The sequence below is a fragment of the Neobacillus cucumis genome (assembly GCF_016908975.1).
Lineage (GTDB): Bacteria > Bacillota > Bacilli > Bacillales > Cytobacillaceae > Neobacillus > Neobacillus cucumis.
The window spans coordinates 1-115,343 of the sequence record NZ_JAFBEX010000014.1 but is presented as its reverse complement, the minus strand read 5'-3'; the positions used below and the strand labels follow the sequence as shown (position 1 = coordinate 115,343).

Below are 115,343 nucleotides of genomic sequence, written 5' to 3'. Positions count from 1 at the left end.
ATGAATAGAATGGGTATTTTTAAACGATTAAAAACAATTACAATGGCGGAAATTAACGGATTACTAGATGGTATCGAAGATCCGATTGCCATGTTAAATGAGTATTCAAGAGAAATGGAACAAGAAATCGTTAAAGGTCAGCAAGCGTTAGCTCGACAAATTTTTGTAGAGAAAAAACAAGCGGCTCTTATTTCGGAGACAAAAGCATTAGTGGACAAGCGTACGCGTCAAGCCAAACTAGCGCTTGAACAAGGCGACGAGGCCATGGCTAAACTAGCGGTACAAGAAAAGCTTAACAAAGAAAACCAGTTGAAAGTTTATGTGGATCAATTAGAGTCAATTAAGGGACAAACCCAAATCCTCTTGGAAAAACTGGATCACCTCAAAGAAACCTACAACCAAATGCAGCAAAAGAAAATCTTGTTAGCGTCTCGCGCCAATGTGGCTCAGTCCATGAAACAAATTCAAAAAGTGACCGTTTCCTTCAATACCGATGATATTGCAAGAGGCGTAGCGCGTGCCGAAGAGAAAATTCTATTAATGGAAGCAGAAGTCCAAGCAGGCAACCAGTTTGCAGCTCCATTAGCCCAATTCGATGCGGCCTATGACAACTATGTAAGCGACGAAGAACTCAACAAAGAACTAGAAAAACTAAAGAACGAAAAAGAAAAAGTCGCAGCATTATAAAAAAGGAAGCAGGGGGACGGTTCTCCTGCTTCCTCGAAAGTTTGGCAATCATACCTAAAGCAGAACCCCTTTCACTTATTGTGTAAAGGGGTTCTGCTATTATTAACCTAGATTGGGAGCGGAAGAACCGTCCCTATGATTCCCGTTGATTTGGAAGCGGAAGAACCGTCCCTATGATTCCCGTTGATTTGGAAGCGGAAGAACCGTCCCTGTGATTCCTGTTGATTTGGGAGCGGGAAGGACCGTCCCCATGATTGCCCTTTTATGCGGCATTTCTTATAGCGGCTTCCTTTTGTTTTGTTTCTGGGAAGGTTGCTACTAGGAAGATGTATAGGCTTGATACGGCGATGAAGAAGATCATCGCTGGTGTGTATCCGGATGTTCCTAGGATATAGCTCCAAATAATGGTTGCAATGGTTTGTCCCGCGTAGGCAATTGCCCAAAATAGTCCGAACATGATTGTCAATCTTTGTGGTGTCATCCCTTTTAATTCATGAGGGAGATTCAAAAAGATTGGGTACTGGATATACATTGCAAATCCGGAAACGGCAATTAACGTGTAAGATAAAAGTGGAACTTTATTAGCGAACACAATTGCAAAGGCAAATGTCCCTACCATGACAATTCCGGAGAACAGAAGGGCTGGCTTGCGCGGTACCCCTTTATTCCCGATTCGAATTCCGGCAAATGTACCGAGAATACCGAAGCCTGAAATTAATAGATTCGTTACAGATCCATTTAATAATGTATACTGGTCAAAAATCGCTTTAAAGCTTACCAGTGATAAGACATACAAAGTTAAAAAGGAAGCAAACGCTAGACCATAACGCCAGAGAAATCCGTCCCTGAGTGCATCTTTGTAACCATAAGTTTCAGCTTTTTCACCTGAAACTCGTGTCTCAAAGGTCTCCGCTTTCCAAAGCCAAGCGATAAAAAACAATAGTGTTAAAGAGGCAAAAAACGTTAACGTTAAACGCCAATTAGCGACCATTTGTTTAGCAAAAACCGTAAATAAAACGGCGACAATAAAGGCACCAGTATTATAGGCCACTGTATTAGCAGCATTAATGCGCAACTTTACTTGTGAATTTTTTACATAGTGAGCAACAACTGGATTCATGTAAACAATTACCATCGAGCCCCCAACAGCCATGACCATTCTTGCAAGGGTATAGGCCCAGTAATTAGGCAGATAAATGGCGACAAGCCCCATCATCAATAGACCGATAGCCGTTCCTGCCGCTTTTTTAGGTCCTAATTTCATCAGTACGACGGCTGCTAAAATATTTGCAAATACACGAGCTGTCGTAATCGAATAGTTCACTAATTGAGAAATAAGGGGATCCACCGGACCACCGAAAAACGTTGCGGTAATCTGCGGTGTCAAGGAAGAACCTGCGACCCAGTTCATGGCAAAGGTTACATAAGCCAGCCATAAAACTGCCATCATAAAATAACCTTTTTTAGTGTGATTCATCGTTTTCATGTCCTCATCTTCTTTCATATCATTAGAGAATTTATTTCTTGTAAAAGGTCACTTAAAATTTTCCTTAGATTACTGGTTTCATTGTTTCTTTTAGGACAATAACAGAGTGATCAAATTGTTGTTTTTCTTTTTCATTTAAGTCGATCTCGATGACTTCGCGGATTCCGCCACGGTTTATGACAGCTGGAACGCCGATAAATACATCTTGATGACCGTATTGTCCGTCTAGATAAGAGGATACAGTTAGAATGCAGTTTTCATTATTTAAAATTGCCTTTGTGATTCGAACAAGAGACATTCCAATTCCGTAGTAAGTAGCGCCCTTGCGTTCAATGATATGATAGGCCGCATCACGAACATTCACAAAAATATTTTCTAGGCTTTCTCTGTTGAGTTTTTCAGCTGGAAGCTCTTCTAGTCTTTCCACCCCTACTGAGGCACGGCTCCAAACTGGAAGTTCTGTGTCTCCGTGTTCACCAATGATATAGGCATGAACATTCCGAGTGTCCATGTTAAAATGTTGACCAAGCGCAGTGCGAAGACGAGCAGAATCTAAGACAGTACCAGAACCAATTACACGTTCTTTTGGCAGACCAGACTCTTTCCAAGTCACATAGGTTAAAATATCAACTGGGTTGGTTGCGACTAAGAAGATGCCGTCAAAACCACTTGCCATGATGTTTTTAATGATTTCTTTAAAGATTTTGGTGTTCTTTTCGACTAATTGTAAGCGAGTTTCGCCTGGCTTTTGAGCCAATCCGGCTGTAATAACAATTAAGTCTGCCGTTTCACAATCTTGGTAAGTTCCGCTCCATACATTGATAGGGGACGGTGCAAACGGAATTCCATGATTTAGGTCCATCGCTTCGCCTTCTGATTTTGCTTCATTAACATCTATAAGGACTAATTCTTCTGCTACTCCTTGGTTAATCATAGAATAAGCATAACTACATCCAACTGCACCTGTTCCAATTAAGACTACTCGATTTACTTTTTTATTTCTGCTGTCCATGTTGACCTCTCCCTTATATATAGAAAATGTATTAATTAACAAGTTGATGGTGTTAGTATATCACTATATTGTGAAGTTTTTCACAATGAATATGGCATAATGATGAACATTTGTATGGAAACCTTTACATTTTGAAGTAAAGGTGGTATGCGGTTACATGAGGAAGCATGGGGACGGTTCTAGTGATTCGGAAGCACAAGACCGTCCGAGACCTGTGAAAAACTAAACCCTATTACTATAATTTTCTGTTATATAAAAAAGAGTGTATACTTGATTCTTTGGCTCTAGTAGAAGCACAAGAGACTCCCTCTTTATGATTGTGGTATTTGGTCGTACCTATTATTTTATAAGGGTGTTCTTTATTAGAAACGAAAATGGACACCTTGAGGTGCCCATTTTTTATTCCCTTTTATATGATTTTAATAATTAATATAGTTGGAAATTTCCCACAGGTCTCGAACCGTCTTTGTGATTCCCGATGATTTGGAAGCACAAGAACCGTCCCCATGATTCCATTTAGATTACAGGTTTCATTGTTTCTTTTAGCACGGTAACGGAGTGATCGAATTGTTGTTTTTCTTTTGCATTTAAGTCGATCTCGATGATTTCGCGGATTCCGCCACGGTTTATGACAGCTGGAACACCGATAAATACATCTTGGTGACCGTATTGTCCGTCTAGATAAGAAGATACCGTTAAGATACAGTTTTCATTATTTAATATTGCTTTTGTAATTCGAACAAGGGACATTCCAATTCCGTAGTAAGTTGCGCCCTTGCGTTCAATGATATGATAGGCAGCATCACGGACATTCACAAAAATATTTTCTAGGCTTTCTCTGTTGAGTCTTTCAGGTGGAAGTTCTTCTAGTCTTTCCACACCTACTGAAGAACGGCTCCAAACCGGAAGTTCTGTATCCCCATGTTCGCCAATGATATAAGCATGAACATTCCGTGTGTCCATGTTAAAATGCTGACCAAGCGCAGTGCGAAGACGCGCAGAATCTAAAACAGTACCAGAACCAATAACGCGTTCTTTTGGCAGTCCAGACTCTTTCCAAGTCACATAGGTTAAAATATCAACCGGGTTGGTTGCGACTAAGAAGATTCCGTCAAAACCACTTGCCATGATGTTTTTAATGATTTCTTTAAATATTTTGGTGTTCTTTTCGACTAATTGTAAACGGGTTTCTCCTGGCTTTTGGGCCAATCCTGCTGTAATAACAACTAAGTCTGCACTTTCACAATCTTGGTAAGTTCCGCTCCATACTTTGATAGGGGAAGGAGCAAACGGTATTCCATGGTTCAGGTCCATCGCTTCGCCTTCTGATTTTGCTTCATTCACATCAATAAGAACTAATTCTTCAGCTACTCCTTGATTAATCATAGAATAAGCATAACTACATCCAACTGCACCTGTTCCAATTAAGACTACTCGATTTACTTTCTTATTTAGGTTTTCCATAATGTAAACTCCCCTTTATATAAAAATTTAAAAGATGATTTCGTATGATATTTAACATTAACAAGTTGATGATGTTAGTATAGCACCTCAATTGTGATATTTTTCACAATAAATATGACATAATGATGAACATTATGAAGCATGGGGACGGTTCTCTTGATTCAATGGTGGAAGCAAAGGGACGGTTCTCGTGATTCGGAATCACAAGAACCGTCCCCATGAACCCCCCGTGCCCCCCCCTTTTTCACCAAGATTTCACTATTCTCTATTACTATTTTTTATATAGAATGCATAGGGAGGAGAATGTTGTTTGAATACGACTACGTGGATTTTTATTTATTTGGGGGTAGCGTTGGTTGGGGGGTTACTTCCTTTTTTGAGAGTGTTTTTTGCTCATTTCCACAATCTTGTTAACCTCATAGTTAGTGCTTGTTTGGAAGGAGGGAAAATTCATCTTTATCCGGATGGCTCAGGTCAGACGACAGGGAGCCAAGCATCCCCTTTTAAAAAGGCGTTGATTTCATATGCCGGCTATTCGGTTGCTTCCTTGGTCGGAATTGGTTTACTTTATCTCGTTACCAGAGGAAACTATCAATACGTTATTTATCTATATGTAGGACTTGCAGTGCTTGCCATATTGTTGTGGATCCGCAACGCCTTTGGAGTCATATGGGGAATTTCCGTTGTTGCGCTATTGGCCACACCAATTTATCTCCGCTACAACAATGTATTGCCTGTGAATGTAAACGTTGAGACGGTTCTCGTTCATATGAGTATTTTCCTAGCATCGGTGCTATTTGTCCAATCACTTCTTGGAGCATTTCAGGTTTGCAGGCAATCATTTATGTCGAGGAGCAATCCGAAGAGGAAAGCGGCATTGGTTCAAACAAAATATATCCCGGCTGCTGTTTTGGGCATCATTCTGTTTGGACAAACTGTCCTAGCTGGTTACTTTTTTGCACTGAATTTTATTAGTCTGCCATTTAGTTTGGATATGAATTTGGCGAATCATCTTTTAGATGTCAAAAATCAAATCTGGACGACGGTTAGTGGGAAATTTTAAGAGGCAAAGGTATTAAAAGGTTTCAACAAAAAAGTCGGGCTGTTTTCGCAAAGAAAACAGCCCAATTTTATATAATTCTTATAAGTACTAGAGCTATTGTTAACAACCCGGCAGAATTCTTTAAATACTAAGCGTATTGCCCTTTTCCATAAATATCATTATAATTATAGATGTCTAATTACTTACTTAGAATACAACGAACATAGTGTAGAAAGAGGTGATTATTATGAACTTTAATCCAGTATCCAGCAAGAAATTATATATGCAAATCTATAATCAAATTCTTTCAGAAATCCAATCGGGTTCATTTAAAATAGGCGATAAACTGCCAGCTGAAAGAGAACTATGCGAAATGTTTGGTGTAAGTCGTGCTCCTATTCGTCAGGCCCTAAGCGCCCTAGAATTAAATGGGATTATTTACTCACGCCAAGGCGAGGGTGTTTATGTCAAAAGCAATCAGCTTGCTACTGATCAATCCTTCTTTAAATCCATATCCCCTGAAGATATTGTTGAGGCAAGAATGAACATCGAGCCACTTATTGTCCAATTTGCAGTCCAAAGAGCAACTGATGAAGACATAGAGGAGCTTCGTTCAACCATCAAACAGATGGAAGAGGAAACCAGTTCTGGAGTATACGTACCAGAAACAGACGAGAAATTACATGCCGGTATTGCCAAGGCCTCTCATAATGATTTATTTATCAACATCATGGCTGATATTATTAATGCGATGAAACAACAGGAAATGTGGAAATTTATTCGAGATCGGACCGTTACTCGACCGGACTACCGAGAAGTTAATTTCAAAGAACATCAATTACTAATTAAAGCAATAGAGGATCGCAACGAAAAAGAAGCAGTGAAAATTATGACCAATCATATGCAGAATTTATATGATAGGTATTGGAACAAGGATTAAATGAACCAACCTGTCAAAACAGTATATAGTCCAATACGTTAAATTCCCCGTAAATACAATGGGGAATTTTTTTATTGATAGAAAAAATGTCCATCAACTGACTTTTTCTTATTGACAAGCAAATTCAATAAACGTATATTAAATACATAACATCTTAGTAGACAAGTGAACAAGAGGACAAGTGAGTAGGGATTAAATACGTTCAAACAAAGGAGGAGACAATGAGAGCAGCGGTTATTGATCAACCATTTTCAATCGTTTTGAATGAGGTTCGCGAACCGGAAATAATGCATGCTAATCAGGTCAAAATTCAAGTGGTCGTAACTGGAATATGCGGATCAGAAATTCATGCTTACCACGGTACACATCCTTTTCGAATCCCGCCAGTCATATCAGGACATGAACTTGCAGGAGTGGTTGTAGAAACAGGTTCAGACGTCTTGGATGTCTCAGTCGGGGATCGTGTTACGGTAGAGCCGCATTATGGATGTGGTGAATGCAAATCTTGTAAAGCTGGAAATTATCACATCTGTAAAGAAAAAAGGGTGTTAGGTACACAAGAATGGATTGGCTCTTTTGGTGAATTTATTGTTGTTCCGGAAAACACCATTGTAAAGTTACCAAATAATGTATCGTTTGAACAGGGAGCCCTAATCGAACCCCTTGCAGTGGGCGTTCATGCGGTTAGAAAGGCCGGAGTAGGGCACAACGATAAAGTAGCTATTCTCGGTGCAGGCCCTATAGGTTTGGGGTTAATGATTGCGGCAAAAAATGCAGGTGCAACCAAGATCTTCATAACAGATGCTTTGGATTATAATTTAGAAATTGCCAAAGGACTGGGTGTTACTACTGCCATTAATACAAATGATGAGGATGCAGTTGAAAGGATATTGGAAGAAACAGATGGTGACGGAGTAGACACAGTATTTATCGCCGTTGGAATTCAATCCGTCCTGAATGATTCTTTCAAGATCGTCAAAAGAGGCGGAAAAGTATCCGAAGTAGCTCTTTTTGGCAAAAAACCAGAAATCGATATCTCTTACATTCAAAATAAAGAGATTGAATTAATTGGTTCTAACATGTATGTGAGAGAGGATTTTGAGATCGCAGCAGAAGCAATCGCAACTAATCAATTTGATACCACTTTGCTTATATCAAAGGTTATACCAATTGAAGATATTAAGGATGCTATGAATCTAGTTGACCAAAAACTAGAGAATGTTGTAAAGGTTTTATTGAAATTTTAAATGTTACATATTTTTGTAGCTTTGATCTTTTTTTAAAAGTTTAATGTAAGGGTTTGCAACGATTATAGAGGAGAATGATAGGAGGAATTATTTTGGATATACTTCAATTAGAGCGTTCAACTACTAAAAAGGTGACGTTACGATTAATTCCATTTTTATTTTTATGTTTTACCATATCGATACTTGATCGGGTAAATATTGGATTTGCAGCATTACAAATGAACCAAGATTTAGGTTTTTCTAATGCGGTTTTTGGATTTGGGGCAGGGATCTTTTTCCTTGGGTATTTCCTTTTAGAGGTCCCGGGCAGTGCCATTATGACCAAAATTGGACCAAGAAAATGGATTAGTAGAATCATGGTTACATGGGCCATCATTGCCATTTTTATGGCTTTTGTAAAAACTCCCTTGCAATTTTATACCGCTCGATTTCTTTTAGGGGTTGCGGAGGCAAGTTTTTATCCATGTATGGTCTTTTATTTAAGTGGTTTTTATCAAACGAAACATCATGCAAAGGCAATTGCCGGATTTATGGTGGCTATACCAGGGGCGAATGCATTAGGTTCACCACTCTCCACATTCTTACTAGGAGTTCACTGGATGGGATTGGAAGGTTGGCAATGGCTGTTTATAATGGAAGCGATTCCAGCTATTATTTTAGGTATTATCTGCTATTTCTATCTGGACGATAAAATTGAAGATGTAAAATGGTTAAATGCCGACGAGAAAAAATGGTTAATGGATATTACCACAAAAGAGAAACTTGAAAAACAGGAAGTCAAACACTACACTTTCTTGCAGGCTTTAAAGGATCGTGATGTTTTAATCTTATCTATCGGATATTTTTGCTGGATGATTGGATATTACGGGATTGTTATGTTTTTACCAACCATTTCAAAAGGTTTAACGGAGGCGACATCCCTTAGTACTCAAACAATGGGCTGGGTTTTAGGATTAATGTACGTTTGTGCGATGGTCACTATGATTCTAGTTGGCAACCATTCCGACAAAAAGAACGAGCGGCGCTTGCATGTTGCCGCATGTTTAACAACTAGTGCCATTGCCATGGTCATTAGTAGTTTTGTCGCCAATACTAGTATTGTTCTATCGTTTGTTTTCTTAACCATCGCTCTTTGTGGGGCATTTGGTGCGTACTCTCCATTCTGGTCGATTCCGCCATCCTTCTTAACTGAGGCAGCAGCAGCAGGGGCGATTGCACTTATTAACAGTATCGGGAATCTTGGTGGTTTCTTTGGACCGTATATTGTTGGATATATTAAAGATGTAACAGGCTCATTTAATGCTAGTATGGTTTTCTTAGGTGTAAGTTTGATTATCGGCTCTTGTATTATTGTTTTCCTAGTCAAACAGTCAGGTAAGGCCTTAAGGACAAATGTTGATAATAACTTGAAAAAATCTAGCTGAAAAAATAATTAATTAAATAATATCATCTAGCCAGCTAAAACCTTCGGAGCACAATTTTTGTTGACCGAAGGTTTTTTTGTCTTTAAAGGCAAAGTGAGTTTTTTATAGATTTTACAAATGGTTAATTTTTTATAAAATCTGCATTGACAAATATGAAAACGGTGATATACTGAGTTCATAAGTTAACTTAGTAGACAAGTAGACAACAAGTTAAGTTGATAAAAATTAAATGAGGTGAATGGTATGAAAGATGTTGGTATTGAAGAATTAAAGCAAAAAGCAATTGAGATGAGGAAAACAGCTCTCACGATGATACACAAAGCGCAAGCCGGGCATCCTGGTGGTTCCTTATCTGCAGCTGATGTGGTAACGGCACTTTATTTTAAAGAAATGAATATAGATCCAAATAATCCCCAGTGGGAAGATCGTGATCGGTTTGTTTTATCAAAAGGGCATGTTTGTCCAATCCAATATTCAGCATTAGCATTACGGGGATATGTACCATATGACACCATTTACACTCTAAGAGAATTTGGTTCACCGTTCCAAGGACATCCAGATATGAAAAAGTGCCCAGGTATTGATATTTCGACAGGCTCGTTAGGACAGGGACTTTCTTGTACAGTAGGTATGGCACTAGGAGGCAAACGAGATTCAAAGACTTACCGAGTTTTCGCCATGTTAGGTGACGGTGAGTGTCAAGAAGGTCAAATATGGGAAGCAGCACAAAGCGCTGTTAAATATCAGTTAGATAATTTAGTAGTATTCGTTGATGATAATGGATTGCAAATTGATGGTACAACCGAAGAAATTATGCCAAACCAAGATTTAGAAAAGAAATTTGCGGCTTTTGGCTTTGAAACGAAAAGAATCAATGGACATTCGATGGAAGAGATTGTTGAAACACTAGATGGGATTCGCGAAGCTAAAAATGGAAAGCCCAAATGTATCGTCCTTAACACGGTAAAAGGTAAGGGAGTATCTTTTATGGAACATTCGGTTACATGGCATGGGGTTGCTCCAAACGATGGCGAATTTCTTAAAGCTGTAGAAGAAGTAGTAGGGGGGTTAAAATAATGAGCTTAATGGAAAAAGATATTTTAGTCAAAAAAGCGACCAGAGATGCATTCGGTGATGAAATTGTCCGTTTAGGGGAAAAAAATAAAAATATTTATGTGGTGGATATTGATATCGGTAAATCATGTAAGACTACAGCATTTGCAAATAAATTTCCAAATCAGCATGTCAATGTTGGTATTGCAGAACAAAATGGTGCTGGATTAGCGGCAGGACTTGCGACAACTGGTAAGATCCCGTTTGTAAGCACTTACGCAGTATTTGGTTCTTTAAGAATGGCGGAGCAGATCAGACAAGAAATTTGTTATCCGAACCTAAATGTAAAAATTGCTTGTTCTCATGGCGGACTTACTCCAGCGAGTGATGGGGCAAGTCATCAAGCTATTGAAGATATGGGCGTACTAAGAACGATTCCAAATATGACGGTTATTATGGGTGCTGACTATCATTCTACTAGAAAATTAGTCGAACAAGCGGCTGAAATGTATGGTCCTGTATACCTTCGTTTTACAAGAGATACAGTGCCGGTTCTATATGATGAAAATGAAGAATTTACGATTGGGAAAGCTAAACAGATTAAGGACGGGAAAGATATCGCGGTTATTGCAAACGGTGACACCGTCTATCTCGCTTTAGAAGCGGCAAAGCGATTAGAAGGAGAAGGAATATCTGTCAAACTATTAGACATGCATACGATAAAGCCGCTCGATCGGGAAGCTGTCGTTGACTGTCTAAATGTTGGCAAAATTATTACAGTTGAAGACCACAATATTTTAAATGGTCTCGGAAGTGCAGTATGTGAAGTAGTGGCAGAAGAAGGTAAGGGGATTGTCAGAAGAATTGGAGTTCAAGATCAATTCGGTCAGTCTGCTCCATATGAAAAATTGTTAGAGCTTAATGGAATTACCATTGAAAATATTGTCACTACAGCAAAAAATTTAGTCCAAAACTAATAAATCATCGAGGAGAGAAGAAACATGTTTGAATTAAACAATAGAGTAGCGATCGTTACAGGCAGTGGTTCTAAAAAAGGGATTGGACGCACCATTGCGTTAACCCTTGCAAAACAAGGAGCAGCAGTAGTTGTGGCTGACCTTAATATGGAAGGAATTCATGATACCGTTAATGCGATTGAGGAAGCTGGCGGAAAAGCTTTAGGAGTCGAACTAAATGTCACCAGTAAAGAATCGAATGAGGCGATGGTAGAAAAGGTTCTCGAAGCCTTTGGCCAAATTGATATCCTTGTGAATAATGCTGGAATTTCACAAAAAGTAACCGTTGAGGATATGACATATGAGGACATCAATAGAGTATTTAATGTAAACATGTTTGGACTATTCCTATGCACCCAAGCCGTACTAAAAACGATGAAAGAGCAAAAGTATGGTCGAATCGTTAGTCTTTCCTCCGTATCCGCGAAACGAGGCGGCGGTGTATTTGGTGGACCGCATTATTCCGCTTCAAAGGCAGCCGTATTAGGATTCTCTAAGAATCTTGCTCGTGAAGTTGCCCTTGATGGAATCACTGTGAACTGTGTGGCACCAGGTCTTGTGAATACGGATATTTGGAAGTCCCTTCCTGAAGATCAAGCTAAGAAGGTAATCGACGGAATTCCAATGGGAAGACCAGGTGAGACGGAAGAAATTGCGGCGACGATTGCTTTCTTAGTTTCACAAGAAGCTTCCTACATTACAGGGGAAGAAATTGATATTAATGGTGGTTCACACATGGATTAATCCAATCCTTACTGTACAGGCATTCCAGTCAGGAATGCCTGTCTCATTATCACTTACATATGATGATGAACACAAAGTTGGAGAGGAGTGGTTGTTATTAAATTATTTAATCCAGTAGCTAGTAAGAAATTGTACATGCAAATTTATTATCAAATCCTTTCTGAAATCCAATCGGGTTCATTTAAAATAGGTGATAAATTGCCTGCTGAAAGAGAGTTGTGCGAACAATTTGGTGTAAGCCGTGTTCCCATTCGACAGGCCCTTAGTGCATTAGAATTGAACGGTATCATCTATTCTCGTCAGGGCGAAGGCATTTTTGTGAAACGGAACCAGCTTAAAAATAATCATTCTGAATCAGCTATTTTCTTTAAATCGATTTCCCCAGAAGATATTGTGGAAGCAAGAATGACTATTGAGCCTCTCATTATCAAATTTGCAGCTCAAAGAGCAACGGATGAAGACATAGAGGAACTTCGTTCGACCATCCAAGAGATGGAGCAAGAAACCATGGATGGCGTGTATGTACCCGAAACAGATCACAAATTGCATTTTGGCATTGCAAAGGCTTCCCATAATGACTTGTTTATTAACATTATGGCGGCTATTAGTCATGCCATGAAGCAACAAGAAATGTGGGAATTTCTTCGAGATCGAACGGTAACTCGACCCGATTATCGAGATATTAATTTTAAAGAACATCAACTTCTTATTAACGCAATTGAGAATCACAATGAAAAGGAAGCAGTTGATTTAATGACTAATCATATGAACAACTTATATGATCGGTATTGGAAGGAATGAAGTAAAAATACCCTATATCGTCTTGACAACCAGGACTGTCAAAGATATGCTTAAAACAAAAGTTATCTTAGCATACAAGTGGACAAATGTTCCGAATAGTTAGTAATGAGGATTATATAGTAATTTTTAAAAAAAGATACAGAGTACCAGCTTATATCTTTTTCGTTGATTCAAGTATAAATAAGGTATTTTATGAAAGCGTTTGATGTAAGGGGTTGCTGTATTCTTACTATTATTAATCTTGAATCTTCTTAAGATATCTTTTTTTTAAAACATATAAACTATAAATCTTTATGAAAGCTAGCTAGATAAAGAAAAAGCAACAACCTTAGGAGGAATTATTATGGATCAACTTGCAATTGAGCGTTCCACTACCAAGAAAGTGACGTTAAGATTAATTCCATTTCTATTTTTATGTTTTTCAATATCCGTACTTGATCGAGTGAATATTGGGTATGCTGCCCTGCAATTAAACAAAGATTTAGGTTTTTCGAATGCTATTTTTGGATTTGGAGCGGGAATTTTTTTCCTAGGATATTTCCTTTTGGAGGTACCAGGCAGCGCGATGATGGCAAAAATTGGTCCGCGAAAATGGATTAGTAGAATCATGGTGACATGGGGCATCCTGGCCTTTTTAGAAACTTTCGTCCATACCCCCATACAATTTTATACCGTACGATTTCTTTTAGGTGTTGCTGAGGCAAGTTTTTATCCATGTATGGTCTCTTATTTAAGCGGTTTCTATCAAACGAAACACCATGCAAAGGCGATTGCTGGATTTATGGTGGCCATACCAAGTACAAATGCAATCGGTTCTCTATTATGTACTTTCTTGCTAAACGTTAACTGGTTTGGTATGGAAGGATGGCAATGGTTGTTTATTTCTGAAGCCATTCCATCTGTCATCTTTGGTATTATCTGTTATTTCTATCTTGACGATCAAATTGAAAAAGTAAATTGGTTGAACAAAAAAGAGAAAAAATGGTTAATCGACGTGACAACCAAAGAGAAACTTGAAAAGCAGGAAGTGAAACACTACACTTTCCTGCAGGCTTTGAAAGATCGTGATGTTCTCATTTTAGCAGCTGGATACTTTTGCTGGATGGTTGGCTATTACGGGATTAACATGTTTTTACCAACCATTTCAAAAGGTTTAGCTGGAAAAATGCATCTTAGCACTCAAAGTATGGGTTTGATTTTATTTCCTATGTATATTATAGCCATGGTGACCATGATTCTAGTTGGCAACCATTCAGATAAAAAGAACGAGAGACGCTGGCATGCTGCGGTATGTTTAACCATAAGTGCGATTGCGATGATTGTAAGCAGCTATATTGCCAATGTAAGTATTATCTTATCATTTGTATTTCTAACCATTGCTCTATGTGGTGCATTTGGGGCATACGCTCCATTTTGGGCCATTCCACCTTCTTTCTTAACTGGAGCTGCAGCTGGAGGCGCCATTGCCCTTATCAATAGCATAGGAAATCTTGGTGGATTTTTTGGACCTTACATTGTGGGCTATATTAAAGATACAACTGGTTCCTTTAATATTAGTATGATTTTCTTAGGTGTGAGTATGATTTTAAGTTCTTGTATTATTGTTTTCTTGGTTAAACAGTCAGGAAAGGTCCAGAGTAGGAAAATGGAAATAGAACTGAAAAAAACGAGTTAAGAAAAACTATATGGATAAATCGTGTAAGAGGGTGTAGAGGTCATGAAAAAACTAGGGGTCCTAACAAGTGGTGGCGATGCGCCTGGAATGAATGCGGCTATAAGGGCAGTAGTAAAAGCAGCAAGCCATTATGATGTGGAAGTAATGGGGATACAGTGTGGATTCCAAGGTTTAATTGATGGTAAAGTGCATGAACTAACTTCCCAAGAGATAGAAGATATTGCGGATCGAGGCGGAACGATTTTAAAAACCTCAAGGTCCTTAGAATTCATGGAGGAAGCAGGACGGGAAAAAGCTATTAATATATTGAAAAATTTGGATATAGATTCCTTGATTGTCATTGGTGGGGAAGGATCTTTAAAAGGGGCCGAAAAATTACATGATCTAGGGATGAAAGTAGTCGGAATACCTGGAACCATTGATAATGATTTAGCTTATACAGATTATTCAATTGGATTTGATACCACTTTAAATACGGTATTGGAGTGTATCGGTAAAATTAAAGATACTGATTATTCGCATGATAAAACAACGATTGTCGAAGTGATGGGAAGATATTGCGGTGATGTAGCTTTATATTCTGCTTTAGCAGGCGGAGGGGAAATCGTATCTACTCCAGAAAAACCGTTAGATTTATATGCTATCTGTTCAAAATTACATCAAAGAATAAGTAGTGGAAAAAATGATAACCTCGTCATCGTTACCGAAAGAATGTATGATTTGCAGGACATGCAGGAATACATTGAAAAGAAATTAAACATTAGTGTAAGAACCACCTCATTAGGGTTCATCCAAAGAGGGGGAAATGCATCCGCATTTGATCGGGTATTAGCAAGCAGGATGGGCGTTCAGGCAGTCGAATTGCTGATGAATGGACATTCGGGATTAGCTGTTGGAATGAAGGAAAATAAAATGATTCATAAAGAACTAGGCTGCGTAAATTCGGAGAAAGCTGATAAGCAGGATAAATATAGATTACTAGAAAAGCTTTTAAGTTAGAAATGGATACCCTTTATTGTTGCTTTGATCAATAAGTTTTTATTACCAAAAATTTAGGGGGAAGCGAATATGGGTCAGAAACTAATTGAAAAACAAGACACGATTATTTGTCAGGTGTGTGAAGAAGTAATTGACACTGTTGAAAGTACAGAAGGCGTTAAAACGTGGTATGGAGTGTGTCAGAATTGTTCCAAGGACAAGAAAGAGGACTAGTGGGAGGTAAAATAAAATGAAAGTAGCGATTGCATCTGATCATGGTGGTATAAATATTCGTAATGAAATCATCTCATTGCTAGAAGAAATGAAAATAGAGTACGTAGATTTAGGGTGTGATTGTGACACCTCTGTTGATTATCCGGATTATGCGATTCCTGTTGCGGAAAAGGTAGCAAGTGGTGAAGTAGACCGAGGTATCTTAGTTTGTGGCACGGGGATTGGTATGAGTATTTCGGCAAACAAAGTAAAGGGAATACGCTGTGCACTGGTGCACGATACATTTAGTGCAAAGGCAACAAGAGAGCACAATAATTCCAATATCTTAGCGATGGGTGAGCGTGTCATCGGCCCAGGGCTAGCCCGCGATATCGCGGAAATATGGTTAACAACCCCCTTTGAAGGTGGCAGGCACGCAAACCGTGTCAATAAAATAAAAGAATATGAAGAAATAAACTCTTAGTCTCTCGCATAAGTCGGGCTGTTTTCGCAAAGAAAACAGCCCGTTTTTTTTTAGAGTGGAATCACGGGGACGGTTCTCCTGATTCCGAATCAGGAGAACCGTCCCCGTGATTCTTTCTTTTCACCAAGTTTTCACCAAACTCTATTATTATTCATTACATAAGAGAACGAGAGGAGATCAGAAAATGAATGGACATGGTTTTGGTGGAATGGGTCACCGCGGCGGATTTGAAGGCGGTCGCCATATGATGATGAATGGCGGTCATGGTTACCATGAGGGAGGATTCCCTTGGGTTTTACTTATTATTGGACTAGCTGTTCTCGTAATACTAGTTAGATGGTACAAAAAGAAATCACAAGCTTCTTCGATGCAACAGTTTATTGACACCTCACTAGCAGGTTCCCATATTCCAGTATCAAACCAAAATGCAAACATCTTAGATCAATGGGAAAAAAATATTTTAACCAAAAAAGGAGAATGAATAGAATGGGTATTTTTAAACGATTAAAAACAATTACAATGGCGGAAATTAACGGATTACTAGACGGACTTGAAGATCCGATTGCGATGTTAAATGAGTATTCTCGGGAATTTGAAAAAGAAATTACCAAAGGTCAGCAAGCTCTAGCTAGACAAATTTTTGTCGAGAAAAAGCAAGCCGCGCTTATTTCGCAAACCAAAGCGTTGGTGGACAAGCGTACGCGTCAAGCGAAACTAGCGATTGAACAAGGTGAGGAGGCTATTGCTAAACTAGCCGTACAAGAAAAGCTTAACCAAGAAAAAACGTTACAACTTTATGTGGATCAACTAGAATCACTTAAGGGGCAAACGCAAATCCTCGTTGAAAAAATAGACCAGCTCAAGGAAACCTATAATCAATTACAGCAAAAGAAAATCTTGTTAGCGTCTCGGGCGAATGTGGCCCAGTCGATGAAGCAAATTCAGAAAATAACTGTTTCGTTCAATACCGATGATGTTGCGAGAGGCGTCGCTCGTGCGGAGGAAAAGATTCTATTAATGGAAGCAGAAGTACAGGCAGGCAATCAGTTTGCAGCACCGCTCGCACAAATTGATACTGCATATGATCGCTATGTAAGTGATGAAGAGCTGACTAAGGAACTTGAAAAGCTAAAAAGTGAATTGTAATTGAAGGGAGAGGAGCACCAAACAATAGCTTGGTGCTTCTCTTTCTATCTGACGTAGAGAGGAGGAGTTCATTTGAGCACAACCACGTTGATTCTGATTTACGATTTCAACAGGCATTCATCACCTTATTTTAATGAGGTGATGAATGCCTGTTTTTTGTATCCTTCTTGAATCTTAATAATTGATATTTTCTATAATTATCCATATAATTAATTATATAGAACATTAGTTCGGTGGTGGCGGCGAAATGACAAAGGAGAAAAAATTATGTTATATAGTGGAACTCGATTTGCCTATAGAAACATTTCAACTACATATATTAGAAACAAGATTTGAAATTGCACGGCATATCTACAATGCTTGCAAGGGGAAAATGCTGGAGAATATTTCTCATATGAGAGGCGATGAGGAGTATCAATTTTGGATGAGGGAAGAAAAATCCGAAGAACGGTCATCTGCACTTAGGAAAATCAGAGATAAATTTGATGTTTCTCAAAAAGGGGCTGAACGAATTGTCAAAGAAATGGGCAAACATTTTAAACAAAAGAAGCCAAAGAATCCAAAACATAAACAAAAGGTTCATTTAGATTCTCATGTCGTACAGAAAATTGCCCTTCAAGTTTGGAAATCTATTTCTGACTATCTTTTCAATAAAGGTAAAAAGGTTCATTTTAAAAAATATGGAAAATTCGATTCGGTTGAAGGAAAGAATAATAGGGCGGGATTAACTTACGAAAACGGAATTTTGCATTGGAATGGTTTAAAAATGAATGTGCATATCCCATTGAAGGATACATACATCCAAAAGGCATTACACGACGAAATTGCCTATTGCCGTTTAGTTCGTAAGACGATTAAAGGAAAAACCAAATATTATTTGCAATTAATTCTAAAAGGTATCCCTCCACAAAAGCAAGAACCTTTTGATGGCGAAGTCGGTATAGATATTGGCATCTCAACCGTAGCTGCTGTCTCTAATAAAGAAGTGATAATTGAGGAGTTTTGTGAAAGTTTAGATATGTTGGAGAAAGAAAAACGACTTATTCTGAGAAAAATGGATAGGTCCAGAAGAGCGACCAATCCAAATAAGTACCATGAAAACGGGACTATAAAAAAAGGAAACAGAGATAAATGGTTGCGTTCCAAGCGTTATTGGAAACTATTTATTAACCTAAAAGAAATCTGCCGTAAGATCGCCGCTGTTCGGAAAATCATGCACAATAAACTAGCTAATACGATCCTTAAGATGGGTAACAAGGTATTTTGCGAAAAGATGAATTACAAGGGACTTCAGAAAACGAATTTCGGTAAGAGGATTGGATATAAAGCTCCGAGTATGTTTTTAAGAATCGTTCATACAAAACTATCTTATCAAGGAAAGGAGATTGAATATATCAATACCTGGACGGTAAAAGCTAGTCAATATTGCCATGTCTTAGATGATTACCAAAAGAAGAAGTTATCTCAACGATTTCATGTCCTCCCAGACGGGACAAAAATACAGCGAGATTGTTATTCTGCCTGGTTAATTAAAAACGTAAATAATATGAAAAATAAAGTAAACCGAGAGAAGTGTTTAACCGATTATTTTTCGTTTTTTGAAAACTATAAAAAAACCGAAGAGACTCTTCGGTCATTAAATAAAAAGTTTATATCAAGTATCGGGTTTTAATATTGTATCATACAAACCTTTGCCGTGTTGAATCCTACGGAAGAACAGGAACTCTACGACGTGAGTTTTAGGTAATTCTTGTTTGGCAGGTTAAAGCCGGATGTGAATACTAAACGGCGACTGGAAATCGTCTGGTTTCCGCCATGTCTAAGACTGTAATTCTTTTGCGTGGAAGAGCTGTTCGTTCGCGAATGTTGCATGGAAAACTCATGAGTCTGAACGACAAGAACCATCTTCTTGTTTAGTAAGGAAAGGGAAAAGTACATGCATTCTTCATTTAAAGAAGGTCTAATTTTTTAGAACCACCCTATTTCAATGGGGTGAGGGTTCAGTTGGTAGCAGCGTTTCTGGGCAGCAGGGTTCCCGTTGTGAGAGTCTATTTAGCGCACGTCCACAACTTGGTCCATCTTGTGATTAGTCTTAGCTTAGAGGGTGCTAGGAAAAATAAAATCCTTCTGTATAGCGATGGATCTGGGCGGCAACAGTAAATCTGACATCATCGTTTAAAAAAGCGCTCATCTCGTATGCCGGCTATACGGGTGCATCTCTGGCCGCGATTGGGCTGTTTTATTTAGTCACTCGAGGATACTATCATTTAACTATTTATTTATTTATTTATTTATTTTTAGGGCTTTGTGTGCTTGCCTTGGTGTTGTGGATCCGTAACACTTATGGGGTGATTTGGGGGATTTCGCTTGTTGTTCTGCTAGCCTTGCCGGTTTATTTTCGAACTGACATGGTTCTCGTTCATCTAAGTATATTGCTAGCTTCGGTTCTGTTTTCTCAGTCGATTGTGGGGGCGATTCAGGTGTGCAGACAATCATTAATGACTAGAGGCAATCCAGGCAGAAAGGCGGCATTGGTTCAAACAAAGTTTGTTCCAGCGGTTGTTTTGGGAATGGTCCTGTTTGGCCAGACTCTTTATGTAGGGTATTACTTTGTTCGGAATTTTTTAGGCTTTCCATTTTAGGTTTTTTGAAAAAGTCCTCCGCTTAGGGAAAGGACTTTTTGTTTGCAGTAAATTCTATGTTATCTTTCCTAACATTTAACTAGAATTTGATGGAATATTCAGATATTATTTACACATAAAATCCTAGGAATAAATCTCTCAGGTAAAAGAACCATAACAGGACGTAACTCTAGAGAGCGCATATTCCTATATATGCCACGCCACCAAAGGGGATCTGCTTTTGACAGGAAATGCATTTATAACGGGCTCGCTTTATATTATTCAAGCGATTCTATGGATCATACTTTTTCTACAAAATAAACGGAAGCATACAGTCAGCCTCAGTCATATTATTTTGCTCGCCTTTGGAATTGGTATATTAATTCATGCCCTTTATCGAGTACTGAATAGTTGGTGGTCTTAGGTTATGGTAATTGGATTTGCGGTAAGAAACACGGGGACGGTTCTCTGCTTCGGAAGCATAAGAACCGTCCCTTTGATTTTGTGGAATCAAGAGAGCCGTCCCCATGATTCCTTGAAATATTTACCTTGACTTAGGAGATAATAAGGCAGAGGTGAGCATTTTGAATTCGTTCGTGAAGAATTTAGATCTATATTCGCAAGGAAGTTGGCTGCCAATTCTGCTCTCATTGGTATTGCTTTTGTATGCTCTTTTTATGCCTAAAAAAGGAATCGGTTGGAGAGAATTTTATGTTACGTTTGGTATTGTTGGATATATTGCTTGGATTTCTGATTCTGTTTTAGGTAAGATGTTAGATTTAGTGGATTTTGGGAATCCGAAGATCACTGGATTAGGCGAGTTTTTAAGTTACAGTCTTATACCATCCTCTTTTTCCGTCATTTATTTAAATTACTTAACCCGTACAAATAAATGGAAGCTAGCGATCCTATTTACGATGATTTCTACCTTGGTTGAATTGGGCATGCGGAGTGTCGGATATATGAAACCTCATGGCTGGAGTTTCTATATTTCGATTCCTTTGTATGTGGTCGTATTTAGGTTTATACTTCCATTACATAGGAAATGGATTAGTTGTAAAGCTGATTAAAGCTGTGGTGGGATGGTTTTTGTTAGGAGCGGTGTGGATTTTTGTGTCCGTGTTGATGAGAGGATGGGCGTCAGCGGTCAAAAAAATTTCATATTTTGCCCATGGACGAAAGTAAAGAGTAAAAATGGTCACAAAAAGGAATTCATTTTGGTTCAAAACCCCCGAAGAGGCACCGTCCGCCAACGTACGGGGGATAAGAGAGGTTCAAAACCCCCGAAGGATCGCCGTTCGCCAACATACGGGGGATAAGAAAGGTTCAAAACCCCCGAAGGAGGCCGGCTGCCAACGTAAGGGGGATAAGAGAGGCTCAAAACCCCCGAAGAAGCACCGTCCGCGAACGTACAGGCGATAATAAAGGTTCAAAAACCAGAAGACCGCCGCCCGCTAGTCCTACAGGAGATAGTCAGTCATCCATCAAGGGTTCAGACTAATTGGCCCCTAACCCAACCACCTCAATAAACCTCCGCATCCCATTCGAAATCTGTTCCTCATTCGCAAACGAATAACTTAATCGCAGCCACGAAGAGGGTTCCTGTAAAGGATCACAAATCTGCCCTGGAACAAAAGAAATCGAGTGCTCGAGGCTCGTGGCTAACAACTCCTCTGTTGAAAGCCCGCCTGGCAGCTGCACCCACAAATTTAGTCCCCCATTCGGGCTGGTCCAATGCCAATCAGTGACGGCCATCGCTTCCTCCATCACCTCTTTACGTATTTGCAAAGCAATACGCAATTTCTCCACATGCTTCTGCAGCCTGGAGGAAGAAAAATAGTGAAGAAAAATTTTTTGATTTAGAAGAGGCGAACCATTATCCGCCAGCGCTTTTACGGCAAACAGCGACTTCCTCACAGCTGACTGTCCATTCATCATCACAGCAATCCTTAAGCCCGGCGATATATATTTGCAAAAGCTTTTGATATAAATCACCATGCCGGATGTATCATAGGTATACATGGGCAGGGGCGGCTCCTTGTCAAAATAGATGTCGCTGTAGGCGTCATCTTCGATTAAAAGACAGCGATACTGCTCGGCTAACTGGACCAGCTGCTTCCGCTGGGAAGAGGGAACCGTGTAGCCGGTTGGATTATGAAAAGTTGGATTCAGATAAAACAATCGTGGTTTGTGTTTTTTCATGATCGTTTCAAGCTGCTCTAAATCATATCCGTCCGGATGGATGTCGACCGTCATAATATTGGCCCCGATGGCTCGAAAGATATCAATCGCTGAACTATAACTGGGCCGCTCTAATAAAATCGTATCTCTTTTTTTCACAAAGGCCTGGGCAATCAGGTGAATGGCCTGTTGGGAACCTGTCGTAATAAAAAGATCGTCTGGAGTGGTCACCATTTTATACTGACGGTTAAAATAGTGGGAAAGCGATTGACGCAGCTCTTCGTCACCTTGAACGGTTGAATAGGTAGAGAGTACTTTCGGATAGAGGTCAAAAACTTTCTTCACATAATCTGAAATATAACGGTTTGGCAAAAGGTTGGGATCAATTAATGCCTGGGAAAATTGATAGGCAGCCGGTATTCGATGGATTTCTGATAGATGGTTTTTCTGCACATAGCCCGAGACGATGGGGGTATCCTGATTTACCTTTTCACCCGATTGCACGTAATAACCGGATTTATCTTTGACATAGATTTTATTTTCCTGTTTCAGCAGCTGATAGGCCTTTAATACGGTTAAGCGATGAACATTCATATCAACAGCTAAATTTCGAATCGACGGGAGCTTTTCATCTTTTTTCCATTCCCCCCGCTCGATGCGGTGTAGACAAAAGTCATAGACTTGTTTAAACAAATAATCGCCATTCATGGTCTTTCCTCCCATCCCCTTTGATTTTAGCATGTTTTGGCGTCAACTGGTCTAAGGTTGTTCATCTGTTCTATTCGCCTTCCTCTATAATGGAGCGAAAAGGAGGAATAGACAATGGTTTTGTTTGGTTACTTGTTTATGTGTTTGATTTTTAGTACGACTTTTCTTGCGATTAAAATTGGGATTGATGCGGGTGTACCGCCTTTTTTCTCCGCGGGCCTTCGCTTTTTTATTGCTGGTTTGATTCTATTTGCGGTTATGGTTTTAAAAAGAAAGACTCCTGTCGGTTTGTTTTTTCGGAAGGAGATGCTCTTGACAGGGATTGGATTGACGTTCGGTACGTTTGCGACCCTTTATTGGGCAGAACAATTTGTTCCATCCGGAACAGCTGCGGTACTGTCGGCGACTGGACCGATGATGATTTTACTGATTCAAACATTTATTTTAAAAATTAAAGCTCATTCCAGCTCGTTTATCGGCTGCCTTGTCGGAATCATGGGGGTTTTTCTTCTGATTTTGCCGAGTTTTACTTTTCATATGAATGCTTTTATGCTGGCGGGCTGTCTGTTGATTATTGTGGGTGAGGTGTTTTATGCATCAGGAACGATTTACTCGAAACGGGTGATGGACCAATTTAGCAAGGTTTCTCCGATTGCTTTGAATGCAGTGCAAATGATGCATGGCGGGGTCCTGTTAATGCTTTTATCGCTTGGTACGGAGTCTATTCATTGGGGTGCATTAGTGAGTCCAGCCGCGGTCGGATCGTATGTTTATTTGATTGTGTTTGGTTCCATGGGCGGACACACTCTCTATTACTGGCTGGTTTCAAAGACAAACCCTGTTTTTCCTTCTACCTGGCTGTTTGTATCGCCGATTCTCGCGATGCTGCTTGGGGCAGTTTTTTATCATGAGACGGTTACCTGGGTGTCAGGGGTAGGGGCATTGATCATTATTCTTGGCACAATCATCATTTCGCTGCCTAATTTGCGATCAAATCTTGGGTCAAACGTCCGTTTGGCGAAGAGTTTAAGAAGTAAACAATCTAAAATTATGTAAGATGAATCCCTGGTCTTTTGTCCGGGGATTTATACTATGGATTTAAACGTCTTTAATTTTACTCCACAGCCACATTTAGTACTATGCTTCAGATTTTTTATTTGAACTCCACACTTTTGACACACCGTTTTAGTTGCAGTCATCACTTCAAGACCTCCTTCATTTTTGGAAGATAAATAAATAATAACAGCTATTAGTAAAAAAACAATCCTTCTTTATAATCATTATAAATAGAATCATGGGGACGGTTCTCATGATTCCGAATCAAAAGAACCGTCCCCATGATTCCAAACCGTTACGTTGACTGTACGGTTTGGACGTGTTAAGGTTAATATAATTAGAAAGGGGTGAGTAAGTTGGGAAGTTGTATCGGATTGGTGAAATAGCCGGTTTAATGAATGTATCGAAGAGAACGATTGATTATTACACCCAAATAGGCTTACTGACCCCGGCCAGAACAGAATCTAATTATCGGATGTATGGAGAAGATTCGGTTAAGATTTTGGAGCTGGTGGAACATTATAAAACTCTTAATATGCCGCTTGAGGAAATAAAATCTTACATTAAAATGCTTCATTCTGAAAATATAATAGATAAAGAGAAAGTAGAACAGCATTGTGATCAGATTGCGGTTCTTATGGAACATTTGAAAGAGGAAATAAAGTTTATGGAGCCTATTCTTCGGGAATTAAACAAAGAGGAAAAAGAAATGCTCGTCAATAAACTTTCCTTACAGGGAGTTACGTTGGCGCAAACCTTGTTATTACTATTTGGCTAAACCTTAAATTATTTCTAAAAAACCAGGAGGTGGATTCCTTACTTTTCCATAGAGTAAGGAGACTATTGACCATTATAAATTTGTTAATAATAGCAATCCTTATTGGGCTTACCGCATTTTTCGTAGCTTATGAATTTGCTATTGTTAAGATTCGTAGTTCCCGTATTGACCAGCTCGTTGAGGAAGGGAACAAAAAGGCCATTGCAGCCAAAAAAATTGTTTCCAACCTTGATGAGTATCTTTCTGCCTGTCAGCTAGGAATCACAGTTACGGCGTTAGGTTTAGGATGGTTGGGAGAACCAACGGTAGAGCATATCCTTCACCCATTATTTGTTAGCTTAAACTTACCTGAGACCGTTTCAGGTATCGCATCCTTAATTATTGCGTTTGCATCTGTTACATTCATACACGTTGTAGTGGGGGAACTTGCCCCCAAAACGTTTGCGATCCAAAAAGCGGAGAATGTCACATTGCTGTTCGCTCGCCCAATGATCGTATTCTATAGATTGATGTATCCTTTTATTAAAGGATTAAATGGTTCTGCTCGATTAGTTGTAGGACTATTTGGATTGAAACCTGCTTCAGAACACGAGGCGGCGCATTCGGAAGAAGAACTCCAATTAATTATTAATGAAAGTTATAAGAGTGGCGAGATCAATCAATCGGAGTTTAAATATGTAAACAATATTTTTGAATTTGATGAGCGAATTGCAAAGGAAATTATGGTGCCTCGTACGGAGATTATTGCTTTTGATAAATCCCAAACGTTAGCCGAATGCCTCGAAATCTTCAAAAATGAAAATTATACAAGATACCCCGTTATTGATGGTGAAAAAGATCATATCGTAGGTATGGTGAATATGAAAGAAGTTTTAACGGATTACATTATCCATAAAAATTTAGAAACGCCAATTGAAAATTATGTACGCCCTGTCATCCAGGTGATTGAATCGATTGCCATCCACGATTTGCTGCTTAGAATGCAGAAAGACCGCGTTCATATGGCGATTCTCATGGATGAGTATGGCGGAACGGCTGGATTAGTAACCGTTGAGGATATTCTTGAGGAAATTGTAGGGGAAATTCGCGATGAATTTGATGCGGATGAAGTCCCTGAAATTAATCAGATTAGTGAAAATAAAACGATCGTCGATGGAAAAGTCCTGATCGAAGAAATAAACGATCTATTTGGTTTGAATTTGGATGATACGGATATCGATACGATCGGCGGCTGGGTATTGTCACAAAATATGGATGTAGCTGAAGGTGAAAAAATTCACCATGGTAACCATGAGTTTAAAGTGCTTGAAGTCGATGGCTACCATATCAAATCATTAGAAATTGTTCATCCCTCCTAAAGAGGGATGCACGGGGACGGTTCTCTGCTTCGGAAGCATGAGAACCGTCCCTTTGATTTTTCTGTGAATTTTGGAATCACGAGAACCGTCCCCATGATTATGGTTTTAATATGACCTTGATACAGTCTTCTGTTCTAGTGTCGAATACTTCATACCCGTGTTTTGCTTGGTCGAGTGGGAGGACGTGGGTGACGATGTCGCTTGGGTCGATTTTTTCTGTTGAGAATAGGTCATAAAGAAATGGCATGTATGGAATAACAGGTGCTTGTCCCATTTTGAGGTCGATATTTCGTTGGAATAAATCACCGAGAGGGAAAGCGTTATAGCGTCCGCCGTATACGCCTGTTACTTGAATGGTCCCGCCTTTTCGGACGGCTTGACTGGCAATGACCAACGCACCCATTGCGCCGCCATGAAGTTTAAGCCCACTTGCAAGAAACTCCATCGGTGTCCACTTGCCATCCATACCGACGGCATCAATGACGATATCCGCTCCGCCTTTTGTGATTTCTTTTAGGTATTCCCCCGTGTTTTCATGCTGTTCAAAATTGACGATCTCGACGTTATTCGTACGTTTGGCATGCTGCAAACGGTAGTCAATATAGTCAACGGCAATAACCCGCTTGGCCCCTCTATACCAAGCAAATTTTTGAGCGAGCAAGCCAACTGGACCACAGCCTAAAATAACAACCGTATCTCCATCCTTTACACCCGCATGGTCCACAGACCAATAGGCTGTTGAGGCCGCATCCGCCAGCAATACCAGCTTCTCATCTTCCACTTCACAATTCTCAGGGATTTTAAAAGGAGTGAAGTTCCCGTAAGGAACCCTCATATATTCCGCTTGCCCGCCAGCATAACCGCCGGTAAGCTCGGAATAGCCAAAAAATCCGCCCATGTCACCATGAGGATTGGAATTATCACATTGGCTGGTCAAGTCATGCTGACAATACCAGCAAGAGCCGCAGCTGACATTAAAAGGGATAATGACACGATCGCCTTTTTTCAAGTCTCTAACACCCGGTCCAACTTCCTCGACAATCCCCATTGGTTCGTGACCAATAACAAAGTCTGTAGGCGTACTGGGAATCATGCCATGAATTAAATGCAAGTCAGACCCACAGATGGCAGATGAAGTAACCTTAATAATAATATCATCCGAGTTTTTAATCGTCGGATCTTTCACTTCTCTCACTTCAACATTTTTAATCCCTTGGTAGGTTACAGCTTTCATCTAGGTTTATCCCTCCTTTTATTGATTTGGTGTGGCAAACATGCCGCCTCTGTCTGTATCATTAGGGAACAGCGTCATTTGTGCAATCTGGACAGCTGTCTCAGCCCCTTTTAAATCAATTGGGAACTGGTCTTTAAAATTATAAGGATGAAGCCATTTATTCTTCATCATTAGTTCGGAAAGCTCACCATGTAAATCAATCGCTGCTTCCAATTGTTTAGCTAATACCCGTCTTAATTCAGGGTTGGTCGTTTCGGTAATGGCAAAGCCATAATTCCGAATTCCGGTTTTAACTGAAAGTAAAAAATCCATGGCAAAAGTAGAATCGGCTAAATTTGGCATGCCTTCAGCATTTCTTGGGTCAAGATAATCTTGCATTTTTTCACCTCCGGCTTAATGAAGTATTTGGCTTTGTTTATAAAATGGGAGTAGTTCGTTGATATCCTGAATCGATTGCTTCACATCTTTTTCCATGAGCTGTTTTAATTCATTATTGAAGCAAATTCCCTGCATTAATTTGGACCTGAGCAAACAAACGGTCTTAAAATTGATAATTTCATGTGTTTCTAAGGTTTCATGTAGAGCTAATTTTTCCTGATCCATTTAAAACCCTCCATTTCGTGACAAAAGTATTTTCCCCAACAAATAATTTTTAAATGTGCTTTTTCGCTTAGAAAATTGAATATTGAACCACATCTATTGAAAAAATAAGATGGCAGAAAAATTGAATCGATGGAGTGGACACCATGGTACAATATTTAGGATTACATGAGACTCTTGATCTTCATGAATTAATTACCTTTAAAAGTCTCTGCTTGACGAAAGCAGCAACAATGGGTGCGTTCGTGCAGGATGAAGAATTGAAAACGATACTGGAAAATGACGTCACGGTTGGACAGCAGCATCTTCAACAATTACAGCAATTTTTAACGAATCGGGAGGCGCAAGCATGAACCAATTCATTCAAAATATGATGGGGATGGGGGGAATGACCGATCAGGTGATTGCCACCGACTTTTTAATCGCCGCCAAGGCCGGGGTTAGAAACTATACGGTTGCGATTACAGAAGCGGCTACTCCCGAATTACGAGAAGCATTACGAGAACAATTGCGACATGCCATTCAAACACATGAAAATATTACTAACTACATGATTGCAAAGGGCTTTTACCATCCACATGAATTAAGCGAGCAGCTGCAAGTGGACGTAACGGCAGCCAACACAGCGACCAACCTTGCTGAAAAATCAACTAGCTAATCATAGGCTTCATCTTACAGAAACTCCCTTCCAAAAACGGGGAGTTTTTATATTATTAAGAAAAATAAAATTTTTGTATTGAATCGTAACTAGTTTTTAGGTAAACTTTTAAACTATATATTAAATAGAAAGAGTTTATTTAAAATGAAAAAATTATTACTCATATTTGCATCCCTCGTCATCTTTAGTTCTTTAGGTCATCAAGCAAAGGGTGGATATAAAGACCCTCGTAGAGCTCGAGCTCGTTCTTTTTATGATTTCATGCAAGAATAAACCGTTTTATGCGTTTTATCACAATCGAAAGTTACACCCTGTTCCATTCATGTAACATATTCCATCCCGCGGAATTAAAAACTAGAAACCATCCATTTATTTACTGGCTACCTAAATAGAATTAAACTATCTATATAGTGTTTTGCTTTTTTAAAATTAATAGATATTTATTTTAGTAGGTGTGATGATGCAGAAAATTATTTTCATGGATGTAGATGGAACGCTTGTTAATGATCATGGTGAAATTCCAGAGTCAGCGAAACTTGCCGTAAGAAAGGCTAGGGAAAATGGACATCTTGTTTATCTATCTACAGGACGTTCCAAATCAGAACTATTCTCTCATGTCTTAGAAGTTGGATTTGACGGGATCATCGGTGCAGCCGGGGGATATATTGAGGTAGGAGAAGACGTATTATTTCATGAACGAATGAAACAAGAGGATATCGAGCTGATTGTAGAGTATTTTAACAGAAATGAAATTGACTTCTTCTTAGAGGCAAATAGCGGTATATATGCCAGTCAAAACTGTAAAAAACACTTCAGGTCTATTATTGAAAAAATACTATCCGAAAATCCTGAAGCTAAAGCAGCCATTGAAAAAGGGATCCAGCATTTTCATGATTGTCTCATTGAGGGAGAAGATTTGCTTAGTAGGGAAGATATTAATAAAGTTTCTTTCTTAGGATCCCATTTATCCATCGAGACGATTAGTCAAGAATTTGCCTCAAGGTTTACGATCATTCCTAGCACGGTGCCTATGTTTGGACAGAATAGTGGTGAATTATCGATCCTTGGTATCCACAAGGCGACAGCAATTGAAAGAGTGATTAATCATTTAAACATTAGGAAAGAAGATACTTTTGCCTATGGAGATGGACTAAACGATATCGAAATGCTTGGATTTGTTCGTCAGGGTATTGCGATGGGAAATGCCAAAGAAGCCGTTAAGAAGGCGGCAGATGATATTACAGATACAGTTGAAGAGGACGGTATCTATAATAGTTTTAAAAAATATGGTTTGATTTAAATGGGTTTAGGAGTTGTTCTTCCTTTTTATAGAGGTTAAGAATGACTCCTTTTTCGTACCTGAAAGAAAAGGAGTGAAAGGGATTCTTTTTGTTTTTCATTCATCATTTTTTTGATTGCAGTAACCATCCATTTATTTACTATCTAGATAAATACAATTAAACTATCTATATAGGGTTTTGATTTTTTTAAAAATGTCCGATCATCAATAGATAAGTAGGTGTGATTATGCAGAAGATTATTTTCATGGATGTCGATGGAACGCTCGTTAATGATCATGGTGTGATTCCAGAGTCAGCTAAACTTGCCGTGCAAAAGGCCAGGGAAAATGGACACCTTGTTTATCTATGTACAGGGCGATCAAAAGCCGAACTATTTTCTCATATCGTAGAGGTTGGCTTTGATGGGAGTATTTGTGCAGCTGGAGGTTACATTGAGGTAGACGAAGAGATCATATTACATGAACGGGTGAAAAAAGAGGACATCCAACATCTTGTCGAGTTTTTTAACAAACACAAGATTGACTTTTTTTTGGAGACCCATGGCGGCAATATTGCAAGCAGAAACTGTAAAACTCGGTTACGGACTATTATCAACCATTTAATAATGGAAAACGCTGAAGCAAAAGCTGCGATTAAAAAAGGGATCGAACCCTTTATTGATGTACTAATTGAAGAAAAAGATTTGATTAGAGAGGATATTAATAAAATTTCTTTCTTAGGATCAGATTTACCAATCGAGATGATTAGCAAAGAACTTGCTTCAAAATTCACTGTCATTCCAAGCACGGTATCTATGTTTGGACCGAATAGTGGAGAATTATCGATTCCGGGAGTTAATAAAGCAACAGGTATCGAATTTTTGCTATCCCATTTAAATATAAAAAAGGAACATACCTTTGGGTACGGTGATGGCTACAACGATATTGAAATGCTTGAATTTGTACAACATGGTATTGCGATGGGAAATGCCAAGGAAGCCGTTAAGAAGGCGGCCAATGATATTACGGATACCCATGATGAGCATGGAATCTATAATAGTTTTAAAAAATATGGTCTGATATAAGCAAAGCAAAGAACCCTCCTTCACCAAATGTAAAGGAGGGTTCTTTTTTTAAGATAAGAATTTATAAATTTTAACTTCGAGAATTGTCCAGCTTCAGGCGCCATCGGCTCGAGGTCACAAGCCAATCCATCCAAAAGGTTAAAGAACAACCTTTCGGCCGGCTCGTCTTGTGCTTGTCGCCGAAAGCTAAGCGCCTTTCGCTTTTCTTAATTCATAGCGACTTTTTTAGCGCTCGTCGGCCAAAAATAGCCAATAATCACTCCCACTACTGCTGGTAAAATCCAGCCAAGCCCAATATCGTAGAGTGGTAAATACTCAATATAAGCAGCTTTGATGGATTCAAACAAAGAATTCGTTACCCCTGGCAAGCTTGCTGCTAGGGTACTGTATCCATCGAAGAAACTAACACAAAAGGTCAGAAACATAGACGTTGCATACACACTTTGTTTATGTTTAAACAATGACGAAGATAGCGCCAATAATATGAGAACAATCGCTAATGGGTACAGTAACATTAAGACCGGTACGGCGTATTGAATAATATTGGTTAAACCGAAGTTAGCAATGATAAAAGATAATAGACATAGGATTAAGACAAACATTTTGTAACTTACTTTTGGAAAAATACTATTGAAAAATTCACTACAAGAGGTAATCAGTCCGATGCTTGTTTTTAAACATGCTAGTACAATAATAATCGCGAGCAATATGACACCAAATTGTCCGAAATAATGCTGTGCGACCTTCGCGAAGATCAAGCCGCCATTATCGAATGTCCCAATCGCGGATACGCTTGACGCCCCCATATAGGTGATGAGACCGTAAATCAGCATCATCAGCGCCATCGCAAAAATGCCAGATTTCCATGTAGCTTTGGCAATCTCTTTTGTGCTGGTAATTCCTCTTCCCTTAATCGCGTTGATGACGACAATCCCAAAGGCAAGTGACGCAAGGGCATCCATGGTGTTATATCCCTCTTTAAACCCTGTGATAAAGGCTAATCCAGTATAATCACCTGTCGGCTTACTGAAGTGTCCCATCGGCTTAACAATGGCAGTCACGATTAAAATAAATAGAAATACTAGAAAAGCAGGAGTTAAATACTTGCCGATATAATCGATAATTTTCGCTGGATTTAATGAGAAATAGTAGACAATCGCGAAAAATAGGAAGCTGAAAATAGCGAGATAAAGACTTGCGTGTGCTGGATTCATATAGGGCTCAAAACCCACAACAAATGGTACGGTTGCTGTACGCGGAATCGCGAAGAACGGGCCAATCGTTAAGTAAAGTGCCATGGAGAAGACGACTCCAAATAGCGGGTGGACGCGGCTGGCTAAATCGCGCAGTCCATTACTGCCGGATAGACCGAATGCTAATATCCCTAGAAAGGGAAGACCTATCGCTGTTACTAAAAAGCCAATTAACGCGGGCCAAAAGTGTGTTCCAGCAAGCTGTCCCATCTGGATCGGGAAGATTAAGTTACCTGCGCCAAAGAACATGCCGAATAGCATCGTACCAATGACGGCGTAGGTTGAAAATGGTATTTTTTGTTGCATTACATGTGCTCCTTCTTGAAGAATTTGATTCATTTTAACAGATATTAAATTTTATTTAAATAATATATCATAATATTATTGAAATAATAATATTATAAATTTTTCTAATAATAAGAATGGTTAGCACCACCGAAACGTTTATGACTGGAAGCAAGGGGACGGTTCTTATGCTTCCAAAGCACGAGAACCGTCCCCTTGCAAATTTTTTTAAAAATATATTGAAACGTTTCCAAATGAATGATAAGATAAATTCATAAATCAATTGAAACGTTTCCACGGAGGAAGAAGGACGTTGAAATTGCCAAAAAACGGAGGTAGTTGTAGTGCCAAGCATTAAAGATGTTGCAAGTTTAGCTGGGGTTGGAGTTGGCACTGTTTCAAGAGTCATAAACAATCATGCAAACGTTACACCCGAGAGCATCAAGAAAGTGAATGATGCAATCAAACAACTAAACTATATACCAAACGAAGTGGCAAGAAATTTTAAAATGCAAAAATCGAAAATGGTTGCCCTTTTGCTCCCTAGTATATGGCATCCGTTCTTCTCAGAAATGGCTTTTTACATCGAGGATCAACTTGACCAGCAAGGTTATAAACTCATGCTTTGCAATAGCGGCGGCAGGCCTGATAAGGAAGTCTATTATCTTGACATGTTCTATCAAAACAAAGTGGCAGGGATCATCGGGCTTACTTACAATGACATCGAGGAAAATGTGAATACCGACATTCCATTTATAAGCATAGACCGCCATATTGGAAACGAAATTACATGTGTGACCTCGGACAACTATGAAGGAGGAAGAATGGCTGCAAGGGAACTTATAAAGACCGGAGTAAAAAAAGCCGCATACCTTGGAATCACTAGTTCTGCTTACAGTGAAGTCCTTCTGAGGAAAAATGGATTTGAAGACGAGGTAAAACTTCATGGTATTGAATATGTTTCATATGAAGAAAGAGACGATCTTTACAACGATGATGATTTTTTTGAACGTTTCTTTCAACAGCATGGCGACGTAGATGGGATATTTGCTAATACAGATATACTTGCTGCTAAGTACATTAAAAAAGCAAAAGAAAAAGGTTTAACCGTTCCTAAAGACGTCAAAGTCATTGGCTATGATGGCATACAAGACAATGATTTGTTTCATCCACTCCTTTCCACCATTAGGCAGCCGGTTGAAGAAATGGCAAGAATGTCTGTCAACCTCTTATTAAGTAAAATTGAGGGTAAGGAGTTAGAGAAAGATATTTATCGAATTCCCGTTCACTATCGAAAAGGGGAAACAACCTAACTTCTTTTTTTAGTTATCTTTGGAAACGTTTCAACAGGATTTCTGGGGATTCATAAAATACAAAATTATTTTGAGCAGAAGAGATTGAACGAATCCCCAATGCCTATTAAATAGAAGGATATATTTTTTTCTTATATTTGGAAACGTTTCAACGACTAGAATTGAGTACATTTCTATGCTATTCGTGCTGATTGTACATAGCCTGCTCGAACGAGTTGTATTTATTTTTAAGGCTCTGTTATAGGATATTGTTGGTTTTTATACTCCTGTTGATTGGAGCGGAAGGCGCTCGACTCCTCGAAAATGCTATCGCATTTTCTTCGTGCGTGGGCGGATTCGAGGAAGAATTTCAATGTCCTGCGGGAGTACGGGGCAGGGGAGCCCCACAGCCGCTTCAGCGCCGAGGAGGCTTCCCGGCACGCCCGCGGGTTTGCTGAGCGCCTGGAGCGGAAATCAACAATCAAATTTAACAGAACCATTTTTAAAAAAGTTGAGGGAGATATTATGAAATTAACCTTAAAAGCTTCCACTAATTCTTTAAAAGCATCGGCCATTCCAAAGGAGAATGTAAACAGGAAAAGCAGGATCAAAAGGATCGTTGAAAACTATGAGCTTTATCTCTTTTTATTACCTGCCATCATCTACTTTATTGTCTTTCAATATGTACCTATGTACGGAGTTCTAATCGCCTTTAAAGATTTCACCCCGTCACTAGGAATTTTAGGAAGCCCATGGGTAGGATTTGAAAATTTCGAACGATTCTTTCACTCGTATCAGTTTTGGGATTTAATCAAGAACTCACTAGGATTAAGTATTTTTCAATTGATTATCGGATTTCCGATGCCCATTATTATTGCTCTCTTGTTAAACCAGATGATTCATGAAAAGTATAAGCGATTTGTACAAACCGTCATTTACGCTCCGCATTTTATTTCCATCGTGGTTCTGGCAGGAATGATGTTTGTCTTCTTTTCAGACAAAGGACTTATTAATAGCGTGGTGACACTTTTCGGAGGAAAGGCCATTATGTTTATGTCAGAACCGAGTTGGTTTAAGCCACTTTATATCGGTTCAGGCGTTTGGCAGGAAACAGGCTGGGCCTGTATCGTCTATCTTGCAGCACTAGCAGGGGTCAGCCCGGAAATTCATGAAGCGGCAACAATGGATGGCGCAAATAAATGGCAGCGAATTCTACATGTTGATATACCGGCCATCATGCCAACAGCTATTATTCTACTAATCTTGTCCGTTGGGAATTTAATGAATATTGGATTTGAAAAGGCTTACCTTATGCAGACGCCTCTCAACCAACCGGCTGCGGAAATTATTCCAACTTACGTCTATAAAGTCGGATTGCAGCAGGCTGAGTACAGTTTTGGAGCTGCTGTGGGATTATTTAACAGCGTAATTAACTTGATCTTGCTCTTTATTGTTAACAAAACAGCTAAAAAACTCTCTGGCTCAGGGTTATGGTGAGGAGGAACCAAAATGGCACAAACAGCGAAAAACATCAAATCGAAAGAAGATAAAATATTTGATGTCGTTAATACCGTCTTTTTAACATTGATTTGCTTGGCGGTATTGTATCCTTTATATTTCGTCATTATTGCTTCAATCAGCAATCCGAATATGGTTTATAACGGGGAAGTTTGGTTGTTCCCGAAGGAAATCACTTTTGAAGGTTACAAACGAATCTTTAGTGACCCGAAAATTTGGCTTGGGTATAAAAACACGGTCATCTATACCGTTGTAGGAACCGTCGTACAGGTTTCACTAACCCTGATGGCAGCTTATGCGCTCTCACGCAAGGATTTTTATGGAAAAAGTTTTTTTATGATGGTCATTCTTTTTACCATGTTCTTTAATGGGGGACTCATTCCAACTTATTTAGTGGTCAAAGATTTAGGCATGCTTAATACGATATGGGCCATGATTCTTCCTAAAGCCGTCGCTGTTTGGAATTTGATTGTAGCGAGGAGCTTCTTTGAAGAAAATATTCCAAATGAACTTCTTGAAGCAGGAAAGATTGATGGATGCTCTAACACCAAGTTTTTCTTAAAAGTGGTGCTGCCACTATCCAAACCAATTATTGCTGTAATGGTTTTGTTTTACGCTGTTGGACAATGGAACTCGTACTTTGACGCCCTTATTTACTTAAACGATGAGAGTCTTTATCCACTGCAATTGATATTGCGAAATATCCTGACTCAAAATCAGCTAAGCGTCAAAATGCTGAGTGACCTTGACAATCTTGCCGCGCAGCAGCAAGTGGGAGAGATTATTAAATACGGAATTATTATTGTAGGAGCCCTGCCTTTGTTAATTGTTTATCCATTTGTTCAAAGGCATTTTGTAAAAGGTGTTTTAATTGGCGGAGTAAAAGGATGATCTTTTAGACTCTTAAAACCATTTCGCCATTAGATAAAAATGCTGTGTTAAACATGGATGTTGATTTCTGCTCCAATCGACATCGTTCCAAAAATCAACATTACCTTTAACACAGCCTATAAAAAAATAATCATAAAGGGAGAACACGACATGAAAAAGTCTTGGGTAAGGAATTCACTGGTTTTATCGATTGGTTTATCTACTCTTCTGGCTGGTTGTTCAAGTAGTACAGGTAGCAATGCGAGTGAAAAGAAGGCAAATGTGAAGATGAATACTACGGGCTTACCGATTGTAAACAAATCCGTTACATTGAATTTTGTCTCACCTAAATCTTCTTTAGCACCAAATTTTAAGGACATGACTCTGTTCAAGAAGCTTCAAAAACAGACGAATGTTCAAGTAAAGTGGAATAACATTCCAAGTGAAGGTTACCAAGAGAAGAAAAATCTGTTGCTTTCAAGCGGGGATCTACCAGATGCGTTTTATAATTCCGGATTTACCGATTTAGATATCGTGAAATATGCAAAAGATGGAACGATCATTCCACTTGATGAGTTAATCGATAAGTATATGCCTAACTTGAAAAAGAGACTAGAAGAAAGACCTGCTCTAAAGAGTGTCATCACTTCTCCTGACGGGCACATTTATTCACTCCCAAGAGCAGAGGAAATGGACCTTGTTGGACTTCCGAACACCATGTACATAAACAAAACGTGGCTGGATAAATTAGGATTGAAAATGCCGACTACTCTTGAAGAATACCATGATGTCTTAAAAGCGTTCCAAGATAAAGACGCAAACGGAAACGGTAAAAAGGATGAGATTGGTTTAACGTACCTATTTAATGGCTGGTGTGGAAACTTTGGTGATATGATTGCAGCCTTTGGTGTACCAGATAATAATGACCACCGTATTGTCCGTGATGGAAAAGTCATCTTCAGTGCGGTTCAACCGGAATATAAAGAGGCCATTGCTTATTACCATAAGTGGGTGAAAGAAGGAATCATTGATCCTGAAGCAACCACACAGGATCAAGCGAAGTTATTCTCAAAAGGTAAAACCAAAGACGAGACATTGGGTTCCTTTATTTGGTGGGAAAATACTGAATTAGTCGGAACCGATCGTCAAGATGACTATGAGGTACTGCCACCACTTAAAGGACCAGGAGGAACGCCAATTGTAGGTCGTTCGAATTACTCTGAATACAGTCGAGATGCTTTTGTCATCACGAAAGCCGATAAGTATCCGGAAATTACCGCTAGATGGGTAGACCAGTTATATGCACCAAAGGAATCTGCTCAGGTAGACTGGGGTCCAATTGGTGAAGTTTATCAAGAAGATGCAAATGGAATGCTTGTCAATAAGGAGCTTCCGGCAGGAGTAGCAATGGGTGAATTTCGTCAAAAAGTAGCTCCTGGAGGACCGTTCGTTGTACTAAAAGACGACTTCGGTAAAGTGGTTGATATGGAGCCGCGTGCAAAAGAACGTTTGGCTATTTTAGATAAGTACTATCGCCCATATGAAGAAAAAGAAAACTATCCACAAGTCTTCTTTAATGAAGAAGATACGCAAAAAATCAATCAGCTGCAAACCGATATTACTCAGTTTGTCAATCAAAAGCAAGCTCACTGGCTGCAAGATGGCGGAATTGACAAGGAATGGAATAGCTATGTCAAACAATTAGACCAAATGGGGCTTCCTGAACTAATGAAACTATACCAAAAAGGTCTCGATCAATTTAATAAGAACAATAAATAATTCCTGAAATTTTTAAGGGCAGAACATTAAGGTGCCGCCTTTGTTCTGCCTTCTCTTTTTTAAAAATATGAAAGCAGGTGAGTATGCATGTACGATGTTACAGCACTTGGGGAGGTTCTCATCGATTTTACACCTTCCGGATATTCAGCTAATGGAGGGATTCTGTTTGAACAGAATCCAGGTGGTGCTCCAGCCAATGTATTAGCCGTTTTATCTAAGTTTCAAAAAAGAACTAGATTTATAGGGAAGGTTGGAAACGACCAGTTTGGCGTTTTTCTAAAAAATACCTTGCAGCAAATAAATGTGGATACTGCAGGGCTCGTTACTTCCAAGCAAACCAATACAACATTAGCTTTTGTTCATTTAGATCCTACAGGTGACCGAACATTTAGCTTTTATCGGGACCCTGGGGCGGATACAACATTAGAAGTAGAAGAGGTAAACTTTGATTCCATTAAGGATTCAAGAATTTTCCACTTTGGCTCTCTATCATTGACGCATAATCCTTCTTGTGAAACGACACTGGCAGCGGCTTCTTTTGCGAAAGAAAATGGCGTTCTTATCTCCTTTGATCCCAATTTACGGGAGTCGTTATGGGGAAATTTAGACCATGCGAAGGAAATGATGTTCAAGGGACTTCAATTGTCCGATGTCGTAAAAATTTCCGAGGAAGAGTTAGTGTTTCTTACTGGGAATAGTGACTTAGAAAAAGGATCTAAATGGATATGTGATACGTATCAGGTTTCGTTACTATTTATCACCTTAGGCGGAAAGGGCTGCTATTTTAGGTGTGGAGAACGAATGGGTATGGTACCAGGATACGAAGTGAATGTAGTTGATACTACGGGAGCAGGGGACGGATTCTTTGGAGGAGTTCTTTATCAAATCTTAGAGAAAAACTGCAAGATCGATAGCTTATCAGAGGATGAATTAATAGAAACAGCTTCTTTCGCTAACGCTGTAGGTGCATTAGCCACCACCAAAAGAGGGGCGATTTTAAGTATGCCCACTCTCGATGAGATTACTACACTCGTTACATCAAAGATAACGACAAAGGAGAACGTGTAAATATGGTATTGGATCAATCAAATTTGCTAAGCTCAGATAAATACATAGAAAACTACCGGCCGCAGTTTCATTTTACACCTGAATCCAATTGGATGAACGACCCTAACGGGATGGTTTATTATGAGGGTGAATATCATTTGTTTTATCAATATCATCCGTATAGCACCGTATGGGGCCCCATGCATTGGGGACACGCGGTAAGCACGGATTTGATTCATTGGGAACATTTGCCGATTGCTTTATATCCTGATGAAAATGGAGCGATTTTCTCTGGAAGTGCGGTAGTTGATTGGAAGGATTCCAGCGGATTTTTTAACGGTGGAAAAGGCCTTGTTGCGATTTTCACCTCAGCCGATGGACCCGTGCAAACGCAAAGCATTGCATACAGTTCGGACAAAGGGAGAACGTGGAATATTTATGAGGGAAACCCGGTTTTAATCGAAGAAAGTTGTCCAGATTTTCGCGATCCAAAAGTGTTTTGGCATGAAGAGTCGAATAAATGGATCATGATTTTGGCGGTTGGAGACCATGTAAGAATTTATTTTTCAGAGGATCTTAAAAGTTGGGATTTTGCCAGTGCATTCGGACGAGAAGCAGGCTCACATGAGGGTGTATGGGAATGTCCTGATTTGTTTGAATTGCCAATTGGTGAGACGAACATAAAAAAATGGGTGATGCTTGTCAGCATCGGCAACGACGATGCTCACCCAGAAGGTTCACGAACCCAGTATTTTATTGGAGAATTTGACGGGAAAACCTTTGTCAATGATAACCCAGATGATACCGTTCTGTGGGTCGACTATGGACGCGACAATTATGCAGGCGTGACCTGGTCAGATACATTGGAGGAAAGAAGGGTATTTATCGGCTGGATGAGTAATTGGAAATACGCCAATATTACGCCGACAAAAGAATGGCGAAGTGCCATGACATTGCCGAGGGAGTTGTCACTCATCAGCACATGGGAAGGCATCCGCTTAGCACAGACCCCTGTAAAGGAAATAGAAAATATCCGGAAAGAAAAAAGAGAATGGAAAGATTTGATCATTCACACGAATTCGGAAAATATATTATCAATTTGTACAGGCAAAGAAATCGAAATTTTGGCTGAGTTTGAACTAGATTCTGCCACTGAATTCGGATTTGAAGTGAGAACCTCTAATGAAGAAAAAACGCTGATTGGCTATGATGCAACGAAACAGGAACTTTTTATCGACCGCGAGCATTCCGGCGAATCATCCTTTCATCCGTTGTTCGCTTGTCGTCATACGGCAAGGTTACAACCAGAGAGAAATAGAATAAGCCTTCGTTTATTCGTGGATTGGTCTTCGGTAGAAGTGTTTGCAAATAGGGGAGAAACGGTCATGACAGACTTGATTTTCCCGAGCGGCACAAGCGAGGGAGTAGCATTGTTTGCTATTGGCGGGGATGTTAAACTAGTCTCATTAGAAATTTATCATTTAAACACTATCTGGAAATAAAAAAGGGGAAGTCATCGATGAATATCCTGAATAGTCGTATGCTAAGGAGCATTGAGAGAATTGTTGACCTATTTTTATTGAATCTAATCTGGCTTCTTTTTTGCTTGCCAGTGGTGACGATTTTTCCGGCAACGGCCGCGATGTATGGCGTGATTCGAAAATGGGTGATGGGCAAAGAAACAGACGGGGTTTTTCGGAGCTTTTTCTTACAGTTCCGGGAATGCTTTTTTCAGAGCATAGGAATCTCAACTTTATGGTTTTTTTTAGCCTATTTGATTTTTGTCAATTATCAGCTGGTGCATTCGAATTTGCTAATGATGGGTATTCTTGGGCTGTTGACTCTATTATTTCTATCGATAACGGTATATTTATTTCCTGTAATGGCTCAATTTGAGACGAAGTGGAAACAAATAATTCGAAATTCGCTTATTATGGCCATTTCCTATCCTTTATCCACACTTTTGTTAATTGGGATTCTATTGATTTCAATTTATCTAATTTATTTACTTCCGGTACTGATTTTTATAGTTGGAAGCATTTCTGTCTATGTGTCGTATACGATTTGTCATAAGTTATTCCTAAAATAAAGGAAAAGTGAAAAAAGGGACAGCCGCGTTTCAGCCGTCCCTTTTTCTTAACTAATAGGAAAGTATAAAAAACGACTTTGAGAATTGTCCAGCTCTAGGCGCCATCGGCTCGAGGTCACAAGCTTATCCAGTTGCGGCTCCTTGGGACTCTAGACTTTACCCACCCCCTGAAGAAGGCAAAAAGCGCCTTCTTGCAGGGTGCGTCTTAGTCTAGAGTCCCAGGTCAGTCGCCTCCACATTTAGATCAATCCGTCCAAAAGGTTAAAGAACAACCTTTCGGCCGGCTCGTCTTGTGCTTGTCGCCAAAAGCTAAGCGCCTTGCGCTTTTCTTATTCATCTTTATTATCTCTGTCGTGGCGGTCGATATCATCCTCGATGATTTCTTCTCGTGGAGTATTGTTGTCCTTCCCAGTATCCTTGTCTGTTTGAGTGTTTTTGTCTTCACTTTCCGGATAGTAGTTTCTGTCAATGACATTGTTGTCCCTTACATCTCTTGTTTTAAAATTGTTCTCGTATCTGTCGTTAATTCCATTATTATTCAAGTCATTATCCATTCTGTTATTGGTTGGTGATGGAGGATTTATATCGTTTTTGTTATTCGTATTACAACCCGTTAATCCTAACATCATCCCAGATAAGATGGAACCTAAAAATAGTAGTGATATTTTTTTCTTCAATGTGAAAGCCCCTTTTAACTAAATTTTAACCTTTTGGTCTGTAATTAGTTTCCCCGGGGCGCCAAAAGTTTTTTGTGGGAATTTATTGAAATATTTATGTTCATGACAGTCGTAGTTCAACATGATCATCATTTTATTATCATTTTATGTATGACAAATTATACCGATTATATTTTTATTGATGTAAGCAATACTATTTTCTGAGTTACAAAAACCTCTATCCAATGTGATAGAGGTTCTTTCATCAAGAATTAAGTTGTGGACTTTAGTTCTTTCGTAAAGGTTAAATCTTCTCCATTCGTCTCAATGACTTTTTTATACCAATGATAACTATCTTTCAATATACGTTTCTTACTGCCATGGCCATAATCATCTTGATCGACATAAATGAATCCGTATCGTTTAGACATTTCCGATGAGGAGCAGCTGACAATATCAATCGGTCCCCAAGCATAATAACCACGAAGGTCTACACCGTCCTTGATAGCTTCTTTCATTTGTTCGATGTGTGCCCGTAAGTAGTCAATCCGGTAAGGGTCATGTATTTCTCCATTTTCTAATTGGTCATAGTATCCAACACCGTTTTCTGTAATATAGATTGGACACTGATAACGATCATAGAAAAGGTTCAGAAAGGTTCTTAAACCAACTGGGTCGATTGACCAGCCCCATGGGTTTGCATCCAATTGTGGATTGCGATGATCTTGATTCCCATTGGCATAACTTTCTGCATCACATATTTTCGTATAGTAATAGGAGAATGACATAAAGTCTGCGGTGTTTTTCAGCGCTTCTACATCGCCTTCGCCAAATACAATGTTAATGCCGATATCGTTAAAATAGCGGAAGGCGTAACCAGGATAGTACCCGCGCAGCAATACATCTGAAAAGAAATACTCCATTTGATTGTGACGAACCGTTGCCAGAACGTCTTCGGGCTTAGGAGTCGCTGCATACGTTGGACCGCCGCATAACATCATGCCAATTTGCAAATCAGGGTAGTGGTCATGAGCGTATTTTGTCGCATGTCCGCAAGCAACCAGTTCATTATGAACGCCTTGATATTTTGCCTCAAGGAGATGATCCACTTTGTCTTCGGCAATTCCTAAATGGTTAAAGGATTCATGCACAATAAGGTTAATTTGGTTAACGATGATCCAGTACTTCACTTTTTCATGGTAACGGTCAAACAACACTTTACAGAAACGATTAAAGAATTCGATCAGTTCACGAGAATGCCAGCCATTGTATGCTGTGGTTAAATATAAAGGCATTTCATAATGGGAGATGGTAATCATCGGCACCATGCCGTTTTTAATGATTTCATCAAATAAGTCATCATAAAATTGTAAACCAGCTTCATTCGGTTCTAATTCATCTCCTTTAGGGAAGATGCGTGTCCAGGCAACAGATGTACGAAATGTTTTAAGACCCATTCCTGCTAATAATTTTAAATCTTCTTTATAAGTATGGTAGAAATCGATTCCCCAGCGTTTTGGAAAAACACGATCCTTGCTTTTTAAAGCCTCTTCAATGTATTGTGTCGTTATTTCGAGATTTGACTTTTTATCAATCGGAATATCCGCACGATATTCGTTAATATCCGCAACACTTAACCCTTTTCCATCAACATCATAGGCTCCTTCTGCTTGGTTAGCTGCAATAGCGCCACCCCATAAAAAGCCTTTAGGAAATCCTGTTTGTACATTTTTCATGATCATTCCCCTTTTCCATCTTTTCCAATTTTGCCAATCTGGCATCGTATACTTCAAAAATCTTAATCATTCGTTTGGCGATGTTAATTTCACTATAAATGGTCATTAAGGTATCTTGGGCATGAGCAAAAAGGACGGAGTAATCACTTGGTTCACCTTGTGTTTCACCAGAGATCGTATTGGTTTGAATATGATGCGCCTTGACGATTTCACTATTGGCCAGTTTGATTTCCTCTTTGGCAAGTTCAAAATCACTTTTTTCAATCGCTTTTAACGCATTCATACAATGAACGCGAGCATCTCCCGCATGGAGAATAATTTGCATGGCATTTTCGGCAGTTTTGTCATCAAGCATGATAAGATCTCCTCAAAAATGATTATTTTGCTTCTTTTAAAGAGGCGGAATTCTTGGGCTCTATTGTTTCATTCGCTAATTCCTGTTTTTCATATACTTTAAAGAATGGAAACCAAATCGCAGTAGATACAGCGGCGATGATTAGCATGAGGATCAGCCCGCTAATGGCACCTGTTGTAATCCACGTTGAAAATGGGAAGGGAACGTACCAAAGGTCGAAGACAATCTTTGGAACGGGTGCAAAGTGAATCACCTTTGTAGCGAACCAGATAATAAGTGGCAGAACTAATCCATTTATCCACATCGGGAACATCATAATGGGGTTCCAGGCAATGGCTCCAAATACGACTGGCTCATTGATATTAAAGATTCCGGGTACTAAAGAAGCGCGGCCGAGTGCTTTCAGTTTGGCGCTTTTTGAGAAAGTCAACATCAATACTAATGGCAGGGTACATCCGATACCGCCAATCCATAAATAGGCTGAATACATCGTTTCTGCTGTAACTAGGTTAGCGGCTCCGGCAGTGGCATTTGCCGTAATGGCAGCTAAAATAACTGGTTTGGTGATTGGCTGAAGCACCCAGGTGGAAATACCCATGGAATAGATAAAGCAGGTAATAAACATAATGAGAGCAAATCCCCATGGTGATTCGAAAATTTGGGCTAGAGGCTTAAAGATATTTTGAATAACGTTATAGAGATCAAAATGAGCAATGTCTACTACTAACCAAGTTGCCACGATGACAACGCCTATCGGGAGCATGGAATCAAACCAGGCTCGTACAAAATCAGGAATGACGGAGTCTTCTTTAAAGAAGGAAAACTTACCGAACAGCCCCATGATGTAACCGGTAAATACACCTGCAGCAATGGCCACGAACATACCGCCTGCACCTAATGATGCATGGCTGAAGCCGATCGCTTTGTCAGCAATCACTTGTGGAGTGATAATCATTAAGAAAGTAATAAGACCTGTACTTCCAGCGATAAAACGTTGTTTACGCAAGCGTTTCTTTTCCATTAAATTGAATGGAATTAAGAAAGAAATCAATAGTGATAGTACACCCATTGTCCAACCGAATAATGTCCAGAAATTAGGATAATGTTTAAGATGGAACACATCTCCAGGAATCGTAAGCAAACAAAATAAAGAACCTAATAGAATAAAGGGAAGTACTTGCATAATCGAATCTTTTAACGTTGTGACCCATACATTATGGTTAATTTTCATCATCTTAGGTGAAAAATCTTTTTCCAGCCATGTAATCATTTTTTGCATGTTTTGATCCACCTCGAATCCTTTATAATTAGAATTCCTTCAATAAATCTTCTAACGCAGCCTCTCCATCAAGAGTAGAATAGTAGGATGGTTTCATTAATAAAACTTTTACATTAGCATCGCCAATATACTCCTCAATTTCGTCTAAGATATAGGCTAAGTGCGGCCCAACCATTAAGGCATCGATTTCATCAATATAATTTTCGATTTCTGCTTCACCGCGGGCTTTGATGTTGATGTCAAGATTCCGTTTGGAGGCCGCCTTTCGTATATTGGATGCCATAAAACCAGAACTTGCCCCAGACCCACATACTAGTAATACATTTAATTTTTCCATAAAATTCAACCCCTCCAATTTCACTGATAGCGTTTTCTTTTCTACAATCCTACTATAAAATGAATCATAGAAACTATCCAATAACTCTTTACACTAGGGTGGTGCAAATTGATATATGAAGAGTGCAATCCCACCTATTGCGATGAAATGAGGCTAGATTTATGAATCATAAATATAGAAAAATCCTTCGGCATCTAAGTACGCAACAAGACTGGACTTCGTCAGCCCAGCTCGCTAACTTGTTAGGAATTTCAAAAAGAAGTGTGAAAACGTATATTGCCGAACTTAACTCAATGGAAGTAGGGCTGATTACTTCATCCAAAAAGGGTTATCAGGTTGATCTGGAAAAATTAAATCCATTTTTAAAAATGATGACTCAGGCGATTCCACAATCACCAAAAGAGCGGGCGGAGTATCTCTTAAAGAGTTTAGTCAATGCAGAAGGTCCACTAAATATATTTGATTTAAGTGATGAATTGTATATCAGTGAGGTCACATTAAAAGGTGATTTACGTAAAGTCAAAAAACGTTTAGCTGACCATAATCTAGAACTTAAAATCTCCGGCGACTTTATTGAAATGGTTGGACAGGAAAAAAGTAAAAGGAAATTAATGAGCTCCATTCTTTATAGTGAGACGAATGATCATTTTCTTGATATTGATAAGTTAAAGTCATCTTTTGAAGGCTATGATATCGACTTTATTCGTGATGTGGTTGCGGAGGTTTTTTCAACTTATCACTACTTTACCAATGATTATTCGCTCACAAACATTATCGTACATATTGCCATCGCCATTGATCGAATGGAAAATGGCTTCGTTTTTTCACAACAGATGGATAGGGAAGCTAGTCAGGAAAAAGAATACAAAATGGCTAATGAGATGGCCAAAAGACTTGAAGTTCGCTTTGGCGTGAAGTATTCGGAAGGGGAGGTGCGTGACCTTGCACTCCTCATTTCAAGTAGTGGGACAAGTGTCAACTTCATGCACCTTCAATTATCAGATCTTCAAGATGTAGCAGGAGTCCGTTGTTTGAACCTGGTAAAGAAGATGCTAGACGATTTGCGAACCAATTATTACATTGTCATTGAGGATACCGATTTCTTGGTACGCTTCACCCTTCATATTAAAAATCTAATCATGCGTTTGGAGAATCATTTTGTCAGTAAGAATCCGTTGACTTCAACCATCAAACTAAATTGTCCATCCATTTACGACTGTGCCGTCCATGTATCCTATACGATTAAGGAAGAGACGGGCTTCACGATGAATGATGATGAAATTGCCTATATCGCCTTTCATTTGGGCTATGCATTAGAGATGCAAAAGCAGGCCCATTCCAAAATTACATGTTCGATTCTTTTTCCGTTTTATTATAATTACAACGTTCAGCTGACGGATAAGTTGGTCAAACAATTCGGTGAAGATATTCTGATTCAGCATATCGTAACCAATGAAGTCGATTTGAACGCCGTAAATTGTGATTTAATCATTTCAGCTGTCCAACTTAATGCTGTTCCAAAGATTCCATATGTTTTAATTAATCCTTTATTTACGAATGCCGATCAGAACAAGGTGGCGAATATAATCAATGAACTAAAGGATACGAGGCGTAAGGATTCTTTTAAGAGAAATCTTGGCGCTATTTCGGGAGAGCAACTATTTGAAATGGTTGATTCGGCAGGGACAAGAGAGGATACGCTTATCAGGATATGTGAAATCATGGAACAAAAGGGATTTGTCGATTCAAGCTTTTTTACGAATGTAGTAGAACGAGAGGCTATGTCCTCAACCGCTTTTGGTCGTATCGCGATTCCTCACGCGATTAAAATGAATGCCAAAAAGACCGGTATGTTTGTATTGGTCAATGAAAAGGGGATCGAGTGGGGGGATCTTATGGTAAATGTTGTTCTGCTTTTTGCTGTAAGTAAGGACGATCGGAGATTATTCCATGAGGTAGTGGATGCACTAGCTGCTATTTTTACGGAAGATGGCAATGTCTCTCGTATTATGGATGCCGAAGATTATAAGAGTTTTGTTGATTTACTTGTTGAGTGTTACTAAAATATTAGACTTTACTAAGCTATAGTATAAAGAAACCTGAATGATCACAAATTGATCTTTCAGGTTTTTATTTTGCAGCTTAATTATTGGCAATCGAACGACGATACTGCTCCGGCGTCAATTCCATATACTTCTTAAACCCCTTATAAAAATGTGCCTTATCATAAAATCCATATTGGCCATTTTTATTCTAGTCGCGACTGCAGCAAGTTTCCGCTATTTGGTTCTGCCGCTGTTGGGATTTGGAACCATTGCCTATGTTTAGTTCGGAATGGACCAACACGGTCAAAAAACTACATTAGTATTACCGGACCGAGAGAAAAAGGACAGCGACAGTCAAAAGATTAATATTACCCAATGGGGAAGGAAATAGGGTAACAACGGTCACAATAAAAGTTTATATTGCCTAAGGTAGGAGGATATAGGGCAGCGACGGTCACAATAAAAGTTTATATTGCCCGAGGTAGGAGGATATAGGGCAGCGACGGTCACAATAAAAGTTTATATTGCCCGAGGTAAGAGGATATAGGGCAGCGACGGTCACAATAAAAGTTTATATTGCCCGAGGTGGAGGATATAGGGCAGCGACGGTCACAATAAAAGTTTATATTGCCCGAGGTAAGAGGATATAGGGTAGCGACGGTCACAAATAAATTAATTATGTCTAGTGCGTACGCCAATTTTGAATCATATAACCAATAAACCAAAAATCCTCTTCCCACACCACGGAAGAGGATTTTCATTCAATCAACTATTCACCGTAACCAGCTCTTTCTCCAATTCTTCCCCCAAATCTTCCAACTCTTTGATCATCGCAATAAACGGCTCAATGAATTGAGGGTCAAACTGCTTGCCGGAGCATTCGCGCAGTTCCACGATCGCTTCTTGGAAGGTTTTTGTTTTTTGATAAGGACGCTCGGTGGTCATCGCATCAAATGAGTCCATTATACAAAGGATGCGGGCTAATTTAGGAATGGATTTTCCGGCTAAACCATATGGATAGCCCTTCCCATCATAGCGTTCATGATGGAGCTCTACTAATGGGATCAAATCTTCTAATTTCTTATTCGTGGAAACAATTTCTTTTCCATAGGTGACGTGCTTTTTCATCATTTCCCATTCATGTTCATCCAGCTTACCCTTTTTCGTTAAAATCTCCCGTGGGATTTCAATTTTGCCAATATCATGGACGAGTGCACCCAAAATCAACGTTTTGCGTTCGTGATCACTTAATTGCAGCATCCTTGAAAAATTAACTGCATATTGGTAAACGCGTTTGCTGTGGCGATAGGTATAAACATCTTTTGAAAGGAAGATCTTTAATTGATATTCCGCTTCTTCGGTTTCTTTTTCAAGACATACAGAGTTTTGGACCGTATATTGTGAGTTGGCATTATAGATTTGGACCAGGTTTTTTCCTTGATTTTTCCCTGCATACATCGCCTGGTCTGCTTTATTGAGAAGTTCTGAAATACTGTACGTTTCTTTTTCACATTCGGCTATACCGCATGAAAAGGAGAAACAGCCATACGGAAGACGTTCGACCCCACTATAGTAGGTGTCATTGGCCTTCTTCCGGAGTTCATTCATGAATGAATAGGCGGCTTTCCGGTTCGTATTCGGCATGGCGATGGCGAATTCTTCACCGCCATAGCGGGCCACGATATAGTTAGCCTTATCGGCTTCCGATTTTAAAAAGGCACCGAATTCCTGGAGGAGCTGATCTCCTTGGATATGCCCATACAGGTCGTTGTATTTTTTAAAGTCATCAATATCAAGAATGGCGATACTCAGTGGCTCATCGTTTTCTTTAGCGGCAGTGACCTCTTTTTCCAAGATTTCCTTAAAGTACCCGTGATTATTTAGACCGGTTAGGAAATCCTTATTGGCTTTTTCAGAAATCTCTTTAAACAGGTGAAAATGCTGTTTAAACGCTAATGACAATAAAAAGGCAATACAGGTGAACAGGGTAAGCCCAAATATTTCTTCTTTATTCATTAAGATGACAAGAACTAATGATAGCATTAATGAACTTATATAGGTGGCGATTGTTTCTTTGATAATACCTTTAAAAACGGTCACTAAGCTTTCAGCTGCTGCAATAATAAAATAAACACTAATCAGTAAAACATTGATAGCGAAGTAGATACTCAATGATAATAAATAGGGGAAAGAATTATTTAATTGAACGAAACCGATTTTGCCGCCTGTAAAAATGAATGTATAGTAGGCAGAAACAATCATTATAGAATAGATTGAAAAATTAAAAACATGTTTCCACCAGACAATTTTTCGTTGTGTAAAAGCAAACAGTATCGAATTGATAAGTAATACACCCAAGGTTAAGTCTAACCCAAATAAAAAAAGACTTGCTAGAAAGATAGAAGAATCCATAGAAAGGGAATTGCCCTTTGGAGGGAGTAAAATTGGATAATGGTTTAGTATTAAGATAGCTCCTGCTAAGGCAAAAATAATTAGCCACTCGTATTTAGAATGTAAGGAAAAATGATTAAAAGTAATAAAACTTACAATACCAATGATTGTCACTAGTGATAGGTATTTATTTGTTGTTAACTTTAATATTTGCATTTTCATCTCTCTCATATATAAAAATATAGGAGAAGTAAAGAAATTTACTCCTCCTTGTATGAACTTAATTATACTAGTCTAAATCCTGAGGTTAAAGCGATAATCACAGAACCAATAATGATTGCATTGTAAATGATACCAGTTAATTTAATGCCGTTTTTTTGTTCATTTTTCATCGTGTCCCACCTCCCTTCATCGAAACGGAGGGAGCTGAACCCTTTTGGGCAAGTGGATGACGAACCATTAGATACTGAATGAATAGAAAGATGCCGATATTCATCACAATATCACCAATACTGATGATTTGGGTACGCGGATATGGTTTTGTGATGGGAATGATATCGCCTAAAATTCCTAGATGAGTTGAAGACGTCAACATGGTATGTTTGGCATATAAACTAGTTTTTAATATTTTAATATAGCTTGGATCCAGTACGGAGGCTGCTTCTACTGATACCGGCATTCTTCCGCCGTTGAGAACCATCGCAATAAAGTTGAGGAATACTCCGATTAATATTAGCACGAATCCAGGGTTTCTGAGGTTCATAAAAAGAAATAGCAAGCCAAGTATATAAACGACTATGTAAATGGAACCGCTTAATTGACCAAGTAATGGAATCTTATTTTGAAGCGTAAAAACGGCTAGTTCCACGACTAATAGCAGGGGGAAAATCCAGCCCCATTTAAGCTTTAGCTGGGCTAGGGCTCTTAGATTACCTTTTCTGAGGAAACCGATCATAAACGAAATAATAATGCCGTCAAATACCATAAATGTTGAACCTGCCTATTTTAGAATATAATATTTTGGATAAAAGCGCAAAAATTCTCTTAAGGGAAAATATTCTTACAATACCATTTCTATCTAATCAAAAAATTTCGTCGAACGCAATGCAGAAATTGGTAGAAATATATCGGGATTGTAAAGTTTTTACTATGGAATTGTGGAGTTTTGTCGAATAAAGCAGTTTTCAAGGGGGGAGTTGTGAATTATATTTACAAGCTTCGCAGTCCTGTTTCGTTTTAAAAGGGTGGTTTGAAAATTTGGAGGTGTCCCGCTCTTTTCGGAGAGCGGGATTTTTTTGGAGAAATAACTTTAATATAGTTCTTTAATTAGTTTCTCAAGCTGCTGATAGGAATTGGTTTCATACGTAGGCTGAATGGTTTCAATTGCCTTCGTTTTGTTTTTGGTATTGATCCAAATTGAACTCCAGCCTGCATGATGGGCGCCGATGATGTCATTTTCAAATGAGTCCCCAACAATCAAGGAATGCTCATGGGATGTATTTGTTTTTTGATTAACGTATTCGAAGTATTCCTTCTGAGGTTTCGCATAACCCATTTCACTAGAGATATAGACCTGGTTAGCTGGTATCCACTGCACGAGATTGAGTGATTCTAGTTTTGAACGCTGATGGGCGGATGGACCGTTGGTGGTGATATAAACGGGAATGCCCTTGCTGCTTACATATTCCAGGATATTTTTCATTTCTGGAATCAGAGAGACCTTATATTGATGTTCTTTGTATGCCTGCTGGAAGGCATCGGCTTCGTCTGAGGTAATCGTGTACCCCAAATCGTTAAAGGCGCTCATCATACGATATTGATGCATTTTTTCTAAGGACATTTCTCCTGATTCGGTTAACGAGAACACTTTATCACTATATTCCCGGCTTTTTTTAAAAAGGTCGAGGATGGGAATATCAGTAATAGAAGAAAAAGTTCGATTATATGCCTCTTGGAATGGTTGGACTTGGTCATATAATGTGTCATCTAAATCGAAGAAAATAGCTTTCATGTCGTAACACTCCATTTTTTTTTTAGATTATCTTCTTCTATTAAAATATAAAACTGGGTGAAAGGGAATAGTTTGGGTTTTTATCGTTATGAACGATTCAAAACCCCCGAAGCAGGATCAAAAAAGAGTCTACGGCAGTTATGAAGGGTTCAAAACCCCCGAAGCAAGACCGAAAAAGAGTCTACGGCAGTTATGAAGGGTTCAAAACCCCCGAAGGAGGACCCAAAAAGAGCCTACGGCAGTTATGAACGATTCAAAACTATCGAAGCAGGACTGAAAAAAAGCCTACGGCACTTATGAACATTTTCAACCTTCCCTAAGCTCCACTTATAAAAAAACACCTCAAAGCTCTAAATTAGGGGTGCAGTACATAAAATATATTGGAGATATTATGCTTTTCGGCAGTATCAAAATAAGTAGACCCTTCTGAGATGGTCATAAAAAACTTTAACCATTCAGTATCCAATTTGATTCTTCCTTCTACATTTATTTAATGGGATAGCTTGGTATCTAACTTTTTCAAGGTACATTTGTTGAAAAAAACGCATGTTTAGGTTTAAGTTTACTATATATATATTCTTTGTATGCCATACAAGACAATAACCTGATATTAGAGGAGAGGATGTTAAAAGATGACGATCGTTAATGTGATAAAAGAACGTAGAACGATTAAAAAGTTTAAGCCGGATCCGATTGATGAAAAAGAGTTAATCTCATGGCTGGAGGCCGCAAGTTATGCGCCTAATCATCGCATGAACGAACCATGGGAGCTTCTTTTTGTCGGGCCTGAAACCAGAGCGAAACTCAATCATAAAATCGACTTTGGCGGTGCACCTGTCGTTTTTGCTGTATTGTCAAAGCCTGCCGATACTTCTTTCAAGCGTGATGAAAATATTATGGCTACTTCTTGTTTTGTACAGAATTTCTTATTGGCTGCCCAAGAAGCAGGTGTCGGCGTCTATTGGACATCGATGGGGGAGAAAACGCAAAATCGTGAAATACTTGGTGTTCCAGAAGAGTATGATGTGATTGGAGTCTTTGGAGTGGGTTACCCATCGGACATTCCTGCGGTCAAGAAGAGGACACCAATTACATCTAAAATCACGTATTTAGCATGATTTAAATGAAGTCTCGTCGAAAATAGCCATAAAGAAGTCGCATTTTTGAATTTAAATAGGCAGAAACGCAAGAAATCTTCACGATTTAAAAGGCGCCGGGTTGCAAATTGAACCCGGTTTTTTACGATTTTCGTCGATTCTCCTACCTGTAGGGCAAACTTTTTTGCAGGGGACGCCTAATCTCTAAAAAAACTAACTCCAAATATCATTTAATTAAAAACAACTTCCTTCTCATTCAACTCATATTCCTCCTGCATTTTTTCATGGAATAGATTGCAAAACTTGTTGTAGCAGATTCCGAAATAATAGGCAAAAGGGTTTCGGACTGTACGGCTCACCTTTAGTTTACGAATCAGCTGCTTAAAGGAGTCTATAGCAACCTCTAGCGTTAGATCAGCATCATTTTCAAAAAGATTCTGGTAGGCTGAGGCTTTGGCCATTTTCCAGTACTCTTCGATTGTCTTTGCATTATTAAAAAAGCACTTTACTAATTGGACAAACGGCTGTGGAACACGATTGCTCACATATGTATAGTCTAGTGGGGACGGCTCTTCTATACGTTTCTTTTGATCTTTATCAGTTTTAAAAAGATTAATAGCTTTTATTGGGTGGTCCGCGGTTTCCGTTTTGGGCAGTTCATTTGAAGGAAAACGATTGAACTGGTACAAGTTGCTCGATTGTGAACCGTTTTTTCTTTCAGTTTCATAAACAGTAAGAATCCCTAATTCTTTGGCTTTTAGGATCATCCGTTTAAAGGTAGAACGCGAAATACCGTTATCATGATATTCCTCGTGGATTGCTTTTAAAATCGTGCCGATTTTGGCGTTGCAAACGCCAGGGATTTTGGCTGCAAAACGGGCTAATCTCTTTAAACCGATTAATTCTCCTTTTGAAAAATCATGCTTGTGCTCAAGCATCCACATTTCCAAATGGGTATTAAATTCTTTTAGTGAACAAAACTGAGAAAATGGCTCGAAGCCTTCGATATGACCTGATTTTAATTGGAACAAAAATAACACCCTTTCACCGTGAGAATATCTTCACGATAGCGGGTTTTACGAGGTAAATCGAATGCCACTTTTTCGAATTTGGAGGCGTTTTTTGGTGCGAAAAGCCCTTTTTGTGCACCAAATGTGAAATTTGGAAGCTATTTTTAGCATTTTAGAGGATTTTTAATAGGATTTTGTTTTCAAACGATTTAAATGAAGACTGTTTTCGTAAAGTTTGTTGTTTTTGAAGGGTTATATTGATTTTAGTAAAATATATTATAAAAGGATTCTAGATAAAGGATTTTGGCATGAATTAGGATTTTTTATATAATTGGGAATTTGAAAGAACTCAAGAATTTTTTAACGGGTTCATTTAAGAGGTTGAAATTTTGATTTGGCAAGTGTTTTGACATTGAGATTGGTCGATTAATTGTCTACAATTAGAATAAAAAGGGATGTCAATTGACATCCTTTTTACCAGTTTGGACTCCCTTCACTAAGTCTTCTTTAAAGGTTTTTGTACAATCCCTAATAAAGAGTGAACTTGAGATTCTTCAATACCCAATTTTTTAAGTGAAAATTTCGGATTTTGAACAGGGCATATTTTTGATACACTTAAACAAAAAATTTAGAGGAGATTGTATGGGAAAAATATTATCTAGAGGATTGCTAGCTTTATATTTATTGATACTAATCTGGTTAGTTTTATTCAAATTAGTGTACAATATTTCGTCAGTATTTAATTATCATCATAGGAGTCTTAACTTGATTCCATTTGCTTCAGGAGACCATTTCATAGAGATGATAGAAAATGTCATAGCCTTTATTCCTTTGGGATTGCTTTTCAATGTCAATTTCAAAAGAGTTGGGTTTTTACCTAAATTTTCTTTTATAGTAGGTTTAAGTCTTACTTTTGAATTAATCCAATTTACCTTCGCTATTGGAGCGACAGACATAACAGATGCAATTACAAATACTGTTGGAGGCTTTCTTGGACTGAAATCATATGATTTTAGTAATAAGTATATCAATAATAAAAAATTAGATCGATTTATTAATTTTGTTGGTATACTTTTGCTCGTTTTATTGCTCTATTTCCGTACCCATCTAAGAATTAAATATTAGTTTATTTATCTCAATGGACACTATTTATTTACATCTAAGACAATTGATGTATTAACGGAAGTTGGTGGTTTTCCAATTTTAATAACAATTTAATAAAAATCCTGATATGACAAGAAAAAAGGCGTTCCAGTATTATTGCGAGTTTGAACACCAAGTTGCTTGTCATTTTAATTTTTTAACCTCTTTAACTGAACCCGTTAAAAATTTTGTTGGGTTCTATTTTATGCACTTTTGAAAGTTTCAATCGTCATATAACTTGATTTTTGGCACGCAAAAAAGAATTTGTTCCACTTGTTTTTCAAATGCTAGATTATCACCTAAATCAAGCCAACGGAACCAGTTTAAGTAGTTATCCAAGTATTTCGTCGCAACCCCTTGGCTCGTTCCATCCACTTCTTTAAGCGATTATGAAAATTGTTAATGTGCTGGATATGATAAATGCCTTTCTTCACTCGTTGCTTCTGATGTTCATTGACAGGTTCGTGCTGCAATTTTTTCATTTTGGCAAATTTTTTATAGTTAGTAGCTGTATCGGTGCATAACAAAGATGTCGGATGTATATATCCACCTATTACTGCGTATATTTCTTCAGCTTTAACACGCCCTGTACCAGCTTTTAGAGCAATCGAATTACCGTTTCTATCGCATTATAAAAACACTCTATTATTATGGTAAAGAAAGCAACAAACTATACGAAAACAGCCTAAATGAAAAAAAGCTCCTTTTAATCGGAGCCTCCTGTTAGATGAGAAGTGTTTCTTTTTTATCAAGATAAAGATCATACATATCTAAACACTCTAGCAGTTCGTTTTTATACACCATGAGCGCTTTTTTGATCACCTTATTATAGTCTGTGCTGTTTAGTTCCTTATTGCAATCTTCCAATTCCTTGGTTTTCATTTTTTTTAACTCCAAAAACATGCTTTCTAAATCTTTCCCCATGTTAATCCCTCCAAAATGACCTTTTCTAGATCGTATGGCTAAAGTATGGGCCAGTTTGTAAAAATTTAAACACATATTTCTAAAAAAACTAAATAGTCATATTTTTGTTTATTATCTGAAAATAATATCTAATCCGAAATTTTCTAGGGAAATAAAACTAATACAATAGTAACAAAAAAGACAAAAAACACGTTCTACCAGTATTTTCAGTATTGTGCATGTCGAAAAAAATATCTAGAATTATATTGTGGTATCATGTTATGATATGGATTAACCTTATTTGAGGTTTTTTAGAATAGGAAAGTGTGATTATATATATAATTTATAGAAAAGGGGAGAGGTCATGAAGAGAATTAGTCTTGCTTGGCAAATTTTCATCGGTTTGGCTTTGGGTATTATTGTTGGTGCTATTTTTTACGGTAATCCTCAAATTGCAAAAATTCTACAGCCATTTGGGGACATCTTTATCCACTTAATTAAAATGATTGTGGTCCCAATTGTTATTTCTAGTATTATTGTAGGGGTTGCTGGCGTTGGTGATTCCAAAAAACTTGGGAAACTTGGCGGCAAAACCATTTTATATTTTGAAATCATTACAACCATTGCCATCTTAGTAGGTTTAATCTTTGCGAATGTTTTCCACCCTGGGACAGGTGTTGATCGTTCTCACTTATCAAAAACGGATATTAACTCGTATGTGGCAACAGCGAGTACAACAGAATCTCATTCCATGGCTGATACGTTCGTCAACATCGTTCCGACCAACATTATTCAGTCATTGGCAAATGGCGATATGTTAGCGATTATTTTCTTCTCTGTCATGTTTGGTCTGGGTATTGCGGCCATTGGCGAAAAAGGAACACCCGTTATCAACTTCTTTAAAGGTACTGCGGATGCCATGTTCTATGTGACCAACCAAGTCATGAAATTCGCACCGATTGGTGTTTTTGCGTTAATTGGTGTGACCGTTTCTAAATTTGGTTTATCTTCACTGATTCCATTAGGAAAATTAGTCATCGTTGTTTATGGCGCAATGATATTCTTTATCATCGTTGTTCTTGGTATTACTGCGAAAATTGCTGGTGTGAATATCTTTAAATTCGTAGTTTATTTAAAAGATGAGTTATTACTAGGATATTCGACTGCAAGTTCGGAAGCCGTTCTTCCAAAAATCATGGAAAAAATGGAGAAGCTTGGCTGTCCAAAGGCGATTACTTCCTTTGTTATTCCAACTGGCTATTCGTTTAACCTAGACGGTTCTACTCTTTATCAAGCGATTGCGGCTTTGTTCATTGCGCAAATGTATGGCATTCACATGAGCATAGGGCATCAAATTACGCTTGTGCTTGTTTTGATGGTTACGTCTAAAGGGATTGCTGGGGTTCCTGGGGTATCTTTCGTCGTTCTCCTTGCTACATTAGGAAGCGTTGGAATTCCTGTTGAAGGTCTAGCGTTCATCGCTGGTATCGACCGTATCCTTGATATGGCTCGTACATGTGTCAATATTGTAGGTAACTCACTTGCTGCAATCGTCGTTTCAAGATGGGAAGGCCATAAAGTGAACATGGATGAAAAATTAGCAGCTTAATATGAAAAAAGACAGAGATGCCAATGGCGCTCTGTCTTTTTTTTTAAAAATCATAATACCGCCGCAGTAGAAAGGAGATCCATTTGCAATCCGGATGATTGCGGATATTCTCAATCAACCCTCGGATAATAACCGGACGATAGGTCGTTTCCTCGAGCTGTTCCTGCAGTAAAAGAAGTGATTCCCTCTCCAACGAATCATCCATCTCCACGATTTTCTTTTCAAGGATATCAAGGATCTGTTCCTTAGTGACTTCTTCATTGATTGGACTCTTAAACATTCCAACCAGTTCTTCGGTCATAAATGGAACGGTCGTATGCTGTGCAAGCAAATTTGTTTTTTCCACAAGTGATTGAGTTAGTTCGTTTAAATCTAATGGAATATTGTAAAAAACAAACAGATGTGAATAGGTGTGCATGAATCCCTTGATACAGTACATTAAATCGTACTTCGTCTCCCTTACTTGTTCACCATATAATTGGTCCAACATGACTAAAATCGTGTTCTCGAGTAAGTGGTCGTAATAATGTAATTTTTGAAAAAGGTCATTATTAAACGTGTGTGATTGCTCCTTTAACAATAATCTCGCAAAATCCGAATGCTGATAGGTAGTATGGAAGATCGTGTAATAAAATTTATATAAAAGTTCGTTCCTATTTGTATTTTTGACTACATAGTCAATATCAACGGTCATTTGATTCATGAAATGGTCAATTAAGGCCTGAATCAATTCGTCTTTCGATTTGAAGGATAGATAGAAGGCCCCTTTCGAAATGCCGCAATGTTCTGTTATTTGTTGCACGGAAGTAGCTTCAAACCCCTGTTTTGCAAAAAGTTCGAGTGCTTTTTCCATGATTAATTGTTTTTTCATTGTAACACTCCCTAATGTCATTCGTTGACAAATGACTGGTTGGTCATTATTATAAATAGTTGAGTCTAGTAAGTCAATCAGAGGTAGGTGTCAAAAGTGAAAGCTTTAGCAAATTTTGTCCTTGGGAATAAACTGGCCGTCTGGCTGCTGACGATTATTGTGACGGTAGCGGGTATCTATTCAGGGACACGCATGAATATGGAAACGATCCCGAATATTTCGATTCCGTACTTAATGGTCACCGATGTGTATCCAGGTGCCACTCCTAAGAGGGTCATGGAAGATGTCTCCATGCCGATTGAAAAAGCAGTTGAAGGGCTTGATCACGTAAAAACTGTCCAATCAAATTCTTATTCTAACATGTCAAGCATTCAGGTGGAATATGAATATGGCATTGATATGGACGAAGCAAAACGTGAATTGCAATCCGCTTTAGATGACGTAACATATCCGGACGGAGCACAAAAGCCAAAGGTGACGGCGATCAGCATGAACATGATGCCGGTTGTAGCCCTCAGTGTAAGTAGTTCGAAGGAAGATATTGTAAAACTAACCTCAACAGTCGAGGATATTCTTCTTCCCAAAATTGAAAAAATTGATGGTGTAGCTTCTGCGACCATTAGCGGTCAGCATATTGAAGAAGTGGACCTTACTTATAATCAAGCGAAATTAAAAGCATTTCGCCTGACCGAAGATAAAGTCAAACAAATGATTCAAGCCAGCAATATGGCCGTTTCATTAGGACTTTATCAGTTTAAAGAAGGAGAGCAGGCAGTTGCCATTGACGGCAAGTACATGACAGAGGATGAATTAAAGAACACGATGATTCCTGTCACACCGACGGCCGCACATCCATCACCATTTGTGAAAGTAAATGAGATTGCCAAAATTCAAACCGTGGGGAAAGTGCAATCTGTTTCTCGAACCAACGGGAAAGATGCGATTGCTATTCAAATTGTCAAAGAGCAACGTGCTAACACGGTGGATGTGGTTAACCGTGTCAAGGATGTTGTCAAAGAACAAAAGGCTAAAATCGATGGTATTCATATCGATGTAACCCTTGACCAAGGGAAACCCATTCAAGAATCCATTTCTACGATGATTGAAAAAGCCGTGTTTGGCGGATTTATTGCAGTCTTAATTATTCTGTTGTTTTTACGCAGCCTTAAATCAACGATTACGGCAATTATCTCGATTCCAGTATCGATTTTCATAGCGTTGATGATCCTGCACTGGCTCGATATTACGCTGAATATCATGACGCTGGGGGCCATTACCATTGCCATAGGACGGGTCATCGATGACTCCATCGTTGTAGTTGAAAATATATACCGCCGTTTGCATTTAAAAGAGGAAAAATTAAATGGTCGTGCCCTTGTTCGCGAGGCGACGATTGAAATGTTTAAGCCGATTTTAGCCTCCACATTAGTAACGGTTGCCGTGTTCGCACCACTGATTTTTGTTGGTGGAATGGTCGGTGAGTTGTTCTCGCCGTTTGCCTTAACAATGACGTTTGCACTTGGTGCATCGTTACTCGTCGCCATTACGGTTGTACCAGCATTATCACATACCCTATTTAAGAAAAAGTTATATGGTAACAAGACGGGGAAACGTCACAAAGAAGTGGGCGAGTTGGCAAAATGGTATAAGTTTTTATTGGAAAAAACACTTAATCATAAAGTGATCACGTCGATTATTGCCGTTGTTTTATTAGCAGGCAGTTTGGCTTTAACACCATTAATCGGTTTCAGCTTCTTGGGCAGTGAACAAGAAAAGACGATCTATTTAACGTACACGCCTAGAGCAGGTGAGTTAAAGGATGAGACTTTGAAGAACGTTAAATACGTCGAAGATAAGATGCTGAAGCGTGACGATATTGATATCGTTCAGCTTTCGGTCACAGATAAAGGGGACACATCCACTGCCATGTTTGGCGGCAGCGGTGGCGGGGGCTTAATGTATCTGATTTTTGACCCTGATACAAAGGACTTCCCTAAGGTAAAAGATGAAATTGAAAAATATGTGAAAAACCTTAACCAATCGGGCACATGGAAGAGCCAGAACATGAGTACCTCATCCGTTGGTTCCAATGAGGTGAGCTACACCTTCTATAGTGAAAACCTAGATAAATTGTATCAATCGGTCGACAAGGTTGAAAAGGTGATGAAGAAAGACACAGGGCTTAAAGATGTCTCTTCTAGTGCAGAGGACCCTTATGTTGAATATACCTTTAATGTTGCACAGAATGATTTGATTAAATATGGGTTAACCACTGGTCAGCTCGTGATGATGCTGAACCCAACGAAGACGCAAGATGTGTTAACGACGATTGAGAAAAATGGTGAATCCCTAGATGTGATTGTGCAGCAAGAACAATCGAAACAGCCAGAATCGATTGATGAAATGTTAAAAACGCCAGTCCCAACCGCCATGGGTACGACTGTGCCGCTTTCACAGCTTGTCAGCGTGAAAAAAGGAACAACCTTAAATACACTGGCGCGCAGTAAGGGAGAATACTATGCGAGTGTTACAGGAACCGTTATTGGTAAGGATGTTAAAAAAGTAACGGACCGTTTGGGTAAAGAAGTCGATAAGCTTGATTTGCCAAAAACGGTAACCGTCAGCACTGCTGGCGTACAGGCCGATATGACTGATACCTTTACACAGCTTGGGGCTGCGATGCTGGCCGCGATTGCGATTGTCTACTTCATCCTGGTGGTTACCTTCCGTGAAGGTGTTGCACCGTTTGCGATCCTGTTCTCATTACCGTTTGCCGTTATAGGCTCGTTTGTCGGTTTATTAATTGCCGGTGAGACGATTTCAGTTTCGGTTATGATGGGTCTATTGATGTTGATTGGTATTGTTGTGACGAACGCGATTGTCTTGGTGGACCGAATTATTCATATGGAACGCGATGGATTAACGATGCGGAAAGCGGTGCTCGAAGCGGGAGCAACCCGTTTACGTCCCATCCTGATGACCGCGATTGCCACGGTAGGTGCCCTGATCCCATTGGCACTTGGCGAAGGTGGCGGCGGATTGATTTCGAAAGGGCTGGGAATTACCGTTATTGGCGGTTTAACAAGCTCCACGCTGTTAACCTTGTTCGTCGTACCAATTGTGTATGAAGTTTTATCGAAGTTATTTAAGAAAAATCGAAGAGAAATAGAGGAAAACTAAGAGTTGGCCCTGCAAGATAAGACTTGCGGGGTCTTTTTTTATTGTTGCGGAGGTTTTTCAGCGGTTTTTAAAGGGGTATCAGCGATTTGGAACCTTTTATCGGCTATTTATTGTTTTTTTCGGCGATTTCAGCAATTTATCGGCGACTTTAAAAAAGGTTTGTTCTATGTGAGTTAAATGTTGTTTGTTACATACATTAAATAAAAGGTTTCCATTTTTAAAAAAAGAGGGTGTTAGAAATAACGACCATCCAAGAGATTGCTGATGTCCTTGCTGGGATTGAACATCCGCTGGCTGCCAGTTGGGGCCAAAACGATCTGATAAAAAAGAATATTGCCACCAGTTTTGAATATTGGTTAGAAGATACCGGAATCCCGATCACCTTAACGGAATTTGTGGAGCAGTATTTGGCGCACTCTGAGTATCTGGGGGAGATGTTTTTGACCGGCAGCGATCGAGAAAGCGGTTGATTTTTTCAAGGAGAAGTGTTCACAGCACTTCTCCTATTATTTTTTTATAAAAAGTCCTACCTTTTCAGTGTTTTTCCTACTAAACTACCACTTTCGTCGGATGTTCATTTGTCGAAAATTGCATTAATATGACTATTGAAGTAAATTAAGGAAAGGTAGGAAATTTTAAAAGTGAAGAAAAATCTAGTAACAGCAGCTGCCACGGCTGGGCTTGTTCTTACTGCGTTTGGAGCCTCAGCAAGTGCGCAAGAACCCGGATACACGGTTCAACCGGGAGATAGTCTTTGGAAAATTAGTCAAGCAAATCAAGTGTCTATTAATCAATTAAAAGAGTGGAATTCTCTTTCGAGTGATACAATCTACGTCGATCAAAAACTATCGCTTACTTATACGGTTCAAAAGGGAGATAGTCTTTGGAAAATTGCAAGAGATAATGGAACAACCGTAAATGAATTAAAGCGCTTGAATGGGATGACTTCAAGCTTTCTTCGTGCTGGGCAGCAATTGAAAATCGCTGGCACGAATGGAAGTGATTCTTCTTATGTGGTTCAAAAAGGGGATTCTTTATCGGTGATCGGATCGCGTTATAATGTTACTGTTCCGCAGCTTAAATCTATCAATCATTTATCCTCTGATACTATTTATGCTGGGCAGACGTTAAAAGTGAGTGGTAGTGGGGGAACTAGTACTACAGCGGCTAGTTCAAATGCAGCGACTACGGGTGCGGGAACCACTGCGGCTTCTGCTAGGGCAACTTCAGGTGCAGCAGCTGGTAGCACAGCGGCAGCAACAACGGCGCAATCAATTGATAGTACAGGAACAGCAGCAACTTCAAGTACATCTGTAAGTGAAGGAGCGACGGAAACATCAGGTGCAGCAACAACGGCTTCAGGTGCAGCAACAACGGCTTCAGGTGCAGATACAAGTGGAAGTTCTGCGGCAACAACATCAAGTGTAGACGAAGTATCTAAAGCACCGGCAGCTTCTGAAACAGCGACAGCTGGAAGCACTGCAGTAACATCTGGTGTAGCAACAACAGAAAAAGCACCAGCGGCTTCAAGTACACCAGCAACAACAACAGAAAAGGCACCGGCGGCTTCAAGTGCACCAGCATCAACTACAGAAAAGGCACTGGCGGCTTCAAGTGCACCAGCATCAACAACAGAAAAGGCACCGGCGACTTCAAGTGTACCAGCAACAACAACAGAAAAGGCACCAGTTGCTTCAAGTGCAGCAACAACGACGGCACCGGCAACATCTAGTGCACCAGCCGTAACGCCAAAGGCACCGGCAACATCTAGTGCACCAGCGGAAACGTCAAAAGCGCCGTCGGCTTCAAGTGCGGCTACAACAACGTCACAAGCACCAGCAACATCTACTGAGACAGCACAAAAACCGGTGACATCAGATGCTTCTCTTGTTGCAAGTATTATTGCCGAGGCTCAGAAATATATTGGTTCTCCATATAAATGGGCAGGAAACACTCCAGCAGGATTTGATTGCAGTGGGTTTACCAAATATGTATTTGATAAATTTGGCATCTCTTTGCCGCGAACCGCTCAAACACAATGGGATGCGACCACACCTGTCAGCTCGCCAAGAGTCGGTGACCTTGTCTTCTTCCAAACCTACAAAGTCGGACCATCCCATGTAGGAATCTATTTAGGAAACAACAAATTCATCAGCGCAGCCTCAACCGGCGTCGTCATCTCAGATATGACATCTAGCTATTGGAAAACGAGATATCTAGGTGCGAAATCACCTTATTAAAATAGCAAAATATCCTTTTAGAAAGACAGTTGGTGCTGTCTTTCTTTTTACATTCATAAAGAAAGACTAGGGAGGACGGACATAACCCCCGAAGCCGCTCCTAAAGAGAAGCTTGGGTAGTTATGAAAGGTTAATAACCCCTGAAGCTTTCCCAAAAGAGAAGCTTGGGTAGTTATGAAAGGTTTATAACCCCCGAAGCCGCTCCTAAAGAGAAGCTTGGGTAGTTATGAAAGGTCCAAAACCCCCGAAGGAGCCCCGAAAAAGAAGTTTCGGCAGTTATGAAAGGTCCAAAACCCCCGAAGCCGCCCCGGAAAAAGAAGCATCGGCAGTTATGAAAGGTGCAAAACCCCCGAAGGCGCCCCGAAAAAGAAGTTTCGGCAGTTATGAAAGGTTCAAAACCCCCGAAGGCACCCCGAAAAAGAAGCATCGGCAGTTATGGAAGGTCCAAAACCCCCGAAGCCGCCTCGAAAAAGAAGTTTCGGCAGTTATGAAAGGTCCAAAACCCTCGAAGCCATCCCTAACGAGCAGCTTTTGGGGTGTATGGGTGGTTCCTAACTTCCAACACCCCTTTTAGAACTCGTTAAACAGCCCCGAATCTCCTCCGTTATATCATCTCTCATTTAAACTTCTTTCAGTGTAAGGGCTTGATAGCCAATTTCCTGCTATCGCTTTGGAAGCCCATTAAAAAAAAGTAGAACAAGGTAAGCTGGTAAATCATCAGCAATGCCTCAATACTTTGAACATACAGCGGTCCGATATCACCTACGCCTTAGGTCTGATACAAAAATCGAGCTCTGGCGCAATTATGGAAACACATGAAAAAAGGTAAGATGTAATCAAGATAAACAAGTCAAATCAAGGAGGAAAATAAAATGAAAAAGTTTGGTTTATTGTTAGCAGGCGGGATTGCAGCTTTAATATTACTAAATACGATTGGCCCAATGGTTGGGCTGCTAGTTAGTCTAGTGTTACTCTACTTCATCTTCCGACAGTTTCTCAAAACCGATTCTATCGGCTGGAAGATCGGGTTAGCCATTATTGGTCTAATCGTCCTAGCATCTACAGTTCAGCATATCCCGGCTCTGATTGGAGTAGCTGCTGCTTATGTGCTCTTCCTTGTTTATAAAGCATGGAACAAAAGCAAAAGAGCACCTAAAAGCAAAGAAAATGATCCCTTTGTCAACTTTGAAAATCAATGGAATGAATTAAGAAAATAATTTTTTAAAAAAAGGAGAGAATGAACATGACAAACTTATTTACAAGAATTAAAGATATTGTGGTAGCGGATATTAATGAGGCCCTAAACCAAAAGGAAAATAAAAATCCGATTGCTATGCTCAATCAATACCTACGCGAATGTGAAAAGGAAACCGAAAAGGTAGGCAAGTTAGTAGTGCGTCAGCACCAGTTACGAGATGAATTTGCAAGAGAATATGCTGAAGCCATGAAGATGGCGGAAAAAAGAAAATATCAAGCAGAAGTTGCCCAAAAGGCAGGGGAAACGGAGCTCTACCAGTTTGCTTCAGTTGAGCAGCAGTGTTTTGAAGAACAGGCACAGCGTCTGCAGGGTTCTCTAAATCAGGTCACCGAGCAATTGACGGGGCTTGAAAGAAAGTATGAAGAAATGAAGCGAAAAGTCAAGGATATGGAGATTCGCCGGATGGAATTGATGGGCAGAGAAAATGTGACCCGCGCCAATCTGCAAATCAACCAGGTACTAGAAGCAGATGCTTACGCGGATTCCTCCTTCTCCAAATTTAAGGAAATTGAGGGTTATCTCGACCGGTTAGAACAGAAAGTGAACCGTTCCTTTTTCAGCAGTACGATTGATGAATTAGTAGCGAAGCTGGAGAAAAAAATATCCATTGATAAAAAAGAATAATGAGTGAGGGCGGTGATCACAACATCACTGCCTTTGTTTTTATATTTTTGAAACCAACCTAGTTTGTTTTCGTAAGTGAATAAACGGATATTAATAAAGATAGAGAGGTGATTCATATATGGAAACAAAAGAAGAATTATTAGCTGAGTTGTCTGTTATTGGAAAATGGGAAAAAAGCCAGAGCGGTTTGTGGTTTTGGGAGCGGCTGGGGAGGCTGCCGTTTAAGCTTCTTGATAAAATAACCCCTCAATTCATTCACAACAAAGTGGGAAGCTTGCTGGAGGAAATCGGTTCTTACATCCAAACCGGCGGTAGCTATCTAATTAAAAAAGAAACACTTTTTAAAAGAATTGAAAAAGAGCTGGGCAAGCCGATTAACGAGGTTGCCGACATCGAAAAGATTCCTTTAACAGCGATGCAAAAGATAAGTGAAGAGCTGACAGAACAAAGGAAGAAGTTTGCTACCATACAAGGAGCGAGCACTGGAATCGGTGGGATTTTCACGCTTGCGATTGATATTCCAGCCTTACTGGCGATTTCTTTAAAAACACTGCAGGAAATAGCCATCATTCATGGCTTTGACCCAAGTGATCAAAGTGAACGGGTTTTTATTGTGAAATGCCTCCAATTTTCATCCGCCGATATTGTCGGAAAACGGGCGATTTTGAATGAACTTTCCAGCTATGGTCAGAAGGAGAGCAGGTCAGGCGAAATGGTTTCACAGCTTCAAGGCTGGCGTGAAGTAGTCTATACATACCGCGATCAGTTTGGATGGAAAAAACTATTTCAAATGGTCCCGGTCGCTGGCATGATCTTCGGTGCCTTTACCAATCGATCCATGATCAATGACCTAGCAGAAACAGGAATGATGCTCTATCGAAAACGCAGGATTCTGGAAAGATTGGGAAGCAGTGGGGACGGTTCTACTGCTTCTTGAAATCACGGGGACGGTTCTGCTGCTCTGGAAGCAGTAGAACCGTCCCCGTGATTCTATATAAGCGGTCGATTCTGCAAATATAGTGCCATATCTGGGCTGCTGCCCTTCACTATATTTTCTGCAATCAGCTTTGCTAGAAGCTGGCTGTAGACCGTACCGTTGTCGCCGAAGGCAAATAGGAAATAGCTGTTGGGATACTCATCATAGAGCCCGATGATCGGCAGACCATCAACAGTGCCACCATAAAAAGCTGCGGAATAGTATTCTGGTTTAACACGAATATCAGGGAACTGTTTATGAAACTCCTCAATCAGTTGATCTTTCTTATGGGTAAGTTTACTATCCCGATCATCCGAATACGTTGTATTATCATCCAGACCGCCAATGATAATGCGATTATCTGCTGTGGTACGCATAAATAGGTAGGGACGGGCTGTCTCCCATAGGAGTGTCCGGTTATACCATGAAGAAAAGTCATCCACTGAGTTTGTGGTGACCGTATAAGTACTAACAAACGAGGCCTTCTTCTCTTTTTTTATATCTATGCCCTCATAGCCTGCAGTGAAAATAACGAAGCGTGCCCTAATCGAATGCTCTGTTTTCGTAGAAATGACCATCCTGTTCTGTGTCTTATCATAATGATGACCATTCATTTCAGTGTTTTCATAAAAACGGACCCCTTTTTTTGCTGCGTAGTCCACTAAGGCATGGGTAAACTTGAAGGGATTCAGTTCAGCGTCGTTGTAAGAATAGATAGCCGCTTCCCGGCTAAAAGGATACTTATTTTCAATGTCTTTCTTTGTCCAAAAATCGAGCTCACAGTTATGCTCTTTCAAAAAATCATATTCCTTTTTTAACTTGGCAAAATCATCTTTGTTGCTTGCGGAGTAAAGTGTGTCTCTTCGAGTAAATTCACTCTCCAACTTAGCCATCTTTGAAGCAATTTCGATTTCATCAATCGCTTCTTTTAATAACGTCAGATGGCGCTCAATGTATGGTTGACCGAACGTATGGATGAGGTCGGTAAACATTTTTTCACCAGAATATTGGATTAGTGCTGTATTTGTACTCGTACTCCCGCTGCCGATTTTTCCTTTTTCGATTGCGACCACATCTAAACCAGTATCTACTAGATAGTAAGCACATTGGGCAGCTGAACTCCCGCCGCCAATTACACAGACATCACATGTTAAGTCTTCCTCTAGAGAAGGATAAGATGGGGCATCAGGAAATGTCGTTGGCCAATAATACGTTCCAGATTGTAAGTTCAAGATGTTTCTTCCTCCTTTTAACACAGCTAATGTTACTATTTCCAAATGGCAGTGAAAAGAATCACGGGGACGGTTCTCCTGCTTCCGAAGCAGGAGAACCGTCCCCGTGATTCTCTTAACAGAGGAATATATTTTTTCTTTTTTATCCATAATAACAATTATTGGAAATTAATTGGTAATTATAAAAGAAAAGAGAAAATTAGATGAGAAATATCGCTGCTTTATTTTCATTACTTATGCCGGGTTTCGGTCAAATTTATAATAAGCAATTTATAAAGGGGATTGCTTTCCTGGTTATCGAGCATTTTGATAATTGGACTGGAAACATAAACAAAGCGATTCAACTTGATTTGAATGGTTTCCACCATCAGGCCTTAGAATCGGTTATGTATGATGGAATGTTATTTTATCCAGGTTTTTATGTTTATGCTGTTTGGGATGCTTGGTATTATGCGAAAATGGGTGCTAATAAAGTACTAACGACTATTCCTTTTCTTATTGGTGGGTTTTTAGGAGAATTCGGCGCCATCTTTGCTAGAAAGCTCCCAATTCCTGCTTTAACAGTCGGGCTTCTTATGATTATCCCGAGTATTGTCGGGATGGTGATTTTTCGGAAACAATAACTGTAAATGAGTTAGGGGACCTCTAGATTAGAAAGGTCCTTGTTTTTTGACATAAGATGGTTGTTTTTCACAAGTAAAAGTGAGCAATCCGCGAGTAAAATACCGTTATCCGAGAGTAAGTCGCCGCCATCCACCAGTAAATCTAAATTATCCGCCAGAAACCAGGCGCCATCGCCAGTAAACAAGTTATCCACCAGAAACCAGGCGCCATCGCCAGTAAACAAGTTATCCACCAGAAATCAGGCGCCATCCACTAGTAAACCATTGCCATCCTCCAGTAGATCACTACGTCAAGATAATCAAAGGGGACGGTTCTCCTGCTTCGTTTGGAAGCAGGAGAACCGTCCCCATGATTTTGTTTTTGTCCAGCTCCAGGCGCCATCGGCTCGAGGTCACAAGCCAATCCGTCCAAAAGGTTAAAGAACAACCTTTCGGCCGGCTCGTCTTGTGCTTGTCGCAGAAAACTAAGCGCCTTTCGCTTTTCTTAATAAATGACTACTGGCTCATGTGTGCTGAGGTTGTTATAAACTGTTTTCATCACACTTGATGGTGTGTTGACGCAGCCGCCTGATCCTGCTTTTAGGTATGCGGTGCTGGACCAGTTGGTACGCCAGCTGGCATCGTGGAAACCTTGACCGCTGTTGGTAAATGGTGCCCAATAATTGACTTTTACTTCATAGGAACCTAAGCCCACATGACTTCCTCTAAGTATGGATGGTGTGCGTTTGTAGAGGATATACCAAACGCCTTTTGATGTATCTTCCCCTGTGCTATGTTTCCCTGTAACGACATTCGATGTAACAACTAATTTACCATTTTTATAAATCCAAATTTTTTGCTCGGCAATTGAAACTTCCGCATAAGTATCGCCAATACCGTTATTAGATGTGATGTCATAACCGTAGCCTTCACCGCTCCAGCCATGTCCGATAATATTAGATGCTGCGGTAGAGCTTTCTCCTTTTTCAAAAGCTGCCTGAATACGTGCTGCTTCTTTGTCCACATCTAGTGCCCAGCCATAACCTTGACCTTTTACCTTAATAACAGAACCTGAATGGGTCTTAAAGGTAAAATCTTTGTCTAAAGTAGATTGTGAATCATTAATTTCAGCGAGTTTATTTTTAATATCAGCTCCATCAATGGTCACTTTCAAATCTTTTGAGACCGTGGCGCTTTTAATTAGATCGCTGGCTTTCAAAGAATAGACTTGATTTTGTACTTTATAGTCAACCTTTTGTTGAAGAAGAGTTTGCAGTGTTTTTTGTTCATTTTTTACAGTTTCACTGTCTTCTTTGATCGGCTGTATGTATACTGGATCAAGATGAATTTCGCTTGCATATTGCTGTTTTTCATAGGCCTTGATTAGACTTGCAACATCATACTGCTCACCATTATTGCTTTTGGTAATAACAATTTGACCCTGCTGTAAAGTGGCCTTCGCATCTACAGGCGGAGTTAAATTATTATTTAGTGCTGCCAGTTTCTCTTCGACTAGTTTTTTCATTTCTTGAGTGCGATATGGATCGCCGCTGTTTGGCACTAATGAATAATCTTTTTCTTTTGAAGATGGGAAAACGGTTTGCTGGCTTTTTAATAATTTATTGACACCTGATAGGTCTTGATCGGAAAATCCTAATTTTGTATCTTTTCCATCAAAAATTTGTTTTTCTCCAACATAGACGACATTTTTTAAAACTGAAGATTTTAATTTGTTAAGTGCCTCATCCGAGGTCAGTCCACCGACATTTACGCCATTAATCTTGATATTGGCATTGAAATGCTTTGCCTGATAATAGTTCAGTGCTGCCAATATAAGGGCAATGATGATCACGATTCCTGATGTGATCCACTTCCAGTTGTTATACCATTTGCCTTTTTTGACGAGTCTACTGTCAATTTCTTCTACTGATTCGGTTGCTGTACTTCCCATTCTTGATTCCCCCATTTAAAAAGTAATGTCATTTGACATTAAAAACCATTGGTTTGTAACAAACTTTACAACTAGATTACTTAAATATTAAATTACCACTACTATTCTATTATATGGAAAACATGAAATTTGTCACTATTTGTATTTCAATGGAATTATTTATCTTTTCATGTTAGAAAAGAAACCTTAAATTTTCCTTAAATTGGCGAATCATGGGGACGGTTCTTCTGCTTCCGAAGCAGAAGAACCGTCCCCGTGATTCTTAATTCAAAAGTTTTTGAATTACTAAGTTGGTTAGATTTGGCACGATTTCTAGTGAGTAGGTCATTTCCATTCTTTCGAGTCTTTTGTGGGCATCGCTGCCGTATGGACCGATGTTGATGACGGGGACATTGATGTCGCGGATATCTTGGTAGTCGACAAACAGCTTCGTTCCCCAGCCAGGGTTATTGTTGGATTCGGCGTTGATGCCGGCCTCATCATCACTGAGGGCCACAAAACTCATATCTGAGATATAAGGGAAGAAGTTCCGGGTGACAATCGGATAGGCATAGACTGGCTGAATTTCTTCCACCGCTTCATCCAAAGCCCTGATTAAGTCAAGCTCGTCAGCTGTTTTTCCGGTTAATTCAATCCTTGGAGAATAGAGGGATGAGTAGAACAGAATAATGGCCGGGCTTTTGTCCTTCATCCATTTCCAAGCTTCCTCTACGACTCGAACCGCAAACATACGTGTATCCAATTCTGCAATTTTTACTAAATCTTCTTTAATATTTTTCATATGAGAGACGTACTTTGTACCGTTCTCCTGAATCAATAATTGGTCCATTTCTTCATAGGTAAGCACCCTAGGCCTCCAAGGATGCTGGACATATGGCTCACCGCTTAAGGCACTATAACGTTTATACCGATCTTCAAAAGCGGTAAGGGCATTATGAAAGGCAACTGTGGCTTGTTCCTTTAACTTTTCAAGTACATCCTTTGGCGACCAGGAATGAATGAAAAAATTATAGTACACATAGGCAGACAGGGCGGTCTGAACGGTATAAGACGGTTTTAGGTCGATTTGTTTCAAAGATACAGGTGGTACGGTTGTTTCCCCATAGGCCTCGTTGCACAGGTCCGGATTATAGTTGATTTGTTTGGTTAGTTCAGCTGCGATAAAGTTCGGATCCAACCCCTCGAATGCTGACCCGACATGTGTTTCCGCACCTGTAATGAAAAAGGAAGGCAGCAGTTTTCCAACCGTTCCTTTATAAATGTAGCGATTATGGTCTCCTTCGTAGCGCGGCGCGACAAAATCAGCATTAATGGCAGCCGTATAAGTAAATCCATGTTCCTTTTTCCAGCGTTTTAATGTTTTTAACGCAGAGAGGATTCCGTGTGAACTGTCCTCTTCGTCACATTCTGCTAAGAAAACAAGGTTCCCATTTAGTTCTTCAGGATGTTCGGAATAATAGTTTAATAAATAGAGATGACTAGCGACCCCGCTTTTCATATCCAGAACTCCGCGGCCAAATAACCAATCCCCTGACTCCAGGTGTTCTTTGGCGGAAGCTGGGAGCTGTTCTTTTTTTAATGCTTCCATGAGTGTTTCAGGGTCACAAGCCATGTTTTTTAGATGATTGAAATCATCGATGCCAACTGTGTCGACATGCCCCATGAGGATAACGGTCCGGCTGCTCGTTCCCTTAGTTCCTTTAACTAAGGCCAAAACATTGTAGCGTTCCTGATTATCATTTATGGTTTGTTCGATTGTCGCGAAGCTTGGATTTTTCAAAAAATAAGGAAGGGAGGTAATCATGTTATATAGCGACTTTGCAATAATGGCTTCTCCGTTCGTGTTTACGACGCTTTCTATGTTTACCAGTTGTTTTGTGATCGCTAGTACATCATTGCGGCATGATAGCATGGGCTTAACCTCTTTTACTAGTATTTTACAAAAATGTAGCTCAACATGACTATGGCGTCAAGTATTTGCTTCTCGTCTAGGACTCTAGACATTTATGATAAAATGGATAAGAAAATACGAACTTAGGGGTGAGACCGTGTTCACTTTTTTAAAACAAAAAGCTAGTAATCTTTATCCAGGCTATTTTGCCTTGGTAATGGCCACGGGGGCACTCTCAATTGGGACATATCTGCTTGGAATGGTTTTGATTGCTAAGCTATTATTCTGGATTAATGTGGCTGCCTATCTTAGTTTGTGGCTCCTTAACATGATTCGACTTTTTTACTATTTTCCTAAAATGACAGCCGACCTGACGAGTCATACCATCGGTCCGGGCTTTTTTACGTGGGTGGCTGGAACGAGTATGTTTGGCTGTCAGCTTATTATTGTGACAAAGCATTACATCATGGCTACCTATTTATGGGGGCTGGCGATTTTGTTATGGCTGGTCATTATGTATACTTTTTTTTCTGCGGTAACGATTCGGCAAGATAAGCCGGCGATCGCGGAAGGGATTAATGGTGCTTGGTTGATTGTTGCTGTAGCAACGCATTCGATTTCGATCCTTGGAACATTGCTTTCTCCTCATATTGAGCGTGGGCAGGGAGTGGTTTTGTTTTTTACTTTATGTATGTATTTTTTAGGGTGTATGTTGTATCTCAACATTATTACGTTAATTTTTTACCGCTTTATGTTTGTAAAGCTTGAACACTCTGCTTTAACACCGCCTTATTGGATTAATATGGGGGCCGTTGCCATTACGACGTTGGCGGGTTCTTCCCTTATTTTGCATGCTGCGGAATGGCCGCTGCTGGTTGAAATTACTCCTTTTTTAAAAGGGTTTACGCTGTTCTTCTGGATTATGGGTACATGGTGGATTCCGTTAATGTTAATTTTGATGATCTGGCGCCATCTTTATCATCGCTATCCGATGACCTATGATCCTCAGTTCTGGGGAATGGCCTTCCCGCTGGCGATGTACACAACAAGTACCTATCAATTATCTAAAGCGCTAAGAGTTCCGTTTCTAACCGTCATTCCCCGCTTTATGATCTACATCGCCCTAGCCGCCTGGATATTCGTCTTTTTCGGCATGCTCCACCATATGCTATTTAAGAAGCATGGGGACGGTTCTTCCGCTTCCATCACTATGTAATAACATGGAATCATGGGGACGGTTCTACTGCTTCCGAAGCAGTAGAACCGTCCCTGTGATTTTTTTATCTGTTTCAAAATAGAATTTTGTCAATAAGTACTTAATAGAGTGGAAAATATTAGGAGGAAACGTGTTCATTCCCCAGGAAATTTGAAGGGATTTAGAGAAAGTTGTCGAATTCCTACAAAAGTCATCCCGACAAATAAGAATAAATCCTAAAACCATCATGAAATACCATTAAATGGTGCCTGTCACCATAGGATATATAAAAGGGGGTTATATAGATGAGGTGGTTGAGGAAGGTTCGAGAGAGATTTACGGGGTTAACTGATGCGATTGCTCGTTTTCCGTTAACGTCTTTATTCCTGTTGGCGGCAGCCGTGATCAATGCGTATTCAATCAGCACAGAGAAAGACCATTCAAAATTCCTGTTAACGTTTATTTTGGGGGCGTTTCTTAGTGCAGTCGCCCAGGTTGGTTATGAACGATTCTATACGAATTCATCAGCCCGGCTGATTCTAATGGCTGTGGTGATCTTATTGACGGCAGGATATTACATCATTATTCGACCTGCGCCAGGCTTAAGCACGGAAACTGAAATTAGAACAGCCGTTGCCTTGTTTGGTTTGCTTTGGGCTTTTATTTGGGTGCCGGTCATCAAAAGTACCGCCAGTTTTAATCAGAGCTTTATGATCGCCTTTAAAGCGCTGTTTAATTCTGCCTTTTTCTCTGCGATTATATTCGCGGGGATCAGTATTATCCTGGCTGCCTTCAATGAGTTGATTTTAACAATTGATTATACCTTTTACCCGCATATCGCTAATCTTGTTTTTGTTCTGTTTGCGCCGATGTACTTCCTATCACTCATTCCAAGTTATCCCAACGCAAACGAGGGAAGTATTAAGAAAGCAGCACACATCCCGAAGTTTTTAGAAATTCTGTTATCCTATATCCTCATCCCACTTCTTGCTGTGTTTACACTCATCATTGTGCTATATATCGTTAAAAATCTTAACGGCCAATTTTGGACCGATAACCTGCTTGAACCCATGCTGGTTTCATATGCTATTACGGTAATATTGCTATATATATTGGTAAGCGATATAGACAATAAGTTTACCATCACTTTTCGAAAAATTTTTCCGAAGATCCTTATACCCATCGTTCTTTTCCAAATCGCATCATCCGTCATCAGTTTGACGGACACAGGTGTCACACACACCCGCTATTATGTCATTTTATTTGGCATTTTTGCTGCGATAGCCGGCCTTTTATTTAGCCTTTTACCAGTGCGAAAAAACGGTCTCATTGCAGCCTTGTTAATTCTGTTTGCAGCCATTTCCATTGTGCCGCCAGTCGATGCCTTTACGATTAGCCGCAATAGTCAGATTAGCACGCTAAAAAATGTTCTTTTGAGAAATGATATGCTTGACCACAATGAAATCAAGCGTAATGGGGCGATTTCACAAAAGGACCAACAGATAATTACCGATACGGTTTTTTACCTGACAAGGATGGAGTATATAAAAGAAATCAACTGGCTGCCAAAAGGATTCGATGCGTATAAAGATTTTTATGAGACATTTGGTTTTAAGGAGTATCAACAATCAGGGGATATGAACCAATCTATTTATCTGAATGTAGAGCCATCCACTCCTATGAATATTTCGGGATTTGACCGATTTATCCAAATTGATCTTTATAAAGCCGGTCAAGATGGAGAAGAGGAGATTAGCGAATTCAATAAAGCGGGGAAAACGTATACGCTATTAAAAGAAACAAACGGAAATCAAGTCACCTTAAAACTAATGGCAGAAAACAATAAGGAATTGATCCGTTTTAACACACAAGAAATTTTTGATAAATATGATAACTATCATGCGACTAAGGAGACGATTCCGGCAGATGAGGCTACATTTACCAAGGAAAATGACCGTGCCAAAATCACCATAGTGGTCCAAAATGTCAGCATTGAGAAGCAGTACAACCAGAACAATGCAAGTATTTATTTGTTTGTTCAGATTAAATAGCGACGGCCCCTCTTATGTAGAGGGGTATTTTCAGTAATAAAAAATAAGGAATGGATCGTATGGTAAGAATAAACCTATAGAAAGGGGGATGACAATGGACTTAACAATTAAATGGAACGGAAAAATGGCTTTTGCAGGAACAACTCCTTCTGGCCATGAAATCAAAATGGATGCGGCACCGGAAGTAGGCGGCGAGAATACGGGGGCAAGGCCGACCGAGCTGCTCCTGCAGGCAGCAGCCGGCTGTACAGCGATGGATATTATTTCGATTTTGCAAAAAATGCGGCTCGAGCCCACTTCGTTTCAAATCGATGTAGACGGTGAACGGGCGGAGGAACACCCGAAGCGTTTTACCAACATCAACATTCACTTTGCCTTAGATGGAGAACTGCCTGAAGACAAAGTCATCCGGGCGATTCAACTCTCTAAAGATAAATACTGCTCCGTTTCCCATTCATTAAATGCAGAAATGACTGTCAGCTACTCCATTAACGGGATAAAAGGAGAAAAGGCGATTTAAGATTTCAAAATGACTAAAATCACGGGGACGGTTCTGCTGCTTCCGAAGCAGCAGAACCGTCCCCGTGATTCTTTGAGCATTTGGTTTGCCTTTTATGCTATTTTCATATATTCTTAATCCGAGATATTATCAACTGAGATAACTAAAAAGGAGATTTTTGAATTATGAATATATTAGTAGTAAAAGCAAACAACCGTCCTGCTTCAGAAGCGGTATCAAGCAAAATGTATGAGACTTTCATGGAGAATCTTGAAGGTGTTAACGTAACAACTTACGATGTATTTGCAGAAGACATGCCATACTTTGGCCAAGACCTTTTCAATGCATTTGGTAAATTACAAGCTGGTGAAGAGTTAACAGATCTTGAACAGCGTCTTGTGGCAGCTAAACAAAAAGCGATGGATGCTCTAACAGCAGCGGACGTAGTAGTTTTTGCCTTCCCATTATGGAATTTAACAGTCCCAGCTAAATTGCATACATTCATCGATTATGTAGCTGGAGCAGGTTTTACTTTCAAATACACTGAAGCTGGCGTAGTTGGTTTGATGTCTGATAAAAAGGCTGTTATCCTATCTGCACGTGGTGGTATTTACTCAACACCTGAAGCAGCTCCAATGGAAATGGCAGCTACTTATATTAAAAATATGGTCGGCGGCTTATTCGGTATGGAAATCGTTGATGAAGTCATCATCGAGGGGCACAATGCGGCACAAGATCAAGCGGAAACGATTATTGCTGAAGGTCTAGCAAAAGTGGCTGCAGTAGCAAAACGTTTTTCAGCGGTTAAAGCTTAATTTATCAGAGATTTGTTCATAAATATATGAAATATGTGCTTTAAACCTACCTTAGTGTTATGAGGTAGGTTTTTTGTTGTAAATGGAAATAATTTTAGAAAAAGAGGTTGCGGAGGTTTTTCCTTTTGGCTGATTTAAAATATTTAGAACCGACTGAGCTGCTTGAAAAAATCTATGCCACGTTATGCTCGGAGTATGAGGATGCCGAGCATTATAAAGACGAAAAGGACCAGAAGGAAATAGAGGTCACGAAAAGCCGGTTAACGAAGAAGATATTTAATGAATTTGTGGTTGACGAAGAGTATTTTTTGACAATGGATTCGGATGTATTTAAGGAAAGATACCATTTATATGAGGATGATTTTTTGCGGCTGATTAAGCAGTGCAGTGAAAATAGGGTGGAGTATGATACGTTTGTGCAGATTATTGATGACCTAATTGCCAGTGCGAAATTTCGGCTCCATGCATTCGAACAATTAACGGAGGAGATTCAGAAGATACAGGAAGTGGAGGAGACGGAGGAAGAGAGTGAGGGAACTGAGGCAAGCGAGGGAGGGGAAGAGGAATAACATCTTTGGAGTCAGGTCCAAACCTAGGAATTGAATAGGAAGCCACCCTGTATTGACTCTGGTTCCAGAGTTGCACGGGATGGCTTTCTCTTTTTTAGGCCCGTTCCCTCATCCGGTCGGGCAGACTTTGGATGGACTGTACCACTAAATCTAGTTTGGACTCGATGCGATATAGCAAATAGAGTGATACGACGATTGGGAAGCCTACTTCACTAATGAGGGGAATGATTTGTTCCACGACAGGTTCCTCCTTTCGGTTTTGATCTGTAATAGAATGAAAGAAAAGGCCGGTTCCACTAAGAATCCGGCCTCCTATTATTGTCCAGTTACAGCGCCTAGCCCCTCGAGGTCACAAGCATATCCAGTTGCGGCTCCTTGGGACTCTAGACTTTAGCCACCCCCTAAAGAAGGCAAAAAGCGCCTTCTTACAGGGTGCGTCTTAGTCTAGAGTCCCAGGGCAGTCGCCTCCACATTTAGGTCAATCCGTCCAAAAGGTTAAAAGGCAACCTTTCGACCGGCTTGTCTTGAGCTTGGCTACAGAAAACTATCGTTTTCTGTTCGCATTAAGGGAGACTAATCTCTGGCTACGCTTTGTTTGCCATCGATAAATCTCCCTATATCGGGGCTGACCAAGGCGCTTCCGCTTTTCTAATTATGCAAGCTCATAATCTGTCACGTCACGGTTGATTACTCTAGCTCCTTTTGAAGCGACAAGTTTACCGCCAGCAGTAGTGAAAACATCTGCGGCAATAATCTGTGCCATCGAAAGTTTCACCACATTCTCATCAACCGGCTCCTTTGGATTCTCAACCGAGATGCGAGCCGTCTTCCCAAACTCCGTACCAAACTGCAATTCCAACGTCTTAGCCATTCAAATCACCTCCTTTTCCCTGTCCTAGTGTTGTTAATGGTGACAGGCACCACATTAACGATGCTGACACCACGTTATCCGATGATTTCGGAGTTGTCGGTGCGTTCTACTCGGCTTAGGGAGTCATTGCATAGAGCAGAGATCGCTTGGGCTGCTTGGAATAGCTGGTCCACGGTTGCTTCCTTCTTGATGTTGTTGAATGTTTTGGATTTTAGGATCGGGTTTCCTTCGTTATCGATGCCAGCATCGAATAACAATCGAAGTTTCGTTCCTGCTAGTAAGGCTTGAGCCATTGTCTATCACCTCCTTTCGCCTTATATATATAGTTTCATAGGCAAAAAGGACAGGTGGTGGGAAAAATTTTTAAAGAAGTTGTTTTGCATCGCATTTTGTCGATGGGATGGGGATTTCTCACTGCCTGTAACCTCTTTCAAACCCTTCCAATTTCTGCTAGAATAATAGTCATAACGACGCATCTGCTCATGTTAAGCAAATGTTAATAATGTAATGGTTTACTAGATGGAAAATTGTGTGATAAGGAGATGGTAGGTTGAATCGTTTGAAAACGAAGATTATTTCATCAGCATTTGCCCTAGGCGTCATCAGTTCCGTCAGTTTCCTATTGCCGTCAACCTCTTATGCCCAGACACCACTGAATGTCCCGCTTATCTCGCAATTACCAGAATTAAAGAATGGCTGCGAGGTTACGAGTCTATCCATGCTGCTTCGATACAAAGGTGTGAATGTTACGAAAATGACGCTGGCTAGCCAAGTGAAAAAAGATCCGACCCCCTATCGTGTATCCGGAGGTACCATCTACTGGGGGAACCCCAATACTGGATTTGTCGGGGATATTACCGGTCGTTCCATCGGTTATTCTGTCTATCATGGTCCTGTCTATCAGTTAGCTAACCGATATACCAATTCAATCGATTTAACAGGTAACTCGTTTGATGTCATTTTGAAGCAATTAGACCAAGGAAAACCGGTTTGGGTGATTACCACAAGTACCTTCGCAACCGTACCAAGCGGTCAGTGGCAAACGATCCAAACGCCAATCGGTCCGCTGCGAATGACATTTCATGAGCATAGCGTCCTGCTTACCGGTTATGACCAAAACTATGTCTACTTCAATGACCCACTTGCTAATATAAAAAATCGCAAGGTATCGCGAACATCATTTATTAATGGCTGGGAGCAATTTGGCAGACAGGCGATTACATATGGATCTATCAGAGGTGTTCTTGATAAACCGGTTGCAAATGCAACCATTAATGAAACCTATAATCTATCAGGTTGGTTTTTAGATGAGAGTAAAGTGTCCAAGATTGAAGTATTAGTTGACGGAAAAGTCGTCGGCCAGGCCGCTTATGGCGATTCCCGACCAGATGTTCAAAGAGCGTATCCATCCTACAACAATGGTAATGCCGGCTTCCATTATGCGTTGGACACGAAGAAGTTGAGTAATGGAAACCATACAATAACAGTAAAGGAAACAGGCAAAAACGGCTGGACTAGTACACTGCCTGGTAAGGCTGTCAACGTATCGAATGCAAAAGGTATGTTAGATACTCCGGCAGTAAACGAGAAAACAAAGGGACAGTATAATGTAAAAGGCTGGTATTTGGATCCAAACGGCGTCTCCAAAGTAGAAGTATTGGTAGATGGAAAAGTGGTCGGGCAAGCCGTTTACGGCGATTCAAGACCGGATGTCAAAAATGCCCATCCGTCCTACAACAATGCCAATGCTGGCTACCACTATACCCTTGATACTACGAAACTAGCAGACGGAACTCATACGATTACCGTTAGAGAAACGAGCAAAAAGGGTCTTGTCTCGTCATTGCCAAATAAATCGTTTGTGATTTCCAATGTCAGAGGGAGTCTCGATCAGCCCGCAGTAAATAGTACGATTAGTGGCAGCAAAACGGTATCAGGCTGGTTTTTAGATGAAAATAGCGTTGCGAGGATTGATGTGCTGGTGGATGGAAGGGTTGTTGGCCAGGCGGTTTACGGCGATTTACGACCAGATGTTCAAAAAGTCTATCCAGAATTTCATAATGGCAATGCCGGCTATCATTATGTGCTGAATACAAAAGGGTTTAGCAATGGCAAACATACGATAACAGTTAGGGAAATAGGAAAAACCGGCAGAATTACAACATTGCCGGGAAGAGTTGTAACCATCTCAAATTAAAAGGCTATGTTAAAAGTTATTGATATTCTGGAACGATGTTGAATGGAGCGGAAGGCGCTCGACTCCTCGAAAATGCTGTCGCATTTTCTTCGTGCATGGGCAGATTCGAAGAAGTAATTTCAATGTCCTGCGGGAGTACGGGGCAGGGGAGACCCCAAAGGCGCATCAGCGACGAGGAGGCTCCCCGGCACGCCCGCGGGTAGCTTGACGCCTGGAGCGGAAATCAACATCCATGTTTAACACAGCCAATTAAAAAGAAAGAGGTTGATTCTAAAGCGAATCAGCCTCTGTTTTTTAGCGAAACAACCATTATTCAACCTTTAAAATAAAGTAAAACAATTAGACCAATGATTAGTCCAATGAACAAAAGAGACCCCAGCCCTGTACTATATACAAAATAAACTCTAACATTGATAATCACATGAACAATAAAGAAAATAAGCAAGCAACAAAGTAAAAAAATAATTAAATTAACATTCTTATTCCTATTCCTATACAAAGGAAACAGCCCCCATCTTAGTAGGGAATTTAGGATTATAACACCCTATCTATAATATTTTCCTTTCGTTTGAAATATTCATCATTGCCCCATTTACTAAATCATATTCATGGCTTAAGCTCAAGTCCAGCTCGTAATTTTTTAAGCGCACTCCCTTTCCACTGCTTTACGGCAGAAATGGATACTTTTTCACGTAAGGCAATCTCCTTTATGGATAAATCCTCTAAGAAAGTCGAGGTTACCCACTTTTTTTCTTTTTCCGTTAAACCATGACAATACGCTAGCACTTGCTCCATCCCCAGCGGGAGAGGCGAGCAGCTTCCTTCGATCAACCCCCAATATTCCTCTTTCGGATACACATTGCCAGCCTCATACCGGCTGCACCTGGTCAACTCTAGTAATAGCTTCCCCTTAATATAGCTATAGGCATAATTGGTGAAGGTTCCTTTTCCCGCATCAAATCCCTTTTGTGCTTCCCAAAGCCCAATTAACGCTGTTTGATAGAATTCTTCCCGATTGCGGTAAATTGATAAAGATTTCAAGATTCGGTGAATCATAGGTGTATATTGGACGACTAACTCCTCAAAGCTAACCATTGCTAGATCCTTTCGGGACCCGCGCGCGTCTCTAATTTTTCCTAGGTAGCTCTACCATAACGAGAAACGCGAATTACAGCGAATTGCACTTTTTTGAATTTGACGGGGAAAAAGAGTTGAAAAGGATGATTTTTCTTTTAAAATAAAAAAATTGGAGGGGATTATTGAAAGATGAACGAAATTTTGCAGGATTTGTTGTTTGGAGCTGCAGAGTTTTATTGATATCACCAAATTATTCCTGGTTTTGTATAATTCTATTAGGCTCTTGTAGAAATGCCTGCTAGTTGTGTAGAATTCGCTTCTCTTTTTGTAGAATTCCGTCCTAATCTTGAAGAATTCTAAATTCAATTGGTAAAATTTTCAATTAAAGATGGAATGAACTAAGCTATGGTCTGTATAATGGCTAGGAGGGGGTGCGGAATTGGAAACCATTATGAAGATGTTTCACCATTTGGATTGGGCGAATCAACGTATTTTAGAAGCTTTGAAATCGAAAGAAGACCAGGCAAATCAGGCCAAGCTACAATTCTCCCACATCTTGCTTGCGGAAGAGGTTTGGTTTCAGCGGATCAAAGGACAAGACAGTAATCCACTAGCCATCTGGACAGAACTTACGATAGAAGAGTGCTCGAAGCTTGTTGAAAAAAATAAACAACATGTTGCCAGACTTTTTGCAGGGGTGTCTAAGGAGGATTTGGAGGAACGAATCGTCTATAAAAATAGTACTGGCCAAGAGTTTTCCACTTCCGTCAGGGATATTCTCACGCATGTGGCACTTCATGGACAGTATCATCGAGGTCAGATTAACCGGCTGCTGCGCCAAGTTGGTCATGAGCCTGTAAATGTTGATTTTATTACGTTTGTCAGATAAGAAGTGAGACTTCTATTGGACAATATAATGGTTTTTGTCCAATAGAACATCATGCAAATCTATTTCAAAAAGGACCATGATTCTATCAAAAAAAGACTCTTGCTGTGACTTTTGAAACTGAATCCATTCCCATATTTTGCTATGATAATATCGTCAGTTTATCCTCTGCTGAAGGGAGCCCTCTATGAAAGATCAAGGCAAAAACTCCGATTTAAATCCGTATATGAATTCCGCCCCGTCTTTTCAGCCGCCATGTATCTCCGCTCATTGGGAACAGCTATTTAATAAAATGAATATATGTTTATGGTCCGTAGATGCCAGTACAAGGAGAACACTGCAGATCTCCTCATCCTGTAAAACCATTTTGGGGTATGATCACGATGAGTTTATGAAGAATGCATCCTTGTGGGAGGATATCCTGCATCCAAATGATAAAGAAAACGTCCTAGAGCAGCTGCTTTCCATCCAATATGGTCAATCAGCCAAGCTGGAGTACCGAATTCGTACACCGTATGGAGACTGCAAATGGGTTTCGGATTATGTCACTGCCGTTTACGAGAGAACTGCTAAAGCCTATGTTTCGGTACGCTATGACCGTGTTGTCATGGATATTGACCACCGAAAAAAGACCGAAGAAGAACTCAACTACCTGTCCTTTCACGACGCCTTAACAGGATTACCGAACCGGCGGAAATTAGAAAAGGAACTCCAAAATGCACTGATTGAGGCGGCGAAACACAAGCGTTTTGTGGGAATTTTATTTATTGATATCGACCGTTTTAAAGATATTAATGATTAACTAGGCCACAAGATGGGTGATAAATTTATCCAAATGATGGCCAGAAGGTTAAAAGAAAATTTACACTCCGATGCGGTAATCTCGCGCCAGGGCGGAGACGAGTTCGTTGTTTTATTAAAAAATTTACCCCATATTCATGCGATTGAGGGTATCACGGTCCAAGTGAATCGGGTCATGGCGAAGCCGATTAAAATACTTAATCGTGAATACCGGCTCAGCGTCAGCATTGGGACCAGTATTTTTCCAGACCATGGCCATGAAGCAGATGTTCTCATGATGAGGGCGGATCAGGCGATGTATCTCGCAAAAGAAACGAAATCAGGGATTCAGCAATATCAAAATGGCATGTCGAAAAGCCTATCGCGAAAGATGCTATTGGAACAATATCTTCACAGAGCGATTGAAAATCAAGAATTGTATCTGGAATATCAGCCGATTATCGATGTCCAAACACAGCAGATTATTGGTTTGGAGGCACTGCTTCGCTGGAAGCACCCCATGTTGGGGCATATTTCACCAGGGGAATTTATTCAAATTGCGGAGGAGTCGGAACTGATTTTAAACTTGAGCGATTGGGTGTTATTTACCGTCTGTAGGCAGCGTCAGTGCTGGATGGAGCAGGGGTTGCCGCCGTTTTATATTTCAATCAATGTACCTGCAAGGCAAATCCATCAAGATCATTTTATTGAGACAATTAAACGGGCATTAAATCAGTACAGCCTGCCTGCTGATTTTCTAAAAATAGAAATCACTGAACGCACCGCGATGACGAATGTGGAGAAAACCTTATCAACGATGAGAGAGTTGCAGGAATATGGAGTTGATATTATCTTAGATGATTTTGGCATCGGTTATTCGTCAATCAGTTATCTGGTTCAGTATCCGTTTAATACGATCAAGATTGATAAGTCGTTTATCCAGAACCTTACCCACAATGCTAATCAAAAATCAGTTTGCCGCTCGCTGGTGGCGATGGGGAAGAACCTTGGCATGAATGTGGTCGCAGAAGGGGTCGAGGAACGTGAACAATATCATTATTTATCTAGTATCGGATGCGATAAAATGCAAGGTTATTATTTTAGTAAACCCATTTCCAACGATTTGGTCGAGCATTTTTCAAGGCAGAGCTTTGTTTTACAATAAATATGCTTCCACTTTTTTGAAAAAAATCTTGTATTCCCTATATTATGGGATTACGATAAACCTTGACTATGAATCTATCTAGGCAATCAAGGCGGGGAGAGAAAAGCAACTATGCGAAGTTATCTAATTTTGGGAATGTGTGCTTTATTTTTAGTCCAATATTTTGTAGAGGTTAAGTGGCTTGAATTCATTGTTGTCGGCTTGTCGTTAGTGGCTTTCTTAGGCAGTGCCTTTAAAGCTAATCGATTTCCACGCTGGCTCGGCATCATCATGATGACGGCTGGCATTATCATCGAATGGCAAAAGGGAACGGGGGTCCAAGGGATTAGTGATGGCATTTTCTTAATTCTGCCATTGATTTGCTTGTTGGCACTCGCACCGCTTCTATCGATCCCTTTACGGCTCAGCGGCTTCTTTCACGCTATTGAGGTCCTATTGCGAAATCTAAAGCACCAGCCGAAAAAATTATACGCTGGCATTACGGGAACGCTGTTTTTATTAGCCCCGGTCTTAAATTTGGGTTCGGTTCGAATCTTAAATGAGTTTTTGGAAGAAATTAAGCTGCCTTCGGCCATGTCGGCCAAAAGTTACCTAGTCGGGTTTTCCACAGCGATTCTTTGGTCACCGTATTTTGCGTCTGTTTCACTCGTGCTGCACTACTTAAATATCTCTTTTAAAAAGTATATTTTGTTCGGAATGGGTTTGTCATTATTATCATTAGTAGTTGGGAACCTGTTGTTTGCTCTTTGGGAAAAACGCCATCCGTTGATAGAGCCATTAACACCGGCCGCTCCACTTGAAAAACAGCATCAAAAGCAGCTAATGAAGCTGGTCTTATTTGTTTTCCTGCTAATGGGGTCCTGTTTAGTGGTGGAGAATTATACCCATTGGTCGATGATTGTGATTGTTTGTTTGATGTCTATTCTTGTTCCTGCCTTGTACGGGACTGTGACAAATGATTGGAAGCGGATGGTTTCTCCATTAATGGACTTCCGCGATCGAACCGTTCCAATGCTGAACAATGAAATTATGCTGTTTATGAGCGCAGGCATGTTGGCCTTTGCGATGAAGGGGACTAGCGCTGCTAATGGAGTGAGCAGGTTCCTTAGCCTGCTGGCGCACCAATCCTTTATCCTGTTCGCCCTTGCGGTGATGATGCTTGTTTTATGTGTCACCTATATAGGAATCCATCAAATTGCGGCTGTTGGGGCATTGGCCATGCAATTAAATCCTGCGGAGTTAGGGGTGAGCAATGTTAGTTTAGGATTACTGCTCCTGCTTACTTGGTCGATTTCCACTGCTCTCAGTCCTTTCTCCGGTTTGAATTTGATGGTAAGCCGTTTTGCCGGCCTATCTGGAGTTCAAACGGGTCTTCGTGCCAATGGACTGTATTTATCCATCCTAGCGCTGATTGGAATCGCCATTATTTCTTTTATCGGATAAAAACAATAGAAAATGGCTTGGAGCTGTTCCAAGCCATCATCCTTATTTTTTCTCTAACAGCCATTTGGCAACCACTCGCGATTCCGCGGCTGATAAAAGATGTCCTGGCATCTTATCAGTACCTTCCGAAATCACCTTAAATAACTTATCTTCTGAGTATTTACTGCTGATATTTAAAAGAGATGGTCCAACCGCACCTTTTAAATTACCTCCATGACAGGCTGAACACTTATTTCCATAAAGCGTCTCTCCATCCAAAGCTTCCTTCTTGTCAGCTGTATTAGATGAACAGCCCGCTAACAATAAAAGCGATAGCCCTGCAACTGCCCATTTCTTCATATATAATCCTCCATAACCAAAGTTAGACAAAACACTTCCTAACACGATTATAAAGTGTATAAAGATGGAAACAGGGCTGAAAACTTGAAAGTTTTCGTACAATTACATGTGTGCGAGCGACCCATAGAAGAGATCGTTAGCCAATATGGCAACTAGCACTAGGCATCAATCAGTTGAACCTCAGATTCATGCACCAACTGTACATTAAATTGACTGTCCTTCTGCCGGATTTCCCAATAACCAGAAAGATATTTATAAATAACAAAATAAAGCTTACCATTATAAACGACAGTTTCTTGACTCATCCCCATACCACCCTTTTCTCAATTCTCGAGTGATAGTAACTATATTCCATCATTTGCTAAAATATGACGAAAATCTAATAAAACTATTAACATAGTCCTATAGTGAAAAATGGTGTCAGGCACCATTTTTCAAATATCAACATATTTAATATGAACAGTGTCGATATTTGATGATAGAAACTAGTTTCTTGTATTCGCTTTCAACTAGTAAACTTATTTACACAGGGAGTTTTAATATAAGGGGTTATCGCACATGACAAATGAAGATTTATTTATGCAAATTGAAAATCTACGATTAAAAATGATAACTGTAGGGCTTTCAAAAGGTTTTACCTCTGCTGAGACGGTAAAATTGAGTGAAAGACTTGATAGATTAATCAACCTGCAAATGGGCTTAATAGAAGAATTAACAGCATGATGTGAACAGAAAAAATAATATTTTCCCAACAACATAGATGATATATAACGTTTAATCGTAAAATTCGGTACAAGTAAAAAAGGTCGGCTCGCAATGGGATGTGCTAGCCGGCCTTTTTTTAGTATTAGAAAGTATGAATTCCAACTTTGAGAATGGTCCAGCTCTAGGCGCCATCGGCTCGAGGTCACATCACAAGCTTATCCAGTTGCGGCTCCTTGGGACTCAAGGCATAAGCCATCCCCTGAAGAAGGCAAAGAACGCCTTCTTACAGGGTTCGTCTTAGCCTAGAGTCCCAGAACAGTCGCCTCCACATTTAGATCAATCCGTCCAAAAGGTTAAAGAACAACCTTTCGGCCGGCTCGTCTTGTGCTTGTCGCCGAAAGCTGAGCGCCTTGCGCTTTTCTTTTAATAGTGAGGGTAGCCGCCATAATATGGGGAAGGACAGCACCCTGTTAAAGCTCCTGCCGTTAGCCCGTCGGGGTAACCGCCAACAAATGGTGAACCGAAGCCTCCATATCCGTATCCAGGGTAACCCCAATATCCATGATGATGGTGATAATATCCTCCAGGGTAGCCACCATAAAATCCGCCGTGATATCCACCATGATATCCATCATGATATCCGCCGTATCCTCCAAACATGCGCATATATCTCCTCTTCTATTTTTAAGGTAGGGCAAGAATCGCTTCTTACACCACTAATGTATGCATGATAGATGTCCAGTGAATGGGCGAGAGAGGTTTAATCAAGGGTTCAAAGTCTTGTTTCAAATGATAAGAAAGCATAAATTTCGATTTTGAGAATTGTCTAGCTCCAGCGCCTAGCCCCTTGATGGTCTACAGCCACTCCCAAAATGAAGGCAAAAAGCGCCTTCTTTTTGGGTGCGTCTTATGCTTGTCGGGGCTGACCAAGGCGCTTGCGCTTTTCTTAGCTCGCTGCTTCTAATTTGGTTTCCGCAGCTTATCACGTAATCGATGTAATTGCTCCATGAGCTGTTCATACTCGTGTAGCTCAATCTTACAGGTTTCGATTCTCTCACCGACTTGCTGGATAATCGAGGGCTTTTGTTCATAGGCTTTCTCTTCTAAAAAAATAAAAACCTTTCTCTCATCCTCCGAGGAACGTTCCTTATGGAGCCAACCGTTTCCTTCCATTCTTGCAATCATCGGGGTCAACGTTCCGGTTCCGAGATTTAATCTATCACCTAACTCTTTAACCGTTACGCCATCCTTTTCCCATAATGCTAATAGGACTAAGTACTGCGGATAGGTTAACCCGAATGGCTGAAGAACGGTGGTATACAGTTTCGTAAATTCACTGGCTGTTTCATAAATGGCGAAGCATAATTGATTTTTTAATGTAAAGAAGTCTTTCAAGTGATCACCTTATGAAAATAATTTCTTAATATCCTGTTCCATTTTAAGAGGGTCCACAGTTGGGGCATAGCGTTCCAGAACCTGACCATTTGCGTCGACCAGAAACTTAGTGAAATTCCATTTAATATTTTTTAAGAGAAGTCCTTTTTGCTGTTCCTTTAAAAAAGTAAATAATGGATCGGCGTTTTCTCCGTTGACATCAATTTTGGCAAACATCGGGAAGGTTACCCCATAGTTTACTTGGCAAAATTGAGTCGTTTCATCGATATCAGCAAATTCTTGGTTGTTAAACTGGTCGCATGGGAAGCCGAGCACCACGAGTCCTTCATCTTGATATTTTTTATATAATTCCTGAAGTCCTTTAAATTGCGGGGTAAAGCCACATTTGCTTGCTGTATTCACAATAACTAATGGTTTCCCTTCGTATTCCTTCAATGATTTCATATCCCCGTTAGGCATTTTAACAGTAAAATCATAAACCGTTGTCATGGTATTCCTCCTTGAAAAAATATATATCGTAGACGTTTTAATCGTACACGATTAAATATTGTAAATCAATTATTTTCGTCTCCGTTCTTTCGACTTTTTTATTTTCATAATCTTTGTGGAAGGCTGTTTGCGAATCCATTTAATAAAACTGGCAAGCTTAGCATCTACTCTTAGTTCAGTTAAAGTGGTAAGCCTAGCAGCGATTTCTTCATTGGTGTAGAGGGCGTGAATTTGCTTGTGACAGGGGATGCAAAGGTTCGCGGTTGCCCCGAATGTTCCGCCCATTTCTTTTGGAAGCAGGTGATGGACCGTTGTCTCCACCTCTTGCCGACCGCATAGCTCACAAATCCCCATTGTTTTTTCCCTCCCAATATTTTGGTACTATTATGGACAAGAAGTGTTTTTAGGATTCGGAGTTTGGCGTGAAAGGAGAATGCTATGCGTTATTTATTTTTGTTAATCATATTGATACCGGCAGCAGATATTGGATTATTAATCTTATTTGGGAAATCGATCGGTTTTTGGCCAACTTTGCTACTTATTATTTCAACCGGGGTCCTTGGCGCTTATTTAGCGAAAAGGGAGGGGCTACAAACGATTCGAAGGGTCCAAGAGCAGTTAAGCCGCGGTCAGCTTCCGGGTGATGCCTTGTTAGACGGAATTTGTATTTTGATAGGCGGGACCTTTTTATTAACACCAGGGTTTGTTACCGATATTATTGGTTTTCTCATGCTTTTTCCACCGACGCGGAAGCTATTTAAGGTTCTCATTATGTATTTATTCAAAAAGAGGATCAACAGAGGGAATCGAAAAATTATTAAATAAAGCAAAAAAGGTTGTAATCCTATCACACAGACAGGCTACGACTTTTTTCAAAATTGCCCTACATTATCCTTTTTCAGCAAACACACACCATGGCAGCCTAGCATACATTGAACTAGGAAATCCAATTGTAAAGGATGTTCAACTATGTCCCTTAATCCTTTCCCTGTTAAAATTGATACGGTGAGCGGCGGGGTTGTCCAATTTGGAGGAGCACTATTTGTTTCACCAAAAAGCGCTTCAAAAAACGCATTCGGTTCAGGTTCTTCTAATACTGGCGTTAATATTTTAAACGTAAATGGTCCTAGCGCAACCAATGCTACTGATTGCGATGTTATTGATCAGCCAATCGTTCAAGATGCATAACATAATGGAAAAGGCTGTCATAAAATGGCGGTCTTTTTCCCTGTTTGTAACACCATGGAAATAATTTAGCAGTGAGAATTGTCCTATTTGTTGCTATATTTACTTTAAGTATCATTCTATTTTCCTGCCTAAGTTTTACTATTTTAGAAAACGAATTATAAAATATATGTATTCTTTTTTGGAGGAATTTTCTTGGCCAACATCATTGTATTCATATTAATCATTCTTTTTTTAATCATAGTAGTTAGAGTTGCCAGGGTTGTAACCAAGGGGATTCAAATAGAACAAGAATTAAATGAGAGTGAGCAGATAAATAAAAGACTTCAAGAGCAAATCAAAATGAGTGAACAGCGGTATAAATCCCTGTTTGATTACCATTTTGATGCGGTTTATTCGCTGGATTTAAAAGGTCGATTTACGAGTGCAAATCCTGTTTGCGAAGCCTTATCCGGTTATAGCCCGGAAGAACTTAGTGGCAAGAATTTTTCGGAGATAATCTTGAACGAGGATTTGGAAGAGACCGTCCGAATTTTCCATCAAACCATTAAGGACGGGGGAAGCCAGCAAAACAAATTCCGTCTGAAGCATAAAAATGGAGAAATCATTCATTTGCATACGACTCTTATCCCAATCATTATTGATGGACAAACGGTCGGTGTTTATGGCGTGGCAAAAGACATTACAGAGCAAATTAAGAGTCAAGAAATGATTCAGCATTTGGCCTATCATGATTATTTGACCGGGCTCCCGAACCGAAACATGTTAGAGTCTTTTTTAACTAGCGGGACGATTGCAATGGAGAACATAGCCGTATTGTTTATTGATCTTGATCGTTTCAAGATTGTCAATGATACATTGGGCCATTCCATGGGCGACCAGCTTTTAAAGAAAGTAGCAGAAACGTTAAAAGCGTCGTTATCGGATAAGGATTTGATTTTTAGGCAAGGCGGAGACGAATTTATTGTGATCTTGAAGGATGCTGACCGTAAAAGAGCAGATACTGCAGCGAATGTCATCCTTGATGCATTATCCATACCGTTTAAATTAAATACGACAGAAGTATTTACTTCTCCAAGCATCGGTATCAGTTTATCACCTGAGGATGGAGAAACGGTTGAATTACTAATCAAGCACGCAGATTTTGCGATGTACCAGGCTAAAAAGGCGGGGAAAAAAACATACCGCTTTTATTCTTGTATTCAGCATGAGGGAGATTTCAACCCATTGACGATGGAAATGGAGCTTCATAAGGCTATTAAAAGGAATGAATTGTTTCTGCATTATCAGCCTAGGGTGGATCTGAAAACAGGAAATATAGTGGGTGTCGAAGCCTTGATTCGCTGGAATCATGCGAAATGGGGCATGGTCTCACCAACCAAATTTATTTCGATTGCAGAAGAATCAGGTCTCATTAATCCAATCGGGGAGTGGGTCCTAAGGCAAGCGTGTTCACAGAATAAACTTTGGCAGGAGCGTGGATTCCCACCAATCGTCGTCTCTGTTAATTTATCCGCCCGTCAGTTTTCGAATGTGAGTATCGTTTCCATTGTTGAAAGAGTACTGAACGAAACCGGCTTGGCACCAAAATTTTTAGAACTTGAGATTACGGAAAGTATGACGATGGATATTGAACATACGATTTCCACTCTTCACGAATTGAAGAGGCTGGGTGTTCTTATCAGCATTGATGACTTCGGAACAGGTTTCAGTTCCTTGAATTATTTAAAAGAGTTTCCGGTTGATACCTTAAAGATTGATCAATCCTTTGTGAGAGGACTGCTTAATAATAATAATGGGGACACGATTGTCAAAACAATCATTTCGATGACCCATCATCTTCAGTTAAAAGTGGTTGCAGAAGGGATTGAAACAGAGGAGCAATTAGTTTTCTTACAGGAGCATCATTGTGATGAAGGGCAAGGCTATTTCTTTAGTAAACCTGTTTTTGCAGAGGAATTCGTTCAAATGTGGACGAGGATGGAGCAGTTTGTGGGGGAGTATGGAATCATGCAGGAACCGTACTGGTTTGGAGATGACATCCCCTCAGGTAACCATCAAGTATATTTACCATAGAAGACCGATAGAGTAGAACCCTATCGGTCTTCTTTTATTTAGGCTGTGTTAAAGGGATATTGTTGATTTTGGAACGATTTCACTAGACCTGCAAAATAAACGGAAAAATTCCGTTTAAATTGGGAAATACCTCTATTTCCTTAAAAATAAGGGGAGTTTTTCCGTCTATAATATCCAAATCTTCGGATTTTGTCTTATTTAGAGCAGTTAATCGGAATATCTCCGCTTAAATCTGCTGCTTAAGCTCCCGCTATATACATTAGCCGGAAATTCTCCGTCTATGAATCTCATACCTACACGAAAATCAACCATGAATAATAACAGAGCCTAAGAAAGACCTCTAGAATTTTCATTCTAAAGGTCTTAATTATAGGATTCTTCTTTCAGCACTTCCGGAATCGGCTTTTGCTTTTGTGTCAAAAAGAAAAAGACCCCAGCCAGCACAAGCAGACCACCGACAATCTGCCAGCCCGCTAGTTTTTCATCCAGCAAGAAGAACGCTAAGATGGTAGCCCCGACAGGTTCTCCTAAAATACTCATCGATATGGTTGTCGCATTGACATAGTTTAATAACCAGTTATTGATAACATGGCTAACCGTTGGTACCGCTGCGAGTAAAAGAAAGATGCCCCACTCTTTTGCTGGATACCCAGTCACTGCAACCCCCGCTGTCAGATTATAGATGGTTAGCACCACTGCCGCTGAGAAAAACACACAAAAGCTATAAAGCCAATGGGATACTTTTTTAACGGTTGACTGACCAATTAACAGATAACCAACGACCGAAATAACACTAAAAAAGGAGAGGATATCCCCCATCATGGCACCTTTACTTAAGCCGAAGTCTCCCCAGCCAATCATCATGGCCCCGATAATCGCAATGCCCATTGTCAGCAAGGCAGGAATGGACGTCCGCTCTTTATATAAAAAGAAGCCTCCTACCAATGAAACAATTGGCTGCAATGCTAGTATAATCGTCGAACTTGCTACAGTTGTCAGCTTTAGTGAACCAAACCAAAGAACAAAGTGGAACGCCAAAAAGAGGCCGGAAAAGAATAGAAAATACCAATCCTTTTTCTCAATTTTTTTAAATTCATGACGCTTTTTCCAAACAATTGGCAGCATCAGGATGCAAGCAAACCACATCCGATACATACTTAATATCGAAGCTGGTGCGTCAGACCACTTCACAAAAATAGCCGAAAACGATATCGCAATAATGGAAATCGTCAGCGGCAGGGCAAACGATCTTGAACCTTCCTGTTTCATCTCGTCCTCCTATGAACATAACAAATCTCAAACATCTATCTATTATACTCGTGATTTTTTCATGTCTCAATGACTTTCCAGAAATAACTAAATACAAGCCGGATTTTCAGTTAACCGGCTTCTGTATCTTTTTTAACTTTTTAAAAGTACTTTTTATATATAGGAAAGACAAAAGATAAATGGATAAGGTTATAAGATAAATGGGGTAAGAGTAAGAGAGTTTCCAGCTATAATAGGTGAACATATGAAATTTCAGACTGATCCATTCCACTAGCATGGCGATAACAGACCAGCCGAGAATATACCAAAATATCTTCAAACCGCGAATAGACCACTTATCAAAATAATAAATAAAAAAATACCCAAAAGGCGGGTAAATGAACCAGCCAATCAAATCAAACCACTCAAATTTACCAGTATCGTTGATATCATACATATTAAAGCTTGAACCGCCTATAATATGGTCGGTTACTTGAACATAGGACATTCCGAAAAAAAGGATCAGTAAGGTAATGGTTAAAGGAAATCTCTTAGGAAGTTTTAGCATCAGCCAATAAGTCAGAATAAGAGAAATCACAATAAACCACTCGTTTTCGTCAAATTTTTCAGGTAGTAATAACATTAGTGATTCAACTCCTTCAGAACTAAATTTCGAAAAAGAGAATGAAGGAAGTAGGTAATCAGGTAAATACATAGCCATTGTATAATATCAAACGACCAGTTCCAGTTTTGATAAATGAGCACCTTAAAATATCTTAATCCCTGTTCTAGTCCAACAATGGAAAAAACGGCTAACAAGATCATAAGGACTTTTCCTAACTTAACTTGAATTTTCCGTATAGAGTCTAAACTGCAGGAAATGATCAACGGATATAAAACGATAAACGTCAAGTAAAAGGCAAAGAGGTCTGGGCTCTTTTTCGATAAAATAATTCCTTTTATATTTAGCGTGATTAGATCCATCATATTGCTGTCCAGGTACATGACAAGAAGGAAAATCATCGTTAGTTCGAGTGAATTTAATATTTTGGGTCTAACCGTGCAATAAATGACGGCTAATAAGGTGATGGTGGAATAAATGGTAAAAGCCATGGCTCCTCCCTTTCCGGCATTTTCAATTATTATGTTCCATTTTATGAAAATCATTTGTATTTTTTTGACAACATTTTTGGTAATATAAAAAGTAAGTTTGTACATAGAAGAGAAGGTTTTAAGAGCCTTTACAAAGGAGAGAAATGATATGGCAGTGTTAGTTACGGGTGGAGCCGGATATATCGGCAGTCATACCTGTATTGAACTATTAAACGCCGGCCGCGATATTATCGTTGTCGATAACTATTCAAACAGTAAACCGGAGTCTTTAAAAAGGGTTAAAGAACTTACGGGGAAGGATTTTGCTTTTTATGAGGTGGACCTCCTTGACCGGATAGGTCTTGAGAAAGTCTTTGCCGAAAATCAGATTGAGGCTGTCATTCATTTTGCTGGATTGAAGGCGGTGGGTGAATCGGTATCAATTCCGCTTCACTATTACCATAATAATATCACCGGTACACTGATTCTCTGTGAAGTGATGAAGCAATTTGGGGTCAAGAATTTGGTGTTTAGTTCTTCCGCGACCGTTTACGGAATGCCGGAGCGTGTGCCTATTCAAGAGGATTTCCCACTGGGCGCTACGAATCCTTACGGCCGGACTAAACTAATGGTTGAAGAAATCTTACGGGATTTATATGTGTCTGATTCCGAATGGAGTATTGCATTATTACGTTATTTCAACCCAATCGGCGCTCACGAAAGTGGTCGGATTGGCGAGGATCCAAATGGAATTCCCAATAACTTAATGCCGTTCATTACTCAGGTGGCGGTTGGCAAATTAAAGCAGTTGCAAGTGTTTGGCAGTGATTATCCGACGGTAGATGGAACAGGTGTCCGCGATTATATCCATGTGGTTGATTTAGCCATTGGTCATCTGAAGGCGCTTGAAAAAATTCTTCCTAGTACCGGTGTAGAGGCTTACAATCTTGGCACGGGTACGGGTTATAGTGTGCTTGAGATTGTGACAGCTTTTGAAAAGGCTTCTGGTGTTGAGATTCCTTATAAGATTGTCGACCGCAGACCTGGAGATGTGGCGGTTTGTTACGCGGATCCCGCGAAGGCAAAGAATGAGCTTGGCTGGACTGCTTCGAGGGGAATTGCTGAAATGTGTGAGGATTCTTGGAGATGGCAGAAAAATAACCCGAATGGGTATGAAGAGTAAGGGTTAGTTCGATTGTGGCAGGATGATCGGGGCGGAGTGTTTGGTGAAGTCCGAATAGGAGGTTGATTCCGGACAGGACAGCTCTGATAAGGGAGGATGTTGTCCGAATGAGGTTATGATTCGGACAGGAAGCGCTCTGTAAGGGGTCGATGTTGTCCGAATGAGGGTTTGATTCGGACAGGAACCACTCGGAAAAGGGTGATGTTGTCCGAATGAGGTAGTGATTCGGACAGGGATCGCTCTGTAAGGGGTCGATGTTGTCCGAATGAGGGTTTGATTCGGACAGGAAGCACTCGGAAAAGGGTGATGTTGTCCGAATGAGGTAGTGATTCGGACAGGGATCGCTCTGTAAGGGGTCGATGTTGTCCGAATGAGGGTTTGATTCGGACAGGAACCACTCGGAAAAGGGTGATGTTGTCCGAATGAGGTAGTGATTCGGACAGGGATCGCTCTGTAAGGGGTCGATGTTGTCCGAATGAGGGTTTGATTCGGACAGGAACCACTCGGAAAAGGGTGATGTTGTCCGAATGAGGTAGTGATTCGGACAGGGATCGCTCTGTAAGGGGTCGATGTTGTCCGAATGAGGGTTTGATTCGGACAGGAAGCACCGGAAAAGGGTGTATACTGTCCGAATGCGAGGTTAATTCGGACAGGAAGCGCCGGAAAAGGGTGTATGCTGTCCGAATGCGAGGTTAATTCGGACAAGAAGCGCCGGAAAAGGGTGTACGCTGTCCGAATACAAGGTTAATTCGGACAGGACCCAACTGAAAAAGCCAGATATTGTCCGAACAAGCCATCATCTAGAAAGATTAAAAGCTTATATCATAGTAATAGGCTCAATCATAAGAAGGTGTTTTATGGAGATCAAAATAGATAATTTAACCGGTCCAGAAATAGCAGCACTGATTAGAGAGCACCTTCACGGTATGACATTAAATTCACCTCCTGAAAGCATTCATGCCTTAAATCTAGAACAACTACGCCGGCCGGAAATTACTTTCTGGAGTGTCTGGGAAGGTCAGGATTTGCTTGGTTGCGGTGCGCTGAAAGAACTGGATCAACAGCATGGCGAGATTAAATCGATGCGCACCTCGTCGCAGCACCTAAGAAAAGGTGTAGCCAAACGGATGCTTCAGCACATTATTGATGAGGCTAAGCTGCGCGGCTATCGGCGCTTAAGTCTAGAAACAGGATCCATGGCTGCTTTTGAACCGGCCAGAAACCTGTATGCCCGTTTTGGCTTCCAATATTGTGAGCCGTTTGGGGATTATATTGAGGATCCTAATAGTGTTTTTATGACGTTGGAAATATAAGAAAAGCGAAACTCGCCCAGTCACAGTGGGCGGGTTTTTTTAAAATAGGAAAGTATAAATTTCGTCTTTGAGAATTGTCCAGCTCCAGGCGCCAGCGGCTCGAGGTCACAAGCCAATCCGTCCAAAAGGTTAAAGAGCTACCTTTCGGCCGGCTCGTCTTGTGCTTGTCGCCGAAAGCTAAGCGCCTTACGCTTTTCTTATGAAACTAACCAACCTCCATTTTAAAATTACAATAAATACGCATGAATGGAGTATAAAAAGCAGATATTATTCCATAATGAGGGGGATTATAATGAGAAAAAAGTGGAAAATGTACTTATTGTTAATAGTACCCTGGTTATCTGTCACGAAGCTTGGTAAGTCTTCATTCATTCGGTACCTGCCAACAATTATTTTCAGCGACTTGCTGATTGCCTTAATAAGCGAGCTATCCCGGGAGTTCAAATGGTGGAAAGTAAAAAATCCTATTTTTCCAAAATTAGCAACCGATGTATCCTTTGTATTTGGTCCATTTTCCATCCTGAACTTTTGGATCTTCAAGTTAACGTACAAACGATTTTGGTTATATCTATTGACGAATATTTTTTCTGACTATTTATTTGCTTACCCATTAACCACCATTGCAGAAAAGCTAAGAGTATATAAAATGGGAAGAATGAGCCGCATGCAACTTTTCCTGTTAAGTGTGGCGGTCGCTATTGTTAATTACATATACCAATTCCTCATTGTTGAACCGTTAAGAAAAGGAAAATATAAGAATTATACATAAAAAAATGACGTGTGCCTATCCACACGTCATTTCTTATGTATCTTATATTATTCTACCTCAACCTTACTTGCTTGTGCATTTGCGGCAGTATAAACGCCTTTTGACTCAATAAAGCGCTGAATCCGTTTCATTGCTTCCTGCAGCTGCGTCATAGAAGCAGCGTAACTGCAGCGAATATAACCCTCACCGCTTTCACCAAACACATGACCCGGTACAACCGCCACTTTTTCCTGCATCAACAGTTCCTCGGCAAACTGTTCAGAGCTTAAGCCAGTTGCGCGAATCGATGGGAATACATAAAAGGCGCCTCCAGGCGTATGGCAATCAAGACCCATCTGGTTCAGGGTCTGCACCATATAATTCCGTCTCCGGCGATAGCTGTTGCGCATCGAGATAACTTCATCATACGTATTCCGAAGCGCCTCAATGGCGCCATGCTGAAGCATATGCGGGGCACACATCGTTGTATACTGATGGATTTTTAACATCACTTCCACAAATTCCACTGGTCCTGCTAGGAAGCCTAATCTCCAGCCGGTCATCGCAAAGCCTTTGGAAAAACCATTAATGAGAATGGTCCGCTCATACATACCTTCCATCGCGGCCACACTGCAAAACTCTTCGTCATAAGAAAGCTCTGCATAAATCTCATCCGAGACCACCAGTAAGTCGTGCTTCTTGATCACGTTGGCGATTTCGACAAGCTCTTCCCTGGTTAGCATACTGCCGGTCGGATTGTTAGGCGAGCACAAAAGAATCGCTTTTGTTTTTGGTGTAATCGCCGCCTCGATTTGTTCAGGTGTTACTTTAAATCCGTTCACGGGAGAGGTGGAAACTGGAACAGGTTTCCCGCCGGCAATTGCTACTAATGGGCCATAAGAGACAAAGGCAGGCTCGACAATCAACACTTCATCGCCTTGATTTAAAATCGCGCGGAAAGCGAGGTCGATTCCCTGGCTTGCTCCAATCGTGACGATTACTTGATTTTTTGGACTGTACTCTACGCCAAATCTTGTACTCAAATAGTTCGTAATTTCTTCTCGTAATTCGAGTAATCCCGCGTTTGCAGTATAAGAAGTGTAGCCTTGTTCGAGAGAAAGAATGGTTGCTTCACGAATACTCCATGGGGTGGTGAAATCTGGTTCGCCAACCCCTAGTGATATAACACCCTCCATGCTGGCAGCGAGGTCGAAAAATTTCCTAATCCCTGATGGCTGTAGTTCTTTGGCTGTTTGGGATAGATAGTGGGCATGCTCGTGCCTCATGGTGTAACCACCATCCTGCGATCTTTATCATCATTTTCTTCTTCAAAAATAACCCCATCATGTTTGTATTTTTTTAACATGAAATGAGTCGTTGTTGAGATGACATTTTCAATCGTCGATAATTTTTCCGATACAAATTTAGAAATTTGGATCATCGATCTTCCTTCGACCGTAATGGACAGGTCGTAAGCACCTGACATGAGGTAAAGCGATGATACCTCAGGGAATTTGCTAATTCGCTGTGCTACCTCATCAAAGCCGACGCCGCGTTTTGGCGTCACTTTGACATCGATCATGGCGATGACATTTTCCTGGCCTTCAACTTTGCTCCAGTCGATTAAAGTTGGATAGCTGATAATGATTTGGGATTGCTCTAATTTTTCAATCGTCGATTTAACAGTTTCTTCACTGCACATCGCCATTAAGGCGATCGATTCTACAGGTAATTTATGATTTTCTTCAATGATTTTTAAAATTTCAATTTCCTCAGTGCTAAGTTGCATGTGGATATCCTCCTATTGCTTTCTTTGGACTTTATTTATAGTTTAGCTCAAGCGCCGAGGGACTTGTCTTCATCCTGTGCCCTTGTCCAAGAGCGCTCCGCTTTTCTCACTTAATGATGATTTTAATCCTATTTGTGGTGTCTGTCACGCAATGTTGAAAAAAATTTTGTATTTTTCTGAAAGCAAATTCATTTTCTAAGACTATATCATTATTTTTTAAAATGGAAGCGCGCACATGAAAAATTAGTAAAATTTTATTGAAAAATAGGAGTATAATAGGAAAATAAATTCTAGCTACAGGAGTAGAGAATGGTGGAAAAACAAACAAGCAAGTTTAGGTGGGTCGTTTTTGCTTCGGTGTTGTTTACGTATTTTTTAATTGTTAGTCAGCGGACAGCACCAGGGTTAATTTCTGACCAGTTGATGAAAGAGTTCAGTTTGACAGCGTCGATGATTGGTTTGTTGACAAGCATACAGTTTTTGGCCTATGCAGGTTTTCAAATCCCAATTGGCATTTTGTCCGACCGGTTTGGGCCCAATTTCTTCCTTATTATTGGTACTTTACTCAACGGGATTGGCACGCTTATATACAGTCTTGCTCCAAATGAGTATTTTCTTCTTGTGGCAAGATTATTGGCAGGACTGGGGGATGCCACCATTTGGGTGAATCTCGTATTGATTTTAAGTCAATGGTTTAAGGTCAAAGAGTTTGTTGGTTTACTCGGAATAGCAGGGATGGCCGGAAGCGCAGGATTTCTGCTCGCCACCGTACCTTTTTCGGCGTGGATTTCGGTAACAGGCTGGCGTACACCCTTTTTTATTATTGGAATCATCTTAGTATTAAGTGCACTATTGCTTTATTACGTTCTTGAAAAAAAGTCCAAGCAGCTGTTTAAGACGGATGCTATGAAAATGAAGCAAAAGGCGCCTCGTGAAAAAACAATGGTAGTATTACGGCGGATTTTTTCAAGCCGTCAGGCCTGGGCCGCGTTCTTCTGCCACTTTGGTCTAGTGGGTACTTACGTTGGGTTTATCGGCTCCTGGGCTGTTCCTTATGGCATGCATGTCTATGATATGACACGTTCACAGTCCAGTCAGCTGGTGATGATTGGTCTGGTGGGTGCTCTTGTTGGGGCACCGCTGACAAGCTGGATCTCAAGCCGGTTTGGTTCCATTAAGAAACCATTTGTGATTGTTCATGTGATAGCGTTTATTAGCTGGTTGGTGTTATTTTATACCGGCAAGCCGCCCTATTATCTGCTTGTCATTATTTTCTTATTGATTGGGTATGGGAATGGCTCTAGTTCTTTAACTTTTGCAGTGGTTCGGAAATCGTTTGATATCAAGGAAGTGGGTGTCGTTTCGGGCTTTGCCAATACGGGGGGCTTTTTAAGTGCGGTGCTCCTCCCAAGTATTTTTGGTAAAGTATTAGACCATTTTCACACAGCATCAGCAAGCATCGGTTATCATTATGGGTTTCTCATTCCCGTTATTTTCTCGTTAATGGGGCTCATTGGCGGAATCTTTATTAAAGAAAAGCATCAAGAGGCAGAACAGCCAAGTGAATTACCAGCATAAAAAAAGAGGAAGGATTTCAAGACGAAATCCTTCCTCTTTTTTCGTCTAGCTCCAGCGCCTAGCCCCGACAAGCATAAGCCACTCAGGGAATGAAGTCAAAGAACGCCTTCTTTCCCTGAGCGTCTTATGCTTGTCGGGGCTGTTCAAGGCGCTTACGCTTTTGGTCTTTTAATGTTGTAGGAACGCTAATTGAATAAAGAAAAGAATGGCAAACACATAAAGCAAAGGATGAATGTCACGCCATTTTCCTCTGACTAATTTTAAAAGTGGGAAGCTAATAAAGCCGAGGGCAATTCCCGTTGAAATGCTGGAAGTGAGCGGCATACTTATAACGGTTAGGAAAGCAGGGAAGGCCTCATCTAACTCATTCCAATTAATTTTGGCAATACTGCCCATCATCAAACTGCCGACAATAATTAGCGCAGGTGCCGTAATCGCAGCAATCCCTGATACAGCGCTAACGAGCGGACCGAAGAAAGCTGACACGATAAACAAGATGGCAACTGTTACAGAAGTTAACCCTGTCCGTCCGCCTGCGGCAACACCTGAAGTGGATTCAATAAAGGCGGTGGTCGGGCTTGTACCAAAAATAGAGCCGAAAAGGGTCGCGATTGAATCTGACAGAAGGGCCTGTCTTGCCCGTGGCAGCTTGTCACCCTTCATTAAGCCAGCTTGATTGGCTACACCAATCATCGTTCCTGTTGTATCAAATATCGTCACAAGGATGAACGAAAAGACAACCGCATAAAGGCTGTGGTGGATCACATCCGTAATGGCTGTAATCGGATTGGTAATCATCAGTCCTTCCGGAAGGGATGGAAGTGACATGAATCCTTTATCGAAGGAAAGCTGACCTGTAAAGAAAGCAATCACTCCGGTTACAATCATTCCGAAAAACAATGCCCCGTTGACTCTCAGGACCATTAAGATCAACGTTACGGCAAGACCAACGATGGCTAAAAGAGCTGAAGCTGAATGCAGGTCACCTAAACCAACTAAAGTAGAAGGATTGGCGATAATGATTTTCGTTTCACGTAAACCAATAAAAGCAATAAACAAACCGATTCCGGCGGTAATTCCGTATTTCAGATTATCAGGAATGGCTTCGATTAATTTTTCCCTGAAAGGTGTTAGGGATAAGATGAGAAAAATAAGTCCGGCGACGAAAACAGCGGCGAAGGCCGTTTGGTAGCTGACTCCCTGATGGGTACCGACGACAGAATAAGCGAAGTAGGCGTTCAAGCCCATCCCCGGTGCAATCGCAATCGGATAATTAGCGAATAGCCCCATCCAAAGGGTTCCGGCTAAAGCGGCAATGATGGTGGCTGAAAAGACTTGTTCAAATGGCACTCCGGCATCTGATAGGATAACAGGATTGACAACCACGATGTAGACCATGGTAAAGAAGGTGGTAATTCCAGCCATCAATTCTGTTTTTGCATTGGTATGATTTTCTTGCAATCTAAACATGAGGATACCTCCAAAATACGAACGTTTTAATGCAACTTTTATATATTATTCGTTTTTAACGAAAGTTTCAATAGTTATGTTTTATTTTTCTCTAAATGGTAATTGTTTAAGCGTTATCTTATTTAAGAAATGTTATAAAAAATTCATAAATAGATCCATGAGGACAGAATTGAAGCAGAAAAGGTGAAGCCTGTCCGCATAAAGCGTCCATGAGGACAAAATTGAAGCAGAAAAGGGTGAAGCCTGTCCGCATGAAGGGGCCATGAGGACAGAATTGAAACAGAAAAGGTGAAGCCTGTCCGCATAAAGCGTCTATGAGGACAAAATCCAACCAGGAAAGGCGCAATGTGTCCGCATAAAGAAAAGTCCTTCACCTACGGAAGGACATTTTTGTACTTCTTCAAATCATTCAGCAATGATAAATGCATCGGTTATGCCGGCCTTTTTGAGTTCGTTTAAACGGTCATCTGCATTTGCCCGGTTTCCGTAGGCACCGGATTGGACGCGATACCAGATCTTACCGGAAATCGTCACGGTGTCGACAAACGAATCAATTCCTTTTGATGATAGATACGTTACTCGGTCATCGGCATTTTCTCTTGATTGAAACGATCCTGCAATTACTTTATAGAGAGTGCCTGTCCCAGGATCGACCGCTTTTTTTGGTAGATTAAAGGCTTTGGCAAGCCCGTTGGCATGACCTTGAGCGACATTTTGCCGCCAGCTGCTTTGTTTCATTAAAGTAGCATCATGGGCATTATCAATAAAGCCGTTTTCTGATAAAAGCGCTGGCATATGGGATTCACGTAACACATGGAAATTCGCCTTCTTCTGGCCGCGATCGGTTAAGCTATTCAGCTTAAGGACCTCGGCGTGAATGATATCCTGATATTTTGCCGATGTAGACGTATCTGATAGACCACTATAAATATAATCTTCATATCCAGTACCACCGCCGGCATTAATATGAATCGCCAAATAATAGTCGGCTCCCCAGCTGTTTGCCTCATTTGTGCGCTCGGTTAATCCTTTGGTAATATCCGATGTACGGCTCATCTTAATATCGATATTTTCAAACTGATTAAGAAGGATTGTCCGCAATTTAAGAGCAATATCAAGTGTGACATCTTTTTCGTTTAGTCCATTTCCCTGGGCACCGGGATCAGTACCGCCATGCCCCGGATCCAAATAAAGCTTCATTCTATCAACCCCTTATTAAAAATTTGTCTTTCAGATTAATATATGGATAAGCTTGCAAAAGGGCTTGTACGATTGCCCGGAACGTAAAAAAACCAACCGAAATGGTTGGCTTTCAATAAATTTCAGGAAATAATTTCTGCTTTCTTATTCAAAAAATGTTCTAATTCAATAAATGATGATATTTAATAGGAAACGAAGCATTGGCAGCGTGTTTTTCATTATCTTCATTACTTAAGAATTTATTAAGATGCGCTCTGGGTAATATGTGAAAAAATTCAGAATTTAAAAATTGGTTAAAAATATTAATTGACGTAGTGGAGCAAAGTGTTATATATTTTAACATATTGATGTAAGGAAATATAACATGGTGGTGATTCCATGAAAAAAATAGAAGCGATTATTAGACCAGATAAACTCACGGATACGATTAAGGGATTAAAAAGTCTTGGCATAACAGGTTTCACGGTGTCACAGGTAGTGGGACGCGGAAAACAAAAGGATACAAAGGGTGTCTATCGCGGGAAAAATTATCAAGTAACACTTCACCCAAAAGTAAAACTTGAAATTGTTCTTTCTGATTATTTAGTCGATGCAACGATACAGACGGTTATTAAGGCAGCACAGACCGGTGAGGAAGGCGATGGGAAAATCTATGTTTATCCTATTCTAGAAGCCTATAACATTCGGACGGGTACATTTGATTATGATATTGATGATTTAGTGAAAAGGGAGGAGGGACTTTAATGGAATTGACGTTCATCAATACAGTATGGGTTGTTTTGGCTTCGGCAATGGTATTGTTTATGGAAGGTGGATTCAGCTTACTAGAAGCAGGGTTTGTTCGAACAAAAAATGCGGTAAATGTAACGATGAAAATTTTCGTGGACTTAACGATTGGAGCTTTGGCATTTTGGATGGTCGGTTTTGGAGTCATGTTCGGTAAGGATGCCTTTGGAATCATTGGAACCAATTTATTTGGGAGCCCTGAAAAAATCCATCTTGCGATTCATTTGCCTGGTACCGCTTTTGTTCTTTTTCAAATGGGTTTTGCGGTGGCAAGCATATCGATTATATCAGGTGCAGTGGCAGAACGGATGAATTTCAAAGCCTATGTGGTGACAGCAGCACTCATCTGTATTGTCATCTATCCAATAAGCGGACACTGGATTTGGAATCCTGATGGCTGGTTAGCAAAGATCGGTTTTAAAGATTTTTCCGGATCGGCGGCGATTCATGCCGTTGGCGGTTTTGCTGCATTGGCGATGGCGAAATGGCTTGGACCAAGAAAGGGCAGATTTAATTCCGATGGCAGCGCAAATGTATTTGCGCCAAGTAATATTCCTTTAGCATCGGCTGGTGCGTTTATTCTATGGTTTGGCTGGTTTGCGTTTAATGCCGGCAGTACATTGGATGCATCAAGCCCTGAGCTTGCGCCGGTTGCGATTAATACGATGCTTGCAGGAGCGAGCGGTGGGACAGTGGCCTTATTTTTAACGATGAAGAAGTTCGGGACAGCGGACCCAAGTATGACGATTAATGGCGTATTGGCGGGATTAGTAGCGATTACGGCTGGGTGTGCGTATGTTTCAGAGTGGTCCTCTATTATCATTGGTGCCATTAGTGGCGTTTTGGTCATTTATGCCACGTTGTTAGTGGATTATCTAAAGGTGGATGATCCGGTTGGTGCGGTGGCCGTACATGGTTTCGGTGGTGTTTTTGGAACGATTGCGGTTGGATTATTTGATAAGAGTGATGGCTTGTTAACAACCGGTCATGTTTCACTTGTTTTGATCCAGCTATTAGGAGCGGCTGTTGTTATGGTATGGGGACTCTTGGGTGGAACGTTTATGGCGAAAGTATGCGAGAAAACAGTTGGGTTCCGCGCCAAGGAGCGAGAGGAAGACGAAGGCTTGGATATGTCGTACCATGGGATACCGGCTTATAACGAGCTGGAGAGGTTTACTGATATACCGACGAGCTTATTTAATTTTGAAGAAACGACAGGCATTACGGTGGCACCGCCAGCCAGCAGTAAGGTCAAAGCAGGAAAAGCAGTATAAAGAAAGGCCGGATTCCGATGCGAATCCGGCCTTTTAGTACAGATTAAGGAAGTATATGATCGACCTTGAGAATTGTCCAGCTCCGCGCCTAGCCCTCGAAGTCACAAGCCAAGCCGTCCAAAAGGTTAAGTGGCAACCTATCAACCGGTTTAGCTTGTGTTTGTCGGGGCTTTTCTTTATGCTAGTATTCTATCTTTCCTCAAACTCTTCACTTTATACATTTCTTGATCAGCCTGTTCTAGAATATCATCAACCGTTAACAGTGTCCCAGGTTTATAGTGATGTAGCCCATGGCTAGCCGAGATTTGGTATGGATTAACGCCCGAGTGGTTAAGGATGTCAAAATCCTGTTCAACCCGTGCCCAGAATTGTTGAACTTCTTCTTGCTGCTTATTTAAAAAGATAATAATAAATTCGTCTCCTCCTAAGCGGAATAAATGGTCTTTCTTTGAAAGGTGCTTATGGATTAGTTCACAGCATGTCTTAATTAATTCATCCCCAGAAGAATGGCCGTAGGTATCATTGACTATTTTTAAATTGTTAATGTCGATAAACATCAGGATAAATTCAATTGAAGCCTCGAGCTGTTCTTGGATGAACTCCATTCCGCTTCTCCGGTTTCTCACACCTGTTAGCACATCAATCGAAGCGTGTTTGACTAGTTCAGCCTCTTTCTCTTTTATAGCCGTAATATCCGTTGTATCAATTAAGACGCACGTATGATCCAAGTATTCGATTAATTCAAAATTAAGTAAAGACCACTTCTCTAAATCTGGTGTGATTTGCTGTCGTGTAATGTAGTTTTTCATCCTACTTTCTCTTTCTAGCTTGCTTAGAATATCTTGCTTTTCCTCTTCGTTAGAAAACAAGAAGCTTCCATTTCTTAAATCGTTCAGCTGATAGTACTCAATCGCCTGTTTATTCATTAGAACAATCTCAAAATCGGCAAGTTTCATCAGGATGAGCGGTTTGGGGTTCATGTTAAACAAACTTCGAAAGCTTTCTTTACTTTTACTAAGCCTCTGCTTGTTTACGAAATCTCTTTTTCGAAAGGTATAGAAAGCAAGTGCAATGGTATAGGCAATGACAGCGGTGCCAGTTGAATTAATTAACATGGAAAGGAACAGATAATGATTGGTTTCCATCCAATTTAATCCTAATAAGAAAAAAATGTGTACTGCACCATAATGGATTAATATGTTTCTTGGGTTAAGGGGGAAAATGGCTGCTACAGCCAATAAAATAATGATATACGCATATAGATTTTTTGTGAATAACTGGCTGTTGATTGAAGAAACAGCCCCAATGATTAAATAAAGGAGTACAAAACTGTTCACGATCATGCTTTTTGAAACTCGGCTTTCTTTGCTTCGATAAATCCACACAAAAATGAGCGAGATCAACATACCGCTGATATGTACCATCGTTAGAACTCTTTTAAAAGTGGGATGGTCCAGATTCTTAAATAGGACAAAGTCGACAATGAAAAAACAGGGATAAGTAAGGATGAGCATATAAGAGACTAATTTTAGTCTCTCGAACAAATGCTCATAATTATGGTGGTCAAATTCTCTAGCCATGTTCGTTTTTTTCAATAGATTAGTAGGTAAGGATTTCATATTCCAATTCATCCTTTTATATGATTATCTTCAAAATCTTAACATAATTTGAGGTCGCGTGATAGTGTTGAATTGATGGCAATTATTACAAAGACCTCTTTAAAAGCTGATTAATAAGAATAGTGTTATAATAATAAAGGTTTTAATTCTAGCTAAGGGGAAATGAATATGATTCTCGTCGTTGGCGGAGCGGGTTACATTGGTAGCCATCTCGTAAAGGAATTAGTAGAAAAAGAAGATGTTGTCGTCCTGGATAATCTATCAACAGGCCATCGTGAGGCCATTGATAAACGGGCCATTTTTGTAAGAGGGGACCTCGGAAATGAGGAAGACCTGCAAATGGTATTCAGAAGTTATCCTATTAAAGCGGTCATGCATTTTGCTGCTTTTAGCTTGGTTGGGGAGTCAGTTGTTGACCCATTAAAGTATTATGAAAATAATGTAGCGTCTACCTTAACATTATTAAAAGTGATGATGAAATTCAAAGTAAAGAACTTTATTTTCTCTTCGACTGCTGCTACATATGGAATTCCTGATGTGGAGTTAATTGATGAAACGACTAAGACGGCACCGATTAATCCTTATGGACAATCGAAGCTAATGGTCGAGCAAATGCTGGCTGATTTTTCAAAATCGTACGGATTGAATTATGTCGTTCTTCGTTACTTTAATGCAGCAGGTGCTCATGAATCAGCGGCTATCGGTGAAAGTCATGACCCAGAAACCCACTTAATTCCGATTATTTTGCAGCAATTATTAGGTACTCGGGAAAAGGTTTCGGTATTTGGCTCGGATTATGACACCCCGGATGGAACCTGTATTCGTGATTATATCCATGTGACCGATTTAGCTGAAGCTCATATTCTTGCCCTAGAAGCTTTGCTATCAGAGGAGAAATCGGCGGAAACTTATAATTTAGGCAACGGACTCGGGTTCTCTGTTAAGGAAGTCATTGAGACTTGTGAACGAGTTACGGGAGTTAAGGCGAACGTCGAAATGGCGGACCGTCGTTCAGGGGATCCTGCTAGATTAGTAGCTTCTTCTGATAAGATTTTCACAGAGCTAGGCTGGAAAGCCGAACGCCGTTTAGAGAGAATTATTGAAGATGCCTGGAGATGGCATCAAAAACAACCATATTAATATAAAAAAAGCAATGCACCTTTCTAGGCGCATTGCTTTCGTTTTTTAGATGATTATAATTATTAATCTAGTAATAATGGATGGTTATTTAAAAGTGGAAGTGTTAATCACCATTAGATCTGTAAAATAAATGGGAAGGAAGGCGTTTCGAGGGTTAAGGCTATTTCAAAAGGGATAAGCCCTATCTCAAAACAAATCAAGTAAGCCTATATGAAACAAAATAACCACAGGGATATACCACTGTGGCCATACTAATTATAGTAAACCTACTAATTCTAATCCTCTTAAAATTCCATCTTCATCTACATGTTTTGTCACGTATTTAGCAACGTCCTTTACCTCTTCGACGGCATTGCCCATTGCAATGCTGTTTTCTACAAATGTGAGCATAGTGACATCATTCAGCCCGTCACCAAAAGCATACACGTTCTCTTTCGGGATAGTTAAATGATTCATTAAGGCTTCAATCCCTATTGCTTTTGAACCTCCCGCAGGAACCACATCGACAGAGCGCTCATGCCAGCGGACAAATTCAAATTTACTGAACTGGGAACGATAGGCTTCTTGTTCCTCATCATTACAGAATAATAAAGATTGATAAATTTCGCTTCCTTTATAAAAGTGAGGATCAAACACATATCCATCTTTAATTTTTAATGAACCGATTCCCTCTTCAACATGGGGATGGGATTCAACACTTGAGTACATTTTTTCGTGGTTTTCATAAATGATTGGATTAAGCTTGTTACCAGCTGAAGCAGTTAATAAATGCAGTTCGTCTGGATCGAGAGGGTTTCGATAGACAGGTTTACCGTTATGAACGACATATTGACCATTGAAGCTAACGTAAGAATGAATACCAAGTTCTTCCCGTAAATCCTTAAACATAAAGGGAGCGCGTCCAGTCGCAATGGCGATTTCATGACCTAATTCTTGTAATCTATTAATAGCCATTTTGGCTGAGGCGGGTAATTGCTTTTCTTCATTTAAAAGAGTGCCGTCAATATCGAAAAAAATCAATTGTTTGGTTTGCAATGGTGATTCCTTCCTTTCTGCTTATGTTGAAATATATTTTGTCAAAAAGCACAACTAAATCCATTATAAACGATAATAGGGCTTTCATATATGAGGGATTTTATGTAAGCGGTTTTACTAGACCTGTGATTTCCTTAAAAAAATGCTATCGTGTAAAATAATAATAGGCAATGTGTTCAGTGATACTATTGCCATTGTTAGGAGTTGGATGATTTGGAATGGCAAGAAAAAAGACAATTAGTGAAGGTCTCTCATCTCTATTATAAGGACGGTCAGACACAGGCGGAAATCGCCAATAAATTAGGGGTTTCTCGTCCGGTAATTTCCAAGTTGCTGCAAAAGGCCAAAGATGAAGGGATTGTAAATATATATATAAAGGATGAAACTGTCCGCACGGTTGAGCTCGAACAGCAGCTTGAAAAATGTTTCAACCTTAAGGATGCGATTGTGTTGCCGAATGACGGCTTGTCGAGCGAACGGGACAAGCGGGCAGTAGGGCTTGCAGGTGCCAATTATTTATCGCAAAATGCCAAGGGCGTCAAAAGCATTGGGATATCATGGGGAACGACCCTTGCCTATCTCGTTCAGGAATATCCTTATGAGCGACATGAAGAAGTCCAGATTGTCCCACTTGAAGGCGGAATGGGTGTCAAAGAGGTGGAAATCCATGCTAACCAGCTTGCCAATGAATTGGCTAAAAAAATGAACGGCACCTGCACCTATTTGTATGCCCCGGCCATCGTGGAAACAAAGGAATTAAAGGAACGATTAATGGAACTGCAGGATATTGAAACGGTGTTGGAAAGCAGTCGCCAAGTCGATATTGCTGTGATTAGCATCGGCAATCCTTTTCAACAGTCCACGTTAATGAGGCTTGGTTACCTAACAGAGCAGGATTTAAGCGAGCTCGAGGAAATGGGGGCTGTTGGCGATATTGGGTATCGTTTTTTTGATGCAAAAGGAAACCAAATCAGTGACTCCTCCAGCCAAAAAATTATTGGAATAACCTTAGATGAATTAAAGCAAATCAAGAATGTTGTGGCGGTAGTTGAAGGGGAGCACAAGGCAGAAAGTGTACTCGGAGCATTGAAAGGCCAATTTATTGATGTCCTGATCGTCGATGAAAAATTGGCAAGTGCTATTTTAAAGCTTACACAATGAAAAAAATAAATAAAAATGTTCAATAAAGAGGAAGTGTGCAGGCGTCAAACTTCTTCTTTTTAGCAACATAAGGCAGGACCATGCTATCGCATTTGGCGTTTCGTCCATTGTTGGGTTTTCATTCTTAGTGATAATGGTTTAAAATACACTTAAGGCAAGATCATTTAAAAGGTGGTTCGTATATGGACGAATTGGTGAAAAATCATCAGGATGATTTTTCGAATAATGAAAGGCTTACAGAACGTCTTCAGATGACTTTGGCTTTTTGCAAGCGATACCATATGTCAGCCGCTGTTTGTTACCTTAGAATACAAATCCCACCGAACTTATTACCACAACAAAATCAAGAGCTAGAGAAACGCCTTCTTCGCCAAATCGTCACCAGGCTAAAAAATTCGATTCGGGAGATTGACACTGTTATCGAGGTCATTCGCACTGATTTTATTATTTTACTAACCGATATAACGGAGTATGATTGCCAGTTCATTTGTAAGCGAATAATTGGCGTGGTCTCTGAACAATATTCGTTGGATTTCCACCAAATTTCTGTCGGCTGTCATATCGGGGTTTGCCTGTATCCGTATAGTTCCGAGGATGCCCATGAATTAATGTCTGTGGCCAAAGCGCAAATGTATGAAGCGGAAAAGGATGGGGAAAACCGCTGTTCTTTTTATAAAGGATGGCTTGATGCGAACGCCAATCGAGAAATGGTAATTGAGAATGATCTTCCATATGCGCTAAAGAAAGGGCAGCTCTACGTTCAATACCAGCCACAGTATAGTTTAATGGAAAAGAGGGTTACAGGTGTTGAGGCCTTGATCCGCTGGAACCATCCAAGTCTAGGTACCGTCGCTCCGGGGGAATTTATTGACCATGCCGAGGAAGCAGGTGTACTGAATGGCCTGTTCTACTGGATTTTCGAGGAATGTTGTAAAAATATGGCCAGAGCGAGAGAGAATGACAACAAATTGAAGTATTCGATTAATTTGTCCGTCAATCAGCTGTTACTGGACAACTTTTTAGCCAAAATAACTTCGATCTTAGCGGATTGGTCGGTTCAAGCCGAGCAAATCACCCTGGAAATCACCGAGAATATTGAAATTTACACGGTGAAAAGGGTCAAGGAACGGTTGGTTGCCTTGAAAGAGATGGGTTTTACAATCGCTCTAGATGATTTTGGTAATGGATATTTCTCGTTTTCCGATTTTCTTTTGCTGCCGATTGACTATCTAAAGCTTGACCGTAACTTTGTTTTAAGTTTAAAGAAAAATAAAACGTACGTCGATGTTATTTCTCCGATTATGCAAATGGCCCATAATCTGGGGCTGCAGGTGATTATTGAAGGAATTGAGGAGCATGAGCAGTTTTTAGAATGGAAGGAATTAGGCTGTGATTTAATTCAAGGTTACTTTATCAGTCAGCCGTTGACCTTTGAAGAATTTTTTGCTTCCATCGACGAGATTGACCGAAGAATTCAGGAAAGCTATTTTTAAAGAATCATGGGGACGGTTCTCTTGCTTCCAGATTAGGAAAGAGAGAAAAATATTGTTATAATTATACATATCATTGAAGATGCGAAGGAGAGACGGTTTGTGAAAAAAGTACGTAAAGCGATTATCCCTGCAGCTGGGCTTGGGACACGATTTTTACCAGCAACGAAGGCCATGCCAAAAGAGATGCTGCCAATTGTTGATAAGCCAACGATCCAATATATTGTTGAAGAAGCGATTGCTTCCGGTATCGAGGATATTATTATTGTTACAGGTAAAGGGAAGCGCGCGATTGAGGATCATTTTGATTTTGCCCCTGAGCTTGAGAAGAACTTAATGGAAAAAGAAAAATGGGATTTATTGAGTAAAGTCAACTATACTTCTAATCTCGCCGATATTCATTATATTCGCCAAAAGGAACCAAAGGGACTGGGACATGCCGTTTGGTGTGCGCGAAACTTTATTGGAGATGAACCATTTGCGGTGCTATTGGGTGATGACATTGTCCAGAGTGAAACTCCTTGTTTAAAGCAGCTGATTGAACAATATGAGGCGACCTTCTCGTCGATTATTGGTGTGCAGCATGTGCCTGAGAACGAGACTCATCGTTATGGGATTGTTGATCCGCTTGCGCAGGAAGGCAGACGCTACCAGGTGAAGAATTTCGTTGAAAAGCCAGCTCCTGGAACGGCTCCATCGAATCTTGCAATCATGGGTAGATATATTTTAACACCTGAAATTTTTATGTTCCTTGATGCTCATGAAGCTGGAGCCGGCGGTGAAATCCAGTTAACGGATGCCATTCAAAAACTAAACCAGATTCAGCGCGTGTTTGCCTACGACTTTGAGGGCAAACGGTTTGATGTCGGCGAAAAGATCGGCTTTGTCAAAACCACCATCGAATTCGCTTTGCAGCAAGAAGGACTAAACACCGAACTCATCCAATTCCTAAAAGAACTGATCCAAGAAAACGAAAACAAACTAGACAGCAAACAAGAAAACAAACTAGACAGCAAACAAGAAGACAACATCCAAGAAGTGTAAATGGTGTCAGGCACCGGAGAGAACCGAATAATTTAGTTGTTCATAGAATAGATAATGAATGATTTAGGAGGTTTGACCGATGTATCCTTTTACCAATTATTATGATGCTTTAAATAGACAGACGCATGAGTTGATTCAAGATGTGGAGCAGGCGGTCAATGGTGAATATTCAGCGATTGAATGTTATACCAGATTGGCCAATTTAGCTTCGAATAAGAAAGAGCGGGAACGAATCTTGGAGATTCGTGAGGATGAAGTCAAACATTATCAGCAGTTTGTTCAAATTTATCGTGGCTTAACTGGGAGGCCACCTCAGCCAAAAATCACGGAAGAATGCCCAAATAGTTATCTGAAGGGTTTAATGTTTGCGATTGAGGATGAACAGAAAACGGTGGATTTTTACATGGACATAGCCGATAAGGCGACGGATCCGATGATGAGAAGTGCCTTTCAGAGAGCGGCAGTGGATGAACAAAATCATGCAGTCTGGTTTTTGTATTTTTTTACAAAAGGAAAATCATAGAGGAATTGCCCCCGGGGGATACCCAGATGGGGGCGTTTTTTGTTTACTTGAGTTTGCAAGTATTGTTGGGATTAATCTCCTCCTCCTCCATCGGAATCACTCCCTCCGCCGGAATCGCTGCTATAATCTGAATCAGTATTTGGGGAAGACTCTAGGTTGTCGTCATGGTAGGAATGATTATCATAAGAAGAATGGTCTTTTTTTTTGTTTATGCTCGGGAAGATTAAGAAGGCAAAGATAATTAATAAGGTACCAAAGAATTCCTGCGTACCGAAAATAAGGTAGACCCCGTACACAAGAAGGAGAATACCAATAATTCGCTGAAACAATCTGATTACTTTCAGAGACATTCCCCCTTAGATATTAATAATGTGAGTAAGTTCTCTCCTTATAAATAAATATTAAGACGTAGGACCTTTTATACGTTAATGGCGTAAATCAAGCCTGGCCGTCTTTTTAGGACAAAACACTTGTTGTGCCTACCCCAAAGTCATGGGGGAAATCGACCAATGCCTGGTGAAATGAGCCATCCCCATTGAAAATGATCCAACCGCCATCTTATAGTATGGTCGAGGTGGCAAGCTTGACTTTTTGATGACAGTATAATTGGGGTGTAAATGGTAAAAAATCCAATGATGCCAAAAAATGAGCCAATACCTGCCTGAAATGAGCCAATCAAGGGAGAAAATCGGCCAATGGCTGCCCGAAATGAGCCATTCCCCCTTGAAAATGAGCCAATCGCCATTTTAGAGTATGGTCGAGGTGGCAAGCTTGGCTATTTGATGAAAGTGTAATTGGTTATAAGTGGTAAAAAATCCGATGATACCAAAAAATGAGCCAATACCTGTCCGAAATGAGCCAATCAAGGGGAAAAATCGGCCAATGGCTGCCCGAAATGAGCCATTCCCCCTTGAAAATGAGCCAATCGCCATTTTAGAGTAAGATCGAGGTGGCAAGCTTGGCTTTTTGATGGCAGTATAATTGGGTGTAAATGGTAAAAAATCCGATGATACCAAAAAATGAGCCAATACCTGCCTGAAATGAGCCAATCAAGGGGGAAAATCGGCCAATGGCTGCCTGAAATGAGCCATTCCCCCTTGAAAATGAGCCAATCGCCATTTTAGAGTATGGTCGAGGTGGCAAGCTTGGCTTATTGATGACAGTATAATTGGTTATAAATAGTAAAAAATCCGATGATACCAAAAAATGAGCCAATACCTGTCCGAAATGAGCCAATCAAGGGGGAAAATCGGCCAATGGCTGCCCGAAATGAGCCATTCCCCCTTGAAAATGAGCCAATCGCCATTTTAGAGTATAATCGAGGTGGCAAGCTTGGCTTATTGATGACAGTATAATTGGTTATAAATAGTAAAAAATCCGATGATACCAAAAAATGAGCCAATACCTGTCCGA

The 115,343-nt window shown here is 40.1% G+C and carries 117 protein-coding genes and 3 pseudogenes (1 of these 120 running past the window's edge); 72 read left to right on the top strand and 48 right to left on the bottom strand.

Going from position 1 to position 115,343, the window contains the following annotated elements:
- Positions 1-8, top strand: partial view of a hypothetical protein gene (locus JOC76_RS19120; RefSeq protein WP_205180277.1) — the 3' end only. 391 nt of this gene lie to the left of the window's left edge; 8 of the gene's 399 nt are visible here — the last part of the coding sequence; its start codon lies beyond the left edge, outside the window; the stop codon is at positions 6-8.
- Entirely contained in the window at positions 1-687 is a 687-nt protein-coding gene (locus JOC76_RS19115; RefSeq protein ID WP_205180275.1) for a PspA/IM30 family protein, read from the top strand. Before JOC76_RS19120 ends, JOC76_RS19115 begins: the two co-directional genes overlap by 8 nt.
- A 262-nt stretch (positions 688-949) precedes the next feature.
- Here JOC76_RS19115 and JOC76_RS19110 read toward each other — a convergent pair whose 3' ends face one another.
- The 3 genes from JOC76_RS19110 to JOC76_RS19100 all read right to left on the bottom strand — a co-directional run bounded on the left by JOC76_RS19110 (position 950) and on the right by JOC76_RS19100 (position 4,649).
- On the bottom strand, positions 950-2,173 hold the full coding sequence (locus JOC76_RS19110) for an MFS transporter (protein ID WP_205180273.1): 1,224 nt from the start codon (positions 2,171-2,173) through the stop codon (positions 950-952).
- A gap of 64 nt (positions 2,174-2,237) precedes the next feature.
- The gene (locus tag JOC76_RS19105; RefSeq protein ID WP_205180271.1) at positions 2,238-3,185 is read right to left on the bottom strand and encodes an L-lactate dehydrogenase; all 948 of its coding nucleotides are present in this window, start codon (positions 3,183-3,185) and stop codon (positions 2,238-2,240) included.
- Between the two features lie 516 nt (positions 3,186-3,701).
- Positions 3,702-4,649 (bottom strand): L-lactate dehydrogenase, encoded by a 948-nt coding sequence (locus JOC76_RS19100; protein ID WP_205180262.1) that lies wholly within the window; start codon positions 4,647-4,649, stop codon positions 3,702-3,704.
- Between the two features lie 310 nt (positions 4,650-4,959).
- Between JOC76_RS19100 and JOC76_RS19095 the strand changes: the two genes are divergently transcribed.
- The 18 genes from JOC76_RS19095 (at position 4,960) to JOC76_RS19010 (ending at position 21,103) form a co-directional block, all read left to right on the top strand.
- Positions 4,960-5,712: a M50 family metallopeptidase gene (locus JOC76_RS19095; protein WP_205180260.1), complete on the top strand. Its 753-nt coding sequence runs from the start codon at positions 4,960-4,962 to the stop codon at positions 5,710-5,712.
- A gap of 226 nt (positions 5,713-5,938) precedes the next feature.
- Positions 5,939-6,631: a FadR/GntR family transcriptional regulator gene (locus JOC76_RS19090; RefSeq protein WP_205180258.1), complete on the top strand. Its 693-nt coding sequence runs from the start codon at positions 5,939-5,941 to the stop codon at positions 6,629-6,631.
- A 221-nt stretch (positions 6,632-6,852) separates the two neighbouring features.
- The gene (locus JOC76_RS19085; protein WP_205180256.1) at positions 6,853-7,878 is read left to right on the top strand and encodes a zinc-dependent alcohol dehydrogenase; all 1,026 of its coding nucleotides are present in this window, start codon (positions 6,853-6,855) and stop codon (positions 7,876-7,878) included.
- A gap of 92 nt (positions 7,879-7,970) precedes the next feature.
- Complete coding sequence (locus tag JOC76_RS19080) at positions 7,971-9,302, top strand: MFS transporter (RefSeq protein WP_205180253.1); 1,332 nt, start codon at positions 7,971-7,973, stop codon at positions 9,300-9,302.
- A gap of 234 nt (positions 9,303-9,536) precedes the next feature.
- On the top strand, positions 9,537-10,379 hold the full coding sequence (locus tag JOC76_RS19075; protein WP_307784743.1) for a transketolase: 843 nt from the start codon (positions 9,537-9,539) through the stop codon (positions 10,377-10,379).
- Positions 10,379-11,332: a transketolase family protein gene (locus JOC76_RS19070; protein ID WP_205180250.1), complete on the top strand. Its 954-nt coding sequence runs from the start codon at positions 10,379-10,381 to the stop codon at positions 11,330-11,332. Before JOC76_RS19075 ends, JOC76_RS19070 begins: the two co-directional genes overlap by 1 nt.
- Before the next feature lie 24 nt (positions 11,333-11,356).
- A complete protein-coding gene (locus JOC76_RS19065) occupies positions 11,357-12,115 on the top strand; it encodes an SDR family NAD(P)-dependent oxidoreductase (RefSeq protein WP_205180248.1) in 759 nt (252 codons plus the stop codon).
- A 135-nt stretch (positions 12,116-12,250) separates the two neighbouring features.
- A complete protein-coding gene (locus JOC76_RS19060; protein ID WP_205180420.1) occupies positions 12,251-12,916 on the top strand; it encodes a FadR/GntR family transcriptional regulator in 666 nt (221 codons plus the stop codon).
- Between the two features lie 343 nt (positions 12,917-13,259).
- Positions 13,260-14,591, top strand: coding sequence for an MFS transporter (locus JOC76_RS19055; RefSeq protein WP_205180246.1), 1,332 nt, complete (start codon positions 13,260-13,262; stop codon positions 14,589-14,591).
- A 42-nt stretch (positions 14,592-14,633) separates the two neighbouring features.
- A complete protein-coding gene (gene pfkA, locus JOC76_RS19050) occupies positions 14,634-15,590 on the top strand; it encodes a 6-phosphofructokinase (protein ID WP_205180244.1) in 957 nt (318 codons plus the stop codon).
- A 69-nt stretch (positions 15,591-15,659) separates the two neighbouring features.
- Entirely contained in the window at positions 15,660-15,803 is a 144-nt protein-coding gene (locus JOC76_RS19045; protein WP_205180236.1) for a GapA-binding peptide SR1P, read from the top strand.
- Positions 15,804-15,819: 16 nt separating this feature from the next.
- Positions 15,820-16,266: a ribose 5-phosphate isomerase B gene (rpiB, locus tag JOC76_RS19040; RefSeq protein ID WP_205180229.1), complete on the top strand. Its 447-nt coding sequence runs from the start codon at positions 15,820-15,822 to the stop codon at positions 16,264-16,266.
- Positions 16,267-16,450: 184 nt separating this feature from the next.
- Positions 16,451-16,747, top strand: coding sequence for a hypothetical protein (locus JOC76_RS19035; RefSeq protein WP_205180228.1), 297 nt, complete (start codon positions 16,451-16,453; stop codon positions 16,745-16,747).
- A gap of 5 nt (positions 16,748-16,752) precedes the next feature.
- The gene (locus tag JOC76_RS19030; protein ID WP_205180227.1) at positions 16,753-17,412 is read left to right on the top strand and encodes a PspA/IM30 family protein; all 660 of its coding nucleotides are present in this window, start codon (positions 16,753-16,755) and stop codon (positions 17,410-17,412) included.
- Positions 17,413-17,659: 247 nt separating this feature from the next.
- The gene (locus JOC76_RS19025) at positions 17,660-19,084 is read left to right on the top strand and encodes a transposase (RefSeq protein ID WP_205180226.1); all 1,425 of its coding nucleotides are present in this window, start codon (positions 17,660-17,662) and stop codon (positions 19,082-19,084) included.
- A 469-nt stretch (positions 19,085-19,553) separates the two neighbouring features.
- Positions 19,554-20,054, top strand: a complete 501-nt coding sequence (locus tag JOC76_RS19020) for a M50 family metallopeptidase (RefSeq protein WP_205180418.1) — start codon at positions 19,554-19,556, stop codon at positions 20,052-20,054.
- A gap of 220 nt (positions 20,055-20,274) precedes the next feature.
- Positions 20,275-20,457, top strand: a complete 183-nt coding sequence (locus JOC76_RS19015) for a hypothetical protein (RefSeq protein WP_205180225.1) — start codon at positions 20,275-20,277, stop codon at positions 20,455-20,457.
- Positions 20,458-20,629: 172 nt separating this feature from the next.
- A complete protein-coding gene (locus JOC76_RS19010; RefSeq protein WP_307784742.1) occupies positions 20,630-21,103 on the top strand; it encodes a hypothetical protein in 474 nt (157 codons plus the stop codon).
- 427 nt (positions 21,104-21,530) lie between these two features.
- Here the strand turns inward: JOC76_RS19010 and JOC76_RS19005 are convergent, their stop codons facing one another.
- Entirely contained in the window at positions 21,531-22,955 is a 1,425-nt protein-coding gene (locus tag JOC76_RS19005; protein ID WP_205180224.1) for an aminotransferase-like domain-containing protein, read from the bottom strand.
- An 81-nt stretch (positions 22,956-23,036) separates the two neighbouring features.
- Between JOC76_RS19005 and JOC76_RS19000 the strand changes: the two genes are divergently transcribed.
- The 3 genes from JOC76_RS19000 to JOC76_RS18990 all read left to right on the top strand — a co-directional run bounded on the left by JOC76_RS19000 (position 23,037) and on the right by JOC76_RS18990 (position 26,114).
- The gene (locus JOC76_RS19000) at positions 23,037-23,978 is read left to right on the top strand and encodes a DMT family transporter (protein ID WP_205180223.1); all 942 of its coding nucleotides are present in this window, start codon (positions 23,037-23,039) and stop codon (positions 23,976-23,978) included.
- Between the two features lie 364 nt (positions 23,979-24,342).
- Positions 24,343-24,756 (top strand): MerR family transcriptional regulator, encoded by a 414-nt coding sequence (locus JOC76_RS18995; RefSeq protein ID WP_205180222.1) that lies wholly within the window; start codon positions 24,343-24,345, stop codon positions 24,754-24,756.
- 65 nt (positions 24,757-24,821) lie between these two features.
- A complete protein-coding gene (locus JOC76_RS18990) occupies positions 24,822-26,114 on the top strand; it encodes a hemolysin family protein (RefSeq protein ID WP_205180221.1) in 1,293 nt (430 codons plus the stop codon).
- Positions 26,115-26,211: 97 nt separating this feature from the next.
- On the opposite strand, the gene JOC76_RS18985 is transcribed toward JOC76_RS18990, so the two are convergent.
- From JOC76_RS18985 to JOC76_RS18975, 3 genes are read right to left on the bottom strand one after another with little or no spacing between them, the layout of a single operon-like run.
- Complete coding sequence (locus tag JOC76_RS18985) at positions 26,212-27,348, bottom strand: zinc-dependent alcohol dehydrogenase (RefSeq protein WP_205180220.1); 1,137 nt, start codon at positions 27,346-27,348, stop codon at positions 26,212-26,214.
- Positions 27,349-27,366: 18 nt separating this feature from the next.
- Positions 27,367-27,726 (bottom strand): spore coat protein, encoded by a 360-nt coding sequence (locus tag JOC76_RS18980; RefSeq protein WP_205180218.1) that lies wholly within the window; start codon positions 27,724-27,726, stop codon positions 27,367-27,369.
- Positions 27,727-27,741: 15 nt separating this feature from the next.
- Entirely contained in the window at positions 27,742-27,951 is a 210-nt protein-coding gene (locus JOC76_RS18975) for a spore coat protein (protein ID WP_205180216.1), read from the bottom strand.
- Between the two features lie 143 nt (positions 27,952-28,094).
- Between JOC76_RS18975 and JOC76_RS18970 the strand changes: the two genes are divergently transcribed.
- The 4 genes from JOC76_RS18970 to JOC76_RS18955 all read left to right on the top strand — a co-directional run bounded on the left by JOC76_RS18970 (position 28,095) and on the right by JOC76_RS18955 (position 30,970).
- Positions 28,095-28,301 (top strand): hypothetical protein, encoded by a 207-nt coding sequence (locus tag JOC76_RS18970; RefSeq protein WP_205180214.1) that lies wholly within the window; start codon positions 28,095-28,097, stop codon positions 28,299-28,301.
- Complete coding sequence (locus tag JOC76_RS18965; RefSeq protein WP_205180212.1) at positions 28,298-28,606, top strand: spore coat protein; 309 nt, start codon at positions 28,298-28,300, stop codon at positions 28,604-28,606. Before JOC76_RS18970 ends, JOC76_RS18965 begins: the two co-directional genes overlap by 4 nt.
- Before the next feature lie 460 nt (positions 28,607-29,066).
- Positions 29,067-29,906, top strand: coding sequence for a Cof-type HAD-IIB family hydrolase (locus JOC76_RS18960; RefSeq protein WP_239557820.1), 840 nt, complete (start codon positions 29,067-29,069; stop codon positions 29,904-29,906).
- Positions 29,907-30,133: 227 nt separating this feature from the next.
- Entirely contained in the window at positions 30,134-30,970 is an 837-nt protein-coding gene (locus tag JOC76_RS18955) for a Cof-type HAD-IIB family hydrolase (RefSeq protein ID WP_239557819.1), read from the top strand.
- A gap of 206 nt (positions 30,971-31,176) precedes the next feature.
- Here JOC76_RS18955 and brnQ read toward each other — a convergent pair whose 3' ends face one another.
- Complete coding sequence (gene brnQ / locus JOC76_RS18950) at positions 31,177-32,529, bottom strand: branched-chain amino acid transport system II carrier protein (protein ID WP_205180209.1); 1,353 nt, start codon at positions 32,527-32,529, stop codon at positions 31,177-31,179.
- 323 nt (positions 32,530-32,852) lie between these two features.
- Here brnQ and JOC76_RS18945 point away from each other — a divergent pair, with 323 nt between their 5' ends.
- From JOC76_RS18945 to JOC76_RS18915, 7 genes are all read left to right on the top strand, one after another.
- Entirely contained in the window at positions 32,853-33,821 is a 969-nt protein-coding gene (locus JOC76_RS18945; protein WP_205180207.1) for a LacI family DNA-binding transcriptional regulator, read from the top strand.
- A gap of 504 nt (positions 33,822-34,325) precedes the next feature.
- Positions 34,326-35,297, top strand: a complete 972-nt coding sequence (locus tag JOC76_RS18940) for an ABC transporter permease (RefSeq protein ID WP_205180205.1) — start codon at positions 34,326-34,328, stop codon at positions 35,295-35,297.
- Positions 35,298-35,309: 12 nt separating this feature from the next.
- Positions 35,310-36,209, top strand: a complete 900-nt coding sequence (locus JOC76_RS18935; protein ID WP_205180203.1) for a carbohydrate ABC transporter permease — start codon at positions 35,310-35,312, stop codon at positions 36,207-36,209.
- 150 nt (positions 36,210-36,359) lie between these two features.
- Positions 36,360-37,967, top strand: coding sequence for an ABC transporter substrate-binding protein (locus JOC76_RS18930; protein ID WP_205180201.1), 1,608 nt, complete (start codon positions 36,360-36,362; stop codon positions 37,965-37,967).
- 87 nt (positions 37,968-38,054) lie between these two features.
- On the top strand, positions 38,055-39,035 hold the full coding sequence (locus JOC76_RS18925; RefSeq protein WP_205180198.1) for a carbohydrate kinase family protein: 981 nt from the start codon (positions 38,055-38,057) through the stop codon (positions 39,033-39,035).
- 2 nt (positions 39,036-39,037) lie between these two features.
- Positions 39,038-40,516 carry a glycoside hydrolase family 32 protein gene (locus JOC76_RS18920; RefSeq protein WP_205180197.1) on the top strand — a complete coding sequence of 493 codons (1,479 nt, stop codon included), beginning with the start codon at positions 39,038-39,040 and terminating at the stop codon, positions 40,514-40,516.
- Positions 40,517-40,533: 17 nt separating this feature from the next.
- On the top strand, positions 40,534-41,103 hold the full coding sequence (locus JOC76_RS18915) for a YesL family protein (RefSeq protein WP_205180195.1): 570 nt from the start codon (positions 40,534-40,536) through the stop codon (positions 41,101-41,103).
- Between the two features lie 329 nt (positions 41,104-41,432).
- Here the strand turns inward: JOC76_RS18915 and JOC76_RS18910 are convergent, their stop codons facing one another.
- The 5 genes from JOC76_RS18910 to JOC76_RS18890 form a co-directional block, all read right to left on the bottom strand.
- Positions 41,433-41,780, bottom strand: coding sequence for a hypothetical protein (locus JOC76_RS18910; RefSeq protein ID WP_205180193.1), 348 nt, complete (start codon positions 41,778-41,780; stop codon positions 41,433-41,435).
- A gap of 251 nt (positions 41,781-42,031) precedes the next feature.
- Positions 42,032-43,495, bottom strand: a complete 1,464-nt coding sequence (locus JOC76_RS18905; RefSeq protein WP_205180191.1) for a glycoside hydrolase family 1 protein — start codon at positions 43,493-43,495, stop codon at positions 42,032-42,034.
- Complete coding sequence (locus JOC76_RS18900) at positions 43,467-43,850, bottom strand: PTS sugar transporter subunit IIA (RefSeq protein ID WP_205180189.1); 384 nt, start codon at positions 43,848-43,850, stop codon at positions 43,467-43,469. The genes JOC76_RS18905 and JOC76_RS18900 overlap by 29 nt, the downstream gene beginning before the upstream one ends.
- 22 nt (positions 43,851-43,872) lie before the next feature.
- Positions 43,873-45,129 (bottom strand): PTS sugar transporter subunit IIC, encoded by a 1,257-nt coding sequence (locus tag JOC76_RS18895; protein ID WP_205180187.1) that lies wholly within the window; start codon positions 45,127-45,129, stop codon positions 43,873-43,875.
- Between the two features lie 28 nt (positions 45,130-45,157).
- Positions 45,158-45,466, bottom strand: coding sequence for a PTS sugar transporter subunit IIB (locus JOC76_RS18890; RefSeq protein ID WP_205180185.1), 309 nt, complete (start codon positions 45,464-45,466; stop codon positions 45,158-45,160).
- A 161-nt stretch (positions 45,467-45,627) separates the two neighbouring features.
- Between JOC76_RS18890 and JOC76_RS18885 the strand changes: the two genes are divergently transcribed.
- Positions 45,628-47,529, top strand: a complete 1,902-nt coding sequence (locus JOC76_RS18885) for a BglG family transcription antiterminator (RefSeq protein WP_205180184.1) — start codon at positions 45,628-45,630, stop codon at positions 47,527-47,529.
- A 79-nt stretch (positions 47,530-47,608) separates the two neighbouring features.
- On the opposite strand, the pseudogene JOC76_RS30900 reads toward JOC76_RS18885, so the two are convergent.
- From JOC76_RS30900 to JOC76_RS18865, 4 genes and pseudogenes are all read right to left on the bottom strand, one after another.
- Positions 47,609-47,671, bottom strand: a pseudogene (locus JOC76_RS30900) (hypothetical protein); the annotation flags it as partial.
- Between the two features lie 605 nt (positions 47,672-48,276).
- On the bottom strand, positions 48,277-50,133 hold the full coding sequence (locus tag JOC76_RS18875; protein WP_239557818.1) for a bifunctional diguanylate cyclase/phosphohydrolase: 1,857 nt from the start codon (positions 50,131-50,133) through the stop codon (positions 48,277-48,279).
- A gap of 157 nt (positions 50,134-50,290) precedes the next feature.
- The gene (locus tag JOC76_RS18870; RefSeq protein ID WP_205180183.1) at positions 50,291-50,887 is read right to left on the bottom strand and encodes a DUF5317 domain-containing protein; all 597 of its coding nucleotides are present in this window, start codon (positions 50,885-50,887) and stop codon (positions 50,291-50,293) included.
- Between the two features lie 324 nt (positions 50,888-51,211).
- On the bottom strand, positions 51,212-51,913 hold the full coding sequence (locus tag JOC76_RS18865) for an HAD family hydrolase (protein WP_205180180.1): 702 nt from the start codon (positions 51,911-51,913) through the stop codon (positions 51,212-51,214).
- A gap of 632 nt (positions 51,914-52,545) precedes the next feature.
- On the opposite strand from JOC76_RS18865, the gene JOC76_RS18860 reads away from it, so the two are divergent.
- Positions 52,546-53,031 carry a nitroreductase family protein gene (locus JOC76_RS18860; RefSeq protein ID WP_205180178.1) on the top strand — a complete coding sequence of 162 codons (486 nt, stop codon included), beginning with the start codon at positions 52,546-52,548 and terminating at the stop codon, positions 53,029-53,031.
- Positions 53,032-53,240: 209 nt separating this feature from the next.
- Here the strand turns inward: JOC76_RS18860 and JOC76_RS18855 are convergent, their stop codons facing one another.
- Entirely contained in the window at positions 53,241-54,041 is an 801-nt protein-coding gene (locus JOC76_RS18855; RefSeq protein ID WP_205180176.1) for a hypothetical protein, read from the bottom strand.
- A 621-nt stretch (positions 54,042-54,662) separates the two neighbouring features.
- Here JOC76_RS18855 and vanZ-A point away from each other — a divergent pair.
- Positions 54,663-55,145, top strand: coding sequence for a glycopeptide resistance protein VanZ-A (gene vanZ-A / locus JOC76_RS18850; protein WP_205180175.1), 483 nt, complete (start codon positions 54,663-54,665; stop codon positions 55,143-55,145).
- Between the two features lie 221 nt (positions 55,146-55,366).
- Here the strand turns inward: vanZ-A and JOC76_RS18845 are convergent.
- Together JOC76_RS18845 and JOC76_RS18840 are read right to left on the bottom strand one after the other, a co-directional pair.
- Positions 55,367-55,789, bottom strand: a pseudogene (locus JOC76_RS18845) (IS1595 family transposase); the annotation flags it as partial.
- A 97-nt stretch (positions 55,790-55,886) separates the two neighbouring features.
- Positions 55,887-56,087, bottom strand: a complete 201-nt coding sequence (locus JOC76_RS18840; RefSeq protein WP_205180173.1) for a hypothetical protein — start codon at positions 56,085-56,087, stop codon at positions 55,887-55,889.
- 343 nt (positions 56,088-56,430) lie between these two features.
- Between JOC76_RS18840 and JOC76_RS18835 the strand changes: the two genes are divergently transcribed.
- Complete coding sequence (locus JOC76_RS18835; RefSeq protein WP_205180171.1) at positions 56,431-57,675, top strand: cation:dicarboxylate symporter family transporter; 1,245 nt, start codon at positions 56,431-56,433, stop codon at positions 57,673-57,675.
- Between the two features lie 43 nt (positions 57,676-57,718).
- Here the strand turns inward: JOC76_RS18835 and JOC76_RS18830 are convergent, their stop codons facing one another.
- Complete coding sequence (locus JOC76_RS18830) at positions 57,719-58,546, bottom strand: TetR/AcrR family transcriptional regulator (RefSeq protein ID WP_205180169.1); 828 nt, start codon at positions 58,544-58,546, stop codon at positions 57,719-57,721.
- Positions 58,547-58,642: 96 nt separating this feature from the next.
- Here JOC76_RS18830 and JOC76_RS18825 point away from each other — a divergent pair, with 96 nt between their 5' ends.
- From JOC76_RS18825 to JOC76_RS18800, 6 genes are all read left to right on the top strand, one after another.
- Positions 58,643-61,726, top strand: coding sequence for an efflux RND transporter permease subunit (locus JOC76_RS18825; protein ID WP_205180167.1), 3,084 nt, complete (start codon positions 58,643-58,645; stop codon positions 61,724-61,726).
- Between the two features lie 230 nt (positions 61,727-61,956).
- Entirely contained in the window at positions 61,957-62,196 is a 240-nt protein-coding gene (locus JOC76_RS18820; RefSeq protein ID WP_205180165.1) for a hypothetical protein, read from the top strand.
- Between the two features lie 171 nt (positions 62,197-62,367).
- Positions 62,368-63,966: a C40 family peptidase gene (locus tag JOC76_RS18815; protein ID WP_205180163.1), complete on the top strand. Its 1,599-nt coding sequence runs from the start codon at positions 62,368-62,370 to the stop codon at positions 63,964-63,966.
- Positions 63,967-64,838: 872 nt separating this feature from the next.
- Positions 64,839-65,183, top strand: a complete 345-nt coding sequence (locus JOC76_RS18810) for a lmo0954 family membrane protein (RefSeq protein WP_205180157.1) — start codon at positions 64,839-64,841, stop codon at positions 65,181-65,183.
- A gap of 26 nt (positions 65,184-65,209) precedes the next feature.
- The gene (locus tag JOC76_RS18805; RefSeq protein WP_205180156.1) at positions 65,210-65,848 is read left to right on the top strand and encodes a PspA/IM30 family protein; all 639 of its coding nucleotides are present in this window, start codon (positions 65,210-65,212) and stop codon (positions 65,846-65,848) included.
- A 118-nt stretch (positions 65,849-65,966) separates the two neighbouring features.
- Positions 65,967-66,785 (top strand): EcsC family protein, encoded by an 819-nt coding sequence (locus JOC76_RS18800; RefSeq protein ID WP_205180155.1) that lies wholly within the window; start codon positions 65,967-65,969, stop codon positions 66,783-66,785.
- Positions 66,786-66,838: 53 nt separating this feature from the next.
- Here the strand turns inward: JOC76_RS18800 and JOC76_RS18795 are convergent, their stop codons facing one another.
- Positions 66,839-68,056: an NAD(P)/FAD-dependent oxidoreductase gene (locus JOC76_RS18795; RefSeq protein ID WP_205180153.1), complete on the bottom strand. Its 1,218-nt coding sequence runs from the start codon at positions 68,054-68,056 to the stop codon at positions 66,839-66,841.
- A 203-nt stretch (positions 68,057-68,259) separates the two neighbouring features.
- Here JOC76_RS18795 and JOC76_RS18790 point away from each other — a divergent pair, with 203 nt between their 5' ends.
- Positions 68,260-68,679: a hypothetical protein gene (locus JOC76_RS18790; protein WP_205180150.1), complete on the top strand. Its 420-nt coding sequence runs from the start codon at positions 68,260-68,262 to the stop codon at positions 68,677-68,679.
- A gap of 11 nt (positions 68,680-68,690) precedes the next feature.
- Here JOC76_RS18790 and JOC76_RS18785 read toward each other — a convergent pair whose 3' ends face one another.
- The 4 genes from JOC76_RS18785 to JOC76_RS18770 all read right to left on the bottom strand — a co-directional run bounded on the left by JOC76_RS18785 (position 68,691) and on the right by JOC76_RS18770 (position 72,521).
- On the bottom strand, positions 68,691-68,903 hold the full coding sequence (locus JOC76_RS18785; RefSeq protein WP_205180148.1) for a hypothetical protein: 213 nt from the start codon (positions 68,901-68,903) through the stop codon (positions 68,691-68,693).
- 29 nt (positions 68,904-68,932) lie between these two features.
- Positions 68,933-69,091: a hypothetical protein gene (locus tag JOC76_RS18780; RefSeq protein ID WP_205180146.1), complete on the bottom strand. Its 159-nt coding sequence runs from the start codon at positions 69,089-69,091 to the stop codon at positions 68,933-68,935.
- Between the two features lie 72 nt (positions 69,092-69,163).
- Positions 69,164-70,624 carry a L,D-transpeptidase family protein gene (locus tag JOC76_RS18775; protein WP_205180144.1) on the bottom strand — a complete coding sequence of 487 codons (1,461 nt, stop codon included), beginning with the start codon at positions 70,622-70,624 and terminating at the stop codon, positions 69,164-69,166.
- Positions 70,625-70,871: 247 nt separating this feature from the next.
- Positions 70,872-72,521, bottom strand: a complete 1,650-nt coding sequence (locus tag JOC76_RS18770; RefSeq protein WP_205180142.1) for a M20/M25/M40 family metallo-hydrolase — start codon at positions 72,519-72,521, stop codon at positions 70,872-70,874.
- A gap of 136 nt (positions 72,522-72,657) precedes the next feature.
- Here JOC76_RS18770 and JOC76_RS18765 point away from each other — a divergent pair, with 136 nt between their 5' ends.
- The 5 genes from JOC76_RS18765 to JOC76_RS18745 all read left to right on the top strand — a co-directional run bounded on the left by JOC76_RS18765 (position 72,658) and on the right by JOC76_RS18745 (position 77,629).
- Positions 72,658-73,716, top strand: coding sequence for a tellurite resistance/C4-dicarboxylate transporter family protein (locus tag JOC76_RS18765; protein ID WP_307784741.1), 1,059 nt, complete (start codon positions 72,658-72,660; stop codon positions 73,714-73,716).
- Positions 73,717-74,000: 284 nt separating this feature from the next.
- Entirely contained in the window at positions 74,001-75,746 is a 1,746-nt protein-coding gene (locus tag JOC76_RS18760) for a DUF4153 domain-containing protein (protein WP_205180138.1), read from the top strand.
- Between the two features lie 94 nt (positions 75,747-75,840).
- Positions 75,841-76,266: an OsmC family protein gene (locus JOC76_RS18755; RefSeq protein WP_205180135.1), complete on the top strand. Its 426-nt coding sequence runs from the start codon at positions 75,841-75,843 to the stop codon at positions 76,264-76,266.
- 164 nt (positions 76,267-76,430) lie between these two features.
- Entirely contained in the window at positions 76,431-77,060 is a 630-nt protein-coding gene (locus JOC76_RS18750; RefSeq protein WP_205180134.1) for an FMN-dependent NADH-azoreductase, read from the top strand.
- A 125-nt stretch (positions 77,061-77,185) separates the two neighbouring features.
- Positions 77,186-77,629: a hypothetical protein gene (locus JOC76_RS18745; RefSeq protein ID WP_205180133.1), complete on the top strand. Its 444-nt coding sequence runs from the start codon at positions 77,186-77,188 to the stop codon at positions 77,627-77,629.
- Positions 77,630-77,723: 94 nt separating this feature from the next.
- Here the strand turns inward: JOC76_RS18745 and JOC76_RS18740 are convergent, their stop codons facing one another.
- From JOC76_RS18740 to JOC76_RS18730, 3 genes are all read right to left on the bottom strand, one after another.
- The gene (locus JOC76_RS18740) at positions 77,724-77,867 is read right to left on the bottom strand and encodes a YvrJ family protein (RefSeq protein WP_205180132.1); all 144 of its coding nucleotides are present in this window, start codon (positions 77,865-77,867) and stop codon (positions 77,724-77,726) included.
- 414 nt (positions 77,868-78,281) lie between these two features.
- Complete coding sequence (locus JOC76_RS18735) at positions 78,282-78,500, bottom strand: DUF2922 domain-containing protein (RefSeq protein WP_205180131.1); 219 nt, start codon at positions 78,498-78,500, stop codon at positions 78,282-78,284.
- Between the two features lie 74 nt (positions 78,501-78,574).
- Positions 78,575-78,793 (bottom strand): DUF1659 domain-containing protein, encoded by a 219-nt coding sequence (locus JOC76_RS18730; protein WP_205180130.1) that lies wholly within the window; start codon positions 78,791-78,793, stop codon positions 78,575-78,577.
- 257 nt (positions 78,794-79,050) lie between these two features.
- Between JOC76_RS18730 and JOC76_RS18725 the strand changes: the two genes are divergently transcribed.
- Complete coding sequence (locus JOC76_RS18725) at positions 79,051-80,697, top strand: C39 family peptidase (protein WP_205180128.1); 1,647 nt, start codon at positions 79,051-79,053, stop codon at positions 80,695-80,697.
- A gap of 606 nt (positions 80,698-81,303) precedes the next feature.
- On the opposite strand, the gene JOC76_RS18720 is transcribed toward JOC76_RS18725, so the two are convergent.
- Positions 81,304-81,792, bottom strand: coding sequence for a sigma factor (locus JOC76_RS18720; RefSeq protein WP_205180127.1), 489 nt, complete (start codon positions 81,790-81,792; stop codon positions 81,304-81,306).
- A gap of 421 nt (positions 81,793-82,213) precedes the next feature.
- On the opposite strand from JOC76_RS18720, the gene JOC76_RS18715 reads away from it, so the two are divergent.
- The 4 genes and pseudogenes from JOC76_RS18715 (at position 82,214) to JOC76_RS18700 (ending at position 86,048) form a co-directional block, all read left to right on the top strand.
- Positions 82,214-82,663: a DinB family protein gene (locus JOC76_RS18715; protein WP_205180126.1), complete on the top strand. Its 450-nt coding sequence runs from the start codon at positions 82,214-82,216 to the stop codon at positions 82,661-82,663.
- Between the two features lie 184 nt (positions 82,664-82,847).
- A pseudogene (locus JOC76_RS18710) lies at positions 82,848-83,774 on the top strand (diguanylate cyclase domain-containing protein); the annotation flags it as partial.
- On the top strand, positions 83,757-84,605 hold the full coding sequence (locus JOC76_RS18705; RefSeq protein ID WP_307784745.1) for a putative bifunctional diguanylate cyclase/phosphodiesterase: 849 nt from the start codon (positions 83,757-83,759) through the stop codon (positions 84,603-84,605). The pseudogene JOC76_RS18710 and the gene JOC76_RS18705, both read left to right, overlap by 18 nt.
- Positions 84,606-84,716: 111 nt before the next feature.
- Complete coding sequence (locus tag JOC76_RS18700) at positions 84,717-86,048, top strand: hypothetical protein (protein ID WP_205180109.1); 1,332 nt, start codon at positions 84,717-84,719, stop codon at positions 86,046-86,048.
- A gap of 42 nt (positions 86,049-86,090) precedes the next feature.
- Here the strand turns inward: JOC76_RS18700 and JOC76_RS18695 are convergent, their stop codons facing one another.
- Positions 86,091-86,387: a c-type cytochrome gene (locus JOC76_RS18695; RefSeq protein ID WP_205180107.1), complete on the bottom strand. Its 297-nt coding sequence runs from the start codon at positions 86,385-86,387 to the stop codon at positions 86,091-86,093.
- Between the two features lie 158 nt (positions 86,388-86,545).
- Positions 86,546-86,692 (bottom strand): hypothetical protein, encoded by a 147-nt coding sequence (locus tag JOC76_RS18690; protein WP_205180105.1) that lies wholly within the window; start codon positions 86,690-86,692, stop codon positions 86,546-86,548.
- A 253-nt stretch (positions 86,693-86,945) separates the two neighbouring features.
- Between JOC76_RS18690 and JOC76_RS18685 the strand changes: the two genes are divergently transcribed.
- A complete protein-coding gene (locus JOC76_RS18685; protein WP_205180097.1) occupies positions 86,946-87,110 on the top strand; it encodes an aspartyl-phosphate phosphatase Spo0E family protein in 165 nt (54 codons plus the stop codon).
- Positions 87,111-87,515: 405 nt separating this feature from the next.
- Here the strand turns inward: JOC76_RS18685 and JOC76_RS18680 are convergent, their stop codons facing one another.
- The 4 genes from JOC76_RS18680 to hlpB form a co-directional block, all read right to left on the bottom strand.
- Entirely contained in the window at positions 87,516-87,758 is a 243-nt protein-coding gene (locus JOC76_RS18680) for a hypothetical protein (RefSeq protein WP_205180095.1), read from the bottom strand.
- Between the two features lie 294 nt (positions 87,759-88,052).
- The gene (locus JOC76_RS18675; protein WP_205180093.1) at positions 88,053-88,487 is read right to left on the bottom strand and encodes a MarR family winged helix-turn-helix transcriptional regulator; all 435 of its coding nucleotides are present in this window, start codon (positions 88,485-88,487) and stop codon (positions 88,053-88,055) included.
- Between the two features lie 9 nt (positions 88,488-88,496).
- The gene (locus JOC76_RS18670; protein ID WP_205180091.1) at positions 88,497-88,976 is read right to left on the bottom strand and encodes a glutathione peroxidase; all 480 of its coding nucleotides are present in this window, start codon (positions 88,974-88,976) and stop codon (positions 88,497-88,499) included.
- A gap of 69 nt (positions 88,977-89,045) precedes the next feature.
- A complete protein-coding gene (gene hlpB / locus JOC76_RS18665) occupies positions 89,046-89,330 on the bottom strand; it encodes an HNH nuclease-like protein HlpB (protein WP_205180089.1) in 285 nt (94 codons plus the stop codon).
- A gap of 84 nt (positions 89,331-89,414) precedes the next feature.
- On the opposite strand from hlpB, the gene JOC76_RS18660 reads away from it, so the two are divergent.
- From JOC76_RS18660 to JOC76_RS18650, 3 genes are all read left to right on the top strand, one after another.
- A complete protein-coding gene (locus JOC76_RS18660; protein ID WP_205180087.1) occupies positions 89,415-89,801 on the top strand; it encodes an FxsA family protein in 387 nt (128 codons plus the stop codon).
- Between the two features lie 144 nt (positions 89,802-89,945).
- A complete protein-coding gene (locus JOC76_RS18655) occupies positions 89,946-90,164 on the top strand; it encodes a spore germination protein (protein ID WP_205180085.1) in 219 nt (72 codons plus the stop codon).
- Between the two features lie 192 nt (positions 90,165-90,356).
- Entirely contained in the window at positions 90,357-92,237 is a 1,881-nt protein-coding gene (locus tag JOC76_RS18650; RefSeq protein ID WP_205180083.1) for a sensor domain-containing protein, read from the top strand.
- Between the two features lie 363 nt (positions 92,238-92,600).
- On the opposite strand, the gene JOC76_RS18645 is transcribed toward JOC76_RS18650, so the two are convergent.
- The 3 genes from JOC76_RS18645 to JOC76_RS18635 form a co-directional block, all read right to left on the bottom strand.
- Complete coding sequence (locus JOC76_RS18645) at positions 92,601-93,506, bottom strand: DMT family transporter (RefSeq protein WP_205180081.1); 906 nt, start codon at positions 93,504-93,506, stop codon at positions 92,601-92,603.
- A 106-nt stretch (positions 93,507-93,612) separates the two neighbouring features.
- Positions 93,613-94,128 carry a hypothetical protein gene (locus JOC76_RS18640; RefSeq protein ID WP_205180074.1) on the bottom strand — a complete coding sequence of 172 codons (516 nt, stop codon included), beginning with the start codon at positions 94,126-94,128 and terminating at the stop codon, positions 93,613-93,615.
- Complete coding sequence (locus tag JOC76_RS18635; protein WP_205180072.1) at positions 94,128-94,598, bottom strand: hypothetical protein; 471 nt, start codon at positions 94,596-94,598, stop codon at positions 94,128-94,130. Before JOC76_RS18635 ends, JOC76_RS18640 begins: the two co-directional genes overlap by 1 nt.
- A gap of 148 nt (positions 94,599-94,746) precedes the next feature.
- On the opposite strand from JOC76_RS18635, the gene galE (JOC76_RS18630) reads away from it, so the two are divergent.
- Positions 94,747-95,760: a UDP-glucose 4-epimerase GalE gene (gene galE / locus JOC76_RS18630; protein WP_205180071.1), complete on the top strand. Its 1,014-nt coding sequence runs from the start codon at positions 94,747-94,749 to the stop codon at positions 95,758-95,760.
- A gap of 3 nt (positions 95,761-95,763) precedes the next feature.
- Here the strand turns inward: galE (JOC76_RS18630) and JOC76_RS18625 are convergent, their stop codons facing one another.
- Complete coding sequence (locus JOC76_RS18625; RefSeq protein ID WP_205180069.1) at positions 95,764-96,465, bottom strand: hypothetical protein; 702 nt, start codon at positions 96,463-96,465, stop codon at positions 95,764-95,766.
- A 152-nt stretch (positions 96,466-96,617) separates the two neighbouring features.
- Here JOC76_RS18625 and JOC76_RS18620 point away from each other — a divergent pair, with 152 nt between their 5' ends.
- Together JOC76_RS18620 and JOC76_RS18615 are read left to right on the top strand one after the other, a co-directional pair.
- Positions 96,618-97,073 carry a GNAT family N-acetyltransferase gene (locus JOC76_RS18620; protein ID WP_205180067.1) on the top strand — a complete coding sequence of 152 codons (456 nt, stop codon included), beginning with the start codon at positions 96,618-96,620 and terminating at the stop codon, positions 97,071-97,073.
- Positions 97,074-97,365: 292 nt separating this feature from the next.
- On the top strand, positions 97,366-97,842 hold the full coding sequence (locus JOC76_RS18615) for a hypothetical protein (RefSeq protein WP_205180066.1): 477 nt from the start codon (positions 97,366-97,368) through the stop codon (positions 97,840-97,842).
- A gap of 47 nt (positions 97,843-97,889) precedes the next feature.
- On the opposite strand, the gene JOC76_RS18610 is transcribed toward JOC76_RS18615, so the two are convergent.
- Positions 97,890-99,107 carry an aminotransferase gene (locus JOC76_RS18610; protein WP_205180064.1) on the bottom strand — a complete coding sequence of 406 codons (1,218 nt, stop codon included), beginning with the start codon at positions 99,105-99,107 and terminating at the stop codon, positions 97,890-97,892.
- The gene (locus tag JOC76_RS18605) at positions 99,104-99,610 is read right to left on the bottom strand and encodes an Lrp/AsnC family transcriptional regulator (RefSeq protein WP_205180062.1); all 507 of its coding nucleotides are present in this window, start codon (positions 99,608-99,610) and stop codon (positions 99,104-99,106) included. The genes JOC76_RS18610 and JOC76_RS18605 overlap by 4 nt, the downstream gene beginning before the upstream one ends.
- A 312-nt stretch (positions 99,611-99,922) precedes the next feature.
- Between JOC76_RS18605 and JOC76_RS18600 the strand changes: the two genes are divergently transcribed.
- On the top strand, positions 99,923-101,188 hold the full coding sequence (locus JOC76_RS18600) for an MFS transporter (protein WP_205180060.1): 1,266 nt from the start codon (positions 99,923-99,925) through the stop codon (positions 101,186-101,188).
- 168 nt (positions 101,189-101,356) lie between these two features.
- Here JOC76_RS18600 and JOC76_RS18595 read toward each other — a convergent pair whose 3' ends face one another.
- Both JOC76_RS18595 and JOC76_RS18590 read right to left on the bottom strand, forming a co-directional pair.
- Complete coding sequence (locus tag JOC76_RS18595) at positions 101,357-102,658, bottom strand: NCS2 family permease (protein WP_205180058.1); 1,302 nt, start codon at positions 102,656-102,658, stop codon at positions 101,357-101,359.
- A 405-nt stretch (positions 102,659-103,063) separates the two neighbouring features.
- Positions 103,064-103,858, bottom strand: a complete 795-nt coding sequence (locus JOC76_RS18590) for an N-acetylmuramoyl-L-alanine amidase (RefSeq protein WP_205180056.1) — start codon at positions 103,856-103,858, stop codon at positions 103,064-103,066.
- 378 nt (positions 103,859-104,236) lie between these two features.
- On the opposite strand from JOC76_RS18590, the gene JOC76_RS18585 reads away from it, so the two are divergent.
- On the top strand, positions 104,237-104,602 hold the full coding sequence (locus JOC76_RS18585; RefSeq protein WP_205180054.1) for a P-II family nitrogen regulator: 366 nt from the start codon (positions 104,237-104,239) through the stop codon (positions 104,600-104,602).
- Positions 104,602-105,918: an ammonium transporter gene (locus JOC76_RS18580; protein WP_205180052.1), complete on the top strand. Its 1,317-nt coding sequence runs from the start codon at positions 104,602-104,604 to the stop codon at positions 105,916-105,918. The genes JOC76_RS18585 and JOC76_RS18580 overlap by 1 nt, the downstream gene beginning before the upstream one ends.
- Before the next feature lie 176 nt (positions 105,919-106,094).
- On the opposite strand, the gene JOC76_RS18575 is transcribed toward JOC76_RS18580, so the two are convergent.
- Positions 106,095-107,342 carry a GGDEF domain-containing protein gene (locus tag JOC76_RS18575; RefSeq protein ID WP_205180050.1) on the bottom strand — a complete coding sequence of 416 codons (1,248 nt, stop codon included), beginning with the start codon at positions 107,340-107,342 and terminating at the stop codon, positions 106,095-106,097.
- Positions 107,343-107,705: 363 nt separating this feature from the next.
- Here JOC76_RS18575 and galE (JOC76_RS18570) point away from each other — a divergent pair, with 363 nt between their 5' ends.
- Entirely contained in the window at positions 107,706-108,677 is a 972-nt protein-coding gene (gene galE / locus JOC76_RS18570; RefSeq protein WP_205180048.1) for a UDP-glucose 4-epimerase GalE, read from the top strand.
- Between the two features lie 255 nt (positions 108,678-108,932).
- On the opposite strand, the gene JOC76_RS18565 is transcribed toward galE (JOC76_RS18570), so the two are convergent.
- Positions 108,933-109,712, bottom strand: coding sequence for a Cof-type HAD-IIB family hydrolase (locus tag JOC76_RS18565; protein WP_205180046.1), 780 nt, complete (start codon positions 109,710-109,712; stop codon positions 108,933-108,935).
- Between the two features lie 213 nt (positions 109,713-109,925).
- On the opposite strand from JOC76_RS18565, the gene JOC76_RS18560 reads away from it, so the two are divergent.
- The 4 genes from JOC76_RS18560 to JOC76_RS18545 all read left to right on the top strand — a co-directional run bounded on the left by JOC76_RS18560 (position 109,926) and on the right by JOC76_RS18545 (position 113,930).
- Positions 109,926-110,873, top strand: a complete 948-nt coding sequence (locus JOC76_RS18560) for a sugar-binding transcriptional regulator (RefSeq protein WP_205180044.1) — start codon at positions 109,926-109,928, stop codon at positions 110,871-110,873.
- Positions 110,874-111,055: 182 nt separating this feature from the next.
- On the top strand, positions 111,056-112,366 hold the full coding sequence (locus tag JOC76_RS18555) for a putative bifunctional diguanylate cyclase/phosphodiesterase (protein ID WP_205180042.1): 1,311 nt from the start codon (positions 111,056-111,058) through the stop codon (positions 112,364-112,366).
- 99 nt (positions 112,367-112,465) lie between these two features.
- Positions 112,466-113,407, top strand: coding sequence for a UTP--glucose-1-phosphate uridylyltransferase GalU (galU, locus tag JOC76_RS18550; protein ID WP_205180040.1), 942 nt, complete (start codon positions 112,466-112,468; stop codon positions 113,405-113,407).
- Between the two features lie 79 nt (positions 113,408-113,486).
- Complete coding sequence (locus JOC76_RS18545) at positions 113,487-113,930, top strand: ferritin-like domain-containing protein (protein ID WP_205180038.1); 444 nt, start codon at positions 113,487-113,489, stop codon at positions 113,928-113,930.
- Between the two features lie 71 nt (positions 113,931-114,001).
- Here JOC76_RS18545 and JOC76_RS18540 read toward each other — a convergent pair whose 3' ends face one another.
- Positions 114,002-114,280, bottom strand: coding sequence for a hypothetical protein (locus JOC76_RS18540; protein ID WP_205180032.1), 279 nt, complete (start codon positions 114,278-114,280; stop codon positions 114,002-114,004).
- A 454-nt stretch (positions 114,281-114,734) separates the two neighbouring features.
- On the opposite strand from JOC76_RS18540, the gene JOC76_RS18535 reads away from it, so the two are divergent.
- Positions 114,735-114,872 carry a hypothetical protein gene (locus JOC76_RS18535; RefSeq protein WP_205180031.1) on the top strand — a complete coding sequence of 46 codons (138 nt, stop codon included), beginning with the start codon at positions 114,735-114,737 and terminating at the stop codon, positions 114,870-114,872.
- Here JOC76_RS18535 and JOC76_RS18530 read toward each other — a convergent pair.
- Positions 114,864-115,133 (bottom strand): hypothetical protein, encoded by a 270-nt coding sequence (locus JOC76_RS18530; protein ID WP_205180030.1) that lies wholly within the window; start codon positions 115,131-115,133, stop codon positions 114,864-114,866. The genes JOC76_RS18535 and JOC76_RS18530 overlap by 9 nt on opposite strands.
- On the opposite strand from JOC76_RS18530, the gene JOC76_RS18525 reads away from it, so the two are divergent.
- On the top strand, positions 115,124-115,285 hold the full coding sequence (locus JOC76_RS18525) for a hypothetical protein (RefSeq protein ID WP_205180029.1): 162 nt from the start codon (positions 115,124-115,126) through the stop codon (positions 115,283-115,285). The two genes, JOC76_RS18530 and JOC76_RS18525, sit on opposite strands and share 10 nt — an antisense overlap.
- Positions 115,286-115,343: the final 58 nt, after the last annotated feature.

Coding starts and splice junctions, on each gene's coding strand:
- JOC76_RS19115 (WP_205180275.1), top strand. CDS start 1: ATGAATAGAATGGGTATTTTTAAACGATTAAAAACAATTACAATGGCG.
- JOC76_RS19110 (WP_205180273.1), bottom strand. CDS start 2,173: ATGAAAACGATGAATCACACTAAAAAAGGTTATTTTATGATGGCAGTT.
- JOC76_RS19105 (WP_205180271.1), bottom strand. CDS start 3,185: ATGGACAGCAGAAATAAAAAAGTAAATCGAGTAGTCTTAATTGGAACA.
- JOC76_RS19100 (WP_205180262.1), bottom strand. CDS start 4,649: ATGGAAAACCTAAATAAGAAAGTAAATCGAGTAGTCTTAATTGGAACA.
- JOC76_RS19090 (WP_205180258.1), top strand. CDS start 5,939: ATGAACTTTAATCCAGTATCCAGCAAGAAATTATATATGCAAATCTAT.
- JOC76_RS19085 (WP_205180256.1), top strand. CDS start 6,853: ATGAGAGCAGCGGTTATTGATCAACCATTTTCAATCGTTTTGAATGAG.
- JOC76_RS19070 (WP_205180250.1), top strand. CDS start 10,379: ATGAGCTTAATGGAAAAAGATATTTTAGTCAAAAAAGCGACCAGAGAT.
- JOC76_RS19065 (WP_205180248.1), top strand. CDS start 11,357: ATGTTTGAATTAAACAATAGAGTAGCGATCGTTACAGGCAGTGGTTCT.
- JOC76_RS19060 (WP_205180420.1), top strand. CDS start 12,251: ATGCAAATTTATTATCAAATCCTTTCTGAAATCCAATCGGGTTCATTT.
- JOC76_RS19055 (WP_205180246.1), top strand. CDS start 13,260: ATGGATCAACTTGCAATTGAGCGTTCCACTACCAAGAAAGTGACGTTA.
- pfkA (WP_205180244.1), top strand. CDS start 14,634: ATGAAAAAACTAGGGGTCCTAACAAGTGGTGGCGATGCGCCTGGAATG.
- JOC76_RS19045 (WP_205180236.1), top strand. CDS start 15,660: ATGGGTCAGAAACTAATTGAAAAACAAGACACGATTATTTGTCAGGTG.
- rpiB (WP_205180229.1), top strand. CDS start 15,820: ATGAAAGTAGCGATTGCATCTGATCATGGTGGTATAAATATTCGTAAT.
- JOC76_RS19035 (WP_205180228.1), top strand. CDS start 16,451: ATGAATGGACATGGTTTTGGTGGAATGGGTCACCGCGGCGGATTTGAA.
- JOC76_RS19030 (WP_205180227.1), top strand. CDS start 16,753: ATGGGTATTTTTAAACGATTAAAAACAATTACAATGGCGGAAATTAAC.
- JOC76_RS19025 (WP_205180226.1), top strand. CDS start 17,660: ATGACAAAGGAGAAAAAATTATGTTATATAGTGGAACTCGATTTGCCT.
- JOC76_RS19005 (WP_205180224.1), bottom strand. CDS start 22,955: ATGCTAAAATCAAAGGGGATGGGAGGAAAGACCATGAATGGCGATTAT.
- JOC76_RS19000 (WP_205180223.1), top strand. CDS start 23,037: ATGGTTTTGTTTGGTTACTTGTTTATGTGTTTGATTTTTAGTACGACT.
- JOC76_RS18985 (WP_205180220.1), bottom strand. CDS start 27,348: ATGAAAGCTGTAACCTACCAAGGGATTAAAAATGTTGAAGTGAGAGAA.
- JOC76_RS18980 (WP_205180218.1), bottom strand. CDS start 27,726: ATGCAAGATTATCTTGACCCAAGAAATGCTGAAGGCATGCCAAATTTA.
- JOC76_RS18975 (WP_205180216.1), bottom strand. CDS start 27,951: ATGGATCAGGAAAAATTAGCTCTACATGAAACCTTAGAAACACATGAA.
- JOC76_RS18970 (WP_205180214.1), top strand. CDS start 28,095: ATGGTACAATATTTAGGATTACATGAGACTCTTGATCTTCATGAATTA.
- JOC76_RS18965 (WP_205180212.1), top strand. CDS start 28,298: ATGAACCAATTCATTCAAAATATGATGGGGATGGGGGGAATGACCGAT.
- JOC76_RS18960 (WP_239557820.1), top strand. CDS start 29,067: ATGCAGAAAATTATTTTCATGGATGTAGATGGAACGCTTGTTAATGAT.
- JOC76_RS18955 (WP_239557819.1), top strand. CDS start 30,134: ATGCAGAAGATTATTTTCATGGATGTCGATGGAACGCTCGTTAATGAT.
- brnQ (WP_205180209.1), bottom strand. CDS start 32,529: ATGCAACAAAAAATACCATTTTCAACCTACGCCGTCATTGGTACGATG.
- JOC76_RS18940 (WP_205180205.1), top strand. CDS start 34,326: ATGAAATTAACCTTAAAAGCTTCCACTAATTCTTTAAAAGCATCGGCC.
- JOC76_RS18935 (WP_205180203.1), top strand. CDS start 35,310: ATGGCACAAACAGCGAAAAACATCAAATCGAAAGAAGATAAAATATTT.
- JOC76_RS18930 (WP_205180201.1), top strand. CDS start 36,360: ATGAAAAAGTCTTGGGTAAGGAATTCACTGGTTTTATCGATTGGTTTA.
- JOC76_RS18925 (WP_205180198.1), top strand. CDS start 38,055: ATGTACGATGTTACAGCACTTGGGGAGGTTCTCATCGATTTTACACCT.
- JOC76_RS18920 (WP_205180197.1), top strand. CDS start 39,038: ATGGTATTGGATCAATCAAATTTGCTAAGCTCAGATAAATACATAGAA.
- JOC76_RS18915 (WP_205180195.1), top strand. CDS start 40,534: ATGAATATCCTGAATAGTCGTATGCTAAGGAGCATTGAGAGAATTGTT.
- JOC76_RS18905 (WP_205180191.1), bottom strand. CDS start 43,495: ATGAAAAATGTACAAACAGGATTTCCTAAAGGCTTTTTATGGGGTGGC.
- JOC76_RS18900 (WP_205180189.1), bottom strand. CDS start 43,850: ATGCTTGATGACAAAACTGCCGAAAATGCCATGCAAATTATTCTCCAT.
- JOC76_RS18895 (WP_205180187.1), bottom strand. CDS start 45,129: ATGCAAAAAATGATTACATGGCTGGAAAAAGATTTTTCACCTAAGATG.
- JOC76_RS18890 (WP_205180185.1), bottom strand. CDS start 45,466: ATGGAAAAATTAAATGTATTACTAGTATGTGGGTCTGGGGCAAGTTCT.
- JOC76_RS18885 (WP_205180184.1), top strand. CDS start 45,628: ATGAATCATAAATATAGAAAAATCCTTCGGCATCTAAGTACGCAACAA.
- JOC76_RS18875 (WP_239557818.1), bottom strand. CDS start 50,133: ATGAGAGAGATGAAAATGCAAATATTAAAGTTAACAACAAATAAATAC.
- JOC76_RS18870 (WP_205180183.1), bottom strand. CDS start 50,887: ATGGTATTTGACGGCATTATTATTTCGTTTATGATCGGTTTCCTCAGA.
- JOC76_RS18865 (WP_205180180.1), bottom strand. CDS start 51,913: ATGAAAGCTATTTTCTTCGATTTAGATGACACATTATATGACCAAGTC.
- JOC76_RS18860 (WP_205180178.1), top strand. CDS start 52,546: ATGACGATCGTTAATGTGATAAAAGAACGTAGAACGATTAAAAAGTTT.
- vanZ-A (WP_205180175.1), top strand. CDS start 54,663: ATGGGAAAAATATTATCTAGAGGATTGCTAGCTTTATATTTATTGATA.
- JOC76_RS18840 (WP_205180173.1), bottom strand. CDS start 56,087: ATGGGGAAAGATTTAGAAAGCATGTTTTTGGAGTTAAAAAAAATGAAA.
- JOC76_RS18835 (WP_205180171.1), top strand. CDS start 56,431: ATGAAGAGAATTAGTCTTGCTTGGCAAATTTTCATCGGTTTGGCTTTG.
- JOC76_RS18830 (WP_205180169.1), bottom strand. CDS start 58,546: ATGAAAAAACAATTAATCATGGAAAAAGCACTCGAACTTTTTGCAAAA.
- JOC76_RS18810 (WP_205180157.1), top strand. CDS start 64,839: ATGAAAAAGTTTGGTTTATTGTTAGCAGGCGGGATTGCAGCTTTAATA.
- JOC76_RS18805 (WP_205180156.1), top strand. CDS start 65,210: ATGACAAACTTATTTACAAGAATTAAAGATATTGTGGTAGCGGATATT.
- JOC76_RS18800 (WP_205180155.1), top strand. CDS start 65,967: ATGGAAACAAAAGAAGAATTATTAGCTGAGTTGTCTGTTATTGGAAAA.
- JOC76_RS18790 (WP_205180150.1), top strand. CDS start 68,260: ATGAGAAATATCGCTGCTTTATTTTCATTACTTATGCCGGGTTTCGGT.
- JOC76_RS18775 (WP_205180144.1), bottom strand. CDS start 70,624: ATGGGGGAATCAAGAATGGGAAGTACAGCAACCGAATCAGTAGAAGAA.
- JOC76_RS18770 (WP_205180142.1), bottom strand. CDS start 72,521: ATGCTATCATGCCGCAATGATGTACTAGCGATCACAAAACAACTGGTA.
- JOC76_RS18760 (WP_205180138.1), top strand. CDS start 74,001: ATGAGGTGGTTGAGGAAGGTTCGAGAGAGATTTACGGGGTTAACTGAT.
- JOC76_RS18755 (WP_205180135.1), top strand. CDS start 75,841: ATGGACTTAACAATTAAATGGAACGGAAAAATGGCTTTTGCAGGAACA.
- JOC76_RS18750 (WP_205180134.1), top strand. CDS start 76,431: ATGAATATATTAGTAGTAAAAGCAAACAACCGTCCTGCTTCAGAAGCG.
- JOC76_RS18735 (WP_205180131.1), bottom strand. CDS start 78,500: ATGGCTAAGACGTTGGAATTGCAGTTTGGTACGGAGTTTGGGAAGACG.
- JOC76_RS18730 (WP_205180130.1), bottom strand. CDS start 78,793: ATGGCTCAAGCCTTACTAGCAGGAACGAAACTTCGATTGTTATTCGAT.
- JOC76_RS18720 (WP_205180127.1), bottom strand. CDS start 81,792: ATGGTTAGCTTTGAGGAGTTAGTCGTCCAATATACACCTATGATTCAC.
- JOC76_RS18705 (WP_307784745.1), top strand. CDS start 83,757: ATGTATCTCGCAAAAGAAACGAAATCAGGGATTCAGCAATATCAAAAT.
- JOC76_RS18700 (WP_205180109.1), top strand. CDS start 84,717: ATGCGAAGTTATCTAATTTTGGGAATGTGTGCTTTATTTTTAGTCCAA.
- JOC76_RS18695 (WP_205180107.1), bottom strand. CDS start 86,387: ATGAAGAAATGGGCAGTTGCAGGGCTATCGCTTTTATTGTTAGCGGGC.
- JOC76_RS18690 (WP_205180105.1), bottom strand. CDS start 86,692: ATGAGTCAAGAAACTGTCGTTTATAATGGTAAGCTTTATTTTGTTATT.
- JOC76_RS18685 (WP_205180097.1), top strand. CDS start 86,946: ATGACAAATGAAGATTTATTTATGCAAATTGAAAATCTACGATTAAAA.
- JOC76_RS18680 (WP_205180095.1), bottom strand. CDS start 87,758: ATGCGCATGTTTGGAGGATACGGCGGATATCATGATGGATATCATGGT.
- JOC76_RS18670 (WP_205180091.1), bottom strand. CDS start 88,976: ATGACAACGGTTTATGATTTTACTGTTAAAATGCCTAACGGGGATATG.
- hlpB (WP_205180089.1), bottom strand. CDS start 89,330: ATGGGGATTTGTGAGCTATGCGGTCGGCAAGAGGTGGAGACAACGGTC.
- JOC76_RS18660 (WP_205180087.1), top strand. CDS start 89,415: ATGCGTTATTTATTTTTGTTAATCATATTGATACCGGCAGCAGATATT.
- JOC76_RS18655 (WP_205180085.1), top strand. CDS start 89,946: ATGTCCCTTAATCCTTTCCCTGTTAAAATTGATACGGTGAGCGGCGGG.
- JOC76_RS18645 (WP_205180081.1), bottom strand. CDS start 93,506: ATGAAACAGGAAGGTTCAAGATCGTTTGCCCTGCCGCTGACGATTTCC.
- JOC76_RS18640 (WP_205180074.1), bottom strand. CDS start 94,128: ATGTTATTACTACCTGAAAAATTTGACGAAAACGAGTGGTTTATTGTG.
- JOC76_RS18635 (WP_205180072.1), bottom strand. CDS start 94,598: ATGGCTTTTACCATTTATTCCACCATCACCTTATTAGCCGTCATTTAT.
- galE (WP_205180071.1), top strand. CDS start 94,747: ATGGCAGTGTTAGTTACGGGTGGAGCCGGATATATCGGCAGTCATACC.
- JOC76_RS18620 (WP_205180067.1), top strand. CDS start 96,618: ATGGAGATCAAAATAGATAATTTAACCGGTCCAGAAATAGCAGCACTG.
- JOC76_RS18615 (WP_205180066.1), top strand. CDS start 97,366: ATGAGAAAAAAGTGGAAAATGTACTTATTGTTAATAGTACCCTGGTTA.
- JOC76_RS18610 (WP_205180064.1), bottom strand. CDS start 99,107: ATGAGGCACGAGCATGCCCACTATCTATCCCAAACAGCCAAAGAACTA.
- JOC76_RS18605 (WP_205180062.1), bottom strand. CDS start 99,610: ATGCAACTTAGCACTGAGGAAATTGAAATTTTAAAAATCATTGAAGAA.
- JOC76_RS18595 (WP_205180058.1), bottom strand. CDS start 102,658: ATGTTTAGATTGCAAGAAAATCATACCAATGCAAAAACAGAATTGATG.
- JOC76_RS18590 (WP_205180056.1), bottom strand. CDS start 103,858: ATGAAGCTTTATTTGGATCCGGGGCATGGCGGTACTGATCCCGGTGCC.
- JOC76_RS18585 (WP_205180054.1), top strand. CDS start 104,237: ATGAAAAAAATAGAAGCGATTATTAGACCAGATAAACTCACGGATACG.
- JOC76_RS18580 (WP_205180052.1), top strand. CDS start 104,602: ATGGAATTGACGTTCATCAATACAGTATGGGTTGTTTTGGCTTCGGCA.
- JOC76_RS18575 (WP_205180050.1), bottom strand. CDS start 107,342: ATGGTACATATCAGCGGTATGTTGATCTCGCTCATTTTTGTGTGGATT.
- galE (WP_205180048.1), top strand. CDS start 107,706: ATGATTCTCGTCGTTGGCGGAGCGGGTTACATTGGTAGCCATCTCGTA.
- JOC76_RS18555 (WP_205180042.1), top strand. CDS start 111,056: ATGGACGAATTGGTGAAAAATCATCAGGATGATTTTTCGAATAATGAA.
- JOC76_RS18545 (WP_205180038.1), top strand. CDS start 113,487: ATGTATCCTTTTACCAATTATTATGATGCTTTAAATAGACAGACGCAT.
- JOC76_RS18540 (WP_205180032.1), bottom strand. CDS start 114,280: ATGTCTCTGAAAGTAATCAGATTGTTTCAGCGAATTATTGGTATTCTC.
- JOC76_RS18525 (WP_205180029.1), top strand. CDS start 115,124: ATGATACCAAAAAATGAGCCAATACCTGTCCGAAATGAGCCAATCAAG.